The 115,343-nt window shown below is 46.5% G+C and carries 90 protein-coding genes, 3 tRNA genes and 1 pseudogene (1 of these 94 only partly in view); 62 read left to right on the top strand and 32 right to left on the bottom strand.

Going from position 1 to position 115,343, the window contains the following annotated elements:
• Nucleotides 1-27 precede the first annotated feature (27 nt).
• Nucleotides 28-1,929: a long-chain fatty acid--CoA ligase gene (locus tag CI959_RS19405; RefSeq protein WP_057316924.1), complete on the bottom strand. Its 1,902-nt coding sequence runs from the start codon at nt 1,927-1,929 to the stop codon at nt 28-30.
• 27 nt (nt 1,930-1,956) lie between these two features.
• A complete protein-coding gene (gene mfd, locus CI959_RS19400; RefSeq protein WP_057316925.1) occupies nt 1,957-5,319 on the bottom strand; it encodes a transcription-repair coupling factor in 3,363 nt (1,120 codons plus the stop codon).
• A 49-nt stretch (nt 5,320-5,368) separates the two neighbouring features.
• On the opposite strand from mfd, the gene CI959_RS19395 reads away from it, so the two are divergent.
• The 4 genes from CI959_RS19395 to CI959_RS19380 all read left to right on the top strand — a co-directional run bounded on the left by CI959_RS19395 (nt 5,369) and on the right by CI959_RS19380 (nt 7,868).
• Nucleotides 5,369-5,725 (top strand): hypothetical protein, encoded by a 357-nt coding sequence (locus CI959_RS19395; protein ID WP_005857769.1) that lies wholly within the window; start codon nt 5,369-5,371, stop codon nt 5,723-5,725.
• Between the two features lie 192 nt (nt 5,726-5,917).
• A complete protein-coding gene (locus CI959_RS19390) occupies nt 5,918-6,406 on the top strand; it encodes a Dps family protein (RefSeq protein WP_005857767.1) in 489 nt (162 codons plus the stop codon).
• A 135-nt stretch (nt 6,407-6,541) separates the two neighbouring features.
• Nucleotides 6,542-7,225, top strand: coding sequence for a porin family protein (locus CI959_RS19385; protein ID WP_057316926.1), 684 nt, complete (start codon nt 6,542-6,544; stop codon nt 7,223-7,225).
• 154 nt (nt 7,226-7,379) lie between these two features.
• Complete coding sequence (locus CI959_RS19380; RefSeq protein WP_005857763.1) at nt 7,380-7,868, top strand: Dps family protein; 489 nt, start codon at nt 7,380-7,382, stop codon at nt 7,866-7,868.
• 50 nt (nt 7,869-7,918) lie between these two features.
• Here CI959_RS19380 and CI959_RS19375 read toward each other — a convergent pair whose 3' ends face one another.
• Both CI959_RS19375 and CI959_RS22150 read right to left on the bottom strand, forming a co-directional pair.
• Nucleotides 7,919-9,484 (bottom strand): response regulator, encoded by a 1,566-nt coding sequence (locus tag CI959_RS19375; protein WP_347504298.1) that lies wholly within the window; start codon nt 9,482-9,484, stop codon nt 7,919-7,921.
• On the bottom strand, nt 9,418-10,293 hold the full coding sequence (locus CI959_RS22150) for a hypothetical protein (protein ID WP_347504299.1): 876 nt from the start codon (nt 10,291-10,293) through the stop codon (nt 9,418-9,420). Before CI959_RS22150 ends, CI959_RS19375 begins: the two co-directional genes overlap by 67 nt.
• A 241-nt stretch (nt 10,294-10,534) precedes the next feature.
• Here CI959_RS22150 and CI959_RS19370 point away from each other — a divergent pair, with 241 nt between their 5' ends.
• From CI959_RS19370 to CI959_RS19275, 20 genes are all read left to right on the top strand, one after another.
• Complete coding sequence (locus CI959_RS19370) at nt 10,535-11,332, top strand: IclR family transcriptional regulator (RefSeq protein ID WP_029257197.1); 798 nt, start codon at nt 10,535-10,537, stop codon at nt 11,330-11,332.
• Between the two features lie 17 nt (nt 11,333-11,349).
• A complete protein-coding gene (locus CI959_RS19365; protein ID WP_057316927.1) occupies nt 11,350-13,125 on the top strand; it encodes a YncE family protein in 1,776 nt (591 codons plus the stop codon).
• 11 nt (nt 13,126-13,136) lie between these two features.
• Nucleotides 13,137-14,231, top strand: coding sequence for a hypothetical protein (locus tag CI959_RS19360; protein ID WP_005857755.1), 1,095 nt, complete (start codon nt 13,137-13,139; stop codon nt 14,229-14,231).
• Nucleotides 14,232-14,265: 34 nt separating this feature from the next.
• A complete protein-coding gene (locus CI959_RS19355; RefSeq protein ID WP_005857754.1) occupies nt 14,266-15,024 on the top strand; it encodes a hypothetical protein in 759 nt (252 codons plus the stop codon).
• Nucleotides 15,025-15,116: 92 nt separating this feature from the next.
• Complete coding sequence (locus CI959_RS19350) at nt 15,117-19,121, top strand: SUMF1/EgtB/PvdO family nonheme iron enzyme (RefSeq protein WP_057316928.1); 4,005 nt, start codon at nt 15,117-15,119, stop codon at nt 19,119-19,121.
• A 116-nt stretch (nt 19,122-19,237) separates the two neighbouring features.
• Nucleotides 19,238-21,685 carry a cytochrome c biogenesis protein CcsA gene (gene ccsA / locus CI959_RS19345; RefSeq protein WP_057316929.1) on the top strand — a complete coding sequence of 816 codons (2,448 nt, stop codon included), beginning with the start codon at nt 19,238-19,240 and terminating at the stop codon, nt 21,683-21,685.
• Between the two features lie 18 nt (nt 21,686-21,703).
• Nucleotides 21,704-22,018 carry a hypothetical protein gene (locus tag CI959_RS19340; protein ID WP_011966098.1) on the top strand — a complete coding sequence of 105 codons (315 nt, stop codon included), beginning with the start codon at nt 21,704-21,706 and terminating at the stop codon, nt 22,016-22,018.
• Nucleotides 22,019-22,059: 41 nt separating this feature from the next.
• On the top strand, nt 22,060-23,076 hold the full coding sequence (locus tag CI959_RS19335) for a dihydroxyacetone kinase subunit DhaK (RefSeq protein WP_011966099.1): 1,017 nt from the start codon (nt 22,060-22,062) through the stop codon (nt 23,074-23,076).
• Nucleotides 23,077-23,085: 9 nt separating this feature from the next.
• A complete protein-coding gene (locus CI959_RS19330; protein WP_005857744.1) occupies nt 23,086-23,700 on the top strand; it encodes a DAK2 domain-containing protein in 615 nt (204 codons plus the stop codon).
• 69 nt (nt 23,701-23,769) lie between these two features.
• Nucleotides 23,770-24,642: a 3-hydroxy-5-phosphonooxypentane-2,4-dione thiolase gene (gene lsrF / locus CI959_RS19325; RefSeq protein WP_005857742.1), complete on the top strand. Its 873-nt coding sequence runs from the start codon at nt 23,770-23,772 to the stop codon at nt 24,640-24,642.
• A 53-nt stretch (nt 24,643-24,695) separates the two neighbouring features.
• Nucleotides 24,696-25,580 carry a WD40 repeat domain-containing protein gene (locus CI959_RS19320; RefSeq protein ID WP_005857740.1) on the top strand — a complete coding sequence of 295 codons (885 nt, stop codon included), beginning with the start codon at nt 24,696-24,698 and terminating at the stop codon, nt 25,578-25,580.
• Between the two features lie 52 nt (nt 25,581-25,632).
• Nucleotides 25,633-26,949, top strand: coding sequence for an MFS transporter (locus CI959_RS19315; RefSeq protein ID WP_008779699.1), 1,317 nt, complete (start codon nt 25,633-25,635; stop codon nt 26,947-26,949).
• A 22-nt stretch (nt 26,950-26,971) separates the two neighbouring features.
• Nucleotides 26,972-27,970 carry a glycoside hydrolase family 130 protein gene (locus CI959_RS19310; protein WP_005857736.1) on the top strand — a complete coding sequence of 333 codons (999 nt, stop codon included), beginning with the start codon at nt 26,972-26,974 and terminating at the stop codon, nt 27,968-27,970.
• Between the two features lie 119 nt (nt 27,971-28,089).
• Nucleotides 28,090-28,431: a hypothetical protein gene (locus CI959_RS19305; protein ID WP_005863025.1), complete on the top strand. Its 342-nt coding sequence runs from the start codon at nt 28,090-28,092 to the stop codon at nt 28,429-28,431.
• A gap of 22 nt (nt 28,432-28,453) precedes the next feature.
• Nucleotides 28,454-28,585, top strand: a complete 132-nt coding sequence (locus CI959_RS21365) for an alanine:cation symporter family protein (protein ID WP_009017246.1) — start codon at nt 28,454-28,456, stop codon at nt 28,583-28,585.
• A 138-nt stretch (nt 28,586-28,723) separates the two neighbouring features.
• Nucleotides 28,724-30,442, top strand: a complete 1,719-nt coding sequence (locus tag CI959_RS19300) for a phosphoethanolamine transferase (protein ID WP_005857733.1) — start codon at nt 28,724-28,726, stop codon at nt 30,440-30,442.
• 17 nt (nt 30,443-30,459) lie between these two features.
• Nucleotides 30,460-32,946: an ATP-binding protein gene (locus CI959_RS19295; RefSeq protein WP_057316931.1), complete on the top strand. Its 2,487-nt coding sequence runs from the start codon at nt 30,460-30,462 to the stop codon at nt 32,944-32,946.
• A 370-nt stretch (nt 32,947-33,316) separates the two neighbouring features.
• Entirely contained in the window at nt 33,317-34,489 is a 1,173-nt protein-coding gene (locus tag CI959_RS19290; protein WP_008779702.1) for a DUF418 domain-containing protein, read from the top strand.
• A 50-nt stretch (nt 34,490-34,539) separates the two neighbouring features.
• Complete coding sequence (locus tag CI959_RS19285) at nt 34,540-35,859, top strand: sigma-54 dependent transcriptional regulator (RefSeq protein WP_057316932.1); 1,320 nt, start codon at nt 34,540-34,542, stop codon at nt 35,857-35,859.
• 897 nt (nt 35,860-36,756) lie between these two features.
• Nucleotides 36,757-38,964 carry an LruC domain-containing protein gene (locus tag CI959_RS19275; RefSeq protein WP_157395951.1) on the top strand — a complete coding sequence of 736 codons (2,208 nt, stop codon included), beginning with the start codon at nt 36,757-36,759 and terminating at the stop codon, nt 38,962-38,964.
• Between the two features lie 64 nt (nt 38,965-39,028).
• Here CI959_RS19275 and CI959_RS19270 read toward each other — a convergent pair whose 3' ends face one another.
• From CI959_RS19270 to CI959_RS19260, 3 genes are read right to left on the bottom strand one after another with little or no spacing between them, the layout of a single operon-like run.
• A complete protein-coding gene (locus CI959_RS19270; RefSeq protein ID WP_005857723.1) occupies nt 39,029-39,991 on the bottom strand; it encodes a GNAT family N-acetyltransferase in 963 nt (320 codons plus the stop codon).
• A 3-nt stretch (nt 39,992-39,994) separates the two neighbouring features.
• Nucleotides 39,995-40,912, bottom strand: a complete 918-nt coding sequence (locus tag CI959_RS19265; protein ID WP_057316934.1) for a DUF2156 domain-containing protein — start codon at nt 40,910-40,912, stop codon at nt 39,995-39,997.
• A 60-nt stretch (nt 40,913-40,972) separates the two neighbouring features.
• Nucleotides 40,973-42,838, bottom strand: a complete 1,866-nt coding sequence (locus tag CI959_RS19260) for an SLC13 family permease (protein WP_005857720.1) — start codon at nt 42,836-42,838, stop codon at nt 40,973-40,975.
• 205 nt (nt 42,839-43,043) lie between these two features.
• On the opposite strand from CI959_RS19260, the gene CI959_RS19255 reads away from it, so the two are divergent.
• From CI959_RS19255 to CI959_RS19145, 22 genes are all read left to right on the top strand, one after another.
• Nucleotides 43,044-44,423 carry an FAD-dependent oxidoreductase gene (locus CI959_RS19255; RefSeq protein ID WP_036631485.1) on the top strand — a complete coding sequence of 460 codons (1,380 nt, stop codon included), beginning with the start codon at nt 43,044-43,046 and terminating at the stop codon, nt 44,421-44,423.
• A 10-nt stretch (nt 44,424-44,433) separates the two neighbouring features.
• Entirely contained in the window at nt 44,434-45,894 is a 1,461-nt protein-coding gene (gene gnd, locus CI959_RS19250) for a decarboxylating NADP(+)-dependent phosphogluconate dehydrogenase (RefSeq protein WP_008779706.1), read from the top strand.
• A gap of 4 nt (nt 45,895-45,898) precedes the next feature.
• Nucleotides 45,899-47,365 carry a glucose-6-phosphate dehydrogenase gene (zwf, locus tag CI959_RS19245; protein ID WP_008779707.1) on the top strand — a complete coding sequence of 489 codons (1,467 nt, stop codon included), beginning with the start codon at nt 45,899-45,901 and terminating at the stop codon, nt 47,363-47,365.
• A gap of 4 nt (nt 47,366-47,369) precedes the next feature.
• Nucleotides 47,370-48,071 carry a 6-phosphogluconolactonase gene (gene pgl, locus CI959_RS19240; protein ID WP_008779708.1) on the top strand — a complete coding sequence of 234 codons (702 nt, stop codon included), beginning with the start codon at nt 47,370-47,372 and terminating at the stop codon, nt 48,069-48,071.
• A gap of 360 nt (nt 48,072-48,431) precedes the next feature.
• Nucleotides 48,432-48,956 (top strand): nucleoside 2-deoxyribosyltransferase domain-containing protein, encoded by a 525-nt coding sequence (locus CI959_RS19235; RefSeq protein ID WP_008779709.1) that lies wholly within the window; start codon nt 48,432-48,434, stop codon nt 48,954-48,956.
• An 88-nt stretch (nt 48,957-49,044) separates the two neighbouring features.
• Nucleotides 49,045-49,920: a glucose-1-phosphate thymidylyltransferase RfbA gene (rfbA, locus tag CI959_RS19230; protein ID WP_008772418.1), complete on the top strand. Its 876-nt coding sequence runs from the start codon at nt 49,045-49,047 to the stop codon at nt 49,918-49,920.
• 25 nt (nt 49,921-49,945) lie between these two features.
• A complete protein-coding gene (locus CI959_RS19225; protein WP_005857705.1) occupies nt 49,946-51,022 on the top strand; it encodes a GDP-L-fucose synthase in 1,077 nt (358 codons plus the stop codon).
• 25 nt (nt 51,023-51,047) lie between these two features.
• Complete coding sequence (gene gmd, locus CI959_RS19220; RefSeq protein ID WP_005857703.1) at nt 51,048-52,199, top strand: GDP-mannose 4,6-dehydratase; 1,152 nt, start codon at nt 51,048-51,050, stop codon at nt 52,197-52,199.
• A 107-nt stretch (nt 52,200-52,306) separates the two neighbouring features.
• Nucleotides 52,307-53,452, top strand: coding sequence for an OmpA family protein (locus tag CI959_RS19215; protein ID WP_005857701.1), 1,146 nt, complete (start codon nt 52,307-52,309; stop codon nt 53,450-53,452).
• Between the two features lie 96 nt (nt 53,453-53,548).
• Nucleotides 53,549-54,946 (top strand): undecaprenyl-phosphate glucose phosphotransferase, encoded by a 1,398-nt coding sequence (locus CI959_RS19210; protein ID WP_005857699.1) that lies wholly within the window; start codon nt 53,549-53,551, stop codon nt 54,944-54,946.
• Between the two features lie 69 nt (nt 54,947-55,015).
• Nucleotides 55,016-55,438, top strand: a complete 423-nt coding sequence (ruvX, locus tag CI959_RS19205) for a Holliday junction resolvase RuvX (RefSeq protein ID WP_008772415.1) — start codon at nt 55,016-55,018, stop codon at nt 55,436-55,438.
• 3 nt (nt 55,439-55,441) lie between these two features.
• Entirely contained in the window at nt 55,442-55,999 is a 558-nt protein-coding gene (def, locus tag CI959_RS19200) for a peptide deformylase (RefSeq protein WP_005857695.1), read from the top strand.
• Between the two features lie 20 nt (nt 56,000-56,019).
• Entirely contained in the window at nt 56,020-57,567 is a 1,548-nt protein-coding gene (locus CI959_RS19195) for an acyl-CoA carboxylase subunit beta (protein WP_005857693.1), read from the top strand.
• A gap of 12 nt (nt 57,568-57,579) precedes the next feature.
• Nucleotides 57,580-57,912 carry an acetyl-CoA carboxylase biotin carboxyl carrier protein subunit gene (locus tag CI959_RS19190; protein ID WP_005857691.1) on the top strand — a complete coding sequence of 111 codons (333 nt, stop codon included), beginning with the start codon at nt 57,580-57,582 and terminating at the stop codon, nt 57,910-57,912.
• Nucleotides 57,913-57,953: 41 nt separating this feature from the next.
• On the top strand, nt 57,954-60,077 hold the full coding sequence (locus CI959_RS19185) for a tetratricopeptide repeat protein (RefSeq protein ID WP_005857690.1): 2,124 nt from the start codon (nt 57,954-57,956) through the stop codon (nt 60,075-60,077).
• Nucleotides 60,078-60,167: 90 nt separating this feature from the next.
• The gene (gene thrS / locus CI959_RS19180) at nt 60,168-62,123 is read left to right on the top strand and encodes a threonine--tRNA ligase (protein ID WP_005857688.1); all 1,956 of its coding nucleotides are present in this window, start codon (nt 60,168-60,170) and stop codon (nt 62,121-62,123) included.
• A 33-nt stretch (nt 62,124-62,156) separates the two neighbouring features.
• Nucleotides 62,157-62,783, top strand: a complete 627-nt coding sequence (infC, locus tag CI959_RS19175) for a translation initiation factor IF-3 (RefSeq protein ID WP_005862985.1) — start codon at nt 62,157-62,159, stop codon at nt 62,781-62,783.
• A 55-nt stretch (nt 62,784-62,838) separates the two neighbouring features.
• A complete protein-coding gene (rpmI, locus tag CI959_RS19170; protein WP_005857684.1) occupies nt 62,839-63,036 on the top strand; it encodes a 50S ribosomal protein L35 in 198 nt (65 codons plus the stop codon).
• 105 nt (nt 63,037-63,141) lie between these two features.
• Nucleotides 63,142-63,486 (top strand): 50S ribosomal protein L20, encoded by a 345-nt coding sequence (rplT, locus tag CI959_RS19165; RefSeq protein WP_005857682.1) that lies wholly within the window; start codon nt 63,142-63,144, stop codon nt 63,484-63,486.
• Between the two features lie 604 nt (nt 63,487-64,090).
• Nucleotides 64,091-64,336 carry an RNA-binding protein gene (locus CI959_RS19155; protein WP_005857680.1) on the top strand — a complete coding sequence of 82 codons (246 nt, stop codon included), beginning with the start codon at nt 64,091-64,093 and terminating at the stop codon, nt 64,334-64,336.
• 127 nt (nt 64,337-64,463) lie between these two features.
• Nucleotides 64,464-66,641 carry a family 20 glycosylhydrolase gene (locus CI959_RS19150; protein WP_095231512.1) on the top strand — a complete coding sequence of 726 codons (2,178 nt, stop codon included), beginning with the start codon at nt 64,464-64,466 and terminating at the stop codon, nt 66,639-66,641.
• Nucleotides 66,642-66,681: 40 nt separating this feature from the next.
• The gene (locus CI959_RS19145) at nt 66,682-68,925 is read left to right on the top strand and encodes a GH92 family glycosyl hydrolase (RefSeq protein ID WP_008772411.1); all 2,244 of its coding nucleotides are present in this window, start codon (nt 66,682-66,684) and stop codon (nt 68,923-68,925) included.
• A gap of 93 nt (nt 68,926-69,018) precedes the next feature.
• Here the strand turns inward: CI959_RS19145 and CI959_RS19140 are convergent, their stop codons facing one another.
• Complete coding sequence (locus tag CI959_RS19140) at nt 69,019-69,945, bottom strand: magnesium transporter CorA family protein (RefSeq protein ID WP_005862977.1); 927 nt, start codon at nt 69,943-69,945, stop codon at nt 69,019-69,021.
• A gap of 325 nt (nt 69,946-70,270) precedes the next feature.
• A complete protein-coding gene (locus CI959_RS19135; RefSeq protein WP_095231511.1) occupies nt 70,271-71,458 on the bottom strand; it encodes an immunoglobulin-like domain-containing protein in 1,188 nt (395 codons plus the stop codon).
• Between the two features lie 90 nt (nt 71,459-71,548).
• Between CI959_RS19135 and dnaB the strand changes: the two genes are divergently transcribed.
• Both dnaB and pulA read left to right on the top strand, forming a co-directional pair.
• A complete protein-coding gene (gene dnaB, locus CI959_RS19130; RefSeq protein WP_008772408.1) occupies nt 71,549-73,066 on the top strand; it encodes a replicative DNA helicase in 1,518 nt (505 codons plus the stop codon).
• Between the two features lie 129 nt (nt 73,067-73,195).
• The gene (gene pulA / locus CI959_RS19125) at nt 73,196-75,193 is read left to right on the top strand and encodes a type I pullulanase (RefSeq protein ID WP_005862971.1); all 1,998 of its coding nucleotides are present in this window, start codon (nt 73,196-73,198) and stop codon (nt 75,191-75,193) included.
• A gap of 90 nt (nt 75,194-75,283) precedes the next feature.
• Here the strand turns inward: pulA and pgk are convergent, their stop codons facing one another.
• Both pgk and CI959_RS19115 read right to left on the bottom strand, forming a co-directional pair.
• Entirely contained in the window at nt 75,284-76,555 is a 1,272-nt protein-coding gene (gene pgk, locus CI959_RS19120; protein ID WP_005857665.1) for a phosphoglycerate kinase, read from the bottom strand.
• Between the two features lie 96 nt (nt 76,556-76,651).
• A complete protein-coding gene (locus tag CI959_RS19115; RefSeq protein WP_005857662.1) occupies nt 76,652-77,113 on the bottom strand; it encodes a hypothetical protein in 462 nt (153 codons plus the stop codon).
• A gap of 100 nt (nt 77,114-77,213) precedes the next feature.
• Here CI959_RS19115 and CI959_RS19110 point away from each other — a divergent pair.
• Nucleotides 77,214-79,530 (top strand): annotated as a pseudogene (locus CI959_RS19110) (ATP-binding protein).
• Here CI959_RS19110 and nrfA read toward each other — a convergent pair.
• The 5 genes from nrfA to CI959_RS19085 form a co-directional block, all read right to left on the bottom strand.
• Complete coding sequence (nrfA, locus tag CI959_RS19105) at nt 79,527-80,987, bottom strand: ammonia-forming cytochrome c nitrite reductase (RefSeq protein WP_057316939.1); 1,461 nt, start codon at nt 80,985-80,987, stop codon at nt 79,527-79,529. The pseudogene CI959_RS19110 and the gene nrfA sit on opposite strands and share 4 nt — an antisense overlap.
• A 139-nt stretch (nt 80,988-81,126) precedes the next feature.
• Nucleotides 81,127-81,200 (bottom strand) — tRNA-Arg (locus CI959_RS19100).
• Nucleotides 81,201-81,228: 28 nt separating this feature from the next.
• Nucleotides 81,229-81,302: transfer RNA gene (locus CI959_RS19095), tRNA-Arg, on the bottom strand.
• A gap of 27 nt (nt 81,303-81,329) precedes the next feature.
• A tRNA-Arg gene (locus CI959_RS19090) sits at nt 81,330-81,406 on the bottom strand.
• A gap of 76 nt (nt 81,407-81,482) precedes the next feature.
• On the bottom strand, nt 81,483-83,801 hold the full coding sequence (locus CI959_RS19085) for a patatin-like phospholipase family protein (protein ID WP_005857656.1): 2,319 nt from the start codon (nt 83,799-83,801) through the stop codon (nt 81,483-81,485).
• A 112-nt stretch (nt 83,802-83,913) separates the two neighbouring features.
• Between CI959_RS19085 and CI959_RS19080 the strand changes: the two genes are divergently transcribed.
• Nucleotides 83,914-84,237: a co-chaperone YbbN gene (locus CI959_RS19080; protein ID WP_005857654.1), complete on the top strand. Its 324-nt coding sequence runs from the start codon at nt 83,914-83,916 to the stop codon at nt 84,235-84,237.
• Nucleotides 84,238-84,294: 57 nt separating this feature from the next.
• Here CI959_RS19080 and htpG read toward each other — a convergent pair whose 3' ends face one another.
• The 11 genes from htpG to CI959_RS19025 all read right to left on the bottom strand — a co-directional run bounded on the left by htpG (nt 84,295) and on the right by CI959_RS19025 (nt 98,041).
• On the bottom strand, nt 84,295-86,349 hold the full coding sequence (htpG, locus tag CI959_RS19075) for a molecular chaperone HtpG (protein ID WP_005857652.1): 2,055 nt from the start codon (nt 86,347-86,349) through the stop codon (nt 84,295-84,297).
• A 170-nt stretch (nt 86,350-86,519) separates the two neighbouring features.
• The gene (locus CI959_RS19070; RefSeq protein WP_011966120.1) at nt 86,520-88,124 is read right to left on the bottom strand and encodes an MFS transporter; all 1,605 of its coding nucleotides are present in this window, start codon (nt 88,122-88,124) and stop codon (nt 86,520-86,522) included.
• A complete protein-coding gene (locus CI959_RS19065) occupies nt 88,121-89,191 on the bottom strand; it encodes an HlyD family secretion protein (RefSeq protein ID WP_057316940.1) in 1,071 nt (356 codons plus the stop codon). Before CI959_RS19065 ends, CI959_RS19070 begins: the two co-directional genes overlap by 4 nt.
• A 15-nt stretch (nt 89,192-89,206) precedes the next feature.
• Nucleotides 89,207-90,526, bottom strand: a complete 1,320-nt coding sequence (locus CI959_RS19060) for a TolC family protein (RefSeq protein WP_008772398.1) — start codon at nt 90,524-90,526, stop codon at nt 89,207-89,209.
• Nucleotides 90,507-90,947 carry a MarR family winged helix-turn-helix transcriptional regulator gene (locus CI959_RS19055; protein ID WP_005857644.1) on the bottom strand — a complete coding sequence of 147 codons (441 nt, stop codon included), beginning with the start codon at nt 90,945-90,947 and terminating at the stop codon, nt 90,507-90,509. Before CI959_RS19055 ends, CI959_RS19060 begins: the two co-directional genes overlap by 20 nt.
• Before the next feature lie 324 nt (nt 90,948-91,271).
• Nucleotides 91,272-91,775, bottom strand: a complete 504-nt coding sequence (locus CI959_RS19050) for a flavodoxin (protein WP_008779722.1) — start codon at nt 91,773-91,775, stop codon at nt 91,272-91,274.
• Nucleotides 91,776-91,808: 33 nt separating this feature from the next.
• Nucleotides 91,809-93,842, bottom strand: a complete 2,034-nt coding sequence (locus CI959_RS19045) for a thiamine pyrophosphate-dependent enzyme (RefSeq protein ID WP_005862955.1) — start codon at nt 93,840-93,842, stop codon at nt 91,809-91,811.
• A gap of 22 nt (nt 93,843-93,864) precedes the next feature.
• Nucleotides 93,865-95,199: a dihydrolipoamide acetyltransferase family protein gene (locus tag CI959_RS19040; RefSeq protein WP_005857638.1), complete on the bottom strand. Its 1,335-nt coding sequence runs from the start codon at nt 95,197-95,199 to the stop codon at nt 93,865-93,867.
• Nucleotides 95,200-95,302: 103 nt separating this feature from the next.
• On the bottom strand, nt 95,303-96,046 hold the full coding sequence (locus CI959_RS19035) for a lipoate--protein ligase family protein (protein WP_005857636.1): 744 nt from the start codon (nt 96,044-96,046) through the stop codon (nt 95,303-95,305).
• A gap of 28 nt (nt 96,047-96,074) precedes the next feature.
• Nucleotides 96,075-97,424: a dihydrolipoyl dehydrogenase gene (lpdA, locus tag CI959_RS19030; protein ID WP_010183358.1), complete on the bottom strand. Its 1,350-nt coding sequence runs from the start codon at nt 97,422-97,424 to the stop codon at nt 96,075-96,077.
• 14 nt (nt 97,425-97,438) lie between these two features.
• Entirely contained in the window at nt 97,439-98,041 is a 603-nt protein-coding gene (locus CI959_RS19025; RefSeq protein WP_008772394.1) for a nitroreductase family protein, read from the bottom strand.
• A gap of 234 nt (nt 98,042-98,275) precedes the next feature.
• On the opposite strand from CI959_RS19025, the gene rpmB reads away from it, so the two are divergent.
• The 10 genes from rpmB to CI959_RS18975 all read left to right on the top strand — a co-directional run bounded on the left by rpmB (nt 98,276) and on the right by CI959_RS18975 (nt 106,717).
• Complete coding sequence (gene rpmB, locus CI959_RS19020; RefSeq protein ID WP_005857630.1) at nt 98,276-98,515, top strand: 50S ribosomal protein L28; 240 nt, start codon at nt 98,276-98,278, stop codon at nt 98,513-98,515.
• 19 nt (nt 98,516-98,534) lie between these two features.
• Nucleotides 98,535-98,723: a 50S ribosomal protein L33 gene (gene rpmG, locus CI959_RS19015; RefSeq protein WP_005857628.1), complete on the top strand. Its 189-nt coding sequence runs from the start codon at nt 98,535-98,537 to the stop codon at nt 98,721-98,723.
• Between the two features lie 16 nt (nt 98,724-98,739).
• Nucleotides 98,740-98,892 carry a DUF4295 domain-containing protein gene (locus tag CI959_RS19010; RefSeq protein ID WP_005638125.1) on the top strand — a complete coding sequence of 51 codons (153 nt, stop codon included), beginning with the start codon at nt 98,740-98,742 and terminating at the stop codon, nt 98,890-98,892.
• A gap of 220 nt (nt 98,893-99,112) precedes the next feature.
• Entirely contained in the window at nt 99,113-100,237 is a 1,125-nt protein-coding gene (gene dnaN / locus CI959_RS19005; protein WP_057316941.1) for a DNA polymerase III subunit beta, read from the top strand.
• Between the two features lie 10 nt (nt 100,238-100,247).
• Nucleotides 100,248-101,018 carry a 3'-5' exonuclease gene (locus tag CI959_RS19000; protein WP_005857624.1) on the top strand — a complete coding sequence of 257 codons (771 nt, stop codon included), beginning with the start codon at nt 100,248-100,250 and terminating at the stop codon, nt 101,016-101,018.
• Between the two features lie 4 nt (nt 101,019-101,022).
• Nucleotides 101,023-102,174 carry an iron-containing alcohol dehydrogenase gene (locus tag CI959_RS18995; protein WP_005857622.1) on the top strand — a complete coding sequence of 384 codons (1,152 nt, stop codon included), beginning with the start codon at nt 101,023-101,025 and terminating at the stop codon, nt 102,172-102,174.
• Between the two features lie 49 nt (nt 102,175-102,223).
• Entirely contained in the window at nt 102,224-103,429 is a 1,206-nt protein-coding gene (gene coaBC / locus CI959_RS18990; protein ID WP_057316942.1) for a bifunctional phosphopantothenoylcysteine decarboxylase/phosphopantothenate--cysteine ligase CoaBC, read from the top strand.
• A complete protein-coding gene (locus tag CI959_RS18985; RefSeq protein ID WP_005857619.1) occupies nt 103,426-104,337 on the top strand; it encodes a DUF4835 family protein in 912 nt (303 codons plus the stop codon). The genes coaBC and CI959_RS18985 overlap by 4 nt, the downstream gene beginning before the upstream one ends.
• A gap of 7 nt (nt 104,338-104,344) precedes the next feature.
• A complete protein-coding gene (gene recN / locus CI959_RS18980; protein ID WP_008779726.1) occupies nt 104,345-106,009 on the top strand; it encodes a DNA repair protein RecN in 1,665 nt (554 codons plus the stop codon).
• Nucleotides 106,010-106,084: 75 nt separating this feature from the next.
• Nucleotides 106,085-106,717 carry a hypothetical protein gene (locus CI959_RS18975; RefSeq protein ID WP_008779727.1) on the top strand — a complete coding sequence of 211 codons (633 nt, stop codon included), beginning with the start codon at nt 106,085-106,087 and terminating at the stop codon, nt 106,715-106,717.
• Here the strand turns inward: CI959_RS18975 and CI959_RS18970 are convergent.
• The 5 genes from CI959_RS18970 to CI959_RS18950 are packed head-to-tail and all read right to left on the bottom strand — an operon-like array spanning nt 106,714 to nt 113,937.
• Complete coding sequence (locus CI959_RS18970; RefSeq protein ID WP_010183331.1) at nt 106,714-107,493, bottom strand: LytTR family DNA-binding domain-containing protein; 780 nt, start codon at nt 107,491-107,493, stop codon at nt 106,714-106,716. The two genes, CI959_RS18975 and CI959_RS18970, sit on opposite strands and share 4 nt — an antisense overlap.
• Complete coding sequence (locus CI959_RS18965) at nt 107,486-108,526, bottom strand: sensor histidine kinase (RefSeq protein ID WP_005857611.1); 1,041 nt, start codon at nt 108,524-108,526, stop codon at nt 107,486-107,488. Before CI959_RS18965 ends, CI959_RS18970 begins: the two co-directional genes overlap by 8 nt.
• A gap of 3 nt (nt 108,527-108,529) precedes the next feature.
• Nucleotides 108,530-109,840, bottom strand: coding sequence for a TolC family protein (locus tag CI959_RS18960; protein ID WP_057316944.1), 1,311 nt, complete (start codon nt 109,838-109,840; stop codon nt 108,530-108,532).
• Between the two features lie 9 nt (nt 109,841-109,849).
• On the bottom strand, nt 109,850-112,891 hold the full coding sequence (locus CI959_RS18955; RefSeq protein ID WP_057316945.1) for an efflux RND transporter permease subunit: 3,042 nt from the start codon (nt 112,889-112,891) through the stop codon (nt 109,850-109,852).
• Nucleotides 112,892-112,896: 5 nt separating this feature from the next.
• Nucleotides 112,897-113,937 (bottom strand): efflux RND transporter periplasmic adaptor subunit, encoded by a 1,041-nt coding sequence (locus tag CI959_RS18950; protein ID WP_005857604.1) that lies wholly within the window; start codon nt 113,935-113,937, stop codon nt 112,897-112,899.
• 283 nt (nt 113,938-114,220) lie between these two features.
• Between CI959_RS18950 and CI959_RS18945 the strand changes: the two genes are divergently transcribed.
• Both CI959_RS18945 and rlmB read left to right on the top strand, forming a co-directional pair.
• Complete coding sequence (locus CI959_RS18945) at nt 114,221-114,811, top strand: thymidine kinase (protein WP_008779731.1); 591 nt, start codon at nt 114,221-114,223, stop codon at nt 114,809-114,811.
• Between the two features lie 49 nt (nt 114,812-114,860).
• A protein-coding gene (rlmB, locus tag CI959_RS18940) for a 23S rRNA (guanosine(2251)-2'-O)-methyltransferase RlmB (RefSeq protein WP_008779732.1) crosses the window boundary here: on the top strand, nt 114,861-115,343 show its 5' portion. 264 nt of this gene lie beyond the right edge of the window; 483 of the gene's 747 nt are visible here — the first part of the coding sequence; the start codon lies at nt 114,861-114,863; the stop codon falls past the right edge of the window.

The following is a 115,343-nucleotide window of genomic DNA, read 5'->3' as shown; positions in this document are numbered from 1 at the left end:
AGGGATGAGATGCGGCTCGCCGCGTCTCTACAACGCCTCCTTGTTCCACTTGTTCAGCGGATTCTTCCCCTCGGGAGTATAGAGCTGGGCGATACGGGCGGCGTAGGCTTTCTCTACCTTGCCCCGGACGATCTTCATGGTGCTGTTTACCATGCCGTTTTGCTCGGTAAAAGGCTCGGGGAGGATGGCGAAGGTGGTCGGCAACCAACGATCCGGGAATAGGGTGGACAGGTCGCCTCCCTTGCGGAAACGGTCGATCTGGCGCTGGATGATACGGATGGCCTCTTCTCGGCCTTGATCGCTCGTGAGGTCCAGATTCTGGTGGGCCAGATGTTTCCGCAACCGTTCTTTGTTAGGGACCAACAGGGCGGTCGTGTACGGACTCTGGTTATTGTACAGGATCAGCTGGTCGATGCAAGAGGAATGCTCTACCAAGGCTTCCTCTATACCCTCCGGACTGTATTTCTCCCCGTCGCTTCCGATCAGCAGGCTCTTGAAACGCCCCAACACATAAAGAAGCCCGTCACGCATATATCCCATATCCCCGGTGTACAGCCAACCCTCCTTTACGGTATCGGCCGTCGATGCCGGGTTCTTCCAGTAGCCGGCCATCACGTTCTCTCCCCGGATGACGATCTCGCCTTTCTCCCCCGGAGGAAGTACGTTGCCGTCCATGTCGCAGATCTTTAGGTCGAGGGGCCGCACCAATACGCCGCTACTGCCGAAGACGTGGCGGCGGGGGCCGTTGGTCGAGATGATCGGTGTCGCCTCGCTCAGCCCGTATCCTTGGTACATCGGGATTCCCAAGGCGTAATAGAACTTCTGCAAGTCCTTATCCAGCAAGGCGCCCCCTCCGATAAAGAACTTCAGTTCGCCCCCGAAGTTCTCACGGACTTTCGCGAACAATAGCTTGTCGAACAAACGGACCAGTGGCTTCAAGAGGACGCGGAAACCTTTTCCTTCCTCCTCGTCGCTATCCCCATTATAGATATAACCGATCCGTAAGGCTAGGTTGAAAAGGCGGACGGCGTTCTTGCCTTGCGCTCGGATACCTTGCTCGATATTCTTCTTGAAGTTCTTCGCCAAGGCGGGGACGCTCAGTATCAGGTACGGCTTGAACTCCTTTATATTGATAGGGATATTCTTCAAGGTCTCCATACCGGTACGCCCTACCTGCACGGTAGCTACCGAGGCTCCCTTCGACATGAAGATGTAGAATCCTACCACGTGGGCGAAGCAATGGTCCAGCGGGAGTATTACCAACGTACGCCACGTATCGTCTATATCCACGCAAGTGAGCGCTTGCTCCACGTTCGCCGTATAGTTGCGGTGGGTGAGGATCACGCCTTTCGGATTGGCGGTCGTGCCGGAGGTATAGGTGATGGTGGCGTAATCATCGTTGCCCAGCGATTGCCCGATCGCCAAGAACTCCTCTAGCGGATGAATACCCAGATAGACCTTCCCCATCCGGCGTATCTCGGACAGCGGCATCTCACGGTCTTGGTATTCCGCCAGCTCGTCGAGTACGATGATCTTCCGTACGGTGGGGAGCTTATCCTTGATCGCCCGGATCTTCCCCAGTTGCTGGCCCGATACCATGATATATTTCACGTCGGCGTGGACGAGACGGAACAGGAGGTCGTTCGCCTCCTCCAGCTTGATGGATAGGGGCACGTTCGTCGCCCCGGCGTAGAACATGGCCAGCTCGCCGATGATCCACGCGTTGCGCCCTTCGCTCAGTAAAGCCATATTATCTCCCTTTCGCACACCCAGCGATACGAGGCCTGCGCCTTCCTCATAGACGAGGTCGCGAACCTTGGAGTAAGTGGTTGGCTCGAATCGCTTGCCCGTCTTCTCCCATAAAAAAGGATTACCGGGGAAGCGCTTCACTGAACTCTCAAAAAGGTCTATAATCGTTTTCTTTTCCATATCTTTTCGTGTTTGTAAGAGGATGTGTCAAAAGTCGGTTGAGTTTATTTTTTCCATCTCTTGCAGGTAGCCGCATGCCGCTTCCACCGTAGGGACGTTCTTGATCACGATACTTCGCTTGCCGTTCTGCTCCCGGAGGTTACACTCACGGGGATGCTTTTGGATGAAGCCCAGCAGCTTGCCGAACGCCTCGCTTTGGTAATACGGGCTATCCGGGTTATTCACCAAGAAGAGGCTCATCTGCCCTTTCTTCAGGACCACTTTCTCCATGCCCAGTTTCTTGGCCATGCGGCGGAGGCGCACGATCCGGATCAACTCCTTGCCCTCCTTCGGTATCTTGCCGAAGCGGTCTTTCAAGCGCTCCGTAAAGGCGAGGATGTCACGTTCCTCCTCCATATTATCCAACTCCCGGTATAGGGAGATACGCTCCGAGTCGTTGGGAATGTAGGTGGGAGGGAACATCAATTCAAGGTCGCTCTCGATATAGGTCTCCCGGACGTATTCGCTGCCCGTATCCCGGTGCCCTTCGGCATTATCGGCGTAAAGATCGGCGAATTCCTCGCTTTTCAATTCGTCTACCGCCTCCTCCAAGATCTTCTGGTACGTCTCATAGCCTAGGTCGGCGATGAAACCGCTTTGCTCGGCGCCTAGCATATTCCCGGCTCCCCGGATGTCGAGGTCTTGCATGGCGATATGGATACCGCTACCCAGCTCGGAGAAGTTCTCGATCGCCTGCAACCTGCGTCGTGCCTCCTGCGTCAGCGAGGTGAGGGGCGGGGAAAGGAGGTAGCAGAAGGCTTTCCGGTTGCTTCGTCCTACACGTCCGCGTAGCTGATGGAGGTCGCTAAGCCCGAATTGCTGGGCGTTGTTGATGATGATCGTATTGGCGTTGGGTACGTCGATGCCGCTCTCCACGATACTGGTGGCTATCAATACGTCATACTCATAATTCACGAAATCGAGGATGATCTTTTCTAGCTTCTCCGGTTCCATCTGCCCGTGCCCCACGGCTACCCGTGCGTCGGGGACTTCTCGCCGTACCAAGGCTTCCATCTCGTAAATGTTCTGGATACGGTTGTTGATGAAGAACACCTGCCCGTTCCGGCTCATCTCGAAATTGATCGCTTCCCGGATGATATCGGGGTTGAAACGCTCCACCTCCGTCTGCACGGGATAACGGTTGGGCGGTGGCGTGGTGATGCTGGAAAGATCCCGGGCCCCCATCAAGGAGAACTGTAGGGTACGGGGGATCGGGGTGGCCGTCATTGTCAAGGTGTCCACGTTCACCTTCAGTTGCCGAAGCTTCTCCTTGACGGATACCCCGAACTTCTGCTCCTCGTCGATGATAAGCAAGCCCAGATCCTTGAAACGTACATCCTTGCCGACGATCCGGTGGGTGCCGATCAAGATATTCACCTCGCCCTCTTTCAGTTCTTTCAAGGTAGCCTTGATTTGCGCGGCCGTACGGGCCCGGCTGATATAATCGATCTTGCAAGGGAAATCCTTCAAGCGCTCACAAAACGTCTGGTAATGCTGGAAAGCCAGTACGGTGGTGGGTACCAACACGGCCACCTGCTTATTGTCCGATACCGCCTTGAATGCCGCGCGGATAGCTACTTCGGTCTTTCCGAAACCAACGTCTCCACAAATCAACCGGTCCATCGGACGGGTACTTTCCATATCCGCCTTGACCTCGGCGGTCGCCTTCATCTGGTCCGGCGTGTCCTCATAGATGAAGCTGGCTTCCAGCTCATGCTGCATGAAGCTGTCCGGCGTGTAGGCGAAACCCGTCTCTTGCTTGCGTTTGGAATAGAGGAGGATCAAGTCCCGGGCGATATCCTTCACCTTCGCCTTGGTACGTTCCTTCATCTTTTCCCAAGCGCCCGTGCCGAGCTTGCTCAACTTGGGCGGCTCGCCGCTCTCTTTCCCCTTGTATTTCGATAATTTATGCAGGGAATGGATGCTGACGAATATAATATCGTTATTCTGATAAATCAATTTGATGGCCTCTTGCATCTTACCGTTCACCTCGGTGCGTACCAATCCTCCGAACTGTCCTACGCCATGATCGATATGTACGATATAATCCCCCTGCGAGAACTGGTTCAGCTCCTTGAGTGAAAGGGTGATCTTTCCGCTTCGTGCCTTATCGCTCTTCAGGTTGAACTTGTGGAAGCGGTCGAACAGTTGATGGTCGGTGAAAAAGCAGATGCGTAGCGTGTCGTCGGCGAATCCCTCGTGTATCGTGCGGTTCACGGCGGTGAAAGGGATATTGTCGCCCCTATCCTCGAAAATCATCCGGATACGGTTGGCTTGTTTCTCTTGATCGCTCAATATATATAATGTATAGCCCTCGTCGAGGTATTTATGGAACGACTCGCTCACCCGGTCGAAATTCTTATGATAGATCGGCTGCGTTTGCGTAGAGAAGTGGATGGTAGCGTCCGCCGTTCCCATCGGCCGTGCCCCGAAATGGATGCGACGGAAATCCAATACCTCCCGTAGGAAGTCCTCGCCCCGGACTAATTTCTTCCGCATCTGGTCGATATCGGCGAAGGATTCCTCGTCGGCTACCACCGGATCGTCGTTCCATACGCTTCCGATGCGCTCCTTGCACCATGCGAGATCTCTCGCCGCTATGAAGGTGTTCCGGGGGAGGGAGCCTAGCAAGGAAGTACTATCCTTGGCGTTCTTGCTCATCTCCGGTACGATATAGATGCTGTCCAGCTTCTCCTTGCTGAGTTGCGTCTCCACGTCGAACGTACGGATGGTCTCCACCTCGTCGCCGAAAAAGTCGATACGGTAGGGGAACTCGTAGGAGAAAGAGAAAACGTCGAGGATACTGCCCCGGAGGGCGTACTGCCCCGGCTCATATACATAATCGACCTGCTCGAAGCCATACTCGTCCAGCACGTCAGAGACAAACATATTATCCAGCTTCTCGCCCACGCTGATTTTTAAGGTATTCTCCTTCAATACCTCCCGGGCCACGACTCGTTCCGCCAAGGCGTCCGGATACGTGACGATCACGAAAGAGGCGTCCGGGTCTTGCAACCGGCTGAGTACCTCGGTGCGCAGGATCTCGTTCGCCGGATCGACATGCCCGTACTTGATGGCCCTCCGGTAAGCGGATGGGAAGAAGTATACCTCATTGCTGGCGGTAAGCTGCATCAAGTCGTGATAGAAATAGCCGGCTTCCTCTTGGTCGTTCAACACACACACATAGCTTCCCCTTCCTTTCGTAAAAAGAGAGGCGATCGTCATCGCCGGACCCGAGCCATTCAGTCCCTTTAGGAATATATTGCGGGACGTATCGTTTTTCAGTAGGGTGTCCAGCGCCGTCACTTGCGGGTGAGCGGCATATAGTTTCAATAATTCTTGTACTTCCAAAGCGATATCTTGTTTCCGCGAAGGTAACCTTTTTAGGGAAAAAAACAGTATGAATAATGCAGCGATTATTGCCCAGACAATGAACAATGCCGGATTTGACGTACTGCCGATGGAAATGGACTTGTCCTCACGCTCGTCTATTCTGAGCTTGATAGACGAAGCGCAGAAGCATGGAGAAATCTCAATGTTAGTAAATGTCGCCGGAGTATCTGTTTTCCATAGAGCGAGGATTCGAGTAGGGGATTTTGGGGGAAATGCTTTTGGGTCCTCTGAAAAAGGGAGACTTATCTTATATTTTTATGTATGTTCTAGTTCCTTGCCGTATGATTCTGTAAAAAGTCGTACGTGTTTCCCGAAAAACATGTACGACTTTTCAAAAAAACACGTACGTGTTTTTCGAAAATGATAATCGTCTTTTTAAAATGTTAGTATCCAATTATTTATGTATTCATGTCATTTGCATACTTATTGTATGGAATAGTTTAATAAATCTCCTCTATCTTGATATAAAAATTATCTGTTTGACAGCTACTTATACTTGCCGTATCTTTGCGGTATAAGAAAAACAGAAAGTATAACAAATTAAAAAGTAGCAATTATGAAAACATTAGATTATATCCATTTAGACGCATCAGCGGTAAGTAACGTAGTAGCAAGCTTGAAACAATTATTGGCGGACTACCAAGTATTCTATACGAACCTTCGTGGTTTCCACTGGAATATCAAGGGACACGGTTTCTTCGTTCTTCATGGTAAATTCGAGGATATGTACAACAACGCTGCCGAGAAGGTTGACGAGTTGGCGGAACGTATCCTGATGTTGGGAGGCGAGCCGGAGAACAAGTTCAGCGAGTACCTGAAGGTAGCTCGTGTAAAAGAGGTATCAGGCGTATCCTGCGGTGACGAGGCGTTAAAGAATATTCTTGATACGTATGGTCATTTGATCGGTGAGGAGCGTAAACTTCTTTCCTTGGCATCCGGGGCGGGAGATGAGGCTACGGTCGCTTTGATGAGTGATTATCTGAAAGAACAAGAGAAGTTGGTTTGGATGTTAGTAGCATATTTAACTTGCGATTGCAAGAAGTAAAAAAGGTGATTCATTGCGTTTGGAGAAGGTCGGAAGTGATTCCGGCCTTTTTCTGTTGGTGCCAATAGGGGTTTTTTATTGTTTCATGTCTTATTCATATAAATCGTTCGATTATTTTATCAAAATAAAAAGTATATGAAAAGAGTTGTAGTATTTGCGATGGTGTTAATGCTAGGTGTAGTATCGGTACAAGCCCAGTGGTCGGTAGTTCCGGAAGCGGGTATGACAGTGATGAAGGCGGGTCCAATGGTTGATTGGAAACCGAGTTGGAAGATTGGGGTAGGAGTGGAATATCAGTTGAAGCCGGAATTTCTTTCTCTGAAGTCCGGTCTGTATTATACGCAAAGGGGATATAGTAATGACCAATTCCCCGGATATGGATATGGGCATTATTGGTGGACTGTGCCGGGACCTACTTATGATCCGTATGGATATGCGTATGATTACTCAAATAAGGTGACACGAAATTTCTTGCAATTACCGATTATGGCTAATTTATCGTTCAAATTAGCTGAGGATATTCGTTTGAATGTCGGAGTAGGCCCTTATATAGCCGTAAGCGTATTGGATAAAGGAATGTTCGGGGGATGGTCTGTCGCTTCGGAAGAATCCGCTAAGTTTTATACCCATGATCCCTGTGAAGGGCTTCGTGCTTTTGATTGGGGTATAAGTGCCACTGTAGGTGTGGAAATAAAACAATGCTTTATCAATTTTGGCTATGATGTATCGTTAGGTAAAGAGTATAAGGGAGGATCGATCGAGGCGAATTACCATACCTTGGCTCTTACCGCAGGATATAAGTTTAAATTAGGTAAATAGAAACCTAAGTTCTATCGCATGTCTTCCTGTTGATCGTTTAAATATAGATTCTATCTATATGTATATAGGAATTATCTGTTTGACAGCTGTTTATATTTACCATATCTTTGCAGTATAAGAAAACGGAAAGTATAACAATTAAAAAAATAGCAGTATGAAAACATTAGATTATCTTCATTTAGACGCATCAGCAGTAAGTAACGTAGTAGCAAGCTTGAAACAATTATTGGCGGACTACCAAGTATTCTATACGAACCTTCGTGGTTTCCACTGGAATATCAAGGGACACGGTTTCTTCGTTCTTCATGGTAAATTCGAGGATATGTACAACAACGCTGCCGAGAAGGTTGACGAGTTGGCGGAACGTATCCTGATGTTGGGAGGCGAGCCGGAGAACAAGTTCAGCGAGTACCTGAAAGTAGCCCGTGTAAAAGAGGTATCAGGCGTATCCTGTGGTGACGAGGCATTGAAACATATTCTCGATACCTATGGCCTGCTGATTGGTGAGGAACGTAAACTTCTTTCCTTGGCATCGGAGGCGGGCGATGAGGCTACGGTAGCGTTGATGAGTGACTATCTGAAGGAACAAGAAAAATTGGTTTGGATGTTGGTAGCATATTCAACTTGCGATTGCAAGAAGTAAAAAGGTGATTCATTGAGTTTGGAGAAGGCCGGAAGAGATTCCGGCTTTTTTTACTGGAACCATTTCCTCATAATTCCATATAATTTGTCTATCTCGATCGGTTTTGCGATATGTTCGTTCATGCCGGCTTCCAGACTTAGCCGTACATCTTCGGCGAAAGCATTGGCAGACATGGCTATAATGGGCATATCTTTGATATCTTGACGGTCGAGATGACGAATTTGCCTTGTCGCTTCGAGTCCATCCATTACAGGCATCTGTATATCCATGATTATAAAATCGTAATAACCTTCGGGTGAAGCGGCGACTTTATCAACGGCTTCTTGTCCGTCGCAAGCTGTCTCGACTTCTGCATGGGTTTCTTGCAGCAATTCATACGCTATCTCGCGGTTTAGGTCATTGTCTTCCACGACCAGTATCCGTTTGCCGGGAAAAGATATGATATGAGTCGGTGTGATAAGGACTTGCTCGTCTTCCTTTTTGTCTGAGGCAAATTTTTTCATTAAATGGAATAGCTTGGATTTCATGATAGGCTTGCTTATGAAGCCGTTGACGCCAGCTTTTACTGCCTCAAATTCGTAACCGGAATAATCGTATGCTGATATGATGATGATCGGAGTATCTGGTTCCACGTATTCCCTTATTTTTATGGTGGTTTCGATGCCGTTCATGCCGGGCATCATTAAATCTATGATAATAGCAAAGTAAGTGTCTCCGTCGATTACTTTTTGTACGGCCTTTTCACCGGAAAGAACCCATTCCGGTTTCATCCCTAATTCTTGGAGGTTTTCACAAGCGATCTCGCAGGATACCTCATCGTCATCTACTACCAGTACTGGTAGGTCTACCAATATATTATTGTCGTATTCATTCGTACTTCCCAGTTTGACATGAAACCTCATGGTGAATTTGGAGCCTTTTCCATATTCACTTTCCACAAGAATGTCTCCGTTCATTATCTGGGCGATATGGCGGCTGATAGCCATGCCGAGACCAGTCCCTTGGATATTGCGAATGGCCTTGTCATCCGACCGCTCGAAAGGTTCGAATACTTTTTCCAGAAATTCTGGTTTCATTCCTATACCGTTATCCGTTACGGTTATTTCAAACTGGCCGTAACCGTTATAGACAGAAGGTTTCTCTTCTACCGTTAGTTGTATTTGCCCGTCTTCCGGAGTATATTTGATCGCATTTGTAAGCATGTTCAACAATGCTTGCTGTATACGTTGCACGTCACCTATAAGGCATTCGTGTTTTATCTTGGTGACATGTATCTGAAACTTTTGCTTTTTCGCTTCAAAGGCCGGTTGCACCATGACGAATAAACTCTCTAATAGCTCGTTGATCTTGAATGCCTCTTCTGTCAGCATGATCTTATCACTTTCCAGTTTAGACATATCCAGTACCTCATTGATCAGATTTAATAAGAGTTTGGAGGAAATGGTTATTTTCTTTAAGCAATCAGCTATACGCATCTGGTCATCCATGTGCAGGCCAGCTATCGCTGTCATACCGACGATGGCGTTGATAGGAGTGCGGATGTCATGGCTCATCCGGGATAGGAAATCAGTTTTGGCACGGTTGGCGGCATTAGCGCTCTGTAAAGCTTCCTGCAACAGTTTTTTTGTTTTCTTTCTTCTTTGATTTCCGTTATATCAGTTCGAGTCATTAACCATATGTTCTTTTCCCTGTCGTAATAGCTGAATCGCATTTTCTTTTCCCGGTTTACGCCATTCTCTATCATGGTGCCATATACGATATATTCTCCATGTTTCCGTAGTATCGGTTCTATATGAGCGATCTGTAGTTTCTCAGTCATTTCTTCGTGAAGCTCAGGTGCCATATATTGCCGGTTATATGAGGCGACTACTCCATCATAGTCATAGCTGGCGATAGGAGGGGGACTATAGCTCTCCGAGCCGGAGGTATACATGACATAGCTATTTTTCGAAGCTTCAATATAGATTACGTAATCATATTCTGATCTTACGGCGGTTTCTATAATTTGCGCTTTTCTGAAATCGTTGATATTACGGCTAGATAAAAGGATTCTATCAGGGATACCTTCGTTGTTAACAAGAATATCGATAAAAGTTTCGTGCCATTCAAAACCGAAGTGATCGTTGCAGAAACGTAAGTCAAATGTTTTATGAAAACATCCTTCGGCTATCATTCTAAAGAAAGCTTCAAGCGAAACCGTTTCATCCCATAAACTACGGTCTGGAGAATAGATGTCGTTTCTTAGAATGTTGGCAAGGCTGGTATAATCTTGTTTTGTATTAACTAATTCCGGATTCATTGAATATTTAAGTATATCGACGCTTCCGTCTTCCAAATAGATAGTCCAGATCGTATCCATGAGATATTGATAATTAGCTAATAGCTCGTTTTTATTTAACTTTTCTTTTTTGCTTTCGCTTGTCATGTTTGTATTCTTGCTCGTTTATGAATGCACTTATATCCTTGTGCTTTCAAGGATATTCCGCGAAAGTAGGTAAATAATATGTATATAAGAGATAAAATTATTGTAAATCAAAAAGAATTGATCATTTTCCTTTAAGGCTTTATATGCTCTGCAACATACTTAACACCTTTTTACATATTTCGTGTCTTGTTTAAATTCATCACTGCTATATTTGGTTCAAATCTGAAATGCAATTTCAAATATGGAAAACACGCTGCCAAATATGGAAAAAGTGGATGAGAGCTACAAAGTGCCTAATTTAGAGAAGGGCATAGCGGTTCTTGAGTACCTTTCCTTGCGGTCGGCGGGGGAAACATTGCAAGATATTAAGTCGGCGCTCGATATATCTCAGACTACGGCTTACCGTATTTTGAATACATTGGTGCGGCTGGAATATCTTAATTTTAGTGAAGACACGAAACGCTATAAACTTTCCCGAAAATTATTGACCCTTGGTTTCAGATCCTTGAATGAACACAATCTCTTAGAGACCGTCTTGCCACATTTGCGTGATTTACGTGATCAAGTGAAAGAGACCGCTTGCTTTGGTGTCTTGGGAGATGAGAAAGGGATTTTTATCGAACAAGCGCAAGGACATCATACGTTCCGCTTCGTCCTGTCGCCGGGAAAGCCGTTTGAGTTGCATTGTTCGGCTCCCGGAAAGGCGATTATGGCTTATTTGCCGAAGACGGTGCGAGATCGTTACCTGTCCTACATGACGTTTACACGGTATAATTCCCGGACGATCACTTCTCGTGAGGCCTATCTGGAGGAATTGGAGAAGGTTGGTAAGCTGGGATATGCCATGGATAATGAGGAGGAGCTGAGCGGCGTGATCTGCGTAGGCGCCCCGATCTTTAATTATACAGGATATCCTTGTGGAGCGATTTGGATCTCCGGCCCGAAAGACCGCTTATCGAAAGAGGTGGTGAAAAATACGGTGAAGGTGATCAAGGAGATTGCCGGGGTGATCTCGAACGAACTAGGATTTAGAAAATAAGGAATACAAAATATACCATGAACACACGAAAATACTTGATAAAAAACTCATTGGTGGCTTGTCTTGTCGGCTGTTGCGTTTCTCTCGCTTCAGCCGGCAACCCACCTTTCTTTACTACGGATGCCGTATTGAATGCGAAGGGGGAGCTATTAATGACACAGAAAGGAACGAGACATCTGGATATTTTTTCAGCGGACGGTAAGAGCTTGCTTCATTCGTTTCCGTTTGATGAGATCCCGACCGGGTTGCTTCCGGATGGGGATAAGGTGTATGTGACGACCTTCGAGAAGACCGGCCGTTTACAAGTGCTTTCCTTGGAATCGGGTAGGGTGGAAGCGGCTATACCGACGGGATCGGGAGCCTGCCATCCGATGTTCGGGCCGGATAAGAAACATATATATGTATGTAATCAGTTCGATAATTCGGTGGTCGAGATAGATCCGGTGATGCGTAAGGTAGTCCGGAGCGTGAAAGTGTTGCGTGAGCCTAAATCGGCGGTATTCAGCAAGGATGGCAAGTATATGTTTGTTACGAATTTCCTACCCGCACAACGGGCGGACGTGGATGTGGTGGCCGCTTGCGTATCAGTAATCGAGATGGATGGGTTTACGAAAGTGAAAGATATCCAATTGGCGAATGGTAGCAATGCCTTACGGGGGATGTGTATCACGCCGGACGGGAAATATATATACGTGTCTCATAACTTGGGACGATTCACGGTGCCTACTTCCCAACTTCAACAAGGTTGGATGAACACGAGCGCTTTCAGCGTGATCGATGTGGCGAAGCAGGAATTCGTTGGGGCGGTATTGGTGGACGAGCCGGATCGTGGCGCTGCCGGTATCTGGAGTATCGCTTGCGATGACAAGCATATCTTTATCACGCATAGCGGAACGCATGAGGTGAGCGTGATCGATCATCCGGCGATGTTGGCGAAGTTTGAGTCTTATAAGGATAAGAGCCGTCTGGATTACGACTTGAATTTCTTGTATGGACTTCGTGAGCGAGTTACCTTACAAGGAAACGGTCCCCGAAATTTTATATTTTCGGGAGATAAGTTGATAATCCCTACTTATTTCGCCGATATCTTGAATACCGTCGATATAAATACATTGGAGGTGACGGCTACCGACATGAATCCGGGGCGTACGGAAACGCCGGAGAACAAGGGCGAGAAATACTTTAACGACGCAAATCATTGCTATCAAGGCTGGCAGAGTTGTAACGGTTGCCATCCGGGGGATGCCCGTACGGACGGGATGAACTGGGACTTGATGAATGATGGAGTTGGTAACTCGAAGAATTGTAAGAGCATGTTGTATTCGCATGTGACTCCCCCAAGCATGATCTCGGGTGTTCGTGAGAGCGCAGAATATGCGGTACGTGCCGGTTTTAAGTTCATTCAGTTTTTTGAGCCAGAAGAGGAAATGGCGAAATGTGTGGACGCTTATATGAAATCCTTGCGTCCGGTGCCTAGCCCGTATTTAGTAAATGGGGAATTATCGGATAAGGCGAAAGAGGGAAGAAAGGTGTTTGAGAAACTGAAATGTGGCGAGTGTCATAGCGGTCCTTATTATACGGATATGAAGATGCACCGTATCGGCGAGGATATAGAATTTGAGAAAGGGTGGGATACACCTACTTTGATCGAGGTCTGGCGTACGGCTCCTTATCTGTTTGATGGGCGTGCGGCTACCATGGAAGAGGTGTTCGAGGTCCATAAGCATGGCATCGATAAAAAGGTTTCCAAGAAAGATATCGAGGCGTTAACGGAATATGTAAACTCCCTGTAAAATAAAAGGATATGAATTATTGTGAGAAGATACATTATACGATATTAAGCACCAAGCGGGCCGAGTTCGCCGTTATGGTGGACGATCTATTGTCTCAATTGCCTCAAAACGAGGTGATCATGAGGTTGGCCTTTTTCGGTACTCCGGGTACAAATGAGGAATACGTGGCACGCCGGGTTTTGCTGAGGGAGAAGATCCGTCGGTATTATGGGGATTGCGAACCGGCTTTGAGCTATGTCTCCCAACCGCCGCTGAACGCTCCTTTGCTGATGGAGGTACATAGCTATGTGCCCGATGCGCAGGATCGGATTACTTTCCGTCATTATCAAGGTGTTCCTTATGTCTTGTTGGAGAATGCCTCGGGACGTTTCCTTTTTGCCGGCGGTTTTCAAGGGGATGTACTCCATTTTGGTATAGAGCCTCAGTCGGTGGAAGCTTTCCGGTTATTGGGGGATGTGCTTCGTCGGGAGGGTTTTCCGTTGAATAGCATTATCCGTCAGTGGAATTATATCGAGCGTATAACCGCTTTCGACGGTCCGGATCAGCATTATCAAGCGTTTAATAACGCCCGGTCTGATTTTTATAGTAAAACGGAATGGGCGAATGGTTATCCTGCCGCTACGGGTATCGGGGCGAATCTGGGAGGTATCTTGATCGATGTGGATGCCGCCGTGTTTACTACGCCGGATGCTTTCGCTACGCCGATCGATAATAAGTTGCAGGTGGCTGCCCATGCGTATTCGGAACAAGTACTGGAAGTTGCCCGACAAAAGAAGACGACCCCTAAGTTCGAGCGTGCCAAGAGCATGACTTTTCAGGATCGTAAATTGATTTATATTTCCGGTACAGCCGCTATCCGTGGTGAGGAGAGCTTGACGGGAGTAGGTCTGGAACGTCAGCTACGGATCACGATGGAAAATATAGCGGAACTGATCGCTGACGCTAAATTGGTTAAGTTACGAGTCTACTTGAAGAATAAATCCGACTATAAGGAGGCTGAGCGTTTGATGAATACCTACGGATTAAATATCCCGATCTCTTATATGTGGGCCGACGTTTGCCGGGATGAGTTATTGATCGAGATCGAGGGAATAGCGATACGTTGAAACAAATAGTACTAACAAATATACACAAAAACAAATGAGAAAAGGTTTGAACATGAAAATGGCGGCTATGGGATTGGTGTTGGTATCTATGGTCGCATGTACGGGAAAGACAACGACAGACGCTACTTGTTGCGCCGCTAACGGGGAGGGCAATTGTCCGGAAGGAACTTGCCGCAAAGAATGCACGAACGCATGTAATACTAACAATCAAAAAAATAAAACAATGGCTTATTCAAAGAAGTACACGAACGCCGATTTTTATAAAGACGGCAAGTTCCAACAAGATGTCGCTATGGAAGCGATGAAAGATATGTTTGCTTTCTACGATGTTCCTTTCACGGAGTTGATGGCGAAAGATATGTGGGTGACAGACTTTGGTTTGGGTGATTTCGAGAATGTAGGTATGGGGGGTATTTTCTGGATCAACGATCCGGAGTATAAGTATTTCGCTCACGCTATCTATTTGTTGCCGGGCCAGATGATTCCGGAACATGCTCACGTAAAGACTGACTTCCCGGCTAAACATGAGTCTTGGATGGTAGAGAAGGGTTGGGTATACAACTTCTCTGAGGTAGGTGACGAGACTCCGAACGCACCGGCTATCCCTGCTGGACACGGACCGATCAAGAGCAAGAACTTCGTGGTTCAGAAGGTCGGTGACGTATTACGTCTGAAGAAATTGGAGACATTCCACTTTATGATGGCAGGTCCGGAAGGCGCTATCGTAGATGAGTGGGCATGCTATCACGACAACGCTGGCTTACGTTTCACGAACCAGAAGGCCGCTTTATAAAAACCTCTAGGGTTATGCTTCGTAATTCTAAGGGTTGCCGATCGTGATCCTTAGGGTTTCAATAAACAACCTTCTAAATTTAAATTTAATACATGAATAAATACTATATAATGGTATCACTCTTGTTGTCGACCTCTCTTCTTGTTTCGGCAGGTCCGAAGCAAAAGAAGGTGGATAACTGGATTGACGCCTCAGTAAAACAAAAGTCTGAGCTTCGTGCCTCTTTGGTGAAGGCGAACATGCCGATCATGTCGGCTTGGATCAAGGCGAAGCAGAAGGCTGTCCCGATGTCCGCCGATTTGACGGGGCTGGATCAGTTGGTGCTTGTTACGGCCGCCGGACCGGATGGTACGGATTGGGATTGGGGTACATGGGCGAATGCCCGTTTAATCAAGGCGGACGGTAGTTCGGTTTGGTTGGATGAGTTAGATCCTGATTATTGGGTTTCTGGCTCGGGCAGTATCCGCAAGAATACGGATTTATACGGGAATCCTTTGTTGATCGGCGGTAAGAAATACGATCATAGTGTATTATGCCATGCCAATGGCGTGATGGTGTACAATATCAATAAGGAATATGTACGCTTCGAGGCTGAGGTGGGTTTGGCCGATCAGTCGACGGTAGGTAGTGTATTCTTCCGTATCATGAATGTTTTCCCGAAGGAGGAGGCCGCACGTTTGCTAGCCGCTTATCCGAAGGAATTGGGGGCCTTAAACGCTAATATCGATGGGTTGGAGAACTGGTTGACCGCTAGTGACGCTTCCGCCGAGCGTGATATTGTCTTGAATCTGGCTTCTCGTCTGAAAGACGCTGCGTATGTAAAGAACGCTGTTAAGCAGATAGAGACGGAAAAAGATATTGATACTCAGATCCGTGAGTATTTGAAACTTTATGAGAAAACTCAACGTATCTGTAATTTGCAGAGCGACTTGAGTTGGTTGAATATGGAGGCGATTCGTTTGGCTTTCAACGATATGAAAAAGTTGAAAGGCTTCGACGCCACTAAATATCAACCGGTTCTGGATGAGTTGGAACAGCAGGTAAAGAAAGGTTTCGATGGCATTTATAGTGGTGATGAGGCCGCTTTGGTTAATGCCGAGAAAGCGATCGCGAATAAACGTACGATCTTGCTGGCGAACCCGTTCTTGGACGGTGATAAAGTCTTGGCTGCCCGCTTTAAATTAGGTGTAAACGCTCATAAGGCAATGGCTCCGGATTTGGGTACGCAGGGTAATAACTGGAGTAACCAAGAGTCCGCCCGCCGTATGGGCTTCGACGCCGATATCGTGGAGTTGAGTAATTTACGCGGGGAGGATGTACAGGTACGGTCGATCTATAAACCGGAAAACGGTTCCTCTGTCGCCGACTTGCGGATGCATTGGGATGGCGATCGTGCTATGTTTACCCAGACGATGCCCGATAAGCGTTGGAACGTATTCGAGGTGAAATTGGATGGCTCGGGCTTTAAGCAATTAATACATAACGAGGAGCCGGATCTGGAGTTTTATGATGGAACCTACTTACCGGACGGACGTATCATCGCCAACTCGAATATCGGTTATCAAGGCGTGCCTTGTGTAAGCGGTGATGACCCTGTCGGTAATATGGTACTTTATACGCCGGATACGAAGAACTTGCGCCGTCTGACTTTCGATCAAGACGCAAACTGGAACCCGGTAGTGATGAATAACGGTCGTGTGATGTACACTCGTTGGGAGTACACGGACTTGACGCACTATTATTCCCGTATCGTGATGAACATGAATCCGGATGGTACGGAGCAGAAAGCGCTGTATGGTAGCGGATCGATGTTCCCGAACAGTACGTTCGATATTCAGCCGTTGCCGGGCCACGGTTCCGCTTTCGTGGGAATTATCTCCGGTCACCATGGTATTGCCCGTTCCGGTCGTTTGATCGTGTTCGATCCGGCGAAAGCCCGTAAAGGCGCCGCTGGTATGGTACAGGAGATCCCGTATCGTAACCGGCCGATCGTGGAGGAGATTAAGGATGAGTTGGTAAATGGCGTATGGCCGCAGTTTATCAAACCGACTCCGCTGAATGATAAATATTTCTTGGTGGCCGCTAAATTAGATCCACAGGATTTATGGGGTATCTATTTGGTGGACGTATTCGATAACGTGACTTGTTTGCGTAAGGTAGAGGGTGAGGGCTATATCAGTCCGGTTGCCGTACGTAAGACACAGACTCCTCCGGCTATTCCGGACCGTGTGAAATTGAATGACAAAGAGGCTACGGTCTTTATTCAGGATATTTACGAGGGAGAGGGTTTGAGAGGCATTCCCCGGGGTACGGTTAAATCTCTTCGTCTGCACGCTTATGAGTATGCTTACGTGAAGACTACCTCCGATCATAACTGGCATGGAATCCAGTCCGGTTGGGACATCAAGCGTATGTTGGGTACGGTACCGGTAGAAGAGGATGGCTCCGCTATCTTCAAGATCCCGGCGAATACACCGATCTCTATCCAGCCGTTAGACAAAGACGGAGTGGCTATCCAGTGGATGCGTAGCTGGTTGACCGGTCAGCCGGGCGAGGTGGTATCTTGTATCGGTTGCCATGAGGACCAGAACCAGATTCCTATTCCGAAACGTGTGATGGCTTCGCAGAAAGCCCCGCATGCGTTGACTCCGCCGGAAGGGGGGACCCGTTCGTTCACGTTCGATCTGGAGATCCAACCGATCTTGGATCGTGCCTGTATCGCTTGCCATAATGGTGAGGGTAAGGCTTTCGACTTGCGTGGGGGCAAGAAGGATAAATTAGGTTATGGCACTTCTTACTTGAATCTGCATCCGTATGTACACCGTCAAGGTGGCGAGGGTGATATGGTGGTTCTTCAACCGTATGAATATCATCCGAACACGAGTGAACTGGTTCGTATGTTGAAGAAAGGGCACTTTAACGTGCAACTGACGGATAAAGAGTGGAAAACCCTTTATAACTGGATTGATTACAACGCTCCGGATAAGGGTTATTTCAACGCGAATGTACTTTCGAAGGATATCATCCCGTATCAAGGCTTCGACCAGATTAAGCGCCGTAAAGAGTTGACGGATAAGTATGCGAATGGTGCAGGCGTGGATTGGAAGAAAGAGATCTCCGATTATGCCGCTTACTTGAAGGGTAAAGGTGAGATCAAACCGGAGATGCCGGAGAAATTGGCTCCTGTCAAGGAAAAAGAGTTGAAGGTGAAAGGTTGGCCATTCGATGCGGACCGGATCAAGGCTATGTTGGCCGACGAGAAGGAAACCCGTAAGGAGATCGAGTTGGCTCCGGGTATCAAGATGACATTTGTTCGCATTCCGGCCGGACAATTCGTGATGGGTAGCTATCGTGGGCAATCCGATACTCGTCCGACGGCGAAAGTGAAGATTGACAAAGCTTTCTGGATGGGTGAGTTGGAGGTTACGAACCAGCAATTCAACGTGATTTTCCCGGATCACGACAGCCGTTTCGTGGATCAGCAATGGAAGGATCACGTGGTTCAAGGATATCCCGCTAATAAGCCAGAGCAACCGGTAATCCGTGTAAGTTACAATGACGCGATGGATTATTGTAAGAAGCTGAGTGAGAAAACAGGCTTGAACATCACGCTTCCGACCGAGGCGCAATGGGAATGGGCTTGTCGTGCCGGTAGCGATCAAGATTTCTGGTATGGCGATATGAATGCGGACTTCGGTAAAAAGGATAACCTAGCCGACGTAACCACGCTCCTGCTTGCCGTAAGCGGTATCGACCCGCAACCGATGCCTAAGACTTCTTATTGGTACAAGTACTATACTTACTTACCGAAAGAGGAAGGCGTGGATGATGGCAATTTGGTTCAGGTGGGTGGTAAGCAATATGAAGCGAATCCGTTCGGTTTGTATTGCATGCACGGTAACGTGGCGGAATGGACTCGTTCAGATTACTTGCCTTATCCTTACAACGAGAAATCGAAAGAGGTTTCCGAGTATAAGGTAGTTCGTGGCGGTTCTTATATCGAGCGACCGAAATTCTCGACGGCTTATACCCGTAAAGGATATTATCCGTACCAACGTGTATTCAACGTAGGCTTCCGGGTAATTATTGAGGATTAATAGACAAGGTCTATTTATAGATAGATAACATGGATGCGGCAAATTAATCGCCGATTCTTTCAAAAATGATTAATCTGCGTACATTTGTCGCATCAGTGTTATTAATAAATGAGCAAATGAAAACTCTAGAAAGATTTATCTCTTCTTCTGTGACGACTATCGTCCTACTATTGATCTACGCCTTTGGCTTGGCTATCGCTACTTTTATAGAGAAGTATCATGGTACTGCCGCCGCTAAAGCGATGATTTACTATTCTCCTGTATTTTTCTTACTCCAATTCTTATTGGTAGCCAATTTCGTGGCTATCGTTATCAAGCACCAGTTACTTAAGCGGCGTAGATGGGGATTGATGGTCACCCATGCCGCCTTTATTGTCATCCTTCTGGGTGCCCTTATTTCCCACCTTTTCGGCGAGGAAGGAATCCTTCACCTGCGTGAGGGAGAGGCTAGCGATCGTATCATGATCCGTACCTCGGACCAGACTCTCTATCATACGCTTCCTTTTAGCGTAGAACTCGTGAAATTTACCTTAACCCGCTATCCCGGCTCTGCCAGTCCCTCTGCTTATGAGAGTGAGTTGCTGGTACATGTAGATGGACAGACTCGCCATGCCCGGGTATATATGAATAATGTATTAGACGTGAAAGGCTATCGCTTCTTCCAAGCCTCCTATGACCCGGATGAGCAAGGAACGGTACTTTCCGTGAACCGAGATGTGGCCGGAAGGAATATTACGTATACCGGCTACGTGATTTTAGTGATCGGCTTTATACTTTGCTTGGTAGGTAAAAACTCCCGTTTCATGAAATTAAGCCGACAGTTGAAAGATTTAAGATCGGGCGCTCGTAAAACGACCCTGTTAGTAGCGATTCTTCTTTCCGTAGGGGGCTTGCGGGCGCAAGGTGCGGCCGCTCCCGAGATGAAGGAGGCCATACAGAAATATGCGATAAGTCCGGAACATGCCGCTAAGTTCGGTGCGTTGCCGATCCAATCGGTAAGCGGACGTATGTTGCCGATCAATACATTTTCTTCCGAGGTACTGCGAAAGTTGCATAAATCGGATCAGTTCGGTTCCTTGAACTCTGATCAGTTCTTGTTGAGTGTCTTGGCTATGCCGGATATGTGGGTCCGGGTGCCGTTTATCGCCTTGTCTAATAGTGAGCTGGCTAATTATTACGACCTTACGGATAAGGATTGCGCCTATATAGAGGTATTCGATAGTAACGGACGCTATAAATTGCAAGAGAAGCTGGAAGAGGCCTACAATAAAATGCCAGCGGAGCGTACCCGCTTCGATAAAGACTTGATCAAGCTGGATGAGCAGGTAAATATCTTCCATCAATTGATCAATTACCAGATGTTGAACCTTTTCCCGAAAGAGGACGATCCGGATCACAAATGGTATGCGCCGGGCGATGATTTGTCGGCGTTTTCCGGAAAAGACTCCATGTTCGTTACCCACATTATGGGCTGGTATTTATCGGAGGTACAAGAAGGATTGAAGAGTGGTGATTGGGAGAAAGCGGACGAGGTGATCGGTATGATCCATACGTATCAGCAAGCCAAGAATAAGACGGTAGACATTCGCCCTGAGAAAATACAGGCCGAGATTAAATATAATCAAATGGATGTATTCCGGCAATGTAAGAAAGGGTACTTGATTTTGGGAGGCTTGTTGCTGATCTTCGCTTTCGTGGCCTTATTCAAGAAGAAAAAATGGGTTACCTATACGACTTGGTTATTAAGTCTGGGCATTTTGGCCGTATTCGTTTTCCATATGTATGGGATGGGAATGCGGTGGTATATCGCAGGTTACGCCCCTTGGAGCAATTCGTACGAGACGATGGTTTATGTGGCTTGGGCTACGGTGTTCGCCGGGTTGTTGTTCGTACGCAAGAGTACGCTTACGTTTGCGTTGGCTACTTTATTCGGGGGGATCATCTTGTTCGTGTCCGGCTTGAGTTGGATGGACCCGCAGATCAATCCGCTGGTTCCGGTCTTGAAATCCCCATGGTTGATGTTCCATGTGGCGGTTATCGTGGGAGCTTATGGTTTCTTCGGTATTAGCTGTCTGATCGGCTTGACGAATCTGGTGATGATGAGCGTAAGCGGGGAGAAGAACAGCGTGATGCTCAAAGAACGGGTACGAGAATTGAGTATCGTGAACGAGATGTCACTTTGGATCGGATTGGCCCTGATGACGATCGGTACTTTCTTGGGAGCGGTCTGGGCGAATGAGTCGTGGGGACGTTATTGGGGCTGGGACCCGAAGGAGACGTGGGCGTTGATTACGATGGTGATATATGCGATCGTGACGCATCTCCGCTTGATACCGAAATGCAATAACCTGTGGTTGTTTAATTTTACGTCTATCTTGGCCTTCTATTCGGTGTTGATGACCTTCTTCGGCGTGAATTATTTCTTGAGTGGCATGCACTCTTATGGCCAGAATGACAACGTGAACGGGATATTTATTTATCTTTATCTGTCGATCATCCTAGTATTGGGGGCTGGCTTTATATCCTATCGGAAGAGAACGAATTTTAATAATATAATTGTCTAACTATAAATTGAATAGATCATGAGAACATTTAATCACGTAGGAATTGTCACTACGGAAAGTAAAGAAGGGGCGGTTTATAACGAAAGCCTGAGTGTATGGTTGACGGATTACAGCAAGAGTCCGAACCGGATCGAGTTCTTGAAATTCGAGAAAGGCAGCTGCCTACCGGAGTTGGTACAGACCAATGGCCATATCGCTTATACGGTTCCTTGTTTGGAAAAAGAGTTGGAAGGTAAGAAGGTAATCTTCGGCCCAGCTGTTTGCGACGAGCACTTGACGATCGCTTTCATCGAGGAAGAAGGTATCGCTATCGAGATCATGGAACTAAAATAATTCGTAAATCAAAATTTATAAATCTAAAGGAGGATAATACCATGTCAGACATCAAGACAAAATTCATAAATGATCCTGAGAATATTACGGCAGAGTTATTGGAAGGCTATGTATTAGCGTATCCGAATCAGGTAAAGTTGGCAGCTGAGAATATCGTCGTACGTGCTAACCCGAAAGGCAATGATAAGGTTGCGATCGTTACCTTAGGTGGTTCCGGTCATGAGCCTGCCTTGAGTGGTTTCGTAGGAGAGGGCATGTTGGATTGCTCCGTCGTGGGTGACGTATTCGCCGCTCCGGGTGCCCAACGTTTGTTTCAGGCACTGCAATTGATGGATCGTGAGGCCGGGATCTTGTTGGTCGTATTGAACCATTCCGGCGACGTGATGAGTGCTAATATGGCTTGCCAGTTGGCTGCACGTAAAGGGATCAAGGTGAAGAAATTACTTACGCATGATGATATCAGCGCAGGTATCGGGGCGAATATAGACGATCGTCGTGGCTTGGCTGGTTGTGTTCCTTTGTATAAGATATTAGGTGCCGCCGCTGAGGAAGGGAAGTCTTTAGACGAGCTGATTGAGATTGGTGAACGCTATAATAAGAACGTGGCTACCTTGGCTGTCGCTATGCGTTCTTGTACGCATCCCCAAAACGGAGGTACGATCACGAACCTTCCCGATGGTATCATGGAGATCGGTATGGGCCAACATGGCGAAGGTGGCGGTGGACAGAAACCGTTGGTATCCGCCGATGATACGGCAGTGGAGATGGTAGACCTACTTTGCCAGCAGTTACAGCCAAAAGCCGGTGATAAGATGTTGTTGATCATTAACGGCGTAGGCGCTACTACCCATATGGAATTGAATATCATCTTCCGCAAGGCTTATAAGGAATTAGAGGCTCGTGGCTTGCAGGTGGTGGTAAGCCGTATCCAAGAGATCTTGACCGTACAGGAGCAAGCCGGATTCCAGATGATTATGGCGATCTTGGATGAGGATCATATCGATTATTTGAATAACAAATGTGCGGACGCACCTTATTGGACAACCCTAGGTAAATAAATAATATACATGAAACAACTTACTATCGAGGCCTTCAAGGCCATGTTAGACAATGCGCTGAAACAGATCAAGGCACGTGAGGAGGAATTCTCTAAATTGGATGCCGTAATCGGGGATGGTGATCATGGTACCGCTATCGTTGCCGCTATGACTGCCGTGAATAAAAGCGCTCAGTCCGGAACGGAGTTCAAGCAAATGCTTGGTGATATGGGAATGGACGTGATGATGGAAGTGAGCGGATCGACAAGTACCTTGCTCGGTGCTTTCTTCTTGGGTATGAGCGATCATGCAGAGGGAACCGAGTTGGATGCCGCAGGCGTGAAAGCTATGTTCGCCGGTGGCTTGGCGAATGTGCAACAACAAACCCAAGCGAAACGAGGCGACAAGACGATGATGGATGCCTTGATCCCGGCGGTGGAGGCTATGCAGGCTTGTACGTCGGATGATATCAAGGAGGTCTTGAATGCCGGCGCTAAAGCGGCGCTTGATGGAGCGGAGGCTACGGTACCGATGAAAGCTAACTTTGGACGTGCCCGTAACTATGGTGAGCGTTCGATTGGTTTCGCTGATAGCGGGGCTACTTCGTGGAGCTGTATGTTCGCTTCTTTTGCAGAGGTGCTATAAAATAATACACAGCGTGAGACGGGGCATGCCCCGTCTCTACAAAATATAATAATATAACGAATAATAAATATGGCAGATTTAGATGATTTAAGAGAAGGTGCGGACTTCGGTTTAGGCATCAATTGTGAGAACCAGAGTTTCCATGTGAAGGGAGCCGAGAACTTACCTTGGGGTATGAAAGACCGTCTGTCCCGTATCTTCAACCCGAAGACAGGCAAGGCGGTTATGCTTGCTTTTGACCATGGTTTCATCATGGGGCCGACTTCCGGTTTGGAGCGTATCGACTTGAATATCGTTCCTTTGATTGAATATGCGGATTGCTTGATGTGTACCCGTGGTATCCTGCAATCTACGATCCCTGCGAATACGACGAAACCGATTTGTCTTCGTTCGGACGCTGGAACGTCTATTCTTACGGATTTGAACGATAATGTATTGATCGATATAGAGGACGCTATCCGTATGAACGTCTCCGCCATGGCGGTTATGTTGGCTATCGGTGATGAGGCGCATGAGGCTAAGACTGTGGCTAACTTATATAAGGCGGTCGATAAGGCCAGCCGTTACAATATCCCGGTAATGGGTGTTACCGCCGTTGGTAAGCAAATGGCTCGAGACGCTCGTTATTTCGGTCTGGCTTCCCGTATCTGTGCGGAGAATGGCGCTAATATCGTGAAGACCTACTATTGTGAGGGCTTCGAGAAGGTAGCCGCTGCTTGTCCGGTTCCCGTGGTAATTGCCGGTGGTAAGAAATTACCGGAGAAGGAGGCGTTGGAATTATGTTATAATGCGATCAACGACGGTGCGGCTGGCGTGGATATGGGACGTAACGTATTCCAGAGTACTTCTCCTGTCGCCATGATCCAAGCGGTTCATGCGGTCGTGCATCAAGGTATCACGCCTGATCAGGGATATGAGTTGTTCTGCGACTTAGCGAAATAATCCATCGCAGGGGTAGGTTTTACCTGCTCCTGCTTATTTATATAATTTAAACCATGAAAATCTATACTTTTATATTATCCGCATGCCTGCTACTCGTATGTTCCGCATGTCATGAGGCGTCGCATTATCTTTTATTAGGCGGTTCCGGCTGGGACAAAATCGCCATCGTAAACAAGAACACGAAAGAAATTGAATGGGAGCATCCCTTGGAAAAAGGATGGGAATGTAATTCCGTAGCTGTTACTCCCGACCGGAATATCCTTTTTTCCTATTCGAAAGGGGCGAAGCTAATCACCCGGGATCATGAGGAGGTCTGGAATATCTCCGCTCCGGAAGGCTGTGAGATGCAGACGGCCCGTGTACTTCCCAACGGTAATTATTTATTAGCGTGGTGTGGATACCCGGCGACGATCATGGAGGTGAATGCAAAAGGAGAGATCCTGTCGAAAACGGATTTCGACACCCATATCGAGCAACCCCATGCCCAATTCCGTCAAGTAAACAAGAATAAGCAGGGCAATTATTTAGTGCCCTTGTTCGCTACCTCTGAGATCCGGGAAATATCCCCGTCTGGTCAATTGCTGAAAAGCGTGAAAGTAGACGGTAACCCGTTTAGCGTGGCTGCGTTGGATAACGGTAATTATCTGGTCGCTTGCGGTGATGCCCATTGCTTCATAGAGCTGAATTTCGAGACTGGAGATATCGTTCGCAAGGTGAATGAGAACGATATCGAGGGAGCCCAGCTTTTCTTTGTTGCCCAGTTGCTCCCTAAACGGGACGGTGGTTTGTATATCTGTAACTGGCAAGGCCATGACGGAGAGGCTGCGAAAGGACATTACCCGCAGTTGATCGAGATAAACGGAGCCGGAAAGATGGTCTGGGATTTGAATGATAACGCTACCTTCGGGATGATCTCCTCTATTTGTCCGATCGATTAAAGATATATCCGGATTATTAATTATATTTGTACACCTAAATTCTAAATAAAGCATGGAAGAGAAAAACACGAATGCTACTAAACGTCGAAACCCTGTAACTTGGGTCCCTAGTGTCTATTTTGCTATGGGATTGCCTTTTGTAGTGCTGAACATGGTTACCGTACTCATGTTTAAGGGATTGGATATCTCGGATGCCCAGATTGCGTTATGGACCTCGGTTATCATGTTACCTTGGACCTTAAAGCCTTTATGGAGCCCGTTTTTGGAAATGTATCGTACCAAGAAATTCTTTGTCGTATTGACCCAGTTGTTATCCGGTTGCTTATTCGGTTTAGTGGCCTTGGCGTTAAACTTGCCGAGTTTCTTTGCTCTATCTATCGCATTATTAGGTATTATAGCGCTTAGCGGGGCTACGCATGACGTGGCAACGGATGGCGTTTATATGAAAGAGCTCTCACCGGAGAATCAAGCCAAATATATCGGTTGGCAAGGTGCGTTTTACAATTTAGCGAAGATCGTAGCCACGGGTGGTCTGGTTTATCTGGCGGGTTATATGATGCAATATTTTACCGGGATAGGATTGGAGAAAGAGGCCATGATATACGCTTGGATGATCGTTATGCTGCTTTGCGGTACGATCATGATCCTGCTTGGTTTTTATCATATGAAGATGTTGCCTTCGGGTGGAAAAGCCGCTACCGGAGAACATTCGTTGAAGGAAAGTATGGCTGAGCTATGGCTGGTCTTCAAGGAGTTCTTCACGAAGAAGTATATCGTGTGGTATATCTGTTTCATTATATTGTATCGTTTTGCCGAGGGTTTCGTGATAAAGATCGTACCTTTGTTCTTGAAAGCTCCGATAGCTGATCAAGGATTAGGACTAACGGAGCAAGAGATCGGTTTGTATTATGGTACGTTTGGAGCGGCGGCGTTTGTGCTGGGTTCTTTGCTCGGTGGATATTATATCTCGGCTAAGGGATTGCGAAAGGTATTGTTTACGCTTTGTTGTTGCTTCAACATACCGTTTTTGGTATACACGTTCTTGGCGTGTTTCCAGCCTGATAATGGTCTCATTATCGCTTCCGCCATCGTATTCGAGTATTTTGGCTATGGATTCGGTTTCGTGGGCTTGATGCTGTTTATGATGCAACAGGTAGCTCCGGGCAAGCATCAGATGGCGCATTATGCGTTCGCCTCAGGTATCATGAACCTTGGCGTAATGCTTCCGGGAATGATGAGCGGTTTTGTGAGTGACTGGCTAGGTTATAAGTATTTCTTTATCGTGACCTTGCTGGCGATGATCCCTTCATTCTTGGTAGCCTATTTCGTACCGTTCACGTATGACGATAAAGGTAATAAGTTAGTATAGTAATATTTTAATAGGATTAGTTATGGATAATTTGAAAATCGTAGGCGCTCCGCTGCCAGATATGCCTTGGGAAGATCGTCCCGAGGGTAGCAAAGAAGTATTGTGGAGATATTCGAAGAACCCGGTGATTCCTCGTGATATCCTCCCGACATCGAACAGTGTGTTCAACAGTGCTGTTGTCCCTTTCAAAGGTGGTTATGCCGGTGTGTTCCGATGCGACGATACGAATCGCCGGATGCGTTTGCACGTAGGTTTTAGCGCAGATGCCATTCATTGGAGTATCTCTGAGACAAAACTCGAGTTTGAGTGCGACGACAAGGAGATCGGCGAGTTTGTTTATGCCTACGACCCCCGTGTATGTTTTATCGAGGATCGTTACTATGTGACTTGGTGTAACGGTTATCATGGCCCGACGATCGGCGTGGCTTACACGTTCGATTTCGAGACCTTCCATCAGCTGGAGAACGCTTATCTGCCTTTCAACCGTAATGGCGTGATGTTCCCTCGTAAGATTAACGGAAACTTCGCCATGTTGAGCCGTCCGAGCGACAACGGTCATACTCCGTTCGGCGATATTTTCTATAGCGAGTCTCCGGATATGTGTTTCTGGGGTAAACATCGCCACGTGATGTCTCCGGCTGCGTTCGAGGATAGCGCTTGGCAGTGTACGAAGATCGGTGCGGGCCCTATCCCTATCGAGACTTCCGAAGGCTGGTTATTGATTTACCACGGCGTGCTTCGTTCTTGCAACGGGTATGTGTATAGCTTCGGTTCCGCTATCTTGGATTTGGAGCAACCTTGGAAAGTGAAATTCCGCTCCGGACCTTATTTGTTATCCCCGCAAAAGGATTACGAGTGCATGGGAGACGTTCCGAACGTAGTCTTTCCCTGTGCCGCCTTGCATGATCCGGAGACGAAACGTATCGCTATCTATTACGGCTGCGCAGATACGGTAACAGGATTGGCTTTTGGCTATATTGATGAGATTTTGGATTTTACGAAGAAGAATTCAATCATTTAACAGACTCGAGAAGAACAATATACTTTTGTTGTCGAAACAATATACTTTTACACACGAAAGTATATTGTTTTAGAACAAAAAGTATATTGTTTTTTTTATTAGGTAAAAGAGTAAGAGCTATGACAAAGATACAACAGTTTTTGGCAGATCTGCCCGAGGAGAAGAAATCCTTGTTTGTCCCTGTTTTCGGGAGCATGGAGAAATTTTATACGGTAGTTTACTTGATCGCCCGGAATGAGCACGTCACTGATCAGGAGAAGCCAGATCGTTATGAGGATCGTTTACAGGTGATTCGCCAGATACGTAACCGGGTGGAGAAACTAGTTTCCTCGTATGGCTTGGACGGAGGGGAGATCGTAGCCGATATCGCCAGCGACTATTTTGAGGATTATGTCAATTACAAAGAGCCGGAGCTAGACATTACGAATGATGAGTTTATCGCTATCCTCCAGAAAATATAGGAGATAAATATAATTTTATTGTGTGGTAGTATTGACATTATCCGGTATCACCGTGGCTTTGATGACTCTCCCGAACTTAATTGGTATCTTGCTGTTACATAGGGAAGTGAAAAACTCTGTCAAGGAGTATTGGCGACGGATGAAGGAGAAGTAATGACTGTGAATAACATTTTTTGTGTATAATACGCTTTGTATGTGTTTAATAACGCCTATCTTTGCCAATTACCGGAATTTTAGGTTCTGGGTATTAGTTGAGAAGAGTAATGATTGAGAGTTGGCAAAGTTTTATTGAATGAAGTATTTTACAAAGTTAATACGCTGGATATCTTCACAGGAGCATTTATATTTCTTATTTGCCCTGTTATTTATCATCCCAAACTGTGTGTTCTTTTTTACGGAACCGCTTCCCGTCACGGTCGGTATCGCCTCGTTGCTGATACCTTTGGCCTTTTGGATGGGTGTTTTGTTAGTGGCCCGTAAACCGGGGATCGTGGTTTGGTGCCTGTTGCCGAAGGTTATATTAGATGGGGGGCAGTTGGTGCTTCTGTATCTTTTCGGGCAGTCCGTGATAGCGGTTGATATGTATTTGAACCTTACCAGCTCGAACGCTTCCGAGGCTAGCGAATTATTGGGGAATATCATTTTGGTGATCGGTTGCGTATTCTTTTTCTATACATTGCCTACTCTAATACTCGCTTATCGTTCGATACGGCAGAAAGAGAAATTGCGAAATCCTTTCCGGAAGAAATGGGCCAAGATCAGCCTAGGCATGTTTGTCATGGGCTTGATCCTTTGCTTCCTGTCTCCTTTGCAAGATCACCGGTTTTCATGGAAGGACGATGTGTATCCGGCTAACGCCCTATACAATTTATATTTCGCCATAAATAAGGCGGAGAGGAACCGTAAGTATCATATTACTTCCGCCGACTTTAAGTTCGACGCCACTAAGCTGGAACAAGCTGAGGGAAAACGGGAGATCTACGTCTTGGTAGTGGGAGAGACCTCCCGTGCTATGGAATGGAGCCTTTACGGATACGAGCGCAAGACGACTCCCCGTATGGAGGCTTTAGACGGATTGGTGCATTTCACGGATGTGGTGACGCAATCGAATAATACGCATAAAAGTGTCCCCATTATCCTGTCCGCTGCCAGCGCCGAGAATTATGGAGTCCTTTACGACGAGAAAAGTATCGTGACCGCTTTCAAAGAGGCTGGTTTCCGTACGCTCGTGATCGCCAACCAGAAACTAACGACCTCGATGATCGGCGCTTTTTACCGGGAGGCAGATACCTTTATCGATATGAGCGCATTTAATACGGGTTCTACGCTAACCTCCTTGCACGATGCGGCGATCCTGCCTTATCTAAAGAAGGAACTGGATAAAGAGGACGGTAATCTTTTCGTAGTACTGCATACTTATGGCTCGCATTTTAATTACCATGAACGTTATCCGAAGGAGTTCCGTTTCTATAGGCCGGATAAGGCGGAGGGAATTCGTGCCTCGTATAAAAAGGAGTTACGGAACGCTTATGATAATTCCATCCACTATACAGATTACGTGCTGGGGGAAATCGTGGATATGTTGGCGAAGACAAATGCTCCGGCATCCATGCTTTACTTAAGCGATCATGGAGAGGATATCTTCGATGATTCCAGAGCCCGTTATCTGCATGCTTCTCCGATACCGACCTATTACCAGTTGCATATCCCGTATGTGATCTGGTTCTCGAAGGCTTACCGGGAGTCATATCCCCAGAAATATCTGGAAGCGCAGGCACACGAGACTTATCCGGTTAGCACGAACAGCGTATTCCATACGATGCTTGATATAGCCGGTGTGCGGACTCCGGTGGCCGATTCCACGTTTGCCTTAACGAATCGTGCCTTCAAGGTACGTGACCGTATGTATCTGGGAGACCATGACGACCCGATCCCATTTTGGAAAGTCGGTTTAAAAAAGCAGGATTTTGAGATGATGGATAAATGGGATATCGCTTATGATAGGAATTAGACTGATCTCAACCGTATATGAAAGAGCAAAGCGGACATATTACTAGCAAGGTGATATTAGGCTATATTTTGCTGATTACCATTGCTGTCTGCTCGGTCGCTTACATTTATAATATAGTAGAGAAAGTGGCCGAGGAGGACGAGCCGGATCATCAGGCACGCCGGAAGGTGTACTTGGTCACCAATACGCTCTCCCTGCTCTATGAAAGCGAGGCGTTGGGGCAGTTGGTAGGCATGCCCCAGAACGAGTTCCGCCACTTCAATCGTACGTTGAATAAGGCCCATAATAACATGGATTCGTTGAGGACCTTGGTGACGGACTCCATGCAACTCCTGAAAATAGATACGATCGACATACTGCTGGAGCGTAAGCGATGGAATACCCGTCGTTTGCTTGAGACTTGGCAGGAAGCGAACACGGAGCGTCTTTATACGGAGAATATCGAGAAAATAATTGCCGTCCGGGATACAATCGTAAACGAGGTGCAGGTACAAGAGCGGGTAGAGGTCAAGCAAGATACGGTGGTAGTTCCCCGTAAGAAGCGAGGATTCTTCAAGCGTTTGGCCGACGTGTTCTCTCCCGGCAAGGAAGATACCAGCATCGTGGTGAACACGACCCGGGAGATCGTCACCGATACGTTGGTGAACGCTTATAATCCGACCGATACGATTGTCAGCGTGCTGAAAAGCATCCAAGACAGTGTGGCTTGGCAACGGCAACAACTGATGGATCAGTTGTTGGAAAGGGCCTCTAACTTACGGTATAACAATAGCGTGATTACCCGGGAGATCAACCAGATGCTCCGTAATATCGAGGAGGAGGAGATGGAGGCGTCGCTGGAAAGGGTCTATAAGAAGCAGGTACTATTAAGGGAGACCTCCCATTTGATCGCCGGAATCGCGATCGTCTCCGTGGTAATCGCCTTTCTGTTCCTCTTCTTTATCTCACGGGATATCTCACGAAGTAAATATTACCGTATGCAACTGGAAAAGGCGAAACAGGTCGCCGAGAGCTTATTGCGAAGCCGTGAGAAGCTGATGTTGACGATCAGCCACGATATACGGGCTCCGCTCTCTTCCATCATCGGATATATCGAGCTTTTGCTACGCCGCCATCCAGACGAGCGTCAGCAATATTATCTGGAGAACATGAAAGGTTCCTCGGATCATATCCTTTCCTTGGTGAACGACCTGTTGGATTTCCAGCGGTTGGAGTCCGGCGAGATGGAGGTGCATAGCGTTCCCTTCCGTGTCCCAGTCTTGTTCGATGAGATCTATACCAGCTTCCAGCCGATAGCGGAGGCGAAAGGCTTACGGTTTGTCTTGAACCTGAAACCGGAGGAGACTGGGCAAGTCTATATGGGCGACCCGATCCGTATCCGGCAGGTCGTAGGAAACCTCTTATCCAACGCTATCAAGTTCACGGAAGCGGGGCGAGTCGTTTTACTTGTCTCCTTACAGAAACTGTCCGCTGTCCATTATCAACTGTCCATTACCGTCAGCGATTCCGGTCCGGGCATCCCGAAAGAGGAACAAGAGCGGATATTCGGGGAGTTTACTCGCCTTGCCGATACGGAAGAGGTGGAAGGTTTCGGTCTGGGCCTCTCCATCACCCGTAAGCTTCTGTCCTTGATGAACGGTACGCTTGCTTTGGATAGTGCCCCGGGGAAAGGCAGTGATTTCACGATCTTGCTACCTCTTCCCTTGGCGGATAACCAATCCTTGCCGGACGTAACGGCGGGGGCTTCGGATGCTGGTGAGGCCGAGGCTTTACCCTTGTTTGAGGGGCAAGATGTCTATTGTCTTCTGGTAGATGACGATCCTCTACAACTGGCCTTGACGGAGGAACTCTTGAAGCAGAGTCACGTGCAGGTGGTAGGTTGTACGAATCCGCATAACGTCCTCGAGCTATTGCGGAACACCGTATTCAACGCCATTATTACCGATATACAGATGCCGATGCTGGATGGCTATCATTTACTGGAGCGGATACGTACGTCCGGTATCCCCGGAACGGATAAGATCCCGGTGATCGCCCTATCCGCCAGTATCGCCAAGGAGCACGAGCATTATCTGGAGGCTGGTTTCACGGGTTTCTTGAACAAGCCGTTTACCGCCGCCCAATTAATCTCCTTGCTGAATGAGTTGCTGACACTTCATCTGGAGGCAAAGAGCGAGTTGAATTTCTCTTCGTTGACCGCTTTTGCCGGAGAGGATACGGAGGCCTCAGCCTCTATACTGAAAACCTTCTCGGAGGAAACCCGCAAAAGCATTGACTTGCTTCGGGAAGCGTTAGAGGGAAAAGACCGGGAGGAAGCCTCCCGGATATCTCATAAGTTGATTCCCTTGTTCACGATGCTGGGGGCCAATTCTTTGGTACAACACCTGCGGATCTTGGAGAAGAACGATGAGGAGCTGACCGATTCCGGCTGGTACCACCTGCTGGGCGAGGTAATCGAGCAAGCGCTTGCTATCGTGAAGGATGCGGAGTCCGCCATCGGGTAATCTTGTGGAATCCGGTGTGGAATAAATACCCATCCGTAGAATGCCTTTCCCCATGCTTTTGAAATAAAATTCCACTTTATAGAAACAAAATTTATCTATTACTTGTTAAAGGATAAGTAGTTAGATATTCATTGTCGTGCGTTTCGCTGGCTTTGGCACGATATTCGCTATCTATTTAATGAAATCGCAAGTGGGCGTTTCTACATTTAAACCGTTAAAAACAAAAGTCATGAATTTATTCATGGCGAAAGATTAAGTCCTGAGTATTCAATTTAAGTCTGCAAAAGAAAAAGGCATCCTTTCGAGGATGCTTTTTCTATTTAGTTTCGTTACTTTTGCCACGAAATAATAAAATCTACTGAATCATATCATGGAACACGCACTACAATCCCGACCTCGTATCGAGGTGGTCGACGCATTACGAGGATTTGCTGTTATGGCTATTATCCTATTGCATAATATCGAGCATTTTAACTTGTATAATTTTCCGGAGGCTACTACCGATTTTATGAAAGCCTTGGATAAAGGGGTATGGGATACCTTGTTCTTCCTCTTTTCCGGGAAGGCATACGCTATTTTCGCCCTGCTGTTCGGTTTTAGTTTTTTCATCCAGTTTGATAACCAAGCGAGGAAAGGGAAGGACTTCCGGCTTCGTTTCTTCTGGCGGTTGATGCTCCTATTCTTTATCGGTTGCTTCAACGCCTCGTTCTTCCCGGGGGAGATATTGGTGCTTTATTCGATCTTGGGTATTGTGTTGATACCGGTTTGCAAGTTGAGTAATAAGATGGTATTGGCGATCGCCGTGTTTTTGATGCTACAGCCCATGGAATGGGGTAAATTCATGTATGCCTTGATGCATCCGGAATATGTGGCATCCAAGGAACAATGGCTGGTGCACTGTATGCGGATCTATCCGTATATGGAAGGTGCTAGCTTTTGGGAAATGGTCAAGTCTAATCTGTGGGACGGGCAGCTGTATAGCCTTCTCTGGGCTTGGAGCTATGGACGTTTCTTCCAGACATCGGCTCTCTTTATGCTGGGCATGTTGTTGGGGCGCAAGGGATTGTTTGTCGATCCGGAGAAGCATCGGACGTTTTGGACAAGGACCTTTGTTATCGGGGTAGTTTGTTTCATTCCCCTCTATTATCTGTCCCTTTCCCTACCCGGTTTGCTGGAGCGTACCGAAGAGCTTCGCCCGATGAGTACGATCGTGTCTTCCTTGCGTAATTTCTCGTTCATGTGCGTATTGGTATCCTCCTTTATCTTTTTGTGGCAGTGGAAGGCGCCGCATAAGGTGCTTCACGGGCTTGTGCCTTACGGGAAAATGAGCTTGACGAATTACCTCACGCAATCGATGGTAGGCTCTTTTATCTATTTCGGATACGGTTTATCCCTGTATGACGATCTGGGAACGACCGCCAGCTTCGCCGTAGGAATCCTTCTTTTCATTCTCCAGCTAGGTTTTTGCCACTGGTGGCTGGCCCATCATAAACAAGGTCCTTTCGAGGGAGTATGGCGTAAAGCTACGTGGATGTTTTCTTGATTCGTTTTATTTATTTACCTTTGTGGTTACTATAAATAATCTGAGTGGGTATGTTGTCGATTCTAATCGTTGAAGATGATATAACTTTTTCCTTGATGCTTACCACATGGCTGGGTAAGAAAGGGTTTGTCGTAAGATCCTCGTCCTCTGTTTCCGATGCTAAACGGAGGCTGGGGGAGGAAGTGTTCGATTTGGTTATATCGGATTTACGCCTGCCGGATAGTGACGGGATCGACTTATTGAAATGGCTGAAAAGCACTCATCCTTCCTTACCCCTTATCATGATGACCAGTTATGCGGAGATACAAACGGCGGTTCAGGCGATGAAGCTGGGAGCGGCGGATTATATTGCCAAGCCGTTGAATCCGGATGAGTTGCTGGGTAAGATCAAGGAACTCGTGCGCGTGGAGGAGAAGGCTCCGGCGAGAGCTCCGGTTCCCTCGGCCCCGGATCTTTATATCGAGGGGCAGAGCCAAGCGGCCCGCCAGCTTTATGAGCATGTGCGTTTGGTGGCCCCGACGGATATGTCGGTATTGGTGACCGGCGCTAGTGGTACCGGTAAGGAGTATATCGCCCGTCGGATTCACGAGCAAAGTAATCGTAGCAAGGCTCCGTTTGTCGCCGTGGATTGCGGCGCTATCCCCAAGGAATTGGCGGCTTCCGAGTTCTTCGGCCACGTGAAAGGTTCTTTTACGGGGGCGATCGAGAACAAGACCGGGGCGTTCGTGGCGGCCCAAGGCGGTACGATATTTTTGGATGAGATCGGGAACCTGACGTATGAGGTGCAGGTCCAGCTATTGCGTGCCCTGCAGGAGCGCAAGGTGAAGCCGATCGGGAGCAATCAGGAGATCGCCATCAACGTACGTCTGATATCTGCTACGAACGAGAACTTGCGGCAGGCGATCGAGAAAGGAGATTTCCGTGAGGACCTGTACCATCGTATCAATGAGTTCACGATCCGTATCCCGGACTTGAAAGAGCGAAAAGAGGATTTGCTCTTGTTCGCCAATCATTTTCTCGATCTGGCGAATAGCGAGCTCCAGAAAGATATCATCGGTTTCGACAACGATACCATGCAATTGTTCCAATCCTATTCCTGGCCGGGTAACCTGCGGCAGATGAAGAACGTCATCAAGTACGCCACCTTATTGGCGACCGGCCGCTACATCACCCGCAAGGAACTCCCGGAGGAACTGACGGAGAACCTCCCGTCGCACACCAACATCCAGCTTAAAAACGTGGAGCATGAACGTGACCTTATCCGTAAGGCCCTCCAAGAGTGCGGCAACAATAAGACCCGCGCGGCCCAGTTATTGGGCATCGACCGGAAGACGCTTTACAATAAGCTGAAGATTTATCAGTTGGATTGAAAATTCCGTGTTTTATGTGAGTGCTTAAGGCCTATTGGGAGCCTCTGGCTTGTATGATGGGTCTGTTGCGAAATAGAAGCTTATTCTGACTATTTGCTTCATATTATACGAATATGTTGACATACCCTTCGTGCGAAAGTGACAAGATAATGAGATAGGTGTGGCAATAAACACGCTTTTTCTTGAAAAAGGGGCCGATTTTGTACACGATAGGTGGCGAAACCTGTTGCGATAGGTCGTATTGCCCAATGCCGATACTTGCGTTAGGCATTATGAGCGGTCACGCATAGGGTTATGAGTACTCATGAATGGGCATTCTTACCGTGCTATAACCCTATCGTAACACTGCTTTTACCCTTTTCTTGCCTCAAAATATGAGATACGATGAATTAATTTCGCTGGAGCGAGAGGCTGTTTTTCTGTATTCATCTGTCAACGAGACAAATGCTGCTTTTTCTTCTCGTATTTAGAAACGAGCCGTACCTTTGCCCGAAAAAATCGATTCTCCGAGACTTTAGTTTTCATTTTGTCAAATTGCCAGATGGTATGTTATTGCCAAGAGAAAATCGCTAGGGGCTTTCTCCACATCGGCACCAACCACCTTTGCCGGGAACAGTAACTTTGGCTGATAAGCTGATTGAATGGTTGGAGTAGGGTGAATAGTCTTTTATTATTCTTTTTTAACATGACATGGAATAAATATTGTCTATTTATCAAAGGTTTTTTCTTTGGAGTATTATTAATTATAGTTAATTGATGTGATAATATTTGTGCGTTTAAGAACTTCGCATTATAATAAAATCTACCTTTGCTGTTGATAATACTCAATAAGTTGATTAAAATATACAACTTCTTTTTTTAATGATGTTATAGGGGAAATATTTAATGATTAAGCATATGAAGAGATGTATTTTTACGAAAGTAAATTTCATGGCACTGTTCCTGTTTGCGGTGCTGATGGTTGCTTGTACGACGGATGTGTATGAGCCGAAACCGGATCCGGATCCCGATCCAGTGCCAAAGCCCGAAGTTCCTGCGGATGGTTCTTTCTCTATTGGTAAATCAAAAACATTGACAGTGAATGTTAAGGATGAGTATAATGGTGAATTTTATTATACGGTTGAAGCTTTTATTGGTAATCCGATTATTGGAGAGAATGCGAAATTGATTTCAGGTTCAGGGCAAAAAACGAATAGTAAATTGCCATATTGCATAAGCCTTAATATTCCAGATGCGATGCCTGTCATATATATTCGCGTTACGGATCCTTTTAAGAGGGCGGCTGTTTATGCGTTTGATGTTATTGAAGGGGATATGATTTGTAATATAGGCGGGCTTGGAACTAAGACAAAAAGCATAAGTTCTCAATTACGGAGTGACAATACAGATATCCCAGAAGTTAATTATTCTTATGGCTCTGATTGTATGAAAATTTCTGGTCAGAAGAAAATTACTTTGGAGAAAGGTAAGACCTATTTAATTCCAAAAGGTAGTATCCTTAATGGTGAGATTGTTTTACCCAGTGAAGGTGATATTCGTATTTATATAGAAGGAATTTGGCAAATCGTTAATAATGATTTGCAATTTGAGACAGGAACTTCTGTTTATATTTTAGATGGAGGCAAAGTTGAAACGGCTAAAGGGAATTCTAGAATAAGTGTTATTGGAACTTCTAGGATCGCAGTCCAAAAAGGAGGAGAATTTGGTGATGATGATAATAAAAATCAGTTGTCAATCTATTTAACAAATGCTACTTCTATTGTAAATGAGGGTGATTTTTATGCTAAATCTATATCATCTGATTCAAATGCCTCGATTTACAATACAGGTGATTTCGAGGTTGAGGAGCTTAATATGCAAAATGATGGAAACCATATTGTGAATAAGCATGAATTTGATGCTAAACATGTTTCTATGACAAATGGAGCCATAGACAACTTTTGTAAATTTGAATCAGAGAAATTTGATGTGATATCTAATGGAGTTATTAATCTGGCTCCGGCCGCCTATATGGATGTTAAACATCTTGATGCAAAGGGATTAACCTTATTTATGGATACTAAATCTATGTGGGAGGGCAAGAAAGCTTCGTTTACCGGTCAAGCAAGTGTGATACGCGGAAGCGATACGGATTATGCTCTGTTTAAGGTGGAGAATGTAGATATTAGTGGCTATAAGGTTTTGAGTTATCAGAAGAAAATCAATGTAGAATGCGAAAAGCATTCTGCGAACACAGACCGATGGAACCCTGTCTATGTGTCAGAATCGAGTGTGGCGTTTTCTGAAGGACAAGGATTTGTGGAAATAGATGACGATGATTGTAATGGAAACTCAGGTAACCATAATCCGGGAGAAGGAGATGGAGATCAAGATCCGTCGTATGAAGAAGTTGAGACTTTACCTTATACTTATTTATTTGAGGATAATTGGCCCGCTACCGGCGATTATGATATGAATGATTTGGTAATAGGTATCCAGATAAATAATAAAAAGATCGGGGACAAGACGGAGTCTGCTAAAATCATCTATACGCTATATGCCACTGGCGCTACAAAGCAAATTGGGGTTGGTTTCCAATTGGATGGTATTTCTGCATCGGCGGTTTCTGACGCTGAGCAAGGACAGACGAATGCTGTGATTCAGCTGTTTTCAGATGCCCATTCTCTATTAGGTAGCTCGGAAAGAACACCCATTAATACTTATAAAGTAACAATGACCCCCGTAGAGAATGAGGTAACAATTAATTTTAATACACCAATAGATGGAGTCATAAACGTTAATAATTTTAATCTCTTTATTGTTACCAATGGCTTTGATTCTGATCGTAGAAATGAAGTTCATATAGCGGGTTATAAAGGTACGGATAAAGCCGCTTCTAGTGATAATAGTACGGTAGACTATGTGTCGAATGAAACTGGTTTGATGTGGGCTTTAAGTATACCTTCACAAGATTTCGCTACTTATCCTAAAGAGACGATTCGTATCGATGATGCTTATGAAGGTTTCGGGAGTTGGATTAAAGGTGATAATACGCCGGGTTGGTATTTAAATTATGTAGATGAAAATGTAATAAAATACGATTTATTAATAAATAAAACAGAATAAAGAGATAATGCATATTATAATGGGGATGTGTCGCAGAGGCACATCCCTTTTTATTTTATTGGCATTAATCCAGCATCAAACTCATATAAGCCATCCTCCCCTGATAACCCATCAACTGTCGTGTTAGCGTTTGGTTATCCATTTGTTCCAAATCTTTTTTGGAGACAGGGCTTTCGTGTTGTTTGGATAGCCAGAGGTGGATCATGCGTTTCGTGTCGATGATGCGGGCCATACCCATAGGTAAGGTACCCGGAGGGGTGGGAGGGGTATTGACCGTCGCTTGCGATATGTTATTTTGCAGGGTAAGCTCTTGCAATAGTAATTCCTTGATCTCTTCCGAGTCGTAAAGAAGTTCCTTGATAAAAAGCTTTTTGTCGGACGGCGCTGTACCCGCCTCAAGAGGCAGTGCGAAAGCCATGCCAACCACCTTCTCGTTCTCGTCCAAGGCCGTGTACATCCCCCCGTTATCTAATTGCAGATCACGAAGTATCGTGATGAAATCATCCTGCGAGTGCAAGATACAGGAAGGGCGTTCACGTAATTTGCGGTTGAAATAAGCGAACAATTCGTCGGTTGTCGGTACCTCCGGTTGGATAACCGTTATCTTCGGGAGTTGAACCGGCGTATTCGGGCGGATATATGTCTCTACGGAATAATCGAATGCCTCGGTATAACCCTGTTCCCTATAATAGTCGAATAACCAAGGATCGGCAGGGATTAAGGCGGAGATAGCGATCTCACGCCGTTCCATTTCCTCGAATGTCTCTTGCAAGAGTTGTCGCATAAGCCCTTGCCCTCTTTCTTCCGGAGTCGTGCACGCCCCAGAGATATAGCCTACCGAGATCTCGGTACCCAAATAAGTCATCGTATGAGGAACTATCTGCAAGGCAGAAACTATTTTACCGTCCTTCTCGATGGTCATTGCGTTCTCGTCCTTGTAAACACGATCAAAATAAAGGCTGATAAATGCCTCGGAATCCCCGAAGCAGGTACGCCATAAGTTTACGATTTGTTGTTTCTTGTCCATAATTTATTTAGTTTGCGTAAGTTGCTTTTTTATTGCGGCACTCTTCTCTAATAGTATGGTAGGCTGATAAGAAAGCTTCGCTTGGCGCAACCCCGGTATGCCGAGATCCTCCTCCCGGTTCACGTAAGTATACTGTTCCGGAAGGTGAGAGGCGAACTCTTGGTTGATCACCGTATATGCTCCGTCAAAATTCACGTCCGCTTTTTCCACGTGTACTCCGAATGTATTATGGTTGATGGGGGCCCCGAAAGAGAAAGCGATAATCTCGTTATCCACCCGGAGAGCGCCACCGATCAGGCCTAGGCTGTCAAAATGATGCAAGGCATAGGTAAGGGAGCGACGTTCGTCATTAAGCTCTTCCTCGTCATTATCTCCATTGTTCGCCTTATACCATTTACATTCCAGTTTTAGGCATTGGGGGACGATATCCGGCGTGATAGGGACATACTCGTACGAATATTGTTTCTTGAAATTATTGATATGATTACGTTTGGATTGGTATTTCTTACCCCGTAAGGTCGCTAAATCCTCCCGTAAATAAATGTAATCGAAATAATCCCGTTCTGGGATATAAAAAAAGCTTCCGGGAAGTGCGCCTTCCAGTTGCTCCTTGGCGTCGGGGGTGATACCCAGCATACAGAGCGGATGTCTATATTTTAAGGAATCCTCTTCCAGCAAACGAACGGCACCCGCTAAATCTCCATCCCCGACAGGCATCATATAGGCGAAACGGCTCTTGTCCTCGATCATGAAACGGATTAATAAATAGCCATCCACGATAGCGAATTCACTGTCATATAAGAAACGCCAACTGCACATGTTCGCGAATGAGAAATCACAATTGCGATAATCGCTGGGAAATGTAAATGAGGTTATGATCTCTTTGTCTTCTAACCTAATCGGTTTAAACGGTATATCCATAAATTTTCTTGTACTGTTTTACAAACTGCAAATATAAAACTAAAATGCGTGTGCGAATGTTTAGAATGGGAATAATAAAGGTAATATAAATACCATAACGATTCCCATCACGATTTGTAAAGGCAACCCCACCTTTACATAGTCCATAAATGTATATTTTCCGGCGGACATAACGAGTGCGTTGGGTGGCGTAGAGAAGGGGGAGGCGAAGCACATGCTGGCACCTACCGTCACCGCCAGCAGGAACGGATAAGGGCTAACGTTGATGGCTATGGCGGATTGAAGGGCAATAGGGGCTACCAGTACCGCCGTGGCCGTGTTGCTGATAAACATGGTCAGTAGCGAGGTGGTGAAATAAATTCCGGCCATCAAGACGAGCGGTCCGTAATCGCCTAGTCCGCTCACCAATTTCTCCGAGATAAGATTGGAGGCGCCTGTCTTCTCTAAGGCTAGCGACATGGGTAACATGGCGGCGATCAAGACTACGCTTTCCCAATTAATCGTTTTATAAGCCTCTTCCACGTTACGGAAACATCCGGTTAATACCATCAATATTCCCGCTATGATTACCGCCGCTACCGGAGGAATCGGGATGAAGTCGAATACCATGGCGGCAATCATTAAGACCATGATCAAGGCGGCGACAGGGGCTTTATAATCCAGAGTGACTTTAGAGGCCTCTTCTAAGGGCTGGCCCAATACCACCCATTGCGATTGCTTTTGGCTCATGCGAGCGATACTGTCCCATGTGCCTTGTATTAGAAGGATATCGCCGGCATGCATCTTTATATCTTTTATATCATTCAGTATATATTCCCCTTTCCGTTGGATGCCTAAGATATTCACGGAATATTTATCCCTGAAACCAGAGTCCTTTACCGCCTTATTTATCAATTTCGAGTCGGGCATTAATAAGACCTCGGCGATACCGATCTCCCGAACGCTCAGCTTTTCAACCTCCGCCCCTTCAACATATTCGGATACGTGGGTATCCGTAAGCTCCAGATTCTGTTCTTTGGCGAATTGGTTTACTTTCTCGAACGGGCCGAACACATAGAGGATATCGTTCTCCTGTAATTCCGTATGTGGGCCGGCTAAGGACTGGTCTACGGTTTTAAGGAAACGTCCTTGAGAGGACGACTGCCGGCGTATCTCCAGAATGGAGAGATTATAAGCCTGCGTAATATTTAATTCTTGCAATTTTTTCCCTCCGATCCGGGAACCGGGCCTGATCTGTATCCGATATAGATTATCCGATAATTGGTATTTCTTGGCTAACTCTTTTGGGGAGTGCCCGGTTGTAGTCTTCGTGTCTTTGCCATCCTCCTTTTTTACCAAGAAGAATTTGCTTAGGGGAATCAAGACGACCAAGCCGATAAGCACACAAATAACCCCGATAGGCGTAAACGAGAAAAACGATAGATCCGTGAATCCGGCGTTGGATAGCACCTCATCTACCACGAGGTTCGGAGGCGTACCGATCAGCGTGGCCATTCCGCCCATGCTACTAGCGAAAGCCAAGGGCATCAAGAACCTCCCGGGACTGATATTGGCGCTTGCCGCCATGCTCACTACGATCGGAAGCATGAGGGCCACGGTACCCGTATTACTGACGAACGCCCCGATAAAAGCGGTGACCATCATGATCAATATGAATAATTTCAATTCGCTTTTTCCCGCTAGACGGAGTATCTTGCTGCTGATCATCTTGGCCAATCCCGTTTTAAAGATAGCTCCTCCTACGACAAATAACCCGACCATCATGATGACGATAGGATTGGAGAAGCCGGAAAGCGCTTCTTCGGGTGTAAGTATGTTGAATACGATTAATAAGACGAGGGCGCATAGAGCGACAAGATCGGAACGTAATTTTCCATTAACAAAGAAAACGGCTGATAGGGCCAGTATTATAAGTGTTGTGATCATAGGGTATAAATATTATAGGTAAAGAACAAAAAATAGGGGGTATTTGTTCGTTATTTTCTTGTTTCGGGAAAAATGGCTAAACTTATAGGTTGAACAGCCATTTTGTAAAATAGGGGCTGGAGCTATTTTTGCGATATGAAATTCGCAACAATTAGGTTAAAACGAATGTTATTTTAATGTCTAACGAAAAGAAGATAAATCAGAGATGAAAAAGTACGACGCGATTATTATTGGTTTTGGGAAAGGTGGAAAAACCTTGGCGGCGGATTTGGCCAACCATGGATGGAATGTAGCTGTGGTGGAGCGTTCGACGGGTATGTACGGAGGTACTTGTATCAATATCGGCTGTATACCGACGAAAGCGCTTGTACATTACGCTCAAGTGACAGGGTATCGCAGACCTTCTACCTTCGAGCAATATGCGGAGGAGTTTAAACAGGCTATCCTCGCCAAGGAGAAACTGACCTCTTTGCTTCGTGAGAAGAATTTCAAGAATCTGGATGATCGGGAGACCGTAACGGTCTATACCGGAGAGGCTTCTTTTCGTTCCCCTTATGAGATTGTCGTGAAAACGGATACGGACTCTTTCTTGCTGGAAGGCGAGAAGATATTCATCAATACCGGAGCCACGACGATTATTCCTACGATAAGCGGTATCGAGGATAATCCTTACGTATATACAAGTACTTCCATTATGGAACTGGAGAAACTGCCACGGCATCTGGTTATTGTCGGAGGCGGATATATCGGGCTGGAATTCGCTTCCATGTTCGCCGGTTTTGGATCGAAGGTAACGATCTTGGAGGCAGGGGAGGTGTTTATCCCTCGTGAGGACCGGGACATCGCCGATTCGGTGAAGTCTACGCTAGAGAAAAAAGGGATCACCATTCATTTGAATACGGTCGTGCAGACGATCGAGCAGGATGCCGAGCGGGCTACGGTGATCTGCCGTAACGCTATCTCGGGAGATACCTTGCGGCTGGATGCCGAGGCGGTGCTTTTGGCTACCGGCCGTAAACCGAATACGGAAAGCCTAAATCTGCAAGCCGCCGGAATACAGACGACTAATCGTGGCGCTATCGAGGTGGATAGTAAGTTGCGTACCAATATCCCTAATATCTGGGCGATCGGGGATGTACATGGTGGATTGCAATTCACCTACCTATCTTTGGATGATTACCGTATTATCCGGGAGGAGCTGTTTGGTAATGGTTTCCGGAGCTTGGACGATCGGGAAGCAGTGGCTTATTCCGTATTCATCGATCCTCCGTTGGCCCATGTCGGGTTGAACGAGACGCAAGCCCGTAAGATGGAGAAAAATATAAAGGTGGCCAGCCTGCCCGCCGCCGCCATGCCTCGTACCCGTACCATCGAGCAGACGGATGGCTTACTGAAAGCCGTGGTAGATGCGGATACCGGGAAGATCCTAGGATGTACCTTATTCTGCGCCGAGTCCAGCGAAGTCATAAATACGGTTAGCTTGGCGATGCGTCTCGGGCAAGATTACACGTTCCTCCGGGATTCGATATTCACCCATCCGTCGATGAGTGAGGCTTTAAATGATCTATTTGGATTAATAAAATAAAAACATAAATATGAAAACATCAAATATTGGATTAATCGGCTTGGCCGTGATGGGAGAAAACCTTGCGTTGAACATGGAAAGCAAGGGGTTCACTGTATCCGTTTATAATCGTACAGCGCCGGGAGAGGAAGGCGTGGTAGACCGCTTCATGAGCGGTCGTGGAAAAGGAAAGAATTTTATAGGAACCCATACGATACAGGAATTTGTCGAGTCTATCGAGCGTCCTCGCAAGATCATGCTGATGGTAAAAGCGGGTGCCCCGGTGGATGAGCTGATGGCTCAATTGATTCCTTACTTATCACCCGGTGACGTGATTATCGATGGTGGCAACTCGGACTTCCATGATACGGAACGACGGGTGAAGGAGATGGAGGCGCATGGGATGTACTTCGTAGGTACCGGAATCTCCGGAGGGGAGATCGGTGCCTTGTACGGACCTTCCGTGATGCCGGGTGGCTCGCCTGCCGCTTGGCCTTTGGTGAAGGATGTCTTGCAAAGCATCGCCGCCAAGCTGGAGGATGGGACGCCTTGTTGCCAATGGATTGGTCCGGGTGGAGCCGGCCATTTCGTGAAAATGGTACACAATGGTATCGAGTATGGAGATATGCAGTTGATTTCCGAGGCGTATTCCTTATTGAAGAATCGTCTGGATCTGGACAATGAGGCCTTGGCTCGTATCTTTGAGGATTGGAACACGGGAGAGCTGGATAGCTACCTGATCGGTATTACGGCCGATATTCTCCGCTTCAAGGACGAGGCGGGAGAGGGCTATCTGCTAGATAAGATATTGGATGCCGCCGGCCAGAAGGGCACCGGTAAATGGAGCGCTATCGCCGCTATGGACGAGAATGATCCGCTGACGTTGATTACCGAGGCTGTTTATGCCCGTATGCTTTCTTCCATGCAGGAAGAACGGAAAAAAGCGTCCTCGCTTTATCCGAAGAGTGGCGTGCTGGGGCAGACCTTGATCTCGGAGAAAGAGATCAAGCAGGCTTTGTATGCCGCTAAGTTGGTTTCCTATGCACAGGGATTCTCTTTGTTGTGCCAAGCCTCCAAGCGATATGATTGGCAGTTGGATTACGGTACGATCGCCAAGATCTGGCGGAAGGGATGTATCATACGCTCTGTCTTTTTGGAGAAAATTACGCAGGCTTATGAGAAGAACCGGAATCTGGAGAACCTCTTATTCGATGAGTTCTTTATTCAAAAGATCGAGTCTTCCTTGTTGGCTTGGCGGCAAGTGGTAGCCGAGGGTGCCTTGCATGGAGTGGCTTTGCCGGCAATGAGCTCGGGGTTGAGTTATTTCGATGGATTGTCTACCCCACATTCTGCCGCTAACCTGATTCAAGCTCAGCGGGATTATTTCGGGGCTCATACCTATGAGCGGGTCGATTGGGAGCGTGGTAAGTTTTTCCATACCAACTGGACGGGTGAGGGAGGAAAGACGGTTTCTGGAACTTATAACGTATAAAGGTATGAAGAAAGCAGATAATCAATTATTAGTTATATTCGGGGCGTCGGGCGATCTTACCAGTCGCAAGTTGCTTCCCTCTTTGTTCGAGTTATATGTCCGGGGCTTGCTGCCCGACCGCTTCTGCATCTTGGGGGCCGCCCGTACCGCTTATGGTGATGAGGAGTTCCGTGCGGAGCAACATACGCATATCTTGGAGGCACAGAAGGGAAAGACTTACGACGAGGGCTTGATCGATGACTTCTTGGAGAATGTCTATTACCTCGCCTTCGATTCCACGAACGCCGATGAATACTACAAATTGCGTGAGCGCATCGAGTTCTTGCAAGAGAAACATGACTTGCCGGATAAGATCATCTATTACTTGGCTACCCCGCCGGTGATGTACGAGATCGTCCCGCAATGTTTGCTGGAGAGCGGTTTGAACAAGACCGAGTCTCCAGATGGTTTCAGGCGGATCATCGTAGAGAAGCCGTTCGGTACCAGCTTGGAGTCTGCCCGCCAGTTGAACGATCATTTACGACATATCTTCCATGAGGAGGAGATTTATCGTATCGACCATTATCTGGGGAAAGAGACCGTGCAGAATATCTTGGTATTGCGTTTCTCAAACGGTATTTTCGAGCCATTGTGGAATCATAATTATATCGATTCCATCGAGATCAGCGCTACTGAGACTTTGGGGGTGGAGAATAGAGGGAAATATTATGATGGAGCCGGGGCGATGCGGGATATGATCCAGAATCACTTAATGCAATTGATGTCGTTTATCGCCATGGAATCTCCCTCTATATTCGAGCCGGAACCGATTCGTGACGAGATCGTGAAAGTATTCCGCTCCATACGCCCGTATACGGTGTTGGATATGGATAAGATGGTTGTCCGCGGACAATATATCGGTTATCGGGAAGAGAAGAACGTAGCTTCCGACTCGAATACCGAGACGTATGTGGCGATGAAATTCTTCATCGATAACTGGCGCTGGAGCGGTGTGCCCTTCTATTTCTATACGGGAAAGAAGTTGCCGGAGAAGTCATCGGAGGTAGTGATCCACTTCAAGTCTACGCCCCATCAACTGTTTGTCGGTCAATGTTCGGGAGGTTCCTGCAATAAATTGACCATCCGTATCCAACCGAACGAGAGTATATCCTTGAAGTTCGGGCTGAAAATGCCGGGAGCCGGTTTCGAGGTGAAGCAAGTCAGCATGGACTTCCGCTACGATTCCCTCTCGAAGAGCTATCTTCCTGACGCTTACGAGCGTCTGTTGCTGGATGCCATGCTGGGCGATTCCACCCTGTATGCTCGTAGCGACGCTTTGGAGGCTAGCTGGAAATTTATCGATCCGATCTTGCTCCATTGGAAAGAGGAGGGTTCGAAGAACTTATTCTTCTATGAGCCGGGCGAGGACGGACCGGAGGAAACTGTTATTTTAGGTGCGGAAAAGAAAGTCTGCGCCTGCCAAAGAAGATAATTTTATGGAAATAAAGAGATATAATGAGATGAAAGAGGCGCTTCGGTCGATGACGGAGGATATGATGGCGATGATTCGCCGGAAAGACTTCGCTCCGTTTAACCTAGCGCTCTCGGGAGGGGAGACGGCGAAGCATATGTTTTCCCTCTGGGTAGATGAGTATAAGGATAAGATTGACTGGAATAACATCCGTTTCTTCTGGGTGGACGAGCGTTGCGTTCCACCGACAAGCCCGGATAGTAATTACGGTCATGCGAATCGTTTGCTTTTTACGCCTTTGCGTATCCAGGCAGACCATATTCACCGGATCAAGGGCGAGAACGAGCCGGGTACCGAGGCGATGCGTTATTCATGGGTCGTAAAGGAATTCTTGCCGTTGTTCAACCAAATGCCTACGTTCGATTGCATCATCCTCGGCGTAGGTGAGGATTCCCATACGGCATCCATTTTCCCTACCACCATGGAGCTATTGTCGGATAGCCGTAACTATGCGGTATCCCAGCAACCTTCTACCGGCCAATACCGGATCACCATGACGGGACCGCTTATCTTGAACGGCGCTCCCTTATTGGTCCCGATACTGGGCACGAACAAGGAACCCGTAATCCAGAGGCTCTCCAAAGGCTATTCCCCCTCAAACGATACGCCTGCGGCCTATATCTTATCGCATGCCGTACAGGCTACGATTTATGGGCTGAACCCATGATTTTGCTACATGCCGAGTCCTTCCAAAAAACATGTACGTGTTTTCGAAAAAACACGTACGACTTTTTGGAAAAACACGTACATGTTTTCGGAATCTTGTGATCATGTTCCTATGACTTGATTTGTAGTGAGATAAGATACTATACGTTTTGCCTTGAATCGAGTGTTTACATATACTCCTCTCCTTGGAGAAGATATACTGCAAGTACCCTAGGAGATATACTTCACCGTCCAAGTAAGTACTACTTCTCGTGATATCCTATTAGTATATACAAGACTGTTGCCTTCATTTAAAGTGAATGTATTTGTTGGATTCATGTTTTTTTGCGAAGTTTGTTGCTTGAAAAGTAAGCTTTGAGACATGAATATGAGAAATATTGTACTGTGTATATTATATTTGTTTTTGGTGCCGATGGGAGGGTTTGCCCAATCTGAGGTCATTGTCTTGTATCCCGATACTGAAAATAAGGATTTTGATGAAGCTGTATACCAAAAAATCTTTTTGGCCGGCACGATTGATATGGGGAAAAGCGTGGATTGGCAAAAGGCTACCTGCGACTGGTTCCGGGCGCTTCCGGAGGGACGGTATCTCTTGTTCAATCCTCGTAGAGATAAAGGGTTGAGCGGGGAGATGTCCGATTTTGAGCATCAAGTGAATTGGGAACTGGAGCATCTGGAGAAAGCCGATCTGATTATCATGAACATTCTGGCGAGCAGCAAATCCCCGATAACTTTATTGGAGATGGGGCTGTTTATGCGCTCCGGAAAGTTGCGGGTGATTTGCGAGCCCGGCTTTTACCGCTATGATAATGTGCGCTTAACTTGTGCGCGCTATGGCGTCCCATTGTATCAGAATATGGACGATTTTTTGAAAACCATGCGCTAATCTATTATTATTTGTTTAACTTTGTATAGTTTTAGGGACGGTGTGGAATCGATCCTAAGCGAGTATTGTCGAACAAAATGGAAAGAATATGAAAGGTATAGTTTTAGCCGGTGGATCGGGTACCCGCTTGTATCCGATCACTAAAGGAGTTTCCAAGCAACTTCTACCTATTTATGATAAGCCGATGATTTTTTATCCGGTATCCGTGCTCATGCTGGCAGGGATACGGGAGATTCTTATTATATCGACCCCTCAGGATTTGCCGGGCTTTCGTCGTTTACTGGGCGATGGCTCCGATTATGGCGTTCGTTTTGAATATGCCGAGCAGCCTTCACCGGACGGATTGGCGCAAGCTTTCATCATTGGAGAGCGTTTTATCGGCGATGACTCCGTTTGCTTGGTACTTGGCGATAATATCTTTTACGGACAGAGCTTTACCCGTATGTTAAAAGAGGCCGTTGACAAGGCGGAGAACGAACAAAAAGCGACCGTGTTCGGTTACTACGTAAACGATCCGGAACGCTATGGCGTGGCCGAGTTCGATGCGGATGGGAACGTCCTCAGTATCGAGGAGAAACCGAAGGAACCGAAGTCGAATTACGCCGTGGTAGGATTGTATTTCTATCCGAACAAGGTGGTGGGCGTGGCCAAGAATATCAAGCCATCCGCCCGTGGAGAGCTGGAGATCACTACCGTGAACCAGTGGTTCTTGAAGGATGGGGAGTTGAAAGTGCAGCTATTGGGACGTGGATTCGCTTGGTTGGATACCGGGACTCACGACTCGTTGTCTGAGGCATCTACTTTCGTGGAGGTGATCGAGAAGAGACAGGGACTGAAGGTGGCTTGTCTGGAGGAGATCGCTTTCAAGCAAGGATGGATTGATGAGAAGCGACTTGAGCAAGTGGCTTTGCCGATGATTAAGAATCAGTACGGCCAGTATTTGATGAGGTTGATTAATAAGTAGAAGTAGTTCAGAATACGAGATATCGATGGAAAAAGACAGTAAAATATTTGTTGCCGGTCACCGGGGCTTGGTAGGCTCCGCCATCCTGAATAATTTGCGTAGCAAAGGGTATACGAACTTCCTGCTTCGTACGCATGCGGAACTGGATCTGACGGATCAAGCCGCTGTGAACGAGTTCTTTGCAGCCGAACGGCCGGACTATGTGTTCTTGTCGGCGGCGCACGTCGGCGGTATCATGGCGAACAGTCTGTACCGTGCCGATTTTATCTACAATAATTTGATGATCCAGAATAATGTCATTCATGCCTCTTGGAAAAACAATGTAAAGAAATTATTATTCTTGGGAAGCACCTGCATCTATCCCCGTGAGGCTCCGCAGCCGATGCCGGAGGATTGCTTGCTGACATCTCCCTTGGAATATTCCAACGAGCCTTACGCGATCGCCAAGATAGCGGGTATCAAGATGTGCGAGAGTTACAACCTGCAATACGGTACGAACTATATCGCCGTGATGCCTACCAACCTCTACGGGCCGAATGATAATTTCAATCTGGAGACCTCGCATGTGTTGCCAGCCATGATCCGTAAGATCCATCTGGCGAAATGCCTGCATACAGGAGATTGGGAGGCCTTGCGTAAGGATATGGACATTCGTCCGGTAGAGGGCGTGTCTGGGAAGGCCTCCGAGCCGGAGATACTCTCCGTATTGGATAAACAGGGTATCCGTCCGGGCGAGGTGGAGCTGTGGGGAACCGGCAAGCCGCTTCGTGAGTTTTTATGGAGCGAGGAGATGGCCGACGCTTCTGTTTATATCATGGAACACGTGGATTTCGAGGATGTCCGCCAGAAGGAGGGCGAGGTCCGGAATACACATATTAATATAGGTACGGGTATCGAGCTTTCGATCCGTGAGGTCGCCGAACTGATCCGGCGAGAGATCGGGTTCGAGGGCGAGTTGAGGTTTAACTCGTCCAAGCCGGACGGTACGCTTCGTAAGCTGACGGATGTAAGCAAGTTGCATGCCTTGGGTTGGCGCCATACGATCGAGATCGAGGAGGGCGTGAAGCGACTCTATGAATGGTACTTGGGAATTGAAAAATGAGAATTGAAAATTGAAAATTAGAGAAATGGGCAAAGTAGCGTTAATAACGGGTATTACGGGACAGGATGGGGCTTATCTTACTGAGTTCTTGATCAAGAAAGGATATACGGTACACGGTATCAAGCGTCGTTCTTCCATGTTCAATACGGACCGTATCGATCATTTGTATCAAGATCCGCATGTGGAAAACCGTAATTTGATTTTGCATTATGGCGATTTAACGGATAGTTTGAATCTTACACGTATCATTGGCGAGGTTCAACCGGACGAGATCTATAATCTGGCCGCCATGAGCCATGTAAAAGTAAGTTTCGACACTCCCGAATATACTGCGAATGCGGATGGTTTGGGCGTATTGCGTATCCTAGAGGCGGTCCGTTTGCTGAACTTGATCCCGAAGACGCGTATTTACCAGGCATCTACATCCGAGTTGTATGGCTTGGTGCAAGAGGTGCCGCAGAGGGAGACTACTCCTTTCTATCCGAGAAGCCCTTATGCGGTAGCGAAACTATACGGTTACTGGATTACGGTGAATTACAGGGAAGCCTATCATATGCACGCTTCCAATGGCATCTTGTTTAATCATGAGTCTCCATTAAGGGGAGAGACATTCGTGACCCGTAAGGTAACCCGGGCGGTTTCACGTATCGTTTTGGGTATGCAAAAAAAGGTTTATATGGGTAATCTTTCCTCCAAACGGGATTGGGGACACGCAAAAGATTACGTGCGTGCCATGTACGCTATTTTGCAACAAGATGAACCCTCGGATTATGTCATAGCTACCGGGATTACTACCACGATTCGGGACTTTATCCGTATGGCTTTTGAGGAAATTGGCGTGGGAATCCGCTTTAAAGGAGAAGGGATAGACGAGGTCGCTATCATAGAGTCGATAGACGAGGGATTGTTCGTCAAGAAGGTTGGTGATGCCTATCTGGAAAACTTTAAGAAACGTGTGGGTGAGGAAGTTGTGGGAGTAGATCCGCAGTATTTCCGCCCTACGGAAGTAGAGTTGCTGATCGGTGACGCTACGAAGGCACGTACTCGTTTAGGGTGGGAACCGGAGTATTCATTAGCGGCTTTAATTGAGGATATGATGAAGAACGATATAAAACTAATGAAGAAGGAGTCTTATCTGAAAGAGGGGGGCTATAAAATTTTGAACTATTTCGAGTGAGTTCGAAACAATTTGAAGATTTTATTTGTTGTAATTACAAAAAGAGTTAAATTTGTGCCAATTTTAAGATATTAGGTAATTGATTGTTTAATTAAAATGTTGAAAATATGAAGACTAAGGTTTTACTTTTAGCTTTGTTATCAGGTTTTGTATTCTCTGTGGCAGCACAGGAATATCAACCGCAGGTGGGGTTCAGCAATGAGGCTGGTTATAAGACTAATTTCAAGAAGAATAAAGCTCGCGACAATTGGTTTATTTCAATTGCGGGTGGAGCCAGCGTATTGTTAGGAGACCAAAATGGAGAGGCTGATTTCAAGAATCGTTTAAACTTCGCTCCACAAGTATCTTTTGGTAAGTGGTTTAATCCGTATTTAGGATTCCGTACCCAGTTAAATGGTGGTATTATCCACGGTTTTGAAGGTGATGGCGCACAGTTTATGCAACATAATAAATATGTAGCCGCTCACGTAGATTTGTTGTGGGATGTTACTAACTTCTGGGCTCCTTACAGAGAATCTAAAGTGTTCCGCTTGATTCCTTGGGTCGGTTTTGGTTATGCGCAGCGTTTCAAGACTACAGAGTCTTATGATCGTCCAAGAACGGAGTCTCCTACGTTGAACGCTGGTATCTTAACCGCTTTCCGTTTGAGCAAACGTGTTGATTTGAACGTTGAGATCCAAGGTTCTTTGTTGAACGAGCAGTTTAACCGTGTCGAGATGAATCACCTGACAGATGGTATCGTTCAGTTGAGCGCTGGTTTGACATTCAAATTGGGTAAGACAGACTTCGAGGTATTGGAGCCGATGGATTACGCTTTGTTGAACGACTTGAACGGCCAGATCAACTCTTTGCGTGCTGCTAACGATGAGTTGAGCAAACGTCCGGTTTCTTGCCCTGAGTGCCAAGAGACAGTTACTGAAGTTGTAAATAACTACGTTGACAATGTGGTTTACTTTCGCATCAACAGCGCTAAGATCGACAAGAACCAGCAGATCAATATCTATAACACAGCTGAGTTCATGAAGAACAACAACGCTCCGATCAAGGTAGTTGGTTACGCTGACAAGAAGACGGGTACTTCTGATTATAACATGGGTCTTTCTGAGAAACGTGCTAGAGCGGTCGCTAAGGAACTTATCGATAAATACGGTATCTCTTCTAGCCAGATCACTATCGAGTGGAGAGGTTCGGACGAACAACCTTATGGCGAAAATAGCTGGAACCGTGTAGTAATTATGAGCGCTAATAATTAATTTACGAATTAATACTTTAAAAAGGCCGTACTTCTAAGTGCGGCCTTTTTTTTGCGCCGAAAAATACTTACTTTTGTGAGAATTTATCGAATTGCTATGATATTGAACAAAAAACATGGTTATTTAATCCAATGGCTGATTGGTGTAGGAGATTTGATCGTATTGAATCTCTTGTTTATGGCCGTTTTTCATCTGCTTGGCCCGAAATACACGGAAGCGATATCCTATAATTTGAGAGAGGTTATTTTGTTATTGAATTTCTGTTATTTCTTCTCTTTATATTTTATCCCGATTCAATTGCATCAGGCGGTCGTGTTTATCGACAAGATTGTGCAACGGGCGTTCGGATTGGTTACCGTACTTATCTTTTTATTCGCTACTTGCTTGATCTTCTTGAATGTAGGGGATATTCTGGCTACCTTCCTCTTGGTCTATTACGGGGTTTCTATCATCTTGTTTTCGCTTTGGCGGGTTTTTGTGCGCTTATCCTTAAAGTTTTATAGGCGAAAAGGCTATAACTTTAAGAAGGTGGTGATTGTGGGTGCGGGAAAGAATGGTATGGAGCTTTACCAAGTTATGAAAGATGATTTGAGCTATGGGTTTAGTGTAAAGGGGTTCTTTGATGACAATGACTCGTTGAAAGACGTTTTACCTAATTATTTGGGTAAGACGAGTGAGGTGGAAGCGTATGTGCTGGAGCATGATATCGATGAGATTTATTGTACCTTGCCGGGTACGAACAACGGAAAGATCGTACGGCTTCTGAATTTCGCTGAGAAGAAGATGGTGCGCTTCTATATCGTGCCCGAGTTTTACCGGGATGTAAAGAAGAGTATGGTGATGGAGGTGATGGAATCGATCCCATTGCTGACGGTCCGCCGGGAGCCTTTGCAATCCGCCTATAACCGGTTCTTGAAACGAACGTTCGATATATTTTTCTCTTTGGTGATTTTGCTCACGATTTATCCGATCCTGTACATCGTGGTCGGTATAATGATCAAGTTAAGCTCACCCGGCCCGATTTTGTTTAAGCAGAAACGTACGGGATTGTATGGGCATGACTTCGAATGTTTTAAATTTCGTACGATGAAGGTGAACGCGCAGGCCGATACCTTGCAGGCCGTCAAGGATGATCCCCGGAAGACCCGGATCGGCGATTTCTTGCGCCGGACGAATTTGGATGAGTTCCCTCAGTTCGTGAACGTCTTGCTGGGCGATATGTCCGTGGTAGGCCCTCGTCCGCATATGCTGAAGCATACCGAGCAGTACTCGGCGTTGATCGATAAGTATATGGTGCGGCATTTGGTGAAACCGGGAGTAACGGGGTGGGCGCAAGTCACCGGTTACCGAGGTGAGACCAAGACGCTGGAGCAGATGGAAGGACGTGTGAAGAGAGATGTGTGGTATATAGAGAATTGGACGTTCTTCCTTGATTTAAAGATTATTGTGGTTACGGTACTGAATATGTTCAAGGGAGAGAAGAATGCATATTGATCCGATTTGTTGCACACTTTTTGCGGATTTGTGTAATCTGTATTTATATTTATGCTATATTCGCGCTCGATGGGAAGAATAATTGCAATAGATTACGGCCGGAAACGTACAGGGATAGCCGCTACGGATATTTTACAAATGATCGCTAACGGCGTGGCGACAGTCCCAAGTGGAGAGGTTGTGAAATACCTGTCGGATTACATATCACGGGAACCGGTGGATTTATTTGTGGTCGGGCTTCCGAAGCAAATGAACAATGAGCCTTCTGAGAACATGAAGTATGTGGAGGCGTTCGTGACCCATCTGAAAAGGACGATACCAAGTATCCCGGTAACTTATTACGACGAGCGGTTCACGTCGGTCTTAGCTCATAAGGCCATGTTGGAAGGCGGTTTAAAGAAAAAGAAACGGCAAGATAAAGGATTGGTTGATGAGATTAGCGCCGTTATTATTTTGCAAGCTTATTTAGAAAGTAAAAAATATCAGTTATAACTTATGATTTTACCCGTATTTTTATATGGTCAGCCCGTACTAAGAAAAGAGGCTGAGGATGTACCTAAAGATTATCCCGACTTGAAACAGTTGGTTGCCAATATGTTTGAAACGATGTATAATGCTGATGGGGTAGGGCTTGCCGCTCCTCAGGTGGGCTTGTCTATCCGTTTGGTGGTTATAGACGGTGATGTGATGGGAGATGACTTCCCTGAATGCAAGGGTTTCAAGCGTGCGTTGATTAATCCCGAGTTTTTGGAACGTAGCGAGGAGGAAATAGCTATGGAGGAAGGCTGCTTGAGCCTGCCGGGTATACACGAGAAAGTGTCTCGCTCGAAAACGGTTCGTGTGAGATATTGGGATGAGAATTGGGAGGAACACGAGGAAGTGGTGGAAGGTTTCGCCGCCCGTATCGTGCAGCATGAGTGCGAGCATCTGACGGGGCATGTCTTTATCGACAATGTCTCCGCTATTCGCCGTCAATTGAACAAAGGCAAATTAAATAGTATTATTAAAGGGACGGTTCGTTGCTCTTACCGGGCAAAAGCCGTTGGTAAATAATAAATCTATAAATAATCAATATGACAGATTTAAGTAAAAACATTGAGGCCCTCAGGGAAAAGAAAGCCGTTATCGAGATGGGCGGTGGTGAGGCTGCTATCGAAAAGCAAGTGGCGATGGGTAAGCTTACTGCCCGGGAGCGTATCTTGGCTTTGTTGGATAAGAACTCTTTCCATGAGTATGACATGTTCGTGAAACACGATGGCCGTGATTTCGGTATGGAGAAGAAGGTTCTGCCGGGTGATGGTGTGGTTACCGGTACGGGTACGATCTTTGGTGCCCCGGTTTGCATCTATGCGCAGGACTTTACGGTTGCCGGTGGTTCGTTAGGTTTGCAGCATGCTCGTAAGATCACCAAGATCATGGATCATGCGTTGAAGATGAAATGTCCGATCATCGGAATCAATGACTCGGGTGGCGCGCGTATCCAAGAAGGTGTTGGTGCTTTGGCTGGTTATGGTGAAATATTCTATCGCAATACGATCGCCTCGGGCGTGATCCCTCAGATTTCCTTGATCCTCGGTCCTTGTGCCGGTGGTGCCGTTTATTCTCCGGCGTTGACGGACTTCGTGTTTGTGGTTGAGAACATCTCTAAGATGTTTATCACGGGACCGAACGTTATCAAGACCGTGCTGGGTGAGGATATCTCTATGGAAGACCTTGGTGGCGCACGTGTTCATGCGGAGACTACAGGTAACGCTCATTTCTATGCCTTGAGCGAGCAAGAATGTTTCGATCAGGTGAAACGTTTGGTTAGCTTCATCCCTTGGAATAATCAGGAGCGTGCGAAAGTGGTTGAGCCGAAAGAACCGTCCGCTATGCTGAATATCGAGCAAGTAGTTCCGGCGGACCCGAAACAACCGTATGATGTGCGAGACGTTATCAGATGTATCGTCGATGACTCGGACTTCTTGGAGATTCAAGAGTTGTGGGCCGCTAATATTGTGATCGGTTTTGGTCGTATGGCAGGAGAAACGGTAGGTTTCGTTGCCAATCAACCGATGGTTTTGGCCGGCGTGCTTGATTGTGATAGCGCTGACAAGGCCGCTCGTTTCATCCGTTTCTGCGACTCATTCAATATTCCTATCATCACGTTGGAGGATATGCCGGGTTATCTGCCGGGCGTAGATCAAGAGCATGCGGGTGTGATTCGTCATGGGGCTAAGGTTCTGTATGCGTATTCGGAAGCTACTGTTCCTAAGATCACGGTTATCTTGCGCAAGGCGTACGGTGGAGGTTATATAGCTATGAACTCCCGTCACTTGGGCGCTGACTTCATGTTCGCTTGGCCGAGCGCGGAGATCGCTGTTATGGGTCCGGAAGGCGCAGCTAACATCATATTCCGCAAGGAGATCATGGAGGCGGAAGATCAGAACGCTATGCGTCAGGAGAAGGTGAAAGAATATATCGAGAAATTCGCGAACCCGTACGTGGCGGCTTCCAAGGGATTTATCGACTCTGTGATCGAACCGAAAGAAACCCGTTCATTATTGCTACACGCACTGAAGCTTTCCATTCTAAAAGAGGAATACAGACCGGCCAAGAAGCACGGTTTGCCTCCGTTCTAAATTGATGAGAGTATGGAAAAGAAACACCAGCAAGAAGAATATGTAGACTTTGTGGTGACGGCACGTAAATATAAGACGTTGCTGACAGCGAAGTATAAGAGCCGACCGATGTGGCATAAGCCGTCGGCTGGTGACGTGGTTTCTCATCTTCCCGGAACGATTATCAAGATTATGGTAGAGGAAGGACAGGCTGTGGAGGCCGGGCAACTTCTGCTAATCCATGAGGCGATGAAAATGCAGAACCGGGTGGTCGCTCCCATATCGGGAGTCGTTGTCGAGCTCAATGTAAAAGAGGGCGATAAGATAACGAAGAATCATTTAATGGTAAAAATAGAGTCTAAGTAAGATAATTTACTTATTTTTGCCTCTCAATCATTTTTAATAGGATGAAGAAGGCAACACTCTTTTTGATATTACAGATATTTACGATTTCGCTTTTTGCGCAGATTAATACGGACCGTGTATTGGCCATTGGCAGGAACGCCCTTTATTTTGAGGATTATGTTCTTTCCATTCAGTACTTCAATCAGGTTATCAAATCCAAACCTTGGTTGGCGGAACCCTATTTTTACCGTGCGGTGGCGAAGATAAATCTGGACGATTTTAAGGGGGCCGAGGAAGACTGTACTTTATGTCTTCAGCGGAACCCTTTTTTAACGCAAGCGTATTACGCTCGCGGCATCGCCCGTCAAAGCCAGGAGAAATACGACGAGGCGATCGACGATTACCAGAAAGGACTTGAGTTCAAACCCGAGGACCGCCAGATGCTGGTGAATATGGCGGTGGCTTTTATCCAGAAAAAAGACTATAACGGGGCGGAGAAGACATTCGATGATTTAATGACCGCCCATCCGAAATATTCCATGAATTATATGACACGGGGCGCTATGTATCTGGAGAAAGGGGATACGTTGAAAGCCTTGGCCGATTATAATAAGGCGATCGAGATGGATCCTTATTATGCGCCGGCGTATGGCAATCGTGCGATCCTTCATTATCAAATGGATGATTACAAGGACGCTTTGGCCGATTTGAACGAGGCTCTACGTCTGGATACCCGTGAGAGCGGATATTATATTAACCGGGGGCTAGTTCGTTATCAGATGAATGACTTGAGAGGTGCGATGGCCGATTACGATCAGGTGATCAGCATGGATAGCCGGAACTTGATCGCACGATTCAACCGAGGTTTGCTTCGGTTCCAAGTCGGGGATAATAACCGTGCTATCGAAGACTTCGATGTCGTTATCCAGCAAGAGCCAGATAACTATATGGCTTATTACAACCGTGCGTTGCTCCGTTTCGAGACGGGCGACTACCGGGGGGCCGTGCAGGATTACGACGTGGTCTTGAAGCAATATCCTACTTTCCTGCCAGGCTTTGTGAGCCGTTCGGAAGCAAAGCGTAAGCTAGGGGATAACGTGGGGGCAGACCGTGATTATTGGGCAGCCATAAAGATGGAGGAGCAGGCCAAGAACGGACAGCTCCCGAAGACATCGTCTTCTAGCTCCAATACAGCGGTGAACGGAGATGCCAAGACGGACGATTCGGAGGAGAATACTCGTGAGCAATCCGATAAGAATATCAATAAGTTCAACCGCTTGGTGGTATACGATAAGGAGCAGGAGCGTAAAAGTAAATACCAAAGTGAGGTCCGTGGGCGTGTACAAGACCGGAATGTCCATGTGGATCTGGAACCCCAGTTTGTCTTGACCTATTACGAGAAGGCGGATCCCGTAAAGAAACTTGTTTATTACGACAAGATGGTGGAGGATTACAATGGCCAGATGGTCTTGAAGCGTAAATTGCGTATCACGAACGAGGAGGCCGCTTTGACTGAGGATCAAATCGCCGTGCATTTTGCCTCCATCGACGAGTATTCGGCGGAGATCGAGCGTGATCCGAACAACGCTAACGCTTATTTTGGCCGTGCGATGGACTTCATGTTGGTGCAGGATTTCTCGGAGGCGATCAAGAATTTCTCGGAAGCGATCGAGCAAGACCCGTCGTTCACGATGGCTTATTTCAATCGTGCCGTGGAACGTTATAAGCAATTGATGTACACCCAATCCCAGCAGGCTAGCAAGGATACGTACGACTTGAGTGGCTCGGGAATGAACTTGAATATTGGTAAGTCCGCACAGTCGCAGGTAAACGCCAACACCTCGGTGGACCTCCGGAGCGCTATGCTGAAGGATAATAAGCGAGCCTATGAGCATGAGCAGATCATGAGGGATTACGATATGGTGATCAAGCTGAACCCGGGTTTTGTGTACGCTTACTTTAACCGTGCGAATCTGCGTTGCGCCCAGCGTGATTTCCGTGCCGCTATCGTTGATTACAACGAGGCGATCGAGCGGGACCCTGAATTTGCCGAGGCTTACTACAACCGTGGGTTAGCCCGTCTGTCGCAAGGTGACGTGAACCGGGGCATCGCCGACTTGAGCAAGGCAGGGGAATTGGGTATCTACAACGCCTATAGTATCATCAAGCGAATGACAAGCCGGTGATAACGCAAATTATTCGAGTTAAATGTTTCGCTGATAGAAAAGAAATATTAACTTTGTGGGCTGAATATAAAGAATTTTAGAGAATAGAATATGATAAAGATTACATTTCCGGACAATTCCGTAAGAGAATATGCAAAGGGAACGACTGCTATGCAGATAGCGGAAAGCATTAGTTCTCGTTTGGCACAGGAAGTCCTAGCCGCAAGCGTGAATGGGGAGGTTTGGGACTTAAGCCGTCCTATCAACGACGACGCTACGGTGAAACTTTTGAAGTGGGAAGACGAGGAAGGTAAACATGCGTTCTGGCATTCCAGCGCTCACCTTATGGCAGAGGCTTTGCAGGAATTATATCCGGGTATTAAATTCGGTATAGGTCCGGCGATCGAGAACGGTTTCTATTATGACGTGGATCCGGGCGAGGCCGTGATCAAAGAGGGTGATTTCGCTGCTATCGAGGCTAAGATGCTTGAGCTGGTAGCCAAGAAAGAAGAGATCAAACGTCAGGACATTACCAAGGCGGATGCCATGAAGATGTTCGGCGATAGAGGTGAAGAGTATAAAACAGAGCTTATCAGTGAGTTGGAAGACGGTACGATCACTACCTATACACAGGGTTCTTTTACGGACTTGTGTAGAGGGCCGCACTTACCGAATACCTCTTATCTGAAAGCTGTCAAGATATTGAGCGTAGCCGGCGCTTATTGGCGTGGCGATGAGAAACGCAAGCAATTGGTTCGTTTGTATGGTATCACTTTCCCGAAAAAGAAGATGTTGGATGAGTATCTGACATTGTTGGAGGAGGCCAAGAAACGTGACCACCGTAAGATCGGTAAGGAAATGGACTTGTTCATGTTCTCCGATACGGTAGGTAAGGGCTTACCGATGTGGTTGCCGAAAGGTACCGCCTTGCGTTTGCGTCTGCAAGAGTTCTTGCGTCGTATCCAAGCTCGTTATAATTATCAAGAGGTAATGTGTCCGCCGATCGGTAATAAATTATTGTATATTACCTCCGGCCACTACGCTAAATACGGAAAGGATTCTTTCCAACCGATCCATACACCTGAGGAGGGTGAGGAATACTTCTTGAAACCGATGAACTGTCCTCATCACTGTATGATCTATAAAAACTCTCCTCGTTCGTATAAGGACCTGCCGTTGCGTCTCGCTGAGTTCGGTACGGTTTGCCGGTATGAGCAGAGCGGAGAGTTGCACGGATTGACCCGTGTACGTAGCTTTACACAGGATGATGCTCATATTTTCTGCCGCCCCGATCAAGTAAAGCAGGAATTCTTGAACGTAATGGACATCATCTCGATCGTATTCAAGACGATGAATTTCGAGAACTTCGAGGCTCAGATCTCCTTGCGTGACAAGGTGAACCGTGAGAAATATATCGGTAGCGACGAGAATTGGGAGAAGGCTGAGCAAGCGATTGTAGAGGCTTGTGAGGAAAAAGGCTTGAAAGCTAAGATCGAATATGGAGAGGCCGCTTTCTACGGTCCGAAACTCGACTTCATGGTGAAAGACGCTATCGGCCGCCGTTGGCAGTTAGGTACGATTCAGGTAGACTATAACTTACCGGAACGTTTCCAATTGGAATATACGGGTGCCGACAACCAGAAGCACCGTCCGGTTATGATCCACCGTGCGCCGTTCGGTTCCATGGAACGGTTCGTTGCCGTATTGATCGAGCACACCGCCGGAAAGTTCCCGTTGTGGTTGACTCCGGAGCAGGTATGTATCATGCCGATCAGCGAGAAGTTTAATGATTACGCTTGGCAAATCGCACGTGAGTTAGGTAATCAGGAAATCCGTGCTATCGTAGATGACCGAAATGAGAAGATCGGTCGTAAAATTCGTGACAATGAATTGAAAAGAATCCCTTATATGCTCATCGTTGGAGAAAAAGAAGCAGAAAATGGTGAAGTTTCTGTAAGAAAACAGGGCGAAGGTGATAAAGGTTCGATGAAAATTGCTACCTTTGCAGCGCTTTTGAATGGCGAGGTAGAGGAAATGATGAATCGCTGGCAAAAAAGTAATGATTAAATAACTAATAACGAGGAGAATAAATCTTTTTGAATGAAGAATGACAATCTGAAAGAACAGTATAGAATCAACGAACGTATTCGTGTTCGTGAAGTTCGTTTAGTAGGTGACAATATTGAGACGGGTGTTTATCCGATCGCTCAAGCGCTGAAAATAGCGGAAGAGCAGGGGATGGATCTAGTCGAGATTTCACCAAATGCTGCGCCCCCCGTTTGTAGAGTAATCGACTACCAGAAATTCCTCTATCAGCAAAAAAAGCGTCAGAAAGAGCAAAAAGCGAAATCTGTGAAAGTGGTCGTGAAGGAGATTCGTTTCGGGCCTCAGACAGATGATCATGATTACAATTTTAAATTGAAGCACGCTAAGGGATTTTTGGAGGAAGGTTCGAAGGTCAAAGCCTACGTGTTCTTTAAAGGCCGTTCTATCCTTTTCAAGGAACAGGGAGAAGTCCTGCTGCTTCGTTTTGCCAACGATTTGGAGGATTATGGAAAAGTAGAGCAGTTGCCGGTATTGGAGGGAAAACGTATGATTATCATGCTTACTCCGAAGAAAGCGGGCACTGGTTCAGCCCCGGCTACGGTCGCAGCTCCGAAAGTTGTAAAGAAAGTGATCACGACACCTAAGCCTAAAAGCGAGGGTGATAAGAAAACAGAAGAATAAAATCCGTCCCTGATAGAAGGGAGGTTAAGTTTAATAATTAAAATATAATTGGAAAATGCCTAAGATGAAGACTAATTCCGGTGCCAAAAAGAGGTTCGCCCTTACCGGATCAGGAAAGATCAAAAGAAAACACGCTTTTAAGAGTCATATCTTAACAAAGAAGACTAAGAAGCAAAAGAGAAATCTTACTCACACGGGTTTGGTAGCTAGTGTTGACGTAAGCAACGTAAAGCAGATGCTTTGCATGAAGTAATCTTTATTCATTAAGCGAGTTTTATAACGATTTTTATTAACCGAATGCATTAGCAATCAAGTTCATCCTAAGAGATGACGCTAACATTCAAAACAGATTAGAATTATGCCTAGATCAGTAAATCATGTTGCTTCAAGAGCAAAAAGAAAACGGATTTTAAAACTAACCCGTGGTTATTATGGTGCACGTAAGAACGTTTGGACCGTAGCGAAGAATACATGGGAAAAAGGTTTGACTTATGCTTTCCGCGACCGTCGTAACAAGAAACGTAATTTCCGTGCTTTGTGGATTCAGCGTATCAACGCTGCCGCTCGTATGGAAGGTTTGTCTTACTCTCGCCTAATGGGTGCTTTGCACGCTGCCGGTATCGAGATCAACCGTAAGGTTTTGGCAGACTTGGCCGTTAACCATCCGGAAGCATTCAAGGCTATCGTAGCTAAAGTAAAATAAGATTTTTGCTATATAGTTAATAAAGAGCCTCCCCGAAAAGGAGGCTCTTTTTTTGTTGTTTTTGTTTGGTTATGTCGATACGATTACATATCTTTGTAACAAGAAAAAGATAAACAGGGAATGAGTTAAGCCGCACTTGTTCGATTGGGAAACTCATCAGTTTATTTTAATTCCGAGACATAGCTCTTGTCGCCAATGGCGGGCCGCGCCCTTCGGGGTATGCTTAGCACGGCGGATTACAAAGGTGGCAAAGCACTCAAATCCTGTCATACGGAGTTTGTTCACATCTACAGTGCGGCTTTTTCAAATAGGGAAGAGGATCTTTAATTAGATTCTCTTCTTTTTTATGCGGTTCACGCAGATAGTCTCGTTAGCTCATATAAGTAGTCTTCTGAAGATAAAGTGAATTATTTTGAAAATAAATTAGGTTTTATAGTTGGTAATCCAAAAAGAATGCTTTCCTTTGTAGCAACAAACAAAAGATAGTTTGTCTTGCTCTTTATCTTCGAGTTTCTATTCTCAGTAATGATAATATATTCTTCTAGAAATCGATCTTCACTAACATCACTTGTTTTATTATTAATTTATTTTTAATTTTTTTCGTATGAATATTTACATTGGAAACTTGAGTTATCGAGTAAGAGAATCTGATTTGCAACAAGTATTAGAAGAGTATGGTATTGTTGATTCAGTAAAGTTAATTGTTGATCGTGATACTAGACGTTCTAAGGGTTTCGCTTTCGCTGAAATGCCTAACGTTGATGAGGCTCAAAAAGCTATCGAGGAATTAAACCAAGCTGAGTACGAAGGTCGTCAGATGGTTGTAAAAGAAGCAATTCCTAGACGTTAATTTTAGAAGATATACATCTTAAAATAACTCTGAAGCGGGGAGACGATAGTCTTTCCGCTTTTTTGATATTGTCTATTATTGTTGTATATTTACGCACCAAGAATAACACAACTAAAAAATAAGTATTATGACGTTGCCAAAACGGTCTTGCATGAAAGTAACCGGACTTGCTCTCGCTTGTTCCTCACTACTTTTTTCCTGTGCTCCCAAGGAGGTTCCGCAGGTGAATTTAATCCCTAAGCCGGCCCATATCGAGGTGACTGGCGGTTATTTCAAAGTAGATAGTAATCTCATATTCGGGAATGATCAATCGGGTACGATCCGTTACGTGGTCGATGAGTCTTTTAATGGCGGGAATCCGGAAGGATATGCGTTGGACGTGACCGAGAAGGGGATTGAGTTGAGAGCCGCCTCTAAATCCGGATTGTTTTACGGGGAACAAACGTTGCGCCAGCTGTATACGTCGAAAGGGATTCCTTGCGTATCGATCCAAGATAATCCCCGTTTCCCGTATCGTGGCTTGCATCTGGATGTCTCCCGTCATTTCTTCCCGAAAGAGGAGGTGATGAAGTTATTGAACGTCATGTCTTATTATAAATTGAATACGCTTCATATGCATTTGACGGATGCTGGTGGTTGGCGTATCCAGATGGATAAATATCCGAAACTGACTACGGACGTGGCTTTCCGTACGGAATCTGATTGGCAGAAATGGTGGGATGGAAAGGATCGCAAGTATCTGCCGGAAGGAACTCCGGGGGCATATGGCGGTTATTTTACGAAAGAAGATATCCGTGAGATCGTGGATTACGCTACGGCCCGGCATATTAATATAATACCGGAAATCGAATTCCCGGGGCATTCGGACGAGGTGTTCGTGGCGTACCCGGAGTTGAGTTGTGCCGGCAAACCTTATACGACGGGTGATTTCTGCATCGGCAACGAGAAATCGTTTACGTTCATGGAGGATGTATTGTCCGAGGTGATCGAGTTGTTCCCTTCCGAATATATCCATATCGGGGGAGACGAGGCCGGGAAGGGAGCTTGGAAGACCTGCCCGAAATGTCAAGGTTTGATGCGCCGGAACGGGATGAAGGACGTGGATGAGTTGCAGAGCTATATGATTCATCGTGCCGAGGAATTCCTGATTTCCAAAGGCCGCAAATTGATCGGTTGGGATGAGATTCTGGAAGGGGGCTTGGCTCCGGAGGCTACCGTCATGTCATGGCGGGGCGAGGAAGGGGGAATCAAGTCCGCCCGCATGGGACACGACGTGGTTATGACACCGGGTGGTTATATGTATTTCGATTTCTATCAAGCCGATCCGAAGACACAGCCGTATGCCATCGGCGGTTATACGCCGATCAAGCGGGCGTACAGTTATAATCCGGTGCCTATGGATTCGTTGACTGCCGAGGAAAGTAAGCATATCCTAGGGGTACAGGCGAATACATGGACGGAGTATATCAAGGATGAGAAGCATCTGGAGTATATGATGTTCCCTCGTACCTTGGCGGTCGCCGAGATTGGATGGACTCCGCAAGAGGATCGTAGTTGGGAGGATTTTAAGCCTCGTATGAACGCGAATATCCCGGTTCTGCAACGGATGGGTATCCATACGTTCACGCTCTCGGACGAGATCGAGACCACGATGGAGGTAGATACCTTGCGGCGAGAGATCAAGGTCATGTTGGATGCGGAGAAATATCCGGCGGAGATACGTTACACGACAGACGGTTCTATTCCCACTGCCTCTTCCCGGGTCTATGACGGTCCGATCGTGGTGAAAGACTCCGCTGATATCAAGGCCGCTATCTTCCGTGACGGGCAGCTTCAAGGAACGCCTACCGAGAAGAAGGTGGATTATCATCAGGGTATCAATAAGCCTATACATTATAATAGTAAGTTGTATAGCGGTTATATGGCGGGTGGCATGAACGCCTTGCTGGATGGCTACAGGGGAGGCTTGACTTATCTGGACGGCCGTTGGCAGGGTTATTTGAATGATTTGGATTGCGTGGTGGACATGGGCGAGGTGACGGATATCCATAAGGTATCGTCCCGCTTTATGCAATTGATCGGCCCGGGCGTGTACCAACCGGGAGAGGTGGAGTTGCTGACATCGGAAGACGGGGAGAGCTATATCTCGCAGGGAGTTATCCCTACTACGATATCCAATACGGATAAAGACCTGTCTTTTCAGGAGTATACGTTTAACGGCGATTGGAAAGCCCGTTATATCCGTATCAAGGCAAAAGAGGCGAATAAGGGTTTCATCTTCACGGATGAGATCGTGATCTGGTAAGTATGAATCAATTAATTATCAACTAAAATACATTTATCAAATGAAGAAACAGCTAATGACCTTCCTGTTGTGTGGTAGCCTGTTCGCTACGGCACAGCAACCGGTAGATTATGTGAACCCCTTCATCGGTACGAGCAATTACGGTACGACGAATCCCGGCGCGGTTTGTCCGCAGGGTATGATGAGCGTGGTTCCTTTCAACGTCATGGGGTCGGAGAAGAATCGTTTTGACAAGGATAGTCAATGGTGGTCTACTCCTTACTCGGCAGACAATAAATTCTTTACGGGATTCGCCCACGGTAGCTTGAGCGGCGTGGGATGCCCGGAGCTGGGAGGTTTGCTATTGATGCCGACGACGGGCGAGTTGAACGTGGACTATAAGGCTTACGGCAGTGAGTACAAGGACGAGGTGGCTCACCCCGGTTATTATAGCAATACCTTGACCAAGTATAATATCAAGGCGGAGGCTACTGCCAGCATGCGTACGGGCTTGAGCCGTTTTACCTTCCCGAAAGGGGAGAGCCATATCCTCTTGAACCTAGGCGAGGGCTTGACGAACGAGACCGGTGCTACGGTACGTATCGTGAATGATACGGAGATCGAGGGGAGTAAGCTTTTAGGTACGTTCTGCTATAATCCACAGGCCGTATTCCCGGTTTACTTCGTGATGAAGGTAAACAAGGCCCCGAAGAAGATGGGTTATTGGAAGAAACAACGTGAGATGAAGGGGGTAGAGGCCGAATGGGATATCTACTCCGGCAAGTATAAGTTATATACCAGTTATACCCGTGAGATGAGCGGAGACGATGTCGGCGTATGGTTCGATTACGATACGGACGAGGGCGAGGCTATCGAGGTGAAGATGGGTATCTCGTACGTGAGCATCGAGAACGCCCGCCTGAACATGAATACGGAGCAGCCCGGCTTCGATTTCGACAAGGTCCGTACGGCGGCTAGCACGATGTGGAACAAGGATCTTTCCAAGGTACAAGTGGAAGGAGGTACGAAAGACGAGAAAACGATATTCTATACCGGTATGTATCATTTGCTGATCCATCCGAATATCCTGCAAGACGTGAACGGCGAGTACCCGATGATGGAGAGCCTGAAAGTAGGCCATACCACCGGAAACCGTTATACGGTCTTCTCCCTGTGGGATACGTACCGCAACGTAAGTACCCTGATGACCTTGCTCTATCCGGAGCGCCAATTGGATATTATCCGTACGATGCTGGATATGTACCGGGAAAACGGTTGGTTACCGAAATGGGAGCTTTACGGACGTGAGACCTTTACGATGGAGGGCGATCCCTCGATCCCGTATATCGTAGACGCATGGATGCGCGGCTTGCGTGACTTTGATGAGCAAACCGCTTATGAGGCGATGCGTAAAGGCGCTACTACCCCGGGAGAGTTCAACCTGCTTCGTCCGGACGCGAACGATTATTTCAGCAAGGGCTATGTTCCTTTGCGTGAGCAATACGATAACTCCGTATCTCATGCGCTGGAATATTATATCGCCGACTGGAACTTGGCTAATTTCGCTCAAGCCTTGGGTAAGAAAGAGGATGCCAAGTTATTCCGTGATCGTTCTTTAGGTTACAAACATTATTATAGCAAGGAGTTTGGAACACTGCGTCCTATCTTGCCGGACGGCACTTTCTACTCTCCGTTCGATCCGAAACAAGGCGAGAACTTCGAGCCTAGTCCCGGTTTCCATGAAGGCAACGCATGGAATTATACGTTTTATGTTCCTCACGATATCAAGGGACTGGCCAAATTGATGGGAGGCGATAAGAAATTTGTCGATCATTTGCAGAAGGTATTCGATGACGGCAATTATGATCCCGCCAACGAGCCGGATATCGCTTATCCTTATTTGTTTAGCTATTTCAAGGGAGAGGCTTGGCGTACTCAGAAGTTGGTCCGTCAGTTGTTGAAGGATTGCTATCATAATGCCCCGAACGGTGTCCCGGGTAACGAGGATACAGGCACGATGTCCGCTTGGGCTATTTTCTCCATGATGGGCTTCTATCCGGCTTGTCCGGGCGACGTGAACTATGTATTGACTTCCCCGACTTTCGATAAGGTTACGATCCAGCTCGACAAGAAATTCTATCCTAAAGGCGAATTGGTAATCGAGTCTAAGCATAGTAATCCAGAAGCGATCTACATCAAGGACGTTTTCGCCGGCGATAAAAAGCTAAAGGGCTACACCATCTCGCAAGAGGACTTGGTAAATGCCGGAACCTTGCGTTATATCCTCGAGGATACGCATAAGTAAGCCAAGATAAAGATATACCGAATTTGATATTTACCGGACGCAGATGACACCGACAAGCACGGGTGATCTGCGTCCGGTTTATTTTTTGATATCCTAAAACCATTTGATCTTCCTGAATATAAAAAAGGCCGTAGCGGATAGCAAGATCGAGAGCAAGATGATAACCACGAAACCATGCGGCATATCCTCCATGTAGATCGGGACGTTCATCCCGTAGAAGCTAGCGATTAATGTCGGAACCATTAAGATAATGGAAAGTGATGTCATACGTTTCATGATCGTGTTCACGTTGTTGGAGATGATAGAGGCGAAAGCGTCCATCGTACCCGTAAGAATATCGCTATAGATATTTACCGTGTTATGGGCCTGCTTCAACTCGATCTCCACGTCCTCCACCAAATCCTTGTCGATATATTCCGGCTCTTGGAAAATATTCTGGAGCTTGGCCAGCATCACCTCATTCCCGCGGATGGAGGTGTTGAAGAATACCATGCTCTTCTCCAGCTTCATCAACGCTAGCAGATCCTCGTTGCGGATGCTTTTCTCCAACGCCTTTTCCGCCTCGGTGACGGCGTAATTGATTTGTTTCAGGTATTTAAGGAACCATACGGCCGATGAGTGGATCAGCCGGAGGATCAACTCATACTTGTTTTTAATCTGGAGTTCCTTCCGTTGGGTATAGCGGATGAAATCGGGGATCAAGTCCGTCTTATGGTAACATACGCTTACGATGATCTCATTGTTCGTGATGATACCGATCGGCACCGTATTGAACGGGATGTCATGATCTTGGTTTTGCAACGGGATACGTAAGATGGTAAGCAACCAATTCCCCTCGTACTCGATACGGGGACGCTCGTCCGTATCGGCTATATCGCTCAAGAATGATTCGGGTACGTTAAATCGATCCATCAAGAATTGAAGATCTTCGGGAGTCGGGCACTCTACGTTTACCCAACTGTTAGGAAGCCATTGGTTCTTCTCCACATAACCGGCCTCACAATAAAGAAATTGTCTCATTATTGCCTCCTTTCGTGTTTAATCCGAGCAGAGGATCAATGAAACCCTCCGCCTCGTTAGTTCATACTCTGTTCTGTTTCTAGCGGGATACTGTCGTCCATAATTTGAAAATTACTTTTTACGGGTGCAAAGATAATACTTTTTTACGTAAGTAAAGTTATGTCGCTGTATGCTGACAGCAATATTGTTGCCAGTTTACGTTAGCATAGGCTTACTTCTCTGAGAGTATTGCGATACTTCTGGTAATAGTACTGGAGTACTTTCATGGAAGTACCCGAGTACTGCCTAAGAAGTACTCCAATACTTCTTAGGCAGTACTGGCCATCTATTCAATCCCGCATTTCCCCTCTTCGTTGAAGTAGAAGAAGAGCCCGGTATCTATGCTGACCGGACCATGGATACGGCTTACGGCGGGTTCCCATGCGGGCATCAACCGGAGTACCCGTAAGGCTTCATCGCGGAACTCATCATAGGTTTTCCCCGTATCGCGAGGATACAGTATATTCTCGGGTAGGCTTACGGGATTCTGTAACATTCCTAAGGAATCGATCGTGAAGGAGTAGAAGAGTCGTACCTTCGTGCTCGTACCTTTATAAGATTCGGGATAACGCAGGTTCTGTTCGAAGAAACGGATCATGGCTTCTCTTCCTCCCTTGAACTCGGCCATGGGGCGAGGCTCGTGGAGCTGGCTGGCGAAGCGTGTGTATTCCTCATAATCTTCCGGGTTATCGGATAGGTAGAACGTGGCGGCCAAAGGATAATGGACGAGGCCGGCGCCCTGTCCGGTGATGACGGTCTTATGCACCCGGTACAATCCCGGTGGATTTTCCTTGAGCTCAGGCATCAAGGTGGCCGAGAAATCGTCTCTTGTCTCGTTTGGAAAGATCGGATAGCCGAGAGCGACGAAGGCGGTGGGTTGCGGGATTCCTTTCCATGCCCTCCCGTCGAAACGCTCGATGAAATACTCTTCGCCTCCCATCCCTTCCAGGTCGGTATGGTTGGTGATAGCGATCTCGATCCGCTCGATGTTGGTTGGGTAGACGTTCGGTCTTACTCGCATGGAGAAGTGGGTGGTGTCCATGCTGATAGCTTCCTCGGGTGGCCGGTCGTAAGGGCCTCCGCCGATCCGGATGAGGGGTGAATTGAATACGTAAGTCTTGAAAGCCTCCACATACTCCTTCTCCGCTATGATAAGCTGTAGGAAGACGGAGTCGTCCGTGTTCCAGAGGGAGGCCATGTTTCTGCGGATCTTCCGGAGATGCGGGGGAAGGGTATCGTATTCCTTGCCGAAGAACAATTCTATGCTGTCCCGTATCTGCTTGGCGGTCCATCCTTCCGTGGAAACTGAAGATGCGGCATGGGTATCAGTCGGTAACGGTAGGGTATCTTGCCGTGCTATGGATTGGGAGTCGGCTGAGTAGTCGCTACTGTTTTCCCCTTTCTTTTGTTTGGTATGGCAGCCGTATAATAGGCAGCCGCCCATGATAACTAATCCGATAAAATACGCTTTCATGATTCGACAGGTTTTAATTCCTAAATATAAAGAATCTTTTTCAGAAATGGGTAAAAGATATTACCTTTGACTCCCCAAATAGAAAGAATGATGGCAGAAGGAACAAGAAATACAGGAAGAGGAAGGAAAAAGCCTGTGGAGATGCTCCCCGATATGGGGCGTCTTCAGCCACAGGCCCGTGAGTTGGAGGAGGCTGTGTTGGGTGCGTTGATGCTGGAGAAAGATGCGTACTCGATCGTCAGCGAGATCTTGAAGCCGGAGTGTTTCTATGAGAAAGCGCATGAGAAGATTTATGCCGCTATCGTAGACTTGGCGTTGAGCCAGCGTCCCGTGGATATGCTTACCGTAACGGAGCAATTGAAGAAACGGGGAGAATTGGAGGATGTAGGCGGACCGTTCTATATCTCTCAACTTACCAGCAAGGTGGCCAGCAGCGCCCATATCGAGTATCACGCCCGTATCATCGCCCAGAAATATCTGGCGAGGGAGTTGATCTCTTTCACGGCGATGATCCAAGGAAAGGCATTTGATGAGACGCTCGATGTAGAGGACCTGATGCAAGAGGCGGAGGGCAAGTTGTTCGAGATCTCGCAACGTAACGTAAAGAAGGATGTCACCCAGATCAACCCCGTCATCAAGGACGCTATGGAGATGTTGCAAAAGGCGGCCCTCCAGAAGGAAGGTCTGAGCGGATTGCGTACGGGCTTCGAGGGGTTGGATAAGATGACTTCCGGTTGGCAGAATTCAGACCTTATCATTATCGCCGCCCGTCCGGCCATGGGTAAGACGGCCTTCGTTCTTTCCATGGCGAAGAATATGGCGGTGAATTTCAATACGCCTGTCGCCCTGTTCTCGCTCGAGATGAGTAACGTGCAGTTGGTAAACCGTCTGATCGTGAATGTCTGCGAGATACCGGGCGAGAAGATCAAGAGCGGACGCTTGGAGAGCTACGAGTGGGAACAGCTGGATTTTAAGATCAAGGAGCTTTACGACGCCCCGATCTTCGTGGACGATACCCCGAGCTTGTCCGTCTTCGAGCTGCGGACGAAAGCCCGTCGTCTGGTGCGTGAGCATGGCATTAAATGTATCATTATCGACTATCTTCAGTTGATGAACGCCAGCGGTATGAACTTCGGTAGCCGTGAGCAGGAGGTGAGTACGATCTCCCGCTCGTTGAAGGGATTGGCCAAGGAATTGAATATCCCGATCATCGCCTTGTCGCAGTTGAACCGTGGTGTGGAAGCCCGTCAAGGCGTGGAAGGTAAGCGTCCGCAGCTAGCCGACTTGCGTGAGTCCGGAGCTATCGAGCAGGATGCCGATATGGTATGTTTCATCCACCGTCCCGAATATTATAAGATTACGGAAGACGAGCGGGGAAATTCCCTGATCGGTCTCGCCGAGATCATTATCGCCAAGCATCGTAACGGTGCCGTGGGGGATGTCCGGCTGCGCTTTAAGAGCGAGTTCGCCAAGTTTATGAACGTAGAGGAAGATATAGCGGTAAGGGAATTCTCCTCGACCATGAACGGTGGAGACCCGATGCCCCCGATCCCATCGGCGGGAGCTGACTTCTTGAGTCAAGGTAGCAGTAACGAGGTTCCGTTCTAATATAGCATGAATGAGCGAAAGAGGCGAAAACGTTTGCGGTAGATTTTTCGCCTCTTCTTTTCTGTTTCGTTGGCGAATCTGATTCGAATCTTCTATCTTTGTGATTGAAAACAAATTACTGAATCAGCCATGACGAGACACTTAGTTCCGGTATCTATATACCTGTCGCTGTTGCTCAGCTGCAACTCACCGAAAGAATACAAATCCTTTGATGAATACCCTTCCTATGAGGGAGACGATCTGGAGTTGTTCTATTCCCCCACGAAATCCGTGTTCACCCTTTGGGCCCCGACGGCGGAAGAAGTCCGCTTGAATCTTTACGCCTCCGGTGAGGGAGGGGAGCCTATCCGCCAGTTGCCGATGAAATCCTCGGACAAGGGTACGTGGCGTATCTCCGTGAGCGAGGATCTGAAAGGTTCCTTCTATACCTTCCAGATCCGTATCGGCGATAAATGGCTGGATGAGACTCCCGGTATCTGGGCGAAAGCCGTCGGGGTGAATGGAAACCGTGCGGCCGTGATCGATTGGGCGGCTACCGATCCGGAGGGCTGGGAGGCGGATAAATCTCCCGAGTTGAAAAGCTTCTCCGATATTATCATCTACGAGATGCATCATCGGGATTTCTCGATCGCCGCGAACTCCGGCGTGACGCATAAAGGTAAGTTTCTCGCCTTGGCGGAGAACGGCACGAAAGGTCCGGGCGGCGTGGCTACCGGCGTGGATCATCTGAAGGAGTTGGGCGTTACCCATGTCCATATCCTTCCTTCTTATGATTATGGCTCGGTGGACGAGACTCGCTTGCAAGATAATGTGTACAATTGGGGGTATGATCCCAAGAACTATAACGCCCCCGAGGGGAGCTATTCCACCGATCCTTACAATCCCGAGGCTCGTATCCGTGAGTTCAAGGAGATGGTGCGGGGATTGCACCGGAATGGTATCCGTGTGATCATGGACGTGGTTTACAATCATACCTTTGTGGGTGACGGGTCGAATTTCAGCTTGACCGTCCCCGGTTACTTCTACCGTCATAAACCGGACGGAAGCTATTCGGATGCCTCCGGCTGTGGCAATGAGACCGCTTCGGAGCGGGCGATGGTACGCCGCTATATCGTGGAGTCCGTGAAATATTGGGCCGAGGAATACCATGTGGATGGTTTCCGTTTCGACTTGATGGGAATCCATGACGTAGAAACCATGAACGAGGTAAAAGCCGAGTTAACCAAACTAGATCCTTCCATCTTCGTATACGGCGAGGGCTGGACCGCTAGCGATTCCCCGCTACCAGAAGATCAACGGGCGATCAAGGTAAACGCCCCGAAACTGAATGACGTGGCCGTATTTAGCGATGACCTGCGGGATGCTTTAAAAGGAAGCGTGTTCGAGACTACACAGGCCGGTTTCGCCTCCGGAAAGCCGGAAGGCAATGAGGAGTCTATTAAGTTTGGTATCGTAGGCGCTATCCGCCATCCGCAAATCGACTATAACCAAATATTATATTGCAAAGCGCCTTATGCGAACAAGCCTACGCAAGTGATCAACTATGTCTCTTGCCACGATGATCTTTGTTTGATGGATAAGTTGAAGCTCTCGGCTCCGAAAGACGCTACCCCGGATGAGTTGATACGATTCGGCAAGTTGGCCCAGACCATCATCTTCACCTCGCAAGGAGTACCCTTCATGCGGGCAGGAGAGGAGTTGCTGCACGATAAGAAGGGCGTACATAACAGCTATCAATCGCCCGATTCAATCAATGAGATCGACTGGTCTTTGAAGGCAAAAAACAAGGATGTTTTCAACTATTACAAGGATTTGATCGCCCTTCGTAAGTCGCACCCGGCTTTCCGTATCGCCACGGCCGAGGGAGTGAGGGAGGCCCTTCAATTCCAAGAAGTGAACCAGCCCGGTGTTGTAGCGTATACCTTAGGGGAGCATGCGAACGGGGATAGTTGGAAGAAGATTATGGTTATCTTTAACGGGAACCGGAAGGCGGTAACGGTTTCTCTGCCGGAAGGAACATGGGTTCCGGTTTGTAAGGATGGTCGGATTTATCTGGACGGTAAAGGTTCCGTACAGGGTAAAACTACCGTAAGCGCCTCTTCCGCCTTGATCTTGAAACAAGATTAATACGGAACTAAATCAAAGAAAATCCCCCGGGACATCTCGAATATCTCGAGCGTCCCGGGGGATTTTTTATTAAATCACTTACTTATCTGATTATTTGTAAGCCTCGCCTTTTACAGCTGCGATACCTGGAAGAACCTTACCTTCGATAGCCTCAAGAAGAGCGCCACCACCTGTAGAAACGTAAGATACGCCGTTAGCCAAACCGAATTTGTTAACGCAAGCAACAGAGTCGCCACCACCTACTAAAGAGAAAGCGCCGTTCTTCGTAGCCTCAACGATAGCCTCGCCAACCGTGCGAGATCCGTGCGTAAAGTTCTCGAACTCGAATACACCCGTAGGACCGTTCCAAAGGATCGTCTTAGAGTTCTTGATAACGTCAGCGTAGATAGCCTCGGTCTTCGGACCTATGTCAAGACCTTCCCAACCATCAGGAATCTGATCTACCGGAGCGAAATCAGTCTTAGCGTCGTTGCTGAAATCGTCAGCGATCTTAGCGTCAACAGCCAATACCAAGTTTACGCCTTTTTCTTTCGCTTTCTTGATCAAATCAAGAGCAAGATCCAACTTATCGTCCTCGCAAATAGACTTACCGATCTTACCGCCTTGCGCTTTCGTGAAAGTATAAGTCATACCACCCGTGATGATCAAGTTGTCTACCTTGTTCAACAAGTTCTCGATGATCTCGATCTTAGAGGAAACCTTAGAACCACCCATGATAGCTGTGAACGGACGTTGGATGTCGTTCATAACCTTATCGACAGCCTTCACTTCCTTCTCCATCAAATAACCGAACATCTTGTTGTCCGTATCGAAGTAGTCAGCGATCAAAGCCGTAGAAGCGTGAGCACGGTGAGCGGTACCGAACGCGTCGTTTACATAGCAGTCAGCGTAAGAAGCCAATCTCTTCGTGAACTCTTTCTGGCTTTCTTTAACGGCTTTCTTGGCAGCCTTCTTCTCCTCGTCGGAGGCGTCTTCAGCCAAACCTCTTGGTTTGCCTTCTTCCTCAGCGTAGAAACGAAGGTTCTCAAGCAACAAAGCTTCGCCCGGTTGCAAAGCGGCAGCCTTAGCGCCGGCTTCTTCGCCAATACAGTCGTTTGCAAACTGAACATCTACGCCTAACAACTCAGAAAGGTGCTTCAATATGTGCTTCAAGGAGAACTTATCGGTAGTGCCTTTCGGACGGCCTAGGTGAGAACCGATAATTACGCTACCACCATCCGCTAAGATCTTCTTTAATGTAGGAAGAGCGGCACGCATACGAGTGTCGTCGGTGATGTTGAAGTTTTCGTCCAATGGAACGTTAAAGTCAACTCTTACAAATGCCTTTTTGCCGGCAAAATTGAAATTGTCAATTGTTTGCATAACTATTGTATTTAATGTCTGTATTAAAATGTTCTTTTAATCGCTTGCAAACTTACACAAAATATTTCATTTGGCTGTTTGCGCTTGCTTTAAATTTTATACCAATTTGAAACGTAGCCGTAATCTCCCGTCGGCATAGTCGTAATTCAATAGCTTGAAATGTCCGATCTCGGATGTATTCGCCACGTGCGATCCGATACATGCGCAGGCATCGTAATCGCCTATGCGTACGATACGTAATGTATCGCTGGCATCATCGGGCAATTTACTTAAATCCACGATACCGCCGGCCTTTTCTTTTGGCATGAACTCGATGGTTACGGGTAGGTGCCGGTCGATCACCTCGTTTATCTTCTTCTCGACCTCAGCCATGGCCTCTGGGCTAGGCTCCTCCGCCAATAGATAATCGCATTTAGACTTCTTCCTCTCTATGTGTGCGTTCTTAGACCGGGGGCATCCGAACATCCGCACCATTGTCTGGTTTAAGATATGTTCCGCCGTGTGCATAGGAGGATACTCTTGCTTGTTGTGTTCGTTTAATTGGATTTCTTGTTTCATGTATTTGATGTTTTGATTGTATTTCGTGAAAAATATGCTCAAATGTACGAAATAAATCTTTAGTTTTGTAAAGTCATAGAAAACACCTTAAAGGAACGATATGCCAGCTAAGCGCTTATTTGGAATAATATCTATCATATTTCTCTTTGTTACCTGTATATCATGTAAATCCTCTACAGACTTATCGGAGGAGAAGCGTATACTCGTGATTCAATCTTACGAAAAACATTTTCCCGCCTATGAGAAGATGAAGGAAATCATGTCGAGTGAATTGCGGAAGAAGGGGATACATGCGAGTGTCTATTCTTTTTATTTGGATTGTGAGCAATATTCGGAGAAGCAACAGCGACAGAAATTATTCAAGAAACTGAATGGGTTATCGACATGGAACCCGGATATTATTCTGGTCAATGACGATCAAGCCTTAAACGCTTTGATAAGTAGCAGGCATCCCCTCGCTAAATCGATCCCGGTCGTGTTTATGGGGGTTAGTTATCCCAATATCCCGATCATCCGGAAATATCCGAATATGACGGGCTTTTATGATAAACCGGATTATAAGAGGAATATAGAATTGATACAGCGGCTTGTTGGTAATTGCATCGTCATAAGAGTCTCGGATGATACCTTTCAGGATAATATGATGCTGGCGGACATGAATGCGCAGATTCAGGATATTTGTGCCGTGAACAATATATATTCCTTGGATCGGGTACGTTTATCCGGAAAGAACGGGATTTCGATATCGGATATACCTAAGATAAAGCCGGATACGATGTATATAAGCACACTCAGTACGAAATCGGCGAATGCCCTGATTAAGGGATTCGGCGAGAATTATTATAATAAAGCGTATCTGGCAACCAAGAGGGATTATATGACAATCTCGTTGGGGCGGCTCAGCGCCTTTCCATGTTTCTCCGTGATCAATGAGTTGATCGGAAATCAGAATGGCGTAGTTGGCGGGTATGTCACTGTCTTTAAGGATGAGGTAGAGGGGGCTGTAAACCGGGTCGTCTCTATCTTGAAAGGAACGCCCCCGTCCAATTTTCCGCAAATCGAAGGGAGTAACAAGGCTTATGTTTTTGATTACGGTGTGTTAGAACGTTGGGGCATTGATAGTAGTAAATTGCCGGAAGGAGCTATTATTGCGAATATGCCGTTTGTCGTTCAATATAAATATTATATATGGGCTGCCGGCTTTATTCTGGTGGTGATGTTGCTTCTGCTTTTTAGTTACCAAAGAAAGCGATATATACAGGAGGCTTTACATAAGAAGGATGCGCAGGAGAAGTTAAAAAGGGAGAAGACTTTTCTTTCTTTTGCGTTGGATAGCGGCAACATTTTCGCTTTTCGGTATAGCAAAGGGGTATTCGAGTTTGATAATAGATTCTACCATTATTTAGGTATGCCCTGTGTACCGATGAAAATCGAGGAGTTTCAGGATGCTATACATCCTGAAGAACTGGATAATTTCCTTCGAGACCGGAATCTGCTGGATAGTGGCTTTCTTTCCCGGAAAGTGACGCAACGTCGTTGTAACTTTAATAAGAAGGGGTATGAGTGGTGGGAATTTCGCTATGCCCAAAATAAGAATGAGAAAGATTCGGTTTCCGGTGACGAAGCTGTTGAGGTAAGTGGCTTATGCTTGAATATCCAGCGGATAAAAGACACGGAGAATAGCCTTATAGCCGCCCGCCAGAAAGCGGAGGAATCCGATCGGATGAAATTAGTCTTTCTGGCGAATATGAGCCATGAGATACGTACGCCTCTGAATGCGATCGTAGGCTTCTCCCAATTGCTCAATTCGGATATGCCTTTGGAACCGGAGGAAAAGGCGGAGTTTATAGATCTGATTACCAAAAACAGTGACCTGTTGCTTAAGCTGATCAACGATATCTTGGATCTATCACGCATAGAATCCGGTAGCATGTCTTTCTCTTATGAGAACCTCGATCTGAGTAAACTGATGGGAGATATCTTCCATACGCATCAATTGATGATGCCGGAGGGAGTGGAGTTAAAGATAAGGGTTCCCCATGAACCTCTTATCATCCGTTCGGATCATTTCCGGTTGACGCAGGTTTGTACCAATTTCATTAAATAATGCGGTGAAGTTTACCGCTAAGGGATATATCGAGATCGGATACGAACTTAGCGCAGATGGAAAATCGATCCTTATTTCCGTGAAAGATACGGGTAAGGGCATTCCTGATGATAAAAAGGAAAAGGTATTCGAGCGTTTCCAGAAACTAGATGAGTTTGCCCAAGGTACAGGCTTGGGGTTAGCGATCTGCCAGAGTATCGTTCATACGTTTCATGGAAGCATATCGCTTGAATCCGAGGTTGGTGTAGGTAGTAAGTTTACGATCTCGCTACCTTATACCCCGGGGTTGGAGCTGGAGGAAAGAACTTAATTACCTTCGATGAATCGTTTATTGGCCCTCGCTTCTTCCTGCCATTGGGGGATGACGGTTTCTAAAAACTTTTGTTTGGCCTGTTGCTCGGCTTCCATATCGAGGCCGATATATTGCTGGGCTTTCGCTTTCGTGGAGATATCCGGCATCGGAACGTCTTGGGTATAGCCTAGCTGCGCTAAGACCTTCATGATCTGGATGCGGGCTTGGGTAGACTTATCGAGTCCGCTGCCCAAGATACGTGTGACTTCTTGGGGCGCGTGGAAAGCCGCCCCGTGTGAGGCCACGGCGAAGTCCCAACGCCATTGTGCCTGCCGGAGCAGTTTTAATACGTTTTTCATTTGAGATTCCGTAGCGCCTTTGTCCCAAGCGAATTTCGCTTCTATATGGGCTTTTGTCAATTCTTCCTCTACACGCATGCGTATGGCGTAGACTTTGTTTTGCCGTTCATAAACATCCTTGCGTAAGATCTCCTCACTTTCCCGGTGGCAGGCTTGGCAAGTACGGTCTATCATCGCCAACGGGCTTTTGATATGATGGTTGTTGTACCGGTTCTCATCTTCCCCGACAGCAGGCATATGGCATTCTCTGCAGGAAACGCCTCTTTGCCCGTGAATGCCCATCTGGAATAACTCGAAATCCGGATGTTGCGCCTTTATCAAATGTGCCCGGCTTAATTTATGGGTGAAATCGGTGAAGTTTATGCTATCGTAATAGGCTTCTATATTTTCTACTGTATAACCTTGATCCCAAGGTAAGGCTAGTATACGATCTTCTCCTTGGAAATAATATTCGGCGTGGCATTGGGCGCATACTAGAGATCGCATCTCTTGCTCGGTTGCGTCCTCTATACGTAATCCGTTGCGCTTATAGGCACTTTTCAAGAATGAGCGGGTCACGCGCAATCCCATGCTCTGCGGCTCATGGCAGTCTGCGCATCCGATTGGATTCACGATCTCGTTGCCTAGCTCCGCCCATTTCTTCTTATATAAGGTCTTGGCATCGGTGGTCGTTAATAAGCGGGGTATGTCCGGACTTTTACATGCCCAGCATGCGGCAGGCTGGGGACCACTCGTCGGGGTCATGGGAGCGCCGGTCCGCAGGCTTTTGTATAGATCTTCTATGGAATACATATGCCCTCTGGGACTTAGATAATCTTTGGAGAAAGCGTATCCTGCCCATAATACCATCATTCCGGGATGTTCGGCCAAGATATCAGCTTGTTGGTTCCCATTAAACAAACTGCGGAAAGTCGTGTCCGAGGTTTGTTTCCAACTTTGGTACTCATTGGAATAACGAAGGTCTATAGAGTCGCTGTTTTGTTGATCGATTGGCTGATCATCGGTATCGTCGATGAATTTGATGCTATCTTGTCCGGTAACAGTGGTACGTAAGATCACTAATACGATAATGACGATTAGACTTATGGCTATAGAAGTTTTATAGTGTGCTTTCAAGTGTTTACCTTTTATCTTAAATAAAATATTCTTTGTATTAACTGCGAATATATGAATAATAATGATACGACCGGTAGAAATTGAAAAAATCCTTATTTCATTGCTTCCGAAGACGCTGGATGAAATAAGGATTCTCAAGTGACTCGCATAGGATTCAAACCTATAACCTTCTGATCCGTAGTCAGATGCTCTATTCAGTTGAGCTAGCGAGCCAATCTGTAAATGAATTTGAATATTCAAGTGACTCCTAAAGGATTCAAACCTTTAACCTTCTGATCCGTAGTCAGATGCTCTATTCAGTTGAGCTAAGGAGCCAAGATGTATTCTATTGCTATCTTCAAATGGTGACCGCGACAGGATTCAAACCTGTAACCGGCTGATCCGTAGTCAGCTACTCTATTCAGTTGAGCTACGCGGCCATTGTTTCGTGATTGCGAGTGCAAAGGTACGTTTTTGTTTTAAATATGCAAACGTTTCGACTACTTTTTTGCGAATTTAATCTAACATTTTTGGATTGAAGATCAGGTAACCAATGTTTAAGCCAAAGTTGAAATTCTCCTTCGGATAACTGTATCCGTTGGCGTACAGACTGATACATAAGAATGGCAATTGCAATACGACCGCCGCTTCACCCATATAATTAAACGAGTGCAAAAACTTACCATAATGCGGGATTCCGACATACGGGTTGTTTTCCGGCACCGTCTTTTGTATTTCATAGAGTGGAGCGAAGCCATACATATCCAACCGGAAGTGCAGAAGCTTGCTTAACTTCAAGATCGGGGAAAGCCCAAAAGCCACATATTGGTTCGCCCGGAACGCCTCGTTGAATACAATCTCGCTATGGGGTGTCGGGGTAAACGCCGGGGCCTGTAATACGCTAGCCGTATAGTTATTCATGAGGTTCTTGCTGGATATGACCATTTCCGCCAAATAACCTAAGTTGAAACGGTTGCTCAGCGTCTGGTATTGGTTCCAGCGCCCTTTCAGTTGCAGCCAGCTATGCACTTTGCGACCAATCGGGGCTTCCGTCGTGGCGGAAGTGGGGGATGGGGTATACTTCTCCGTACCGGTTACGTATTGGGCGATTAGGAATTGCTGTTTTCCGCTTATCGGGTATTGTTTGGTGTTGAGTGAGTTTTGCTCGATACTTAACGAGCCGCTGAATAAATCGTACCAGCTATGGTCGAAAGAGGCATTCGGGAAAGGTATCGTGGTGCTCTGCAAATAGAAATCGTTCAACCGTCCGTAGGCGAACCCGATCTCCGCTTTCGCGTGGTTGAGGAAGGGGAAGCCTAATTTTAGTTTCATGTACAGTTCTTTCTGCTTAATCATGGCGGGCACTATATCCTCATAAAAGAGGGATTGGCTTTCCGTGTATTTCTTGTCCGAGAAGACTCCTTGCCAATTTAAATAAGTGGGGATTTGCGTTTGCAGGTACATCCGGCCACTCAACATGACACCACTAAAGGAGTTACCCACTTGAAAGTTCGAGTTTACGTCGGCGGCGAACCGTCCCAGATATTGATACCCCAATCCTAGGTATAATTGATTCGCTTGATGAGACGATACGTTTCCACCGAAGCCAACCGTGATCTCTTCTTTCATCTTCACGTCCAGGTAAAGATCGAATTTCTTCTCTTTCCGGTTATAAACGGCATGCGGCATGATTTCCCTAATCTTGGAATAGGTCAGCATCTTGAAATAAGCCCGCTTGAACTCTTCCATGGAGAACTCGTTATTGATATCCCTGTGTAATTGGGCCTCTATGTATTTACGCTGGGCCTCGGATACGCCCGTCACGTAAATATTGCGGAAGATCAGCGGGGGAAGGTTCTCTTTATAGGCTTTTCTTCTTTCGGTAACCTCATTTAAAGGCACTTCCCGGGGAACCCGTTGCTTGATGGAGTCGATCATGGAAAGGGTACGTTTATACCCGATGTCCATAAGCTCCTTACCTTTCTGGAAATCCAATAAGGAGACGGTGGGAAAACTGAATTTAATCATCATGCCATCTTCCTCCGGTACCTCGTAATCGGTCTTTTGCATGATCATGGTCTCGATCTGGTTATAAGGATTCTCCGAAGGCTTTTTATTCCCTCCCGATACCGTCGATCCGAAAATGAAATCCGGGTGGAACGCGTCTTTCATCGGGCCTACCGGGAAATTATCGTAGATACCTCCATCGAATAAAGGAATACTGTCTTTCCATATGGGCTGGAAGAAAAACGGGAAAGTCATGGAGGCACGTACGGCGTCTCCCAGATCCCCATTCTTAAAGATGATCGGCTTTTTAGTATATATATCCGAGGCCACGCAACGGAAAGGGACAAACAGGTTGTCGAAATTCCACCCCGCCTTTGCCGTCGCCTGCGAGAACAAGGCCATGAACGCCTGATTCATCTGTATGGGATTGATCAAGCTTTGCGGTAAGAAGCTAGCCTTGATCTGTAGGGAATCGGACATATCGATGGAGAAATGCGCGAATTCCGGGGTCGGGTAAGGCTCCTTGAAATAATAGGTATATTGCTCCTCCACCGTACCTGTTTGCCAATAGGAGAACTCCTTGGAAAGCATCAGCTCCAGCATCTCCTCGGGGGAATATCCCATGGCGTATAAACTACCGATAATCGCCCCGATGGAGGTACCGGTAATGTAATCGATCGGTATATTATTTTCTTCCAGCGCCTTGATCACTCCGATATGTGCCGCTCCTTTGGCACCGCCGCCACTGAGTACCAACCCTACTTTCTGGGCGGAAACAATCTGAATGGCAGCAAGGAATAAGGCTATGATAACTGTTATTTTCCTCATATGAACCCAATCTGTTTTTCTTCTCCAAATGTAAGAAGTATTTCTTTAGAAACATAAACATTTTGTTTTTTCGTATTGTTGAGTTATCAATACAATTAAAACAGAAGATGTTATGAAAGAGAAAGAATTGAATAGGGAAGAGCGGAATAAGACCGTTATGGAGACTGGTGCTTTGGTCATGGCTGAGTTTTATGCGGATTGGTGCCCTCATTGCCAGAAAATGATGCCGATCGTGAAGGAGTTCAAGGAATTGGAGAAAGGAAAATTAGAAGTGGTACAAATCAATATCGAGGAGGAGAGCGCTCTTGCCGATTTGTATACGGTGGAATCGATTCCTACTTTTATCCTGCTACGGAAAGGGGAGGCTTTGTGGAGACAATCCGGCGAGATGAACTTGGATAGGTTGCGGAAAGTGGTCGAGGATGTCGTGGGCTGAAACTAAAAAAACCGTTCCCCCGAGAAGGAACGGTTTTTTATATATGTGAGGATTGGTTTATCCGATCAGTTCTACGCTACGTTTGATGAATTGGCTTAAGGCCTCTCCCTTCAGCATACCGTTTCCTAACAAAGCAAGGTCGATCAACTGACTAACTGTCTTGTTCGTACCGGCGTACTCGGCGAGAACTTGGTTGCGTTGCTCACGAAGCTCATCCAGCTTATGGTTGGTGTTGGTCATATCCTCTTTCTCTTGCGCCGTGATCTCATCTTCTTTCTTTTTGCTTTGAGCCTCACGTAAGTCGGCTTGACGAGCCTCCCATCCTTTGATATCGCTAAGGATCGGTTTTAACTTCTCGTCGCAAGCTTGCTCCTCTTCAGTTAATACTTTCTTGATCAACGGATGATCCGTATTCAATACGAAGTTGAAGCTATCCGGCATCTCGCCATAGAAAGACATACCCGGTTGCATAGCGGACATCTCACGCATTCTTCGCATATACTCGCTTTGTGTCAACATGACAGGGTTCGCGTTTTCGCCCAATGCCTCGAATGTTACGTAGAACTCGGTCTTGTTCAATTTCGGCATCTGACTCTTGAATACTTCCTGCATGGCCATTTTCTGCTCCTCGCTCAAGGTTACCTTATTCGAGTCTTCCTTGCGGATCAGGTTATCGATCGTATCGCTATCCACACGAACGAAGCGGCTCTTCTCGAACTTCTGCTCCAATTGTCCGATCAAGTGTACATCCAATTGTCCGTCCATTTCCAAGACGCTGTAACCTTTGTCCTTTGCGGCTTGTATATAGCTGTATTGCTCGTCTTTATTGGTGGTATACAGATAGATTAAGTTACCCTCTTTGTCTGTCTGGTTGTCCTTGATTAAGTTCTTGTATTCCTCGAAAGTGAAGTATTTGCCTTCGACGTCCTTGAATAAGGCGAACTTAACCGCACGGTCGTAGAACTTCTCATCAGTCAACATACCATATTGGATGAATAGTTTCAAGCTATCCCATTTCTCCTCGAACTGCGGGCGGTCGTTCTTGAAGATCTCTTCCAAGCGGTCTGCCACCTTCTTCGTGATGTGGTTGGAGATCTTCTTCACGTTCTGATCGCTTTGCAAATAGGAACGGGATACGTTCAACGGGATATCCGGCGAATCCAATACACCATGCAATAATGTCAAGAACTCAGGAACGATACCCTCTACGGAATCCGTAACGAATACTTGGTTGCAATATAACTGGATCTTGTTACGATGCAAGTCGATATTGCTCTTGATGCGAGGGAAATATAAGATACCGGTCAAGTTGAACGGATAGTCTACGTTCAAGTGAATCCAGAACAACGGCTCATCCGTCATAGGATATAAGTCACGATAGAACTTCTTGTAATCCTCGTCGGTCATATCGGCCGGTTTGCGAACCCATGCCGGTTTGGTGTCGTTGATTACGTTATCTTCGTCCGTATCTACATATTTGCCATCCTTCCACTCTTGCTTCTTGCCGAACGCGATAGGAACCGGTAAGAAACGACAGTATTTTGTCAATAAGCCATTGATCTTATCCTTGTTCAAGAAATCTTTATTCTCGTCGTCTATATACAGGATGATATCGGTACCACGATCCTCTTTCGTCGTTTCCTCCAAGGAGTATTCCGGCGTACCGTCGCAGCTCCATTTCATGGGAACAGCGCCTTCTTTGTACGATTTCGTCACGATCTCTACTTTCTTGGAAACCATGAAAGAGGAGTAGAAACCAAGACCGAAATGACCGATGATAGAAGCGGCGTCGTTCTTGTATTTCTCAACGAACTCCTCGGCGCCAGAGAAAGCGATCTGGTTGATGTACTTATCGATCTCCTCGGCTGTCATACCGATACCCCGGTCAGAGATCGTGATCGTTTTGTCATCGAACTTAACCTGTACGGTCAAATCGCCGAGTTCGCCTTTAAACTCGCCTACGGAAGAAAGCGTTTTTAACTTCTGGGTAGCGTCTACCGCATTAGAAACAAGTTCACGAAGGAAGATTTCGTGATCACTGTATAAGAACTTCTTGATAATCGGAAAGATGTTTTCCGATGTTACTCCGATGTTACCTTGTTTACTGCTCATAGTCTGAATATCTTATTATTTTTATTGTTATTTTGTGCGTATTCCTAATCCTGATCATTCTCAAGATCCGCCTATTCCTATACAAAACGAATGCCAAAATGTTTCGGATAAACTATAAATGACAAAAAGGCAGATGCCGGCTGATAGATTTGCAGCCGGGTATAGTTTGATCAAACCATATCATCACCTGTCTTGGCGAATGTAACACGGATGGTTTTATGGAATGGGATAAAACGGGATACGATCGCTATGAATAAGGAGATGACTAATAAATACCCCAGTATCTCTTTTAACGCCAATAATAAGCTTTGTTGCTGTAACGTATTATAGAGTGTATTGGTAGCCATTTGCGCTGCCTCGTCGTAGGGATGCCCTTGGGTCAAGGCGTTGCCAAGCGCCTGATTATAGCGTGAGGCGGCTAGAGGATCGGCCAGCGTAACGGTTTCTGATAAGGAATACATATATTTTTGTTCCAAGCGATATAGTATATTACTGTAAAAAGAAGTCGCCATGATAGGGGATAGTACCGAACGGAAAATGATGAGAAAGAAAGCGTTTGACAATAAATATTTAGGATTTAAATCTTCCACGGCAAATAAGGCGAAAGCTATGATTAGAATCATCATGCCCAATCCCCTGAGGAATATAGGAAAGTAGAGCATCTCGTATCTGCTATCCGGTGAGATCCCGAAATAAAGGCTCCCGAAGAACAGGACGAAACAACTCATTCCTCCCGCTATCAAGAAACGAAACCGCCAACGTTGCCACCGGAACCACCAAAAACAGATGAACGCCCCCAAGACATATCCCGGAAGCAAATAAGTATAAAGGGAATAGGTATGGGTGCTGTCTACCTTTAAGATACTGGTCAGGTAGCTGGTCAACAAGGTAGTCGAAGTACTGAAAAACATGACAAGCATCATATAGAAATAACCGATAATGGCTTTCGGCTGGTATAAAGGCGCCAGATTCACGTACGGACGTTCCGAATGATATTGATACCAAATAAATAAAGCGATCAATATCGGGGCGATCATGATATAAAGGCAAATCTTGGGGGATGCCATCCAGTCGAGTACTTTCCCGTAATTAATGACATACATAAGCATTAACAATCCGGTGGATATGATAAACATTTCCCGGATGTGTAGATCGGCCAAGGGGATGGACTTGATCGGCCGGTTATGGCGGAAGCAGATGATTACCATTACTATGGCCAATAAAATCATTAGCATCATGAAGTAATACATATATTTCCAGTCGTAATGGTAGGCTAACTGTGCGGTAACAAGCATGGATGCTTGTCCCCCTCCGAAAACAAAAGGATAGAAGTAGGAATAGAATTGGCTACGTATATTTTTAGGGCTGAATATCTTTTGTGCGTACCGGATAAACCACAGCATGAGAAACCCTTTTAGGAAACCGATCGCGAAACTACAGACGATCAATATGTCGGCGTTCTGGGAGCGGGCGCAGATCCAGCTTAGGAAGAACTGGGCGACTAAATCCGCCAACAATAAGAATTTGATGGAGAAGGCTTCTAATATCTTCGGAATAATCGGATAGGATACCGCCATTCCCGCCGCTGCCGCGTAATATCCCATGGTTATATCCTCGGTGTTCGTGCCTAGCGTGTTTGATACCTCCAGCATACTGCCGGTGTACGAACCGTTTAGCATCGTAACCGGAAGGATAACGATGAAGATGCAAATCAATCCTAACCAGTCCGGCACCCATTGGCGGATCGGTGCTCCAAGCTCTTTCATCGTGATCATTTGCGTAAGGCTTCTGTTTCAACCATCATGCCTGCTCTTAAATATTGCGTATCTTCTTGCGATAGATTTTCCAAATCTATCCGTACCGGGATACGTTGTTGTACCTTGACGAAGTTTCCGGCGGAATTGTCGGTCGGGACCAATGAGTATTTGGAGCCTGTGGCGTCGGAGATTGCGGTTACCTCCCCGTTGAATATCTTTCCCGGCAATGCGTCTACCTTGATACGTACTTTTTGCCCGATATAGATGTGGGGGATCTGGGTCTCCTTGTAATTGGCCGTGATCCATTTGTCTTTATCTCGTACGAGGTAGGATATCGTTTGTCCGGCTTGCACGTATTGTCCGGGCTCTAAGGTCCGTCTGCCTACATGACCGTCGTAAGGGGCGGTTATAACGGTATAGGAAAGGTTTAACCTAGCTAAATCCAGATCCGCTTCTTTTCGTAAGATCGCCGCCTCGGCTCCTGTTGTCTTCTTGCTGGTTTCGGTGAATTGGGAGAAAGCGGCTTTCTTTTGTTCCACCAACGCCTGATATCGGGCTTGCGCCGCCTCGAAAGCGGCTTTGGATTGCTCGTATTGTTGCTCGGGGACCGATTCTTCTTTCAGCAGCCGCCCAAATCGGTGATAATCCTGTTCCAGTTGCCAAAGCTTGGCTTTAGCTTCGGCGATGTTGGCGTCTTGTACGGCGATGTTCGTATGGGAGGTCTCGATACCGGAACGAAGTACGTCTTGTGATCCTTGGGCATCGATCAACGCGGCCTCTGCCTCTTTTACCTTGATCCGATATTCCCGATCGTCCAGTATGAGAAGTGTGTCCCCTTGGTGAACGTACTGGTGTTCCTTGAAACGGACCTCTTTTATGTAGCCGGAGGCACGTATATTTAGTGGGGCGATATATTGGTCCACAAAGGCATCGTTTGTCACCTCATAATTGATGTAACGCCAGAAATAATTGGCTGTCCACCAAATGCCGGAACCGGCTAAAAGGATACATATGGAGTTTAATACTATATTCCGTGTCCTTACTTTCTTTAGTCTTTGATGTTTCTCTTTTAATTCGTTTGCCATAGTCGTTGTTTCTTTTTAGAGACGGCCGCAAGCCTTCTGTAGTTGATAGTAAGTGTAAATCACGTGGGTACGGGCATTCGTGAGCTGTAGCTCCGCGTTGAGGAGAACCGAGTTCGCGTCGAGTAAGTCGGTTAGGATCGCCAATTGGTTTAAATACCGGTTTTGCATGATCCTGTAGTTCTCTTGAGCTTGCCGTACGGATAACTTCAAGGCTTCCACTTCTTGTAGGGCCTCCTTATGACGTAAGAACGCGGTGCGTACTTCCATACGGATTTTCTGCTTTTTCTGTTCCTCCTCGTTTTTATGTAACGAGACCATCCATTTGCTTTCCTTTATCTTATGGTTGTTTTTATATAAAGAGGATAAAGGGTAGGAGAGCGACAGCCCTATGTTCCAGTTGTTGTTATACATATCCGCTAATGTTCGGGAGACCGGACGTGCCAATGTGTTCGAGGCATATAGCGATAGGCTGGGTAGCGAGGAGGCTTTAGTCAAACGTATATCATTTTGGGCTAACTCTGTTTGTTTCCGGAGTAGACGTATCGCCGGATCATTGGAATAGGCTTGGGCTACATAATCTTCGTAAGTTTCTAAAGATACGGTTTGGTCCAGTAACGTGGTATCTGGTTTGAGCAATAGATTCTCATCGAGACCGATCAGGATATCCAATTGCTGTGATACCAGTATGAGGCTATTATCCGTTTCTTGCAAGGATAGGCGGTCGTTGGTTAATTGCATCTCGCTTCTTAATACGTCGTTATTGGTTATCAGTCCCTCTTTTTTCATACGCCGGATATCTTGCAGGCGGCGTTCCGATTCCTCGATATTACGGGAAAGCACCTCACGTTGTTTAAACAGGCTGAAAAGACCGATGTATTGATTTAATAGACCGAGCTTGATCTCACTCTGGTCTGTGAGCGTTTGTAAAGAGGCGACTTCTTTCTCCAGATCCGCTTTCCGGATGGAATACCGGATTTTACCGCCTTGGTATATCGGTTGGGTAAGGTCGATGGCATAGTTCTGGGACCAATCGGGCGCTTCTGGGCGAGTCGGATGGGCGAGTCCTTGCTCAAAGAGGATCGGTTGCCCTACATATCCACCTTTCAAGCCGATTTGCAGGTCTGGCAATTGTGCGGAACGTGCCGTATGGGTTCTCTCTTGCGCTATCGATTCTTTTAAGACGTCTGCTTGGATCTGCAGACTATGCCGTACGCCTCTCTCGAAAAGCTGGTCGATGGTCAAAAAGAGCGAATCGGTTTGGGCGATTGCCGGAAATGTAGCGACCGTCATACAAAAGAGGCTCAATACGTGCTTTTTATATATTCTCAAGGACATTATGTACTGCTTTTAATTCGGATAACATGGTTTCTACGTTCTCTATTCCGATAATATGCTCCGCATGTACATAAACCTGATCAAGGATCGGGCGAATTTGCTTTTTGAATTCTTCTCCTTCCGGGGTTAGGAAAACCAGTTTGTTCCTCCGGTCCTCGGGATCTTCTTTCCGATGGACGTAGCCTTTCTTCTCTAAATTGTTCATTAGGTTTGTCAGACAAGCCTTATCCTTTGCCGTTCTCTCTGCCAAGACCTGTTGGGTGATACCTTGTTCGTGCCATAGGCAACTCAAGATTTGAAGCATCTCAAATGTTATACCGGCGTTGTTCTTTTTCAGCGTTCGTTGCATAGACCGACGAAATGCCATGCGTGTGCGGACAACTTGTAACATAAGTTCCCGGAATTCTTTACCTTCTACCATTACTTATAATTCTTTTAAACTTGCTGGGCGCGAAGATAGCGTTTTTTCTTGGATTAGTCAAATGTTTAACTAATTAGCGTCTCGCTAATAAAGTATGTTTGCCATCTAGGTGGCACAGCTTTGCCATCGGCGTGGCACGGGCTTGCCATCACTATGGCACGGGTATGCCATCAGTGTGGCACAGCTGTGCCAAGGCGATGGCAGATGCTGGCACAGTATGTGTATGAAAGACAGGCGTATAGACTGAAAGCGTAACAAACCCGTGGAGTGATTCGTTACGCTTTCTGTTTAGTTCTCGTTTACGAGTTTAAGATGCATTCTTCTTTATCCGAACGCCTCCTTCAATTGCTTCACCCATCGCTCGATTCGTTTGTCGGTTTGATCCGGTTGGTTTTCCAAATCGAGGACTAAGCCAAGTAGTTTGCCATTTTTCAAGGCTTTGGAGGCATTAAAGAAATAATCATCCGAAGAGGTCTCGCCTACTAAAGTCGCTCCACAGGAGGTGAAAGCGTCCGCCAATATGCCGACTCCATCGGCGAAATTATCCGGATAATTCGTTTGATCTCCAAGACCGAAAATAGCGACCTTCTTATTTTTAAGGTCTAAAGTGACCAGTTCCGGGATGATCTCGTCCCAATAGGTGGGAAGCTCGCCATCGAACCAAGTGGAGGTTCCCGCGATTATATGGTCGTAAGCCTCGAAATCTCTTTTCCATGCGCTTTCAACAGGGATGATATCGATCTGATCCTCCCCGAAAGCTTTTCTTATTTTATTGGCGACAAAGGTTGTTTTCTCTGTGCCCGTTCCGTAAAATAATCCTGTTTTCATTATGATGCTTTTAAAGATTTAACGAATGTGGATCTAATAAAGCAGCAGTTCTTTTGCCGCATGATAGATGGTCTCCTCGTTGGGGAGGATGGCCCGTTCCAAGACCGGATGGAAACCAACCGGAGTGAATAGGGAACCTACCCGTTGGATCGGAGCATCCAAGTACTGGAATAGTTCCGAGCCGATGATGCCGGCAATTTCCGCTCCGAAGCCAGAGAAGACCTTGTCCTCATGTACGATCAATACTTTACTGGTTTTCTTCACCGAGTTGAAGATCGCCTCCTTATCCAAAGGTATCAAGGTACGAAGATCGATAACCTCCAGTTCCCAGCCTTTTTCTTTGTAAAGAAGCTCGGCTACGTTGAGGCAAAGATGGGTCGTATTGCCATAAGTGATGATTGTCAGATCTTTTCCCGGACGGCGTATGCGGGCTTTCCCGAACGGAACCTCGAAATCCTCGGGGACAAAGGTGGAGGCTTCTACGGCGTTGTAGAGCGCTTTCGGTTCCAGATAGAGCGTAAAGCCTTTAGAACGCATGCTCGTCCGCAACAGCCCGGCGGCATCATCCGCGAAAGAGGGATAAACAATCCGGGCACCGGGCAGTGAGGTCAATGCGCCCTCGATGGTCTGGGAATGATAAAGTCCTCCTCCGATATAGCCTCCGGAGGCTAGGCGCAAAGTGATGTTTGGGGTAAATTGCCCGTTGCTGCGCCAATACTCATGCGTACATTCCACGTATTGCTCGACGGCCGGCCAGAAGTAATCGGCGAATTCTGCGCCCTCGATCACTACATGGATCTTCGGGTCAAAGCGGCACATACCGTTCGCTGTCCCTACGATATAATCCTCGGCGATAGGGGCGTTGAAGACTCGCTCGATACCGAATTCTTGCTGCATGCCTTTCGTGATGTTGAATACGCCACCCTTTTCTTTATTGGCTACATCCTGTCCCCAGATAAACGTATCCGGGTTGTGCCGGAACTCCGCTTTCAACGTCTTGTTGATCGCCGTGACTAGCGTTTCTTTCTCTCCTTCTTCGTTTTGAACACCCTCTTTGTACTTTTGGGGTTGATAAGGTTCCGGAAGGACGTAATCCTTGACGGTAGACGGATCGGGATCGGGGGCGGCCATCGCTTTCCGATTGGCGGCTTTCAGGTCTTTAGCCGCTAGATCCGCGATCTCTTTCAATTCTTCCTCGGTGAAACGTCCGTAACGAATCAGCATGCGATGGAATTTGTATAAAGGATCGGCGGACTTTACATAGGTAAGCTCGTTCTCATCACGATACAAGGTATGTTTATCGGAGTTTGAGTGGGAGCCTATCCGTACGCAATTGGCCTGAACGATCACGGGAGTCCGGTTGGCGATCGCGTACTCTTTGGCCTCGGTCATGGCATTCATGGAATCGAACACGTCTTTTCCATTGCAATGGATAATACGTAAATTCTTGAAGCCGGAGAAATTATCGGCAACTTTACGATTGGCCGTCTGGTCCTTTTTGGGGACAGAGATACCATATCCATTGTCTTGGAAGACAAAGATAACCGGCAGTCGCTCATTGCTGGCGCCATTGATCGCCTCATACACATAGCCTTCGGAAGCGGCCGATTCTCCGTGCGAGGTAATCGCTACGCCTTTCTGTCCATAGTAAACCATCGCCCGTGCCACGCCGGCGGCATGGAGATCGTGAGTCGCCGTAGCGGAAGAAACGTTCTCGATATGCCATTCCATCTTAGAGAAGTGGTTAGACATGTGGCGGCCGCCACTGGTCAGATCGGTCGCCTTGGAGATACCGTTCAGGATGATCTCCTCGGCAGTCATTCCCGCCGAGAGAACCGTCAACATATCCCGGTAATAGGGGAAGAGAAAGTCCGTATCCTTATCGAATACTTGTCCCATGGCGAGTTGTATCCCGTCGTGCCCGGCATACGGGGCATGATAAGACCAGCCGAGAGATTGCAATAAATAGGAGGGAGCCTTCTCATCGATCGCCCTTCCGAGCGTCATAAGGTAAAACCATTTCCTGAGAGTCTCCTTATCTGTTGTTTTTATATCATACTTTTTCATGTTGTTCTATTATAATAATGTATTAAGCGTTCCAATTCTCTAGTTCGTCGGCGATGGAACGTAAAAAGGCTCCCGCCAAAGCTCCGTCCACGATACGATGGTCGTAGGAGAGTGAGAGGTACATCTTGTGACGGATAGCGATCGTGTCTCCCTCGGGCGTCTCTACTACCGCAGGCTTCTTCTCGATATAACCGACGGCTAGGATCGCTACTTGAGGCTGATTGATGATCGGGGTGCCGAACAGACTCTTGAAGGTTCCGAAATTCGTAATCGTGAACGTTCCGCCTTGGATGCTATCCGGGGCGAGCTTATTCTCACGGGCTTTAGCCGCCAAGGTATCTATTTGTGAGGCGAGGCCACTTAGGTTCAGCTTATCGGCATCGTGTATAACCGGGACAATTAAATTTCCGTCGTTTAAGGAAACCGCTATACCTATATTAATAGGCTTCTTTAGGATGATATTGTAACCGTCCACAGATGAATTTACTAATGGATAGGCTTTCAACGCTTTGGCGGTCGCTTCGGTAATAGCCGGCATATAAGTTAGGTTGATGCCTTCTTGCTTGAAGAATTGATCCTTCACTTTTTTACGCCAGTTAACCAGTCGGGTCACGTCTACCTCGATAACCGACGTCACATGCGGAGATACTTTTTTCGATAATACCATATGGTCCGCAATGATCTTACGTACACGATCCATTTCTCTCACCTCGTCTCCTTGAGCGAGTGGAGCGGATGGAGTGGCCGCTGTCATAGGCATGGAAGGAGCGGTCGGCGGCGCTACCGTAATTATCGGCGTGCTCGTAGCCGTTTGCTGCATGGAAGAAACAGGAGCCTGTTTCGGTTTCGGCATTTCCGTACCTTTATTTTTGTGATCGATATACGTTTGAATATCTTTCTTACTGAGACGTCCCAGATATCCGGTACCCGGAATATGATCCAGTTCATCTTGCGATACACCGGCAGCTTTCGCTAATTGCAATACTACGGGAGAATACCAACGATCTTCCTCTTGGGAATTCTTTGATAATTCCTCTGAGGCGGGAGCGGGGACTTGTTCTTTCGGTTGAGTAGCCTCCGAGGTTTCCGGCTGAGCTCCGTTATCCTCTCCTTCACCTTCGATCTCAAGGATCGCTACGACTGTACCGACCGCTACGGTGTCTCCCTCATTAAAAAGAAGTTGTTTTACTTTTCCCTCAACGGGGGATGGAATCTCAGCGCTTACTTTCGCTGTGCTTACTTCGAAAAGGACATCATCTTCCTCTACGGTATCACCTACCTTTACCGACCATGAGATGATGGTTCCTTCTGTAATACTTTCGCCCAACTTAGGCATCTTTATCTCAAATGTAGCCATATTTTGATTTTTTAATTACTGTCATATAGTGGGAGACGGGGCGTACCCCGTCTCTACAAACGGTATATAATAAGAACAAAGATTAAGAAGGTAAGTTTCTGTATTATAGTGTATAAGTGTTAAAGTTCCAGCTGGCTGTAGCATATTTCTGCTCTTTAAGCCTATAGATGGCTTCCAAGTCTGCTTGCGTGAAGGAATAATCCTGTATGCCCGGATTATTGATCGTGAAATAATAAAGAAGCGCTTTCTTAAAATGCTGGATGGAGATAGATGCCGGAAGATGAGCGCTGATATTCGTGACCGGACTCCGTACAGATTTAACGAATGTCGATCGTTTGCCTCCTGTTTTCTCTGGTGTTTGACGGGATGTACTTTTCAAGGAGGTGACGAGCCTATCCAGATCGGTGGAAAACAATAAGGTAGCATGGTGCATATACCGATTCTTATGGATACTCTGTGCGCTACCCGATATTTTAAATCCTCCGATAGTTAGTCCTTTCCGTTCATCCATCTCGACATGTACTCCCAATGTCTTGAGAAAATTCATGATCTGGATGGTATATTTGTCGGTCTGCATAATCTGGCCGGTCTCTATAAATGTAAGATTCAGGTTTCCCGGATCATGGTAAACGGCACCACCACCGGAAAACCTGCGTGCTATCTTGATTTGTTGGTCTTGTACGAATTTGAGATTTACCTCGGCCCATACATCCTGATGCTTACCGATCACGATTGATGGTTCATTCTGCCAAAGCATGAAAATATTCTCTTTGAAATTCTTGAGCAGATACTCTTCGGCGGCCAAATTGAAGTATGGATCCGTTTGTGTATTGTGAATGCAAAGCATCAGGAAACTGTTTTAGTTAGGCGTTTTATTAGATATATAAACTTTCGTGGAGGATCTCACTGACTGTCGGATGCGGGAAAATATTTTTCTTAAATTCATCGACTGTATAACCATTCTCGACAGCGATTCCGGCGGTGACGATAATCTCGGATGCCGGATTCCCTAGTAGATGGCAACCGATGATACGATCCTCGTCGTCCGTGATCAGTTTACATAAACCATTACCATTCTCGTTCTCTGCGACGAAACGTCCGGAATAGGTCATCGGGATCTTTTGAACACGGAAACTTTCCCCATTCGCTACCAATTCCTCTTCTGTCTTACCCACGCTCGCCAATTCCGGATTCGTATAAACTACCGCCGGAATGGCTTTATAGCTCATCTCGTCCGGTATGCCTAGGATATGGTGTATGGCAACTTCCGCTTCCCGGTAAGCCGTATGTGCCAGCAGGGAAAAACCGGTAATATCTCCAGCCGCATATACATGTGGATGGGAAGTCAGCATATGTTCGTTTACCTTTACACCGGCCCCTTGTATTTCGATCGCTAGATTTTCTAGTCCCAGACTCTTTGTAATCGGACGGCGGCCCACGCTCACCAATATTTTATCGGCTTCAATCGTGTCTGCCTTGCCGTTTTTCTCAACAAAGACTTTCTCTGCGGATACCTCTGTAACTTTGGTATTCAAGAAAAACTCTACGCCTTTTTTCTTATACTCGGATCGAAGCATCGCTGAGGTTTCTTTATCCATATTCCCTAATATCTCGGGTAGCATCTCGATTACCTTCACCTTTACGCCCATACTGTTAAAGAATGAGGCGAACTCCATTCCGATCACGCCACCACCGATAATCGCTAACGATTTTGGCAAATCGTTGAGATCAAGGGCTTCCCGGGAAGTCCAATACTTGACCTCAGATAATCCTTTGATAGGAGGGATCACGGTTTCAGAGCCTGTACATACTAACACATTCTTCACTAAATACTCTTTTCCATCACAGTGAATCCGTATATTTCCAAACTCCTCTCCGGTGATTCGTGCCTCTCCTTCTACGATGGTGACGCCGTTACCCGTAAGCCGGGCTTTTACCCCGAGCGTAAGTTTACGGACGGTCTTGTTCTTCCGGTCGATAATCTTTGCCAAGTCGAAACTTGGGTCTTTCATCGCCACTATACCATATTTGGAGGCACTTTTGATACTGTCTAGTATCTTGGCGGAGTATAAAAGAGTTTTTGTCGGGATACATCCCTCGTTTAGGCAGACGCCACCGATAGCGTTCTTCTCGAAAAGGATCGTTTTTAATCCATTCTCCGAAGCCCTTTCGGCGGCGGTGTAACCCGCAGGTCCACCGCCTATGATTGCTATGTCATATTCCATATACATTATTATAATTATTTGAATACTAAAATTCGTTCCTCTAATGGGGCGAATTGTTTTTCTCCCGGTTCCTGGGTAGAGGTTCCGAACGGCATCTCGGCGATCAGTTTCCAGTTCGGATTGATATGCCATTGTTTAGCGACCGCCTCGTCGATCAACGGGTTGTAATGTTGCAAAGAAGCGCCGAAGCCGGCGTCTTCCAGCATAGTCCATACCGCGAATTGATGCATAGCCGATGTCTGTTGGGACCATACCGGGAAATTCTCTTTGTAAGAAGGAAATTGCTTCTGTAAGCCTTCTACTACCGCTGTATCCTCGAAAAAGAGGACCGTGCCATAGCCAGCCTCGAAAGAATTATCTATCTTTACCTCGGTAGCCTTATAGGCTTCGGCGGGGACGATTTTACGAAGCGTGTCTTTTACGATTTCCCAAAGCTTCTTGTGGCTTTCACCCAGTAGCAGTACGATTCTCGTAGACTGCGAATTGAATGCGGAGGGAACGTGAGTGACCGCTGTCTTAATAATCTCATGAATCTCGTTGTCGGAAATGGGAGAGTTGTTACCTATTCCATAATGTGTCCGGCGATGCTGGATCGCTTCTTTAAAACTTCTTGCCATAATGAATATCATGTTATGTTGTTATATACCTATAACTAATTTAAGACATGATTTGTTGAGGAAAAAATATTTGAGAATTCTTGCGGATAAATCAAAATAATTCTTACCTTTGCACCCTGTAAAGATAAGACTCTATTAGAATCTTCGTTTTTGTTCATGATGCTAGTTCAGAAAGGGAAGACACATAGCAGGAGTTGACTTAAATTTCGTATAATTTAAAAGAACAGATTAGAAATGTCTAAAATTTGTCAAATTACTGGAAAGAGAGCAATGGTTGGAAACAACGTTTCTCACTCAAAGAGAAGAACGAAGCGTAAGTTCAATGTCAACCTGTTTACGAAGAAGTTCTACTGGGTAGAGCAGGATTGCTGGGTTAGCTTGAATATATCTGCGGCTGGCTTACGTACAATCAATAAGTTAGGTTTGGATGCGGCTATCAAGATGGCGGCTGAAAAAGGTTATTTGAACGCATAATTTGTGGAGGATATAGAAAATGGCAAAAAAAGCAAAAGGAAATAGAGTACAGGTAATCCTTGAGTGTACAGAGCACAAGGAAAGTGGAATGCCGGGTATGTCTCGCTATATCACTACGAAGAATAGAAAGAATACTACTCAGAGATTGGAATTGATGAAATACAATCCGGTTTTGAAGAAGATGACGTTACACAAAGAAATTAAGTAATAGGAGATTTTAAACGATGGCAAAAAAAGCAGTTGCAACATTTAAGAAAGGTGACGGTCGTACTTATTCCAAAGTGATTAAAATGGTTAAGTCTCCGAAAACAGGTGCATACATCTTCCAAGAAGAAATGATCCCTAACGAAGCGGTAAAAGATTATTTCGCTAAATAATTAAGTAGCGAATAATAAAGAATATAAGAGGCTTCTCTCCGATAAAGCGGAGGGAAGCTTTTTTTGTACCCTAAACTTTTGAAAGTATAGTTGGTTACAAATAAAATATTTTCTTAATTTTGTTGGGTTAATTTGTAGAGATGAGGCATGCCGCGTCTCTTCCTATCCAAATGGTAGTTTGTGTGAAATAATAATATAACAAGATAAAATAATTAAAGCTATGAGATTCGATGTATCCAGCACTGCGTTATTATCACGTTTACAGTCTATAAGCAAGGTTATCGCTTCCAAGAACTCTTTACCGATTCTGGACAGCTTCCTTTTTAACCTAGAAGGAAATACGCTTACGGTGACAGCTTCCGATGCCGAGACCCGGTTGGTGACTTCCGTAGACGTCATGAATGCCCAAGGTGCCGGACTCTTTGCGGTTTCCGCCAAGATACTGCTCGATCCGCTGAAAGAGCTTCCCGAACAACCGCTTACTTTTGATATCAATGATGAGAATTTGGAGATTTTCATTCATTTCCAGAATGGTAAGTATAATTTTATCGGTCAGAAAGGGGACACATATCCGCAGCAGAAGCCGTTGAATGATAACGCTATCTCTATCTCGATGGATGCCCAGATGCTGTTAAACGGCATCAGTCGTTCCTTGTTCGCCACGGCCGATGATGAGCTTCGCCCTGTAATGAATGGTGTCTATTTCGATATCCATACGGATGATTTGACGTTCGTGGCATCAGACGGACATAAATTGGTTCGCTTGCGTAACTTGGCGGTGAAATCCCCGGAACGGGCTTCTTTCATTTTGCCGAAGAAGCCGGCTAATTTATTGAAGAATTTGTTGGCGAAGGAGTCGGAGCAAGTATTGATTAAGTTTGATGATAACAATGCGTATATTACTTGCACGAACTTCGAGATGGTTTGTCGTTTGATCGAGGGGCGTTACCCGAACTATAATAGTGTGATTCCTCAAGAAAACCCGTTTAAGGTAACGATCGATCGTATCTCTTTCTTGAATGCTTTAAAGCGTGTTTCTGTCTTTTCTAATCCGGCGAGCAGCTTGGTGAAGTTGCACTTGAAGGATAGCTTGATTACGGTTTCCGCCCAAGATATCGATTTCTCCACTTCTGCGGAAGAGCGTATTGTTTGTCAGTTTGACGGGACGGAGTTAAGCATCGGTTTTAAGGCTACATATCTGATCGAGATCCTTGGAAATATCAGCTCGGAAGAGATTGTATTAGAATTAGCGGACCCTTCACGTGCCGGCTTGATCGTTCCTTCTGAGAATGATGAGGACGAGGACTTGCTCATGTTGCTGATGCCGATGATGTTGAATGACTAATAAATAAATAATGCAGTTAAACTTAAGGAACCCGCTGGTCTTTTTTGATTTAGAGACCACGGGTATAAATATCGTAAAGGACCGTATCGTAGAGATTTCCTACGTGAAGGTCTTCCCAAATGGGAAAGAAGAAACGAAGACACGCCGGATAAATCCCGGTATGCCTATTCCCCCCGAATCTACCGCTATTCATGGCATAACCGATGAAGATGTAAAAGATTGTCCGACCTTTAAGGAGATCGCTAAATCTTTGGCAACCCAGATCGAGGGTTGTGATTTGGCCGGATATAATTCCAACCGTTTTGATATACCCATGCTTGCCGAGGAGTTTCTGCGTGCGGGTGTGGATATCGATTTGAACCGGCGCAAATTTATCGATGTACAGACGATTTTCCATAAGATGGAGCAACGTACGTTATCTGCCGCTTATAAATTCTATTGCAATAAAAGCTTGGAGAACGCTCATACGGCTGAGGCTGATACGTTGGCTACATATGAGGTGTTGAAAGCGCAGCTGGATCGCTATCCGGATTTGAAGAATGACGTTGCTTTCCTTTCCCAATATTCCTGCTACTCGAATAATGTGGATTTCGCCGGACGTATGGTTTACAACGATAAAGGCGAGGAGGTTATTAACTTCGGTAAGTATAAAGGCCGTTTGGTAACGGAGATCTTGAAGTCGGATCCGGGTTATTATTCTTGGATCATGAATGGCGATTTCCCGTTGAATACGAAGAAAATGTTGACAGAGATCCGTTTGAGAGACTTTAATTCAAAATAAGGCGATGAATAATTTTGAGTTTTGCAATCCTGTAAAGGTTGTGTTCGGCAAAGGAAGTATTGCCCGTTTGTCTGCGTTACTTCCAGAAGGAAGTAAGGTTCTGGTGGTATACGGTGGCGGTAGCATTAAGAAAAATGGCATTTATGAGCAGGTGACGGCAGCTTTGAAAGACTTCCATACCTATGAGTTTGGTGGTATTGAGGCGAATCCCCGTTATGAGACTTGTATGAAGGCTGTTGAGTTGGTGAAGGGGGAGAATATCGATTTCTTGCTGGCGGTAGGCGGCGGATCAGTGATCGACGCTACGAAATTTATCGCTTCGGCTACGTTTTTCGAGGGAGATCCTTGGGATATCTTGTCGAAAGGTGGCGTGATAAAGAAAGCGCTTCCTTTAGGAGTAGTGCTGACTTTGGCCGCTACCGGTTCGGAAATGAATGAACGGGCGGTAATTTCCCGGGAATCTGTCCATGAGAAATTGAATTTCATGTCTCCGTTGGTGTTCCCTAAGTTCGCTATCTTAGATCCGCAGGTAACTTATTCTTTACCTGAGCGACAGGTGGCTAACGGTGTCGTTGACTCGTTTATCCATGTGGTCGAGCAATACCTGACTTATCCGGTGAACGCTAAGGTTCAAGATTATTTTGCCGAGGGATTGATGAAGACAATTGTGGAAGAAGGCCGCAAGGTCTTGCAAAATCCGAATGATTATGATATTCGTGCTAATTTGATGTGGGCGGCTACGAATGCCTTGAACTGTTGGATCGGCCAAGGAGTACCCCAAGACTGGTCCTCACACCGTATGGGATATGCATTGACGGCGCAGTTCGGCTTGGATCATGCCCAGACTTTGGCGGTTATCTTGCCGGGTGTCATGACCTATATGCGTAAGGAGAAAGCGGCGAAACTGATCCGGATGGGAGAGGTCATATTTGGTATTACCGAAGGATCTGCCGATGAAAAGGCGCAAAAGTCAATAGAGGCTACGGAAGATTTTTTCCATTTCATGGGATTAAAGACCCGTCTTTCCGACTATGGGATCAAGGAGTCCGACTTGGATGCTTTGGTGGAACCTATCGATCGAATGGGATGGAAACTTGGCGAATATGGCAATATAAACTCAAAAGTAGCCAAAGAGATTCTTTTGTTGAGGTTGTAGAGACGCAACGTGCTACGTCTCTACTGGCAAAGATAAATTGATTCGATATATGATATTGAAAGATAAACATATTATATTAGGGATTACGGGGAGTATAGCCGCATACAAAGCCGCTTATATCATCCGGGGATTGGTGAAAAAAGGAGCCGAGGTACAAGTGGTTATCACGCCGGCGGGAAAAGAGTTTATCACTCCGCTTACGTTATCGACGTTGAGTAGCCACGCTGTAATCAGCGAGTTTTTTTCCAATAGGGATGGTACATGGAATAGTCATGTGGATCTGGGGCTTTGGGCGGATGCCATGTTGATTGCTCCGGCTACCGCTTCCACGATCGGTAAGATGGCGAACGGAATCGCCGATAATATGCTGATAACTACTTATCTTTCTTGTAAAGCCCCTGTATTCGTGGCTCCGGCCATGGATTTGGATATGTTCGCTCATCCGAGTACCCAACAGAATCTGGAGCGCTTGCGTTCATTCGGTAACCGGATTATCGAACCTGCCGAGGGGGAATTGGCGAGCCATTTGGTTGGTAAAGGCCGGATGGAAGAACCCGATAAGATTATCGAGGTTTTGGAAGACTTCTTTTCCGCTCAAAAAGATCTTGAAAAAAAAAAGATCTTAATAACAGCAGGTCCGACATATGAAAAGATAGATCCCGTACGTTTTATAGGTAATTACTCTTCCGGTAAGATGGGGTTCGCTTTAGCGGAAGCTTGTGCGGAGAGAGGGGCGGAGGTGACTTTGGTCGCTGGTCCAGTCTCTTTAAAAACACATCATCCAGCTATTAAACGAATCGATGTTGAGTCTGCCGGGGAAATGTACCAAGCGGCGATGACCGCATTCCCGAGTAGCGATGCTGCCATATTATGTGCCGCTGTCGCCGATTACCGTCCGGAGAATGCTTCCGAGCAGAAGATCAAACGGGAAACGGAGAGAGAGATGACGCTTCATTTGGTTCCGAACCCGGATATCGCCGCCTCTTTGGGTGCGATCAAGCGGGAAGGACAGGTCATGGTGGGGTTCGCCTTGGAGACGAACGACGAGGCTACTCATGCCGAAGGTAAACTGAAGCGGAAGAATCTCGATTTCATCGTCTTGAATTCTTTACGAGACCAAGGTGCCGGTTTCCGTTGCGATACCAATAAGATCACGATTATCGACAATGCCGGAGGAGTAACGAGCTATCCGCTCAAAACGAAGCGGGAGGTAGCCTGTGATATCGTAAATAAGTTGGTAACATTATTGAAATGAGAAAAGTAAGAAGACTGTTTTATCTATTCATGCTTTGCGCCGCTCCTTTTTGTGGGAAGGCGCAAGAGTTGAACGCCCGTATCACGGTGAACGGAGACAAAATTGCGACCGCTAACAAGCAAATCTTCACGACCTTGCAGAACTCCTTGACTGAGTTCGTGAATAACCGGAAATGGACGGATGCCACGTTTGCCGTCAATGAGAAGATCGATTGTACGATGACGATTATCGTGAATGAATTGGATGAGACGAACTTCAAGAGCGAGATCCAGATACAAGCCCGCCGTCCGGTCTATAATTCCAGTTATACAACTACTCTTCTGAATTTCAGGGATCAACAGTTGGATTTTGAGTATACGGAGGGCGAGCCGTTGGACTATAACTCAAATACGCTGACCAGCAATCTTACGGCCACTATCGTGTTTTACGTCTATGTGATCTTGGGGCTTGATTTCGATAGTTTCGCTCCGAAAGGTGGAACTACTTATATACAACAAGCCCAGCAAATCGTGAACATGGCCCAGTCTGAGATGTCGTGGACGGGCTGGAAAGCTTTTGATAGCAACCAGAACCGCCATGCCGTAGCGACGGCTTTGCAAGATAACGCATCCGACGCTTTCCGGGAAATGTGGTACACGTATCACCGGAAAGGACTCGATGAAATGGCAGCAAATCCGGATCGTGGACGTACGACGATCATTAGTGCGCTTCCCGCCTTGCAGGAAGTAAAGAAAGCCCGGCCTACCTCTGTGCTTCTACAAATGTTCGCCGACGCTAAATTAGATGAGATTATCGCGATTTATTCGAAAGCGACCACACAAGAGCGGCAAGAGGGCTATAAGATGCTGTTCGAGATCTATCCGGCACAATCCACTCGCTTGGAAGAGCTTCAAAAACCAGTAAGGTAAAATAGTTATGTTGAAATCCTTATTTATACAGAACTTTGTCTTGATAGACAATTTGGATATCCGCTTTGATAAAGGCTTCTCGGTGATAACGGGTGAGACCGGAGCGGGAAAATCAATTATATTAGGAGCCTTGTCTTTGGTGCTGGGACAGCGTGCGGATGGCAAGAGTATAAAGAAAGGTTCGGATAAATGTGTGATCGAGGCCGTATTTGATGTCTCAAAATATCAGTTGGAGCCTTTCTTCCTAAGTAACGACCTTGAGTACGACGCGGATAGCTGTATCTTGCGTCGGGAACTTTATGCCTCCGGCAAATCCCGTGCCTTCGTCAATGATTCTCCGGTTTCCCTTACGATCTTAAAAGAGTTGGGAAGCCGCTTGATCGATATCCATTCGCAGCATCAGAACCTATTGTTGGGCGACAACCGTTTCCAGCTGAAAGTGATCGATGTAATGGCCGAAAATGAGATCTTGCTCATTCTTTATAAGAAGGAATTTACCCGTTATCAGGCGTTGCGAAGGGAACTGAAAGATTTGAGGGACAAAGCGGCTCAAAGCAAGCAGGAGGAGGACTATATCCGTTTTCAATTGGAACAATTGGACGAAGCCAACCTTCAACCGGATGAGCAGGATGAGTTGGAGCAAGAGCAAGAAACTCTCTCGCATGCGGAGGAGATCAAAAGCTCTTTATATAAGGTAACCGAACTCTTGGACGGCGAGGAGCAAGGAGCCATCCAAATACTCAAGGAAGCCCTTTCCACCGTGGATTCCTTAGAAAGATATTTCCCGAAAGCCAAGGAGATCTCCGAGCGAATCCGCTCGGCTTATATCGACTTGAATGATCTGGCTTCCGAGACAGACGTTTTAAAGGAAGATGTAGAGTTCAACCCGGAACGATTGGAATGGGTGAATGAACGCTTGAATATCCTTTATACACTTCTGCAAAAACACCGTGTCTCCACCGTGGATGAATTGATTGCTATACGGGATCAATACCAAGAGCAATTGCGTGCGATCGATTCTTTCGATGAGCAAATCGGTTTGTTAGAGAGTCAATTGGATGCCTCGTATAAAGAGTTGCTTCAACAAGCCTCCGTGCTTAGCGAGCAGCGTAAAGTCGCTTCCACGGCGATGGCCTCGCAATTGGTCAAGATGATTATTCCGTTGGGGATGCCGAATACCCGTTTCCGTGTGGACATCCTTCCTCGCAAAGAGCCGGAGAGCGATGGAATGGACGATATCCGATTTATGTTCTCCGCCAATAAGAGCGCGGAATTGCAGCCGGTAGCCCAAACCGCTTCCGGAGGTGAGATCTCCCGGTTGATGCTCTGCATTAAGGCTATGATTGCCGGGTTCACCGCTTTACCTACTATTATCTTTGATGAGGTAGATACGGGGGTATCGGGTGATATCGCCGATAAAATGGGGGATATCATGCAAGAACTCGGAACAAAGATGCAAGTTTTCGCTATCACTCACTTACCTCAGATAGCGGCGAAGGGGCAAGCTCATTATTTTGTTTATAAGAAGGATACCAAAGACCGTACGCTGACCCGTATCAAGCAATTAGAGGGGGAGGAACGTGTGAACGAGGTGGCCCGTATGTTGAGCGGAGCCTCGTTGACAGAGGCTTCTCTTGCCAATGCGAAAGATTTGTTGGGTATCAAGGATTAAACCTTTCTGAAGTAGGGCAGTCTTAGATAAAAGAACAAACGATTCGCTTTATTATTAACTTAAAATTGAAAAGACATGAAACGATTCAGCTTACTATGTGTGTTGGCTATATTGTGCAGTTTACCCGCTTACAGCCAGTTTTGGATCAGTTTTGGGTGGAATGAACCGCATTGTCAAAATTGTCTTTGGATGGAGCAAGCGATGCATTTGCCCGCTCGCCAAGCAGCGGAATACCATAAGATTATCCATAAGTACGGACAGAAAATAGAGAAGGAGGCCCGCCGTGACTATCGGTATTGGGACCGTGCGGCTCGCCGTATTTACGATTTGCGTATGGAAAGGGATCGTAAGATCCAACGTCTATTGACTCCGGCCCAGTTCAATCTATATGTCCGTTTTGTAAGGGAGCATCCGCAACGTATCCATGATTATCGGGGATGGTATGCGAATCCGAGATATCCGGATCGCCGCCCGTCCCATGACTGCCGTCGATATGAGGATAACTATTGGAATTACCGCTGGGGTACCATTCACCATGACAATCATTGGAGAGACGACCGGCATGACTCAGATAGACATTGGGATCGTGACAACCATCGTCATGACTATCGGAAACCAGCGAAACCGGATAAGCCCAAACCTAAAAAGAATAAGAAGGATCGGGACGATAGAAAAGAACGGTATTATAGCAATGGGCGAAAGGTCTAATAATTCAACCATAGCTTGAAAGAGGCCCATTTTTCTTTGCTGACCAATATTTTCTCTTTATGTTCCGGCTTTATGTGGACAATGACCTTATTCTGAAAATAGGGCTCTATTTTCACGATGGATTCGATATTTATGATCGTCTGCCGGTTCGTCCGGAAAAATTTATCGGGATCTAATTGTTCCATGAGTTTATCCAGCGGGAAATCGATTATGTACTCCTTGTTTTGGCGTGTGACAGCGAAGGTGATCTTGTTTAATGAATAAAAGTGGGCGATATCCTCCACCTGTAAAGTGATCAGTTTCTCGTTGCCGGAAATAAGGAAACGGGTCCTGTATTTCTTGCCGGGATACGTGAGGGAATGGAGTACTTCCAATAAATCATTTTGCTCTAAGAGCTTCTGGTTGTACTTAGACGTGACATGCTCGAATTTTTGGATGGCTTCCTCCAATCTCTCTTGTCGTATCGGTTTGAGTAGATAATCAATACTGTTTACCGTAAAGGCCCGGACTGCATATTCATCGTAAGCGGTCGTAAAGATAATGAGACTTGTAGGACAAGCCTGTTCTATAAATAAAAAAGAATTTCCATCCGACAACTGGATATCCAGAAAAACGATATCCGGATGCGGATGGGAAGCGAACCAAGCCACGGATGATTCGATGCTTCCGGGTATCTTGATGATATCCCATTGCGGGCGTAATTTCTTTATCATACCTTCCAGTAACCGGGCGGCCGGTTTCTCATCTTCGATAATGGCTACTTGGATATTATTCATAAATAAGTGGGATTGATACGGTGAATTGGTGATCATTTTTTCGGATCTGGATATCCTGCTTACATAGTAATTGATAACGCTCCGACAAATTCTTTAATCCTTTACCGGATGCGTTTGAGACTTTTTTAGGCCGTAATGTATTGCTGACGCATAGATATCGACTGTTCCTTTCAGTATATACCCGTATGGTCATCGGGTTAAAATCGTCGATATAATTATGTTTCACGACATTCTCGGCTAGTAGTTGCAGTGTCAGAGGGGGCAATTGATGGTCAATGACGTTGTCGGGAAGATCGCGTTCCAACGACAAACAATCTCCCAGCCGGACTTGATGGAGGAATATATAGGAATCCAGAAAATCAAGCTCCTCTTTTAAAGAGACGATCTGGCACTGTTGCTGGCGGAGCACGTAACGGTATACCTCGGATAGATGCTGCGTAAACTTGACCGCCGTAGCCGGATCATACTCTATCTCTGCTATCAATGTATTCAAGCTATTGAATAGGAAATGAGGATTTAGCTGGCTTTGGAGAGCGGTATATTTAGCTTGTATAGATTCTGCTTCCAATCTTTGTTTCTCCTTATATAAATTCAATGTATAACGCATCGAATAATTAATCAAGAGAAGGCTGAAAATGATCATCTCCACGAACCAGACGGCTATTACCAAACCGGCCCCTTTTGCCCGGATCACGAAAGGATCGCCAATGCTTGTGATCCATTTCAACGAGATAAACAGGGTACAATTCATAAGTAGCAATAGGATCGCTACCAGCAGATAATGCCATAACATCCGGCTTTTATCGATATAATATAATGGATAGTTGGTAGCCATCCAATGGCTGCTGACCAGTAAACTGAAACCGAACAAGTTGAATACCGCTATCGTGATGGACAAAGCGATCAATGAGATCTTTATATCGGGGATGCGCTCTTGTAGCTCCGTATGATATAACAGCAAGAAATAGGAAAAGACCCCTAATGCCGAAAACAAAAGGATACATGCCGATTTCCCGTATGATATTTCTTTCATGACCTATTCTTTTTCGCGAAGATAATAAATTGCCCGTTCGAAATCCGTCTTCGCCATCTGTGCGTTTAGTTTGGATTGTATATAATTAACCTGAGCTTGCTGATGATATAATTGAGCGTTGATAACCTCGACGATGGAAACATTCCCCTCCTTATAACGCTCCATGGCCATTTGCTCACTTTCGGATGCTTTTGATAATGAGCTCTCGGTTAGTTCGACTTTATCGATAGCTTGTTTATAGTTGTAATGGGCGGTTTGTATTTCCAGCCGGATCTTATCTTGCGTCTTGCTGAGATTCTGTTGAGCCATATTGATGGCGTACGAGGAAGCGTTGCGGGTACTCTTACGTTTTCCCCATTCGAAGAGCGGGATACTGAGCTTGGCGTAGATCGCATAGTTCGGATCTAGGTCGGATTTGAAGTTATAGCCCGGTGAGGAATAACTTCCATCTACTCCAATATGGAATTGGGGTAAGAAATGGGCATCCGCTATTTTCCGGGATGATTCCTGTAACTCGATCTTGTTTTTGGCGATCCGGTATTCCGGCCTGCTGGTTATCGCATTATCTATCTCATCCGATAAAGGGATAAATTGTTTGAGGGCGATTACGGAATGATCGATCGGCAAGGTATCGCTCGGGTTTACACCAGCGAAAGAATTAAGGGCCAAACGTGCGATCTCGGCGTTATCACGAGTTTGCAATAACTGGAAATCTGCATCGTTTAGCTTTACCTCCGCCATAAGAAGATCGTTTCGATCGATGTATTCGACTTCTACCCGGTGGCGTACGACGTCCACCAGTTGCTGTATGGATGTACGAAATGCCTGTGCCACGAAAACCAGCTCGTGCTGGGCTACCGCATTCCAATAGTAGATATCGGCGTCGTGTAGGGTATTGCTTTTTATACGATCGGATTCATTGGATGCCAACTCTTTTTCTTGCCGTGCTTTTTGGTAGTTGGCACGAATGCCGCCTCCGGTATAAATCGGTTGCGAGAGGGAGAGAGTCGCCCCATATTTCAGATCTTTACCTTGAAAATAAAGGGGGGAATTCATAGATGGCAAATCAATCGATAATTCTAGCGGATTACCGGTATAATTGAAATTACCTTTCGCCGAGAGTTTCGGTTTGAAATCCGCACGGGCCGATTTGATCATTTCCTGTTTCATGGCCTCGTTGTATCCCGCTGCTTTCAAGTCTTGGTTGTATTCCAAGACTTTTTCCCTATATTGCGCTTGATAATCGCTGTTTTGTGCGATTAACGGGAAGGATAGGAAGGATAAGAGACCGCTGATAATATATACTTTGTCCATTTTTATCGTTTATTTATGAGGTGAATGAATCCGGTAAAACAATGCGTATAACGTCGGGGTTACGAATAACGTAAGTAAGGTGGCGAAGGTGAGTCCGAAGATAATAGTCGCCGCCATTCCACCGAACGCTACGTCGAAAAGTAAAGGCACCATTCCTAAAATAGTCGTGGTAGCCGCCATCAAGACCGGGCGAGTCCTTGAGATGGTTGCCTCTATGATCGAGTCGTATGGAGAGATACCGTTACGACGTTGCGTGTTAATCTCGTCTAATAATACGATTACGTTTTTGATAATCATACCCAAGAGCCCCAACCATCCGGCGATCGGGAAAAAGCCGAAATCGAACCCGGTAAGTAACATACCGATCGCTACCCCGATTAAGGAGAGAGGGAGCACGCAAAGGATGATTATCGGTTGACGGAAATTGGAGAATAAAGCGACCAATATAACAACCAACATCAAGAAAGCCAGCGGGAAGAATTTGACAAGGGCTTGCAATCCCTCTGTCTGGTCTTTATATTGTGAATCCCAGAAGAAGCTATATCCTTGGGGCAGGTTCATTTTCTCGATCTCTTCCCGAATCTCACCGTGTACCTCAGACATGGTGTAACCGTTTTTCACGCCACACATCGCTGCCATAGACAATTGCCGGTTGTAGGTCTTGATCTGCGGATATTCCCATGCGGAGGTTACCTGTCGGGTTACTTGTGACAAGGGTGCGGATTTCTCTCCGTTCCACACCGAGAAATCACCTAATGAACGGGGATCGTCGATTCCGCTCTTCTCCGATTTCAATAAGACCGGGACTTTCTTTTCCTCATCCCGGTAAATCCCGATAACCGTACCTTCCTCGATGGATTTGACGGATTCCATCAAATTAGCCTTGGTGATACCTAAGAAACCGGCTTTTACCGGATCATATACCGGGCGTATCATATAGGTCATATTACCCCATTCATTCCGGGCATCGGTTACTTTCGGGTTCCTTCGCATAATGTCGATAGCTACTCCGGTCAAAGAGTCCAATACCGCCGGGTCCGGTCCGAGGAAACGGGCTTCTATCAAGGCTTCCGTAAGCGGGCTTAACTCAAACTTGTTCACATTGATGAGCGGTTCCGGATATATTAAGCGAATTGGGTCTTGTAGCAAGGCATGCAATTCCCGGGCCTCTCCGGATGTCTTGCATTTTACCAATAATTGGGCATAGTTTGGTTGGGGACCGAAGCTAACGTTCGATAGATAATAACGGGGCGGTGTCCGTCCGATATAAGTCGAAACCATTTCCGTCTGCGAATATTCTTGGATGGATTCGACCATATCGGTAGCGTATCGATCGGTTTCCTCGATGGCTGTACCTTCCGGTAGCCACATATCTAAAGTGAAATACTGCTTATCGAGCGAGGGCACGAACACTTTCGGGATAAACTGGAAACCCCATGCGGAGATAACCAATAGAACGGATAAGATACCTACTGTAGCGTATCGGTATTTGATGACAAGGCGTAGGGAAGACCGAAAATAATCATAGTATTTTCCAGAGAATAATTCCCCTGTTAACTCGTCCGGTCTGGGGCGCCGTACAAACTCTTGGATGAAGAATGGGGTTTGCGTAAGCGCAAACACCCAGCTGAACATCAAGGATACTCCGATCACGATCACTAAGGATGAAAGTAATTCGCCCGTGATATGCGGTGAATAATAAATGGGCAAGAACGTGAGGATCGCGATAGCCGTAGCCGCCAGTAGAGGCAGGGCGGTGGATGAGCAAGCCCTCATGATTGCGATACGTTTGCGCATGCCTCGTTGCATATTTACCAAGGCAGAGTCCGATACTACGATGGCGTTATCTACCAACATACCCATCGCAATGATGATAGCGGCAAGAGACATTCGTTGCAAAGCGATCCCGTTGGCGAACATGACAATTAAAGTGGCGAAGATAGAGAAAACCAATCCGCTACCGATCAAAAGGCCGTTTTTGAAACCGATAAAGAACAATAAGATCGCTACTACGGTCACGACGGAGATGATCAAGTTCAAGATAAATCCTTGGTTGGCCACGGCGGACTCATATCCTTGGTCGTATATGGAGGTGAGCTCAAAACCCTTGGGCATGGTCTCCGAAAATGATTGAATACGCTTTTTCACGGCCTTGGCCATATCGACCACGTTCCCGGTCGGTACGGTAGAGATAGCGATACCGACCGCTTGCTTGTTATTGATGCGCATGAAGTTTTGGGGCGGAGTCTGGTAACTCTCCTCAATACGGGCGATATCGCCTAGCCGGAAATGTTCGCCGGAATGAGATACGATCGTAAGGTTACGGATATCATCCAATGAGTAAAAATTACCGGTGGATTCGATACGTATGCGAGTCTCCCCGTTGCGAATACTCCCGGCGTCTACCATTTTATTCTGTCCGTCGAACGCCCGTTTGATATCAACTGTCGTAATACCCCGATTGGATAAGATCGTGGGGTTTATCCGGATATCGATTACGGGAGTTTGTATGCCGTAGATCTCTACCTTTGCCACGTCTTTTACTTTCAGTAAATCATCTTTGATCAGTTTGGCTTGATCCTCCAGTTCCCGGTAGGTATAAGATTCTCCGGTCAATCCGTAGAAAACACCCAATACATCGCCAAAATCATCATTGACGATGGAGGTTCCCGCTCCGGAAGGTAATTTGCCTTGTACGTCGTTTACCTTTCGGCGTAGTTTATCCCATAACTGCTGCATCTCGTCGGCCCGGATTTCCTTTTTCACGTAGACCGTGATCTTGGAAAGTCCAGCCCGGTTCTCTGTCTTCAGATAGTATAACTCGCCTAAGGATTGAATGGCTTCTTCCAGTACATCCGTCACTTGGAACTGAACTTCCGAGGGGGAGGCGCCGGGATAAGGGGTAAGTACCAAGGCTTGCTTGATCGTAAACGGGGCATCTTCCAGTTTTCCCATCTTTGCGTAAGAGAACAGCCCCCCTGCCAAGATTAGGACTAGCAGGAGCCATGTAACCGCTTTGTTTTTCAGGAAATATTTGATGAATTTTTGCATCTTACTTATTTTTGGATGGTTACGGTACTATTTTCGGAAAGGAAACGTTGCCTTGTCAATACGACAAGGTCATTTTCCGTGATTCCTTCCACGATCTCTATCTGGTTATTTCTTTGCTCACCGAGTTTGACGGGAACGGAGTTTACCTTGTCTCCTTTAACCACCCATACATAATCTCCTTTTTGGGGGCGGTGACAGATAGCCGTTAAGGGAAGCCATAGATTTTGAGACCGCTCTTCTTTGGGTAGGTCGATCGAGAGGATTCCACTCATTCCACCCAGCCATTCCATATCTGGATTTGGGACAATGGCGGTCAGCAGATAAGAGAGGTTATTGTTTGTCGTACTTTTAGACACATATAAATCGGAAGGGGTGATTGTCCGTTCGGGAGCCGTATCGAAATGGATTTCTATTTGACATAGCTTCTGTTTTTCTTTATCATATAAGTGTAAGGCGACTTCCTCTGGTATATAGGTCTCGATCTTGAGCCTGTCCAGTTCTATGAAGGTAAGGATCGGCTCGGTCGCTTTCACGTCTTGGAAAGGTTCGATATGGATATTTTGGATATATCCGTCGTAAGGGGCGGACAGATGGGTGTCGCTTAAGGCGTTGACGGCGGTCTCGTAATTGGATTTGGCGACAAGGAAATCCGCTTTCGCTCTTTCGTAGTTACTTCCGGAGATGTTATTCTTTTTGTAAAGGGCCTCGATCCGTTTATACTCTTGGTTGGTTTGCGAGTAGAGCGCCTCTGTTTGCTGCTTGCGAATCAAGAAGTCACGGTTATCGATCGAGAGGATTGTGCTGCCTTTGGAGAACGCTTGTCCGGGCCGTAAGTCGAAATTCAAGACGGGGCCATTGATGCGGAAAGAGAGGACTGTCTCATTATAGGGTCTTGATAGAAAGGTGTATTCACGACTTCTGCCGGTCTCTGTCTTTTTTATTGGAGAGATCACCTCGACAGGTAAGTTCGTGCCTTTGGACTTTGTGTTCTTTTGGCATGCCGATAAAAGGATGCCCAGAAGCAGGATATATGAAATTCTTCTCATAAGATATACCTAGTTATTTATTACCGGGCAAAAATAGAGGCAATGGGTGAAGGAATAAGGCGGATTTTTACTGAACCGGAAGATACCGTCGCTCAACTGGAAAATAGATCGGCCCAACCTTAATTTATAACGAGGCGGACGATGGATGCCTTACACCGTGTATCACTATAGGCAATGCCCACTGCAACGCCTGTGCAGAGACAATTAGAACCGGTGATACGGTGAGTAAGCTTCCGCAGTTCCGCTTTTTTATGTACTTTTGCCGGCAAAAAAGGAGAAAGTAATGACATTGCCTTCAGAAGAACATATATTCCAGTATCCGGGACAAGGGCGGATCGAGGTGATTTGCGGTTCCATGTTTTCCGGTAAGACGGAGGAGCTTATCCGCCGTTTGAAGCGGGCTGAATTCGCCAAGCAGCGGGTGGAGATTTTCAAGCCTGCGATCGATACCCGCTATTCGCAGGATAACGTAGTCTCGCACGATAGTAATTCGATTCCTTCTACTCCGGTGGATTCTTCCTCCAGTATCCTATTGTTCACTTCCGAGATCGATGTGGTGGGGATAGACGAGGCCCAGTTTTTCGACGAGGGATTGGTAAACGTATGCAATCAATTGGCCGCTAACGGTATCCGGGTGATCGTGGCCGGGTTGGACATGGACTATAAGGGAGTTCCTTTCGGTCCTATGCCGGAGTTATGCGCTATCGCCGATGAGGTGACGAAAGTGCATGCCATCTGCGTGAAATGCGGACGTTTGGCTTACGTATCCCATCGTATCGTGAGAAATGATAAACGGGTCTTTTTAGGGGAACAATCCGAATACGAGCCTTTATGCCGGGAATGTTATGCGAAGGCTGAAGGTTTGAAGAATTGATTATTTATCCCTACATTTGTGAAATTAATAGTTTTGCGTTATATAAAGTATGAAAGAAAACGAAATGGTGTTCGGCATTCGTGCCGTGATTGAGGCTATACAGGCTGATAAGGAGGTAGATAAGATCCTTGTGAAAAGGGATTTACAAGGGGATCTATCCAAAGAGTTATTTGAGGTACTGAGAGGCCGTGAGATACCGGTACAACGTGTTCCGGCTGAACGCTTGGATCGTTTGACTCGAAAGAATCATCAGGGGGTGATCGCTTTTATGTCGGCGGTTACCTACCAGAGCTTGGAAGATATCATTCCTTTTGTGTATGAGCAAGGAAAAGATCCTTTCATCGTATTGCTGGATGGGGTTACGGACGTGCGTAATTTCGGCGCTATTGCCCGTACCTGCGAGTGTGCGGGAGTCGATACGATCGTGATTCCGGCAAAAGGAAGCGTTTCGGTAAACGCCGACGCGATCAAGACCTCTGCCGGTGCCTTGCATGTATTGCCGGTTTGTAAGGAGAAGAGTATCAACCAAGCG

It is taken from the genome of Parabacteroides sp. AT13, assembly GCF_002272965.1.
Classification (GTDB): Bacteria; Bacteroidota; Bacteroidia; order Bacteroidales; family Tannerellaceae; genus Parabacteroides; species Parabacteroides distasonis.
The sequence above is the reverse complement of the archived record's forward strand: the minus strand, read 5'-3'. Positions and strand labels throughout refer to the sequence as shown.

Coding starts and splice junctions, on each gene's coding strand:
- CI959_RS19405 (WP_057316924.1), bottom strand. CDS start 1,929: ATGGAAAAGAAAACGATTATAGACCTTTTTGAGAGTTCAGTGAAGCGC.
- CI959_RS19395 (WP_005857769.1), top strand. CDS start 5,369: ATGAATAATGCAGCGATTATTGCCCAGACAATGAACAATGCCGGATTT.
- CI959_RS19390 (WP_005857767.1), top strand. CDS start 5,918: ATGAAAACATTAGATTATATCCATTTAGACGCATCAGCGGTAAGTAAC.
- CI959_RS19385 (WP_057316926.1), top strand. CDS start 6,542: ATGAAAAGAGTTGTAGTATTTGCGATGGTGTTAATGCTAGGTGTAGTA.
- CI959_RS19380 (WP_005857763.1), top strand. CDS start 7,380: ATGAAAACATTAGATTATCTTCATTTAGACGCATCAGCAGTAAGTAAC.
- CI959_RS22150 (WP_347504299.1), bottom strand. CDS start 10,293: ATGACAAGCGAAAGCAAAAAAGAAAAGTTAAATAAAAACGAGCTATTA.
- CI959_RS19370 (WP_029257197.1), top strand. CDS start 10,535: ATGGAAAACACGCTGCCAAATATGGAAAAAGTGGATGAGAGCTACAAA.
- CI959_RS19365 (WP_057316927.1), top strand. CDS start 11,350: ATGAACACACGAAAATACTTGATAAAAAACTCATTGGTGGCTTGTCTT.
- CI959_RS19360 (WP_005857755.1), top strand. CDS start 13,137: ATGAATTATTGTGAGAAGATACATTATACGATATTAAGCACCAAGCGG.
- CI959_RS19355 (WP_005857754.1), top strand. CDS start 14,266: ATGAGAAAAGGTTTGAACATGAAAATGGCGGCTATGGGATTGGTGTTG.
- CI959_RS19350 (WP_057316928.1), top strand. CDS start 15,117: ATGAATAAATACTATATAATGGTATCACTCTTGTTGTCGACCTCTCTT.
- ccsA (WP_057316929.1), top strand. CDS start 19,238: ATGAAAACTCTAGAAAGATTTATCTCTTCTTCTGTGACGACTATCGTC.
- CI959_RS19340 (WP_011966098.1), top strand. CDS start 21,704: ATGAGAACATTTAATCACGTAGGAATTGTCACTACGGAAAGTAAAGAA.
- CI959_RS19335 (WP_011966099.1), top strand. CDS start 22,060: ATGTCAGACATCAAGACAAAATTCATAAATGATCCTGAGAATATTACG.
- CI959_RS19330 (WP_005857744.1), top strand. CDS start 23,086: ATGAAACAACTTACTATCGAGGCCTTCAAGGCCATGTTAGACAATGCG.
- lsrF (WP_005857742.1), top strand. CDS start 23,770: ATGGCAGATTTAGATGATTTAAGAGAAGGTGCGGACTTCGGTTTAGGC.
- CI959_RS19320 (WP_005857740.1), top strand. CDS start 24,696: ATGAAAATCTATACTTTTATATTATCCGCATGCCTGCTACTCGTATGT.
- CI959_RS19315 (WP_008779699.1), top strand. CDS start 25,633: ATGGAAGAGAAAAACACGAATGCTACTAAACGTCGAAACCCTGTAACT.
- CI959_RS19310 (WP_005857736.1), top strand. CDS start 26,972: ATGGATAATTTGAAAATCGTAGGCGCTCCGCTGCCAGATATGCCTTGG.
- CI959_RS19305 (WP_005863025.1), top strand. CDS start 28,090: ATGACAAAGATACAACAGTTTTTGGCAGATCTGCCCGAGGAGAAGAAA.
- CI959_RS19300 (WP_005857733.1), top strand. CDS start 28,724: ATGAAGTATTTTACAAAGTTAATACGCTGGATATCTTCACAGGAGCAT.
- CI959_RS19295 (WP_057316931.1), top strand. CDS start 30,460: ATGAAAGAGCAAAGCGGACATATTACTAGCAAGGTGATATTAGGCTAT.
- CI959_RS19290 (WP_008779702.1), top strand. CDS start 33,317: ATGGAACACGCACTACAATCCCGACCTCGTATCGAGGTGGTCGACGCA.
- CI959_RS19285 (WP_057316932.1), top strand. CDS start 34,540: ATGTTGTCGATTCTAATCGTTGAAGATGATATAACTTTTTCCTTGATG.
- CI959_RS19275 (WP_157395951.1), top strand. CDS start 36,757: ATGAAGAGATGTATTTTTACGAAAGTAAATTTCATGGCACTGTTCCTG.
- CI959_RS19270 (WP_005857723.1), bottom strand. CDS start 39,991: ATGGACAAGAAACAACAAATCGTAAACTTATGGCGTACCTGCTTCGGG.
- CI959_RS19265 (WP_057316934.1), bottom strand. CDS start 40,912: ATGGATATACCGTTTAAACCGATTAGGTTAGAAGACAAAGAGATCATA.
- CI959_RS19260 (WP_005857720.1), bottom strand. CDS start 42,838: ATGATCACAACACTTATAATACTGGCCCTATCAGCCGTTTTCTTTGTT.
- CI959_RS19255 (WP_036631485.1), top strand. CDS start 43,044: ATGAAAAAGTACGACGCGATTATTATTGGTTTTGGGAAAGGTGGAAAA.
- gnd (WP_008779706.1), top strand. CDS start 44,434: ATGAAAACATCAAATATTGGATTAATCGGCTTGGCCGTGATGGGAGAA.
- zwf (WP_008779707.1), top strand. CDS start 45,899: ATGAAGAAAGCAGATAATCAATTATTAGTTATATTCGGGGCGTCGGGC.
- pgl (WP_008779708.1), top strand. CDS start 47,370: ATGGAAATAAAGAGATATAATGAGATGAAAGAGGCGCTTCGGTCGATG.
- CI959_RS19235 (WP_008779709.1), top strand. CDS start 48,432: ATGAATATGAGAAATATTGTACTGTGTATATTATATTTGTTTTTGGTG.
- rfbA (WP_008772418.1), top strand. CDS start 49,045: ATGAAAGGTATAGTTTTAGCCGGTGGATCGGGTACCCGCTTGTATCCG.
- CI959_RS19225 (WP_005857705.1), top strand. CDS start 49,946: ATGGAAAAAGACAGTAAAATATTTGTTGCCGGTCACCGGGGCTTGGTA.
- gmd (WP_005857703.1), top strand. CDS start 51,048: ATGGGCAAAGTAGCGTTAATAACGGGTATTACGGGACAGGATGGGGCT.
- CI959_RS19215 (WP_005857701.1), top strand. CDS start 52,307: ATGAAGACTAAGGTTTTACTTTTAGCTTTGTTATCAGGTTTTGTATTC.
- CI959_RS19210 (WP_005857699.1), top strand. CDS start 53,549: ATGATATTGAACAAAAAACATGGTTATTTAATCCAATGGCTGATTGGT.
- ruvX (WP_008772415.1), top strand. CDS start 55,016: ATGGGAAGAATAATTGCAATAGATTACGGCCGGAAACGTACAGGGATA.
- def (WP_005857695.1), top strand. CDS start 55,442: ATGATTTTACCCGTATTTTTATATGGTCAGCCCGTACTAAGAAAAGAG.
- CI959_RS19195 (WP_005857693.1), top strand. CDS start 56,020: ATGACAGATTTAAGTAAAAACATTGAGGCCCTCAGGGAAAAGAAAGCC.
- CI959_RS19190 (WP_005857691.1), top strand. CDS start 57,580: ATGGAAAAGAAACACCAGCAAGAAGAATATGTAGACTTTGTGGTGACG.
- CI959_RS19185 (WP_005857690.1), top strand. CDS start 57,954: ATGAAGAAGGCAACACTCTTTTTGATATTACAGATATTTACGATTTCG.
- thrS (WP_005857688.1), top strand. CDS start 60,168: ATGATAAAGATTACATTTCCGGACAATTCCGTAAGAGAATATGCAAAG.
- infC (WP_005862985.1), top strand. CDS start 62,157: ATGAAGAATGACAATCTGAAAGAACAGTATAGAATCAACGAACGTATT.
- rpmI (WP_005857684.1), top strand. CDS start 62,839: ATGCCTAAGATGAAGACTAATTCCGGTGCCAAAAAGAGGTTCGCCCTT.
- rplT (WP_005857682.1), top strand. CDS start 63,142: ATGCCTAGATCAGTAAATCATGTTGCTTCAAGAGCAAAAAGAAAACGG.
- CI959_RS19155 (WP_005857680.1), top strand. CDS start 64,091: ATGAATATTTACATTGGAAACTTGAGTTATCGAGTAAGAGAATCTGAT.
- CI959_RS19150 (WP_095231512.1), top strand. CDS start 64,464: ATGACGTTGCCAAAACGGTCTTGCATGAAAGTAACCGGACTTGCTCTC.
- CI959_RS19145 (WP_008772411.1), top strand. CDS start 66,682: ATGAAGAAACAGCTAATGACCTTCCTGTTGTGTGGTAGCCTGTTCGCT.
- CI959_RS19140 (WP_005862977.1), bottom strand. CDS start 69,945: ATGAGACAATTTCTTTATTGTGAGGCCGGTTATGTGGAGAAGAACCAA.
- CI959_RS19135 (WP_095231511.1), bottom strand. CDS start 71,458: ATGAAAGCGTATTTTATCGGATTAGTTATCATGGGCGGCTGCCTATTA.
- dnaB (WP_008772408.1), top strand. CDS start 71,549: ATGGCAGAAGGAACAAGAAATACAGGAAGAGGAAGGAAAAAGCCTGTG.
- pulA (WP_005862971.1), top strand. CDS start 73,196: ATGACGAGACACTTAGTTCCGGTATCTATATACCTGTCGCTGTTGCTC.
- pgk (WP_005857665.1), bottom strand. CDS start 76,555: ATGCAAACAATTGACAATTTCAATTTTGCCGGCAAAAAGGCATTTGTA.
- CI959_RS19115 (WP_005857662.1), bottom strand. CDS start 77,113: ATGAAACAAGAAATCCAATTAAACGAACACAACAAGCAAGAGTATCCT.
- CI959_RS19085 (WP_005857656.1), bottom strand. CDS start 83,801: ATGAGGAAAATAACAGTTATCATAGCCTTATTCCTTGCTGCCATTCAG.
- CI959_RS19080 (WP_005857654.1), top strand. CDS start 83,914: ATGAAAGAGAAAGAATTGAATAGGGAAGAGCGGAATAAGACCGTTATG.
- htpG (WP_005857652.1), bottom strand. CDS start 86,349: ATGAGCAGTAAACAAGGTAACATCGGAGTAACATCGGAAAACATCTTT.
- CI959_RS19070 (WP_011966120.1), bottom strand. CDS start 88,124: ATGATCACGATGAAAGAGCTTGGAGCACCGATCCGCCAATGGGTGCCG.
- CI959_RS19065 (WP_057316940.1), bottom strand. CDS start 89,191: ATGGCAAACGAATTAAAAGAGAAACATCAAAGACTAAAGAAAGTAAGG.
- CI959_RS19060 (WP_008772398.1), bottom strand. CDS start 90,526: ATGTCCTTGAGAATATATAAAAAGCACGTATTGAGCCTCTTTTGTATG.
- CI959_RS19055 (WP_005857644.1), bottom strand. CDS start 90,947: ATGGTAGAAGGTAAAGAATTCCGGGAACTTATGTTACAAGTTGTCCGC.
- CI959_RS19050 (WP_008779722.1), bottom strand. CDS start 91,775: ATGAAAACAGGATTATTTTACGGAACGGGCACAGAGAAAACAACCTTT.
- CI959_RS19045 (WP_005862955.1), bottom strand. CDS start 93,842: ATGAAAAAGTATGATATAAAAACAACAGATAAGGAGACTCTCAGGAAA.
- CI959_RS19040 (WP_005857638.1), bottom strand. CDS start 95,199: ATGGCTACATTTGAGATAAAGATGCCTAAGTTGGGCGAAAGTATTACA.
- CI959_RS19035 (WP_005857636.1), bottom strand. CDS start 96,046: ATGCTTTGCATTCACAATACACAAACGGATCCATACTTCAATTTGGCC.
- lpdA (WP_010183358.1), bottom strand. CDS start 97,424: ATGGAATATGACATAGCAATCATAGGCGGTGGACCTGCGGGTTACACC.
- CI959_RS19025 (WP_008772394.1), bottom strand. CDS start 98,041: ATGGCAAGAAGTTTTAAAGAAGCGATCCAGCATCGCCGGACACATTAT.
- rpmB (WP_005857630.1), top strand. CDS start 98,276: ATGTCTAAAATTTGTCAAATTACTGGAAAGAGAGCAATGGTTGGAAAC.
- rpmG (WP_005857628.1), top strand. CDS start 98,535: ATGGCAAAAAAAGCAAAAGGAAATAGAGTACAGGTAATCCTTGAGTGT.
- CI959_RS19010 (WP_005638125.1), top strand. CDS start 98,740: ATGGCAAAAAAAGCAGTTGCAACATTTAAGAAAGGTGACGGTCGTACT.
- dnaN (WP_057316941.1), top strand. CDS start 99,113: ATGAGATTCGATGTATCCAGCACTGCGTTATTATCACGTTTACAGTCT.
- CI959_RS19000 (WP_005857624.1), top strand. CDS start 100,248: ATGCAGTTAAACTTAAGGAACCCGCTGGTCTTTTTTGATTTAGAGACC.
- CI959_RS18995 (WP_005857622.1), top strand. CDS start 101,023: ATGAATAATTTTGAGTTTTGCAATCCTGTAAAGGTTGTGTTCGGCAAA.
- coaBC (WP_057316942.1), top strand. CDS start 102,224: ATGATATTGAAAGATAAACATATTATATTAGGGATTACGGGGAGTATA.
- CI959_RS18985 (WP_005857619.1), top strand. CDS start 103,426: ATGAGAAAAGTAAGAAGACTGTTTTATCTATTCATGCTTTGCGCCGCT.
- recN (WP_008779726.1), top strand. CDS start 104,345: ATGTTGAAATCCTTATTTATACAGAACTTTGTCTTGATAGACAATTTG.
- CI959_RS18975 (WP_008779727.1), top strand. CDS start 106,085: ATGAAACGATTCAGCTTACTATGTGTGTTGGCTATATTGTGCAGTTTA.
- CI959_RS18970 (WP_010183331.1), bottom strand. CDS start 107,493: ATGAATAATATCCAAGTAGCCATTATCGAAGATGAGAAACCGGCCGCC.
- CI959_RS18965 (WP_005857611.1), bottom strand. CDS start 108,526: ATGAAAGAAATATCATACGGGAAATCGGCATGTATCCTTTTGTTTTCG.
- CI959_RS18960 (WP_057316944.1), bottom strand. CDS start 109,840: ATGGACAAAGTATATATTATCAGCGGTCTCTTATCCTTCCTATCCTTC.
- CI959_RS18955 (WP_057316945.1), bottom strand. CDS start 112,891: ATGCAAAAATTCATCAAATATTTCCTGAAAAACAAAGCGGTTACATGG.
- CI959_RS18950 (WP_005857604.1), bottom strand. CDS start 113,937: ATGAGAAGAATTTCATATATCCTGCTTCTGGGCATCCTTTTATCGGCA.
- CI959_RS18945 (WP_008779731.1), top strand. CDS start 114,221: ATGACATTGCCTTCAGAAGAACATATATTCCAGTATCCGGGACAAGGG.